The organism is Saccharopolyspora endophytica (assembly GCF_018070075.1).
In the GTDB taxonomy this organism is placed as follows: domain Bacteria; phylum Actinomycetota; class Actinomycetes; order Mycobacteriales; family Pseudonocardiaceae; genus Saccharopolyspora; species Saccharopolyspora endophytica.
In genome coordinates this window covers 225448-340031 of record NZ_JAGPXE010000002.1, presented here as the reverse complement: position 1 = coordinate 340031, position 114584 = coordinate 225448, and the positions used below count along the sequence as shown (strand labels likewise).

The following is a 114584-nucleotide window of genomic DNA, read 5'->3' as shown; positions in this document are numbered from 1 at the left end:
ATCGCGTCGAGCAGTTCGAGGTCGTCGCCGGGCAATCCGAACAGGGTGCCCGCGCCGTGCTGCCGCAGCACCTCCAGGACCGCCGGCCAGGCGCCTTTCACCTGGTCAGACATCGGCGGCCCCGATCAGCTCGCGGCGCCGCGACTCGGTGCCGAGGTGCTCTGCGACCGCCTTGGACAGCAGCAGCGGCTCGGCGACCCGCCGGTTTCCCAGCGCCGCGTAGTTGGCGACGATGCCCCGGCCGCCGAAGGGCTCGTTGCCGTCGTCGTGGTCGACCAGGGTGCTGTTGATCGTCACGTGGTGCCGCTTGCGCAGGAACTCCACCACCTCCGGCATGTCGCCGTAGACCGTGGCGCCCATCGCGCGGTCGATGTAGAACGGCGAGTTCAGCACCGACAGCAGCTCGTCGTCCGTCGAGTAGCGCACCACGTTGAAGATCGGCGCGAACATCTCGGTGGCCTGCGCCTTCGGGTCCAGCGGCAGCTCCAGCACGGTCGGCCGCAGGTGCATGTCGATGATGCTGACCTCGCCGCCGGAGACGATGTGCCGGGAGTTGCGGCGCAGGTAGTCGAAGGAGTCGGCGAAGGCCTCCAGGTAGTACATCGACCCGTAGTCGCTGGTGGTGTCCCGGTTGTCGCCGTGGCGGAGCTTGGCCGCGTAGTGGCACAGGGCGGGCACGAACACGTCGGCGACCGAGTCGTGCACGAAGATCCGGTCCGGGCCGAAGCAGTCCTGACCGGAGTTGATCATCCGCACGTCGATCAGCGCGGGGATCGCGCTGCGCAGGTCGGCGTCCGGACCGACGATGAACGGGTTCACGCCCTGCCCGAAGAAGACGAACAGCTGCTCGGAGCTCAGCTGCCGGCGCACCTTCTCGGCGTTGTGGTAGGTGCCGGTGAACACCACGAGCTCGGATTCGGCGACCGGGCCCGCGATGAACTCGCGCTGCGCCATCGAGCAGTCGTGGATCGGCAGCTTGTGCGCCGGCGAGAGCAGTTCGTGCAGCTTGCGGGTCAGATCGGCGATCTTGCTGGAGGCGCGGAAGCTGATCTGGTCGCAGTACAGGCTGGGGATCAGCAGGTACAGCACGTAGGAGTACAGCGGGATGTTCGAGGGCATGAACACCGCCGCGCCGCCGACCGCTCGGGGCCGATTCTTGAGGACCTCGTCCTGCGCGCCTTCCAGGGTCCGGATGCACAGGTCGATCTCGCCGTTGACCGTGGCGTGGTGCGAGACCTCGGTGAGCAGCTCGTGCACCTGGGAGCGCTGCGACTGCAGGAACTCCACGACGCTGCGCAGCGCCTGCAACCGCTCCGGGTGCGGGATCGACGGCGCGTCGCCGTGGACCCGGCCGCGGGCGATCTCGCGCAGCGCCTCGACGTCGACCTTGCCGTTGAGGTTGAGCGGGAACTCCGGCACGACCACCACCCGGTTGGGCCGCTCGTACTCGGCGAGCTCGTCGGCGAACCGCGCCCGCCAGTGGCCGGGGCTGCGGTCCTGCTCGTCGGCGACGACGAACACCAGCTCGCTGCCCAGCCGCTCGTTGTCGAACGGGATCACGCGCACCGGGCGTCCGCAGCGCTCCACCTTCTCCACCAGCGCGTCCGGGTAGATCGTGTGGCCGAGGCGGTGCACGGCCTGCTTGCGGCCCACCAGCGTCAGGTTGCCCTGGTCGTCGAGCCACCCGAGGTCGTGGGTGCGGTAGTCGCGGTCGAGGACCGGAACCGGTTCGCCGTCCTCGCCGAGCAGGGCGTTCATGTAGTCCGGGGTGCGCACCACGATCTCGCCGCGCTCCCCCGGCGGCAGCGAATCGCCCTGCGCGTCAACGATCCTGATGTCGACGCCGTCCAGCGCGCGGCCCACGCCCTGCGGGTCCGGTTCGACCGCGAGGGCGATGTTGCCCGCTTCGCTGCTGCCGTAGCCGTCGAGCAGCGGCTTGCCGAGCACCGTGCGGAACCGTCCGCTCAGCGCCGCCGGCAGCGGAGCGCCGCCCACGCACCACATCCGGACGCTGGCCAGCGAACCGTGGTAGCGGGTGCGCTTGCCGTAGATGGCCAGCATCGTGTCGTAGCTCGACGGGGTCGCGTCCACCACCGTCACGCCGTGCTCGCTGATGCGGTCCAACGCCCGGTCCAGCCGGTTGGACGGGTTGACCACCAGCGTGAACTCCGACCACCACCACAGCAGGGTGATCGACAACCCGTACTGGTGCGAGAACGGCAGCAGCGGCATCAGCACATCGCTGCCGACGTAGCCCATCCGGCGCTGGGTGCGTTCGATGTTGTCACGCACCGACCCGCCCGAGCGCACGATGCCCTTGGGCGTCCCCGTGGTGCCCGAGGACCACAGGACCAGGCCGTCGTCGCGGCGGTACCAGGGCTCGAACGACAGGGCGTCCTGGACGTCGGCGAAGGCGTCGACCGGCCGGGACAGCCGCACTTCGCTGAGCACGTTGCCCAGCGAGATGGTCTCGACGTCGAGCTCGTCGGCGGGCACGGTCTCGTCGCACAGCAGCCATCCGGCCTTCGCGTGCGCGATGCTCCTGCGGTGCTCCTTCGCCGTCTGCCTGTGGTCGACCAGCACGATGGAGACGTCCACGGCGATCAGCGCGAACAGCGCCACCACGAATTCGGCTGAGTTCGCCGCCGACAACACCACCCGGTCACCGGCGCGCACGCCCCTGCCGCGCAGCCGGTTGGCCAGCAGGGCGGCGTCCCAGGCCACCTGATCTCGGCCGACGACACCGTTGTCGGTGATGAGCCCGCCGTTCGCGTTGTCCCCCATGAGGCCTCGCCTTCCTGTAGTTCCGTGCGCGGAATTGGTGTGGGGCCGGTCAGCGCGCATCGGCGCGCTCTCCGTCGGCCTTCGCGGACGCCGTCGCGATGAGGTGGTCCTGGAAGCTCTCGTCGATGCCGATCAGCCGCATGTGGCGGCGCAGGATGTCGACGCTCATCTGCCGGAAGGTCTTGGTGGCCACGGCCGTGGACTCCTGGTCGATCCGCAGCACCAGCGGAACCGCGGACTCCAGCACCTCGCAGATGTCGTCGTGGTGGCCTTCGAGCACGCCGGTGCGCAGCGCGTGCATGCCGAACCCGACGTGGCGGGACTCGTCCCGGCACATCGCGGTGAACGCGGTCTTGACGCCGTCGAGCAGTTCCATGTCGCGCAGCGCCTGGACCAGCACCCGCTGCCCGACCAGCGCCAGCACGCCCTCGGTGATCATGTGGAACAGGGTCACCGCGCGCAGCCACTGCGCGTAGTCCAGCGGCCGTTGCTGCAGGTCGCGCACGATGCCGGCCTCCAGCATGCTCAGCTCGCGGTGCGCGGGGGCCGCCATGGTCCAGCTCTCGGCGAGCATCCGCTTCGGGTCCGGATCCATGCCGAGGATCTCCTCGCCGAGCCGGAACACCAGGTGCGTGTGCCGCGTCTCGTCGGCGATCTGCGTTCCCAGGAACACCGAGTACTGCTCGTCGGGCGAACCGCTGATGATCGGGCCCAGCATGTCCAGCCCGGTGTACTCACCGATGATGAACGTCGCGATGGACTCGCCGATGATCTTGCGGTAGCCGGGCGTGAGGACGTCGTGGAAGTTCTCCCGGTCCGGACCCAGCTCGATGTCCACTGCGGACCACTGCTGGCGGTCCCACCGCTCGTAGAGCTCCTTGGGTTTGAGGCGCTGGGCGGCCACCACGTGCGCGTGCCGCATCACCTCGTTCAGCGGCAGCTTGGGCATCTCGATCAGCGACGCCTCATCCATGAGCAACGGAGTCCAACGGCTCATCTCAATCCTTCGCACCACATCGGTCGATCCCGGCCGCAGGCGCGGCAGCGGAGATCGCAAGGAGTTCGACACGGGACCCGGCGGGGTGAAGGCGCACCACCGGCCGGAAAACGAGAGACTGAGCAAGCTCTGTTCGCGGAGTGGGCACAGTGAAACAACCGCCACCAGAACGGTCAAGCGATTCGGGGAAATGTGGGGTTGCGACCCCTACCCCTATTCAGGTGGAAGTCGTCGGCATTGCGCCGAATGGCCCCGCCGACCACCTCAGGACGACTGAACATCGCGGTTTCGCTTGACAGTTCATGGGGCGCTGCTTAGCGTTTCGCGCCGTCCGGCTGGGAAACCCGGATGAAAAACGGAAAAAATGAGGACACGTTCACGGGAACCGCGGATCTCCTGGATGCGTCGGACGGGAGACTGAAGCAAGCAAGGCATCGCGGGAACCGAACATCCTTCGGTTCACCTTTCACCAACCCACGCCGAACAACTGCTGACGACATTTCCGAAACCGGATCGCACGATTGTCGAATCGTCTGATCCGGTCGGACGAACACGTCTGCGGGGCGCGGTTGTTCCGCATCATGACTCTGACCGAAGAAGGTGCCAATGCAGGGAAGACTCGTCCGGATCGAATGGGCCGGTGAAGACGACTACGACCTCATCGCGGGCTGGTTGAAGCCCCTTTCGCCGAACGCGGCCATGACCGCCGACACCCGGGAATTCCTCACCCCGGCAAAGGTCAAGGCGGCCAACGAGGACGGCAACATCCGGTTCTTCATGGCCGTGACCAACGACGGCGAGCGCGTCGGCGCGGTCAACTACCGCCCGGTGAACAGCTCCGGTTCCTACAGCATCGGCGGCATCGTCGGCGACTGGCAGAAGTGGAGCCGCGGCTACGGGGCCGAGGCGTTCGGACTGGTCATCGAGCACCTCTTCAACGGGATCAACGCGCACCGCGTGGAGTTCACCACCGCCGCCTACAACAAGGAAACGCTGAAGATCCTGACCAAGGGCGGATTCGTCCTGGAAGGCGTGCTGCGCGATTACCACTACCTCGACGGCATGTACTACGACCGCACGATCTGGTCGATCCTGCGCGAGGAGTTCGAGGAGCACGCGGCCGCCGATGCCGGGCAGTTCCCGGTGATCGACGCGATTCCCGCCGAGGACAAGGACAAGGCCAGGGAACTGCTCAGCAAGTACCTGGCGAACGACCCGCCGACCTCGCTGCGCGATTTCGACCGCCGCAGCGGCCGGACGCGTTCCTACTGACCCGGCGGCACGAGGGGGACTTCAGCGATGCGCGAGGACTTGGAGCTGTACTCGCTCGCCGACCGGCACTTCTACGAAGCGCCGTCTCGGTGGGGGGCGGCGGAGAGCACGTTCGACCTGACATTCCCGGAGGGCTGGAATCGCGGCGGCAACCTCGATTGGTGCATGGCCCGCCCGGCGGGTGCCGAACTGCCCGGCCAAGGTTGGAAGATCCACGTCTCGGCGACCCCGGACAACGCCGGACGGGTGCTGGAGATCGTCGCCCGGTACTGCTTCGAGACCGGCATCGCGTTCAAGTTCCTGCGCACCGGCCACCTGGTGCGCGCCTACAGCCTCAAGTACGCGCCGCGCTCGGCGAGCGGGAAGCTGCTGACCCTCTACCCGGTCGACGACGTGCAGCTGGAAACCGCGGTCGACGCGCTCGCCGAGGCGCTGGCCGGCGAACGCGGCCCGTACGTGCTGACCGATCTGCGGATCGGCGAGGGGCCGGTCTTCGTGCGCTACGGCGGTTTCACCGCCCGGCACTGCTACACCGAGGGCGGTGAGCGGGTGCTGGCGATCGAAGAGCCGGACGGCACCTTGATCCCCGACGACCGGAGGCCGTTCTTCACCACCCCGCGCTGGGTGCGCCCACCGGAGTTCCTGAAGCCGCACCTGGACTCGCGATCCGCGCAGTCGGCCTCGCTGGGCTACCAGATCACCGAGGCACTGCACTTCTCCAACGGCGGCGGGGTCTACCTCGCCCGGCGTGAGAGCGACGGGACCCAGGTGGTGCTCAAGGAGGCTCGCCCGCTGGCCGGGCTGGACTCGTCCGGTCGGGACGCGATCGCGCGGCTGGACGACGAGGTGCGAGCGCTGCGCGCGCTCGACGGCATCGAGGGCGTGCCGCGCGTGCACGAGCTGGTCGACGTGTGGGAGCACCGCTTCGCCGTGCTGGACCGGATTCCCGGCCGCACGCTGCAGACCTGGAGCGCGCTGCACCACCCGCTGGTCGGCCCGCGAACGACACCGCAGGCCAAGCGCACCTACGCCGAGCGCGCCGTCGGCGTCCTGGAGCGGGTCGCCGAGCTGGTGGAGCGCATCCACGAGCACGGCCTGGTCTTCGGCGACCTGCACCCGGCGAACGTCCTCGTCGACGAGGACGACCGGGTCGGGCTGGTCGACTTCGAGTCGGCGTCCGAGATCGGCGACGGGCAGCGCCAGCAGATGGGCTACGCGGGCTTCACCGACCCCGACGCTCGCGGCGCCGAGATCGACCGGCAGGCGCTGGGAACGCTCGCGCTGTGGCTGTTCCTACCGCTGACCAGCCTCAACGCGCTGTCCCCCGGCAAAGCGGGCGCACTGCTCGCCGCAGTGGAGGAGCACTTCGAATTGCCCGAACACGTGCGAGCTCTCATCCTCGACCGGCTCCGCAGACCGGCGCCCGGCACCGAGGGCGCCGCGGCCCCGGAGGTCCGCTTCACCAACGCCGCGGGACGCCGCGCAGCGCGCGAGTCGCTGGCCGAGGCGATCCGCGCCACCGCCACCCCGGAGCGCGACGACCGCCTCTTCCCCGGCGACGTGCAGGGATTCCTCAACGGTGGCACCGACTTCGCCTTCGGCGCGGCCGGGATCTTGTGGTCGCTGCGCACCGCCGGCCAGGAGGTCGATCCGGCGCACGCGGCCTGGCTCTCCGAGCACGCGTCCCGGTCGGACCTCCCGCCCGGCTTCTTCGACGGCGCCCACGGCATCGCGCACGTCCTCGACCTGCTGGGCCACCACGACCAGGCGGCCGAGCTCATCGCAGGAGCCGCGCCGGACGTGGCGCTCACCCACGACGTCAGCCTGTTCAGCGGCCTGGCCGGCATCGGCCTGAACCACCTGCACCTGGCCGATCGCGGCGGCGAGCACCTGGCCGGCGCGCTGGGAGTCGCCGACCGGCTGGCGGAGGCCGTCGAGAGCGGCCGCTCGCACGGCATCGACGTCGCCGGCCGCATCGGGCTGCGCGACGCCGGATCGCGCGGCGGGCTGCTGCGCGGCTGGACCGGGCCCGCGCTGTTCTTCCTTCGCTGCTTCGAGACGACCGGACAGCGCGAGCACCTGGACCTGGCGGTGCGCGCTCTGCACCGCGACCTCGACCTGTGCGTGGCCCGGCCGGACGGGACGTTGCAGGTGGACGGCGGTTTCCGCACCCTGCCCTACCTCGACGTCGGTTCGGCGGGCATCGGGCTGATCGCCGACCAGGTGCTGCGGCACGTGCCCGACGAGCGGCTGTCCGAGTCCGCGGCGGGGCTCACCGAGAGCTGCCGCAGCACGCTGGTCGTGCAGTCAGGGCTGTTCAGCGGCCGCGCCGGGCTGCTGGCGACGCTGGGGCGGCTGGCGCGGGACGGGTCGGGCGGGCGGTTGCCGGACTCCGTCGTCGCGCACCTGTCGGTGCTGCACTGGCACGCGCTCGGCTACCACGGGCACTTGGCATTCCCCGGCGAGGGCAATTTCCGGCTCTCGATGGATTTCGCCACCGGTAACGCCGGAGTGCTCGCGGCACTCGCGTCGCTCGACGATGCCGAGGCTGAATTCATGCCTTTCCTTAAAACGGCAGGAATTGCTCGAGGAATTGCGAAAACCATTGGCGGGAACGAATTTTCTGATAGTGTTCACAACGCCCCCGAGGGACATCCGCACCCGGTGAGAACTGGCGAGGCGAACAATCCGATTCGCTGATCGATCCGCCGTTCACGGTTGATGCGACCACAGATGTCCTCGCCGTTCACCGTTCGGCGAGGAAAACCCGAAAGACACGTTAGGTGGTGATCACAGATGTCCATCCTCGACCTCCAAGCCCTGGAGACCACCGCGGCCGAGGCCGCCGTCCCCGGCAGCACCGCGAGCACCAACTGCTGACCCACTCCATCGCCGCACACGCGATGAGTGAACACCAAAAGACACGATAGGTGGTGATCACAGATGTCCATCCTCGACCTCCAAGCCCTGGAGACCACCGCGGCCGAGGCCGCCGTCCCCGGCAGCACCGCGAGCACCAACTGCTGACCCACTCCATCGCCGCACACGCGATGAGTGAACACCGAAAAACACGATAGGTGGTGATTTCAGATGTCCATCCTCGACCTCCAAGCCTTGGAGACCACCGCGGCCGAGGCCTCTGTCCCCGGCAGCACGCAGAGCACGAACTGCTGAAGCACTTCGCTGTGAACTGCTGAAGCACCTGGCGTTCCGCCGGTCCGGCCCTCGCGGACGGGCCGGCGGAATCGCCGTTGCCGACCACCGGGATCGCCCGGATCGGCAATACTGTCCCGCGAGTTGATCTCCACAAATACGCACCTCCGACGGGAAACGGGACCGCCATGACCAACAGCGCCGAACGCCGGCGATTCGGCCGCACAGAACGAGTGCTGCACTCGGCCGCCTTCGCCGGCGGTCCGATGGCGGTGCTCGACTTCCTGCTCCCGCTCTACGCCGGGGCCGTGCTGGCGGCCACGCCCGGCGAAGCCGGCGTCCTGGTCGCGGTGTGCGCGCTGGCGGCACTGCTGGCCCGGCCGCTGAGCGGTTCGCTCGCCGATCGCGGCAACAAGCTCGTGGTGGCCGCCGCGGGGGCCGTGGTGCAAGCCGGTGCGCTGGCCGGGTTCGCGCTCGGTGGCGGCCTGCTGCCCGCGTACGCGATGGCGGCGCTCAGCGGCATCGGCGGGGCGTTGTTCTGGGTCGGCGTCCGCAGCTGGGTCGGCGACCGGTCGGACGGCGACGACGGCCGGGGATTCGGGCGGCTGCTGTCGTTCGAGGGCACGGGTCAGCTCGTCGCCTACGTGCTGTGCTTCACCGTGCTCGAAGACCTCGGCTATCCCGCGGTTTTCGCCCTCGGCGCCGCCTCAGCGCTGATCGCCGCCGTGCTGCTGGGCTCCGCCACGGGCGGCACCGGGGTAGCAGCGCCCCAGACCCCGCAGGAACCCGCTCCGGCGAGGGCCGTGCTGCCGTTCCTGGTGATCTGCGGCGTGACGGCAGCGCTGGAGGCCGCCATGGCCCTGCTGCTCCTGCTGCACCTGCAGACCGCCCACCACTACGGCCCCTACGCCATCGCGTCCGCGCTGGCACCGGGTTTCATCGCGTTCATCCTGGTGCCGAGCATCGCCCACCGGGTGGTGGCGCGGATCGGCAAGCGCCAGGCGGTGATGCTCGCGCTGCTGGCCGGCGCGCTGGTCACCGGGGTGCTCGCCGCGGCCCCCGAACCGTGGGTGCTCAGCGTCGTGTGGATCGTCGCCGCTGCCGCGCTCGGCATCGCGATTCCCGCCGAGCAGTCGGCGGTTTCAGAAGGCGCGGGCACCCGGATGGGACGGCGGATCGGCCACTACGAGAGCGCGCAGCTGGCCGGGGTCACCGCGGGCTCCGCGGCCATCGGCGTCCTCTACCAGACCAGCGGGATCGCCCTGTCCGGCACCGCTCTGGCCGTGGCGCTCGCGGTCACCGCCGCCACCGTCCCGCTCGCCTGGCGTTCGCTGAGCAGCACCGCCGCCGCACCGGACACCGGCGGGTGAGGCCGTGCGACCGTCGCGAGCCTCTGCCGACGCGCCCACGGTGCGGTTGAGGAAACCTCCGCTCAGACGCGGTCCGTACCGGGGTTTGCTCACCGGTTCGTCGATCAACGTCATCGGCGACGTCATCGGCACCTCCGCGTTGCCGCTGTTCGTCCTGGAGACCACGCATGACCTGGCGCTGACCGGGTGGATCGCAGCGGTCAGCGTCGGCGGCTCGGTGGTCACCGGTCTGCTGCAGGGGCCGCTGATCGACCGGATCGGCTTCCGCGTCAGCATGCTCGGCTCCAGCGTCTTCGCAGCGGGCACCACCCTGTCCGTGTACCTGCTGCACATCGCCGGGCTGCTGTCGCCCTCGCTCCTGCTGCTGCTCGCGCTGGTCCGCAGCGTCGCCGACGAACCCGGCCGGGTGGCGATCTTCGGCATGGTCCCGCACCTGGCCGGGCAGGCCGGGGTCCCGCTGGAACGCGCCAACGCGACGCTGCGCACGGTCACCGCCGCGTCGAACCTGGTGGGGCCGCTGGCCGCGGGCGGGATCGCGGCGTTCGCGGGCAGCGAGTGGACGATCCTGCTCAACGCCGCCACCGGGATGCTCGGCACCGCGGTCCTGCTGCTGTTCGCGCGCGCCTCCCAGGGCGGTGCGGGCGAGCCGGAGCGGGACGGGTTCGAAGACGGCGTGGGGTACTTCCGGCGGTTCCGCGTCGGGCTGCGCTACCTGTTCCAGGACAAGCTGCTGCGCACGCTGGTGATCGCGACGATGCTGTTCGCCGCGTTCGACACCAGCTTCGCCTCGATCGGGCTGACCGCCTACGCCGCGGAAGTGCTCCACGAGCCCGCCCTCTACGGCGGCCTGATCAGCGCGTTCGGCATCGGATCGCTGGTCGGCACGATCGGCTACGGCGTCATCGGGCACACGCTGCCGAAGCGCCGGACCTACCTCGGCGTCTACCTCGCGTTCGCCGGACTCGTGCTGCTGATGGCGCTGGAGCTCAGCGCCGTACCCGCGTTCGCGCTGATGGCGGCGGCGGGCGTGGTGACCAGTCCGCTGGACATGCTCTACATGGCCGCGTTGCAGGAACGCGTTCCCAAGCGGATCTTCGGCCGGGTCATCAGCATCGCGAACACCGTGCTGAGCGCGCCGGCACCGCTGGCGGTCGCCGCCGCGACGGGATTGATCAGCTCGGTGGGCGTTCGGGTCACGATGCTGGTGCTGGGTTGCTGCTACCTCGCCCTGGCGGTCGCGCTGATCTTCGTCCGGCACCTGCACAAGCTCGACGCGATGCGCGTCGACCACAGCGAGGTGACCCGCGAGATCCCGCGCCTCGACGAGGCCACCCGGCCCGTTCGGCACCGGTTCGACCAGGCGGCAACCCGGCCCATTCCCAGAATTCCCCATGTGAACCCGGGACATCGCGTGTGGATGCTGTCCGCCGACGCCGGACTCACCCAGCCGATTCCGCGAATCAACTCCTCGCACCTGACGACGATGCGATGGCGGACGTGATCCCGCATCGTCCGGAAAACCTCGGAACAAAGAGCAAAACCGCATTTTCCAGACGCGGTCGCTGCTAAGATCGCGATCATCAATGTGATTCAGCACGGAGGATTCATGTCGAACGCGAAGTACATAGCCCTCGGCACGGTGATGCTGGTGGCGGGCATCATGCTGAGGGTTTACGGGGGCGAGACCGAGTTCGGTCCGTTCGAATTGCGGACTGTGGGCAACGTCCTCGCCATCATCGGTGGCATCGAGATCCTCTTCGCCATCGCCGCGATCTTCTTCCCGGAGAAGAAGAAGCTCGACTGAGCCTCGACTGGGGGGAACGAGTCGTGCGGAGTCGGTGGTCGCGGCGGCGGCCACCGACTCGCGAACACCTATTCGGCGACAACCCCTCACAACCCCGAAAGCACTTCGAAATCCTTGGCGGGCAATGCCGATCCGAGTAGGTTGATCACATGGGACTGGGGCTGGAACTGACGGGAACGAATGCCACCTGGGTATTCGAAGACGATCGAATCGAGATCAATTATTCGAGCGGACTCGGTCATCCCCGACTGCTGCGCAAGCTCAAGCACCGGACCATCCCGTACCGAGCCATTTCGCGCGCCAGCTCGGCGGGCGGTGACGGAAATCCGCAGCTGACCCTGCACTTGCGCCCCGGAGCCGACCCGCTCACCGAAGTCGCCGCAGGCCAGCTCTCCGACGATTCCGAACCGCACCAGATCGAACTGGAGCCGAATCAGCAGGAATTGGCGGCCTACTACGCCGACCACATCAACGACCACTGCGATCTGAACCCCGATTCCGATTCTCCCGCGCCGCACTTCCTCGTCGAGGTCGACCAGTCCCCTCGGCGGCTCAAGGGCTACGACGGGGAGGCGACCTTCGACGGCTCGGCCGTCGAGTTCCAGTGGCACCCGGACGCCTCCAAGGTCAAGCACCGCTCGCCGAGGCGGCGCCACGAGCTCACCGAGCTGGCCGGCGTCGAATGGGTCAGGCCGGGCCTGACCTCGGGTCACCTCCTGCTGCTGCCGCGCGGAGAGCGATCCGACACCCCGCCCGCCGACAACATCCGGTCCCTGCTGTTCGGCTTCGGCTTCGGCACCACGGCCAACTCCCTGCCGTTCGCCGCGGCCGTGCTGGCCGCGATCCAGCAGGCGCAGCCGGGCGCGACCGCCCTGGGCACCTCGGCGGATCGGCTGATGCTGCCCGCAGCGCCGCAGCAGCCCGGCATGTCGCGCGAGGAGATCCTCGCGACGATCCGCGAGCTGGGGCAGCTCCACGCCGACGGCATCCTCACCCAGGCGGAGTTCGAGCAGAAGAAGCGCGAACTGCTCGACCGGCTCTGATCGCGGCGACAAACCAAGCCAGAGAGGTGAATTCCGGTGCGCCGTGATGCGCTCTACTTCCCGGGCCTGGTGCCGACGAAGTTCTCCTCGGTCGAGGACTTCCTCCGCACCAGCGACTACGCCCGTCGCAGGATCGAGGTCGCCGACGAGGTCCTCGGCTACTCGTTGCTGGACTCCTACGCCAAGGCCGAGGTCTACGACTGGGAGGTCTACGAGTCCGGTTTCATGGCGTTGACGCTCGCGCTCGCGGACTGGGCGCTCGACCACGTCGAGATCAACCCGGTGCTGTGCGGCGGCCAGAGCTTCGGCGCCATCAACGCAGCGGTCTTCAGCGGCTCCCTGTCCTACGTGGACGGTCTGGAACTGGTTCGCAGCAGCGCGAAGGTGGAGATCGAGTACTTCGAGGCGCAGCCGGAACCGCTGGGCTGCCTGTTCTTCTACCGGCTCAACTCCCGGCAGGTCGACGAGCTGGTGGACGCCTTCCGCTCCGATGGGCACGACGCGGAGGTGTCGATCTACCTCGACGACACCGTGCACGCGGTGTCCGGCACCCTCGCCGACCTCGAGCTGCTGGAGAAGCGCGTTCGCGAGGCCGGTGGGTACCCCTTCTACACGATGAACCGCTCGGAGCACTGCGGCAGCGTCCGGCCGCTGCGCGACCGGCTGGAAACCGAGGTGTACGACCGGGTCACGTGGCGGTCCCCGAAGTGGCCGATGCTCTCGGACGTCACCGGCGAGCTGCTGTCGGATCCCGAGGAGATCAAGCAGGACCTGCTCGACGGGTGGGTGACCCCGGTGCACTGGAGCACGGTGGTCGAGGGCATGCGCACCGCCCGCGCCGAGCACGCGCACATCATCGGCCCGCGCAACATGTTCGCCCGGATCACCAACAACGCGCTGCCGACCGACGTGATCACCCCGAAGAAGGTCGCGGACCACGAGGCCGCGGCGACCGCGAATCGAGTTCCCCGATGAGCACGCGATTACCCCCCGGCCCCGCGGCCTCCTCCTGGGCCCAGACGTGGCGGTACTGGAAGTCCCCGGCGGAGTTCGTGCAGCGCTGCCGCGGCGAGTTCGGCGACAGGTTCACCGTGCGGGTGTGGCCGTTCGGCACGATCGTCTTCCTCGCCGGCCACGACGACGTCAAAGCTCTGGTGCGCAGCGACGCGTCGGTGTTCCAGGCCGGTCGTTCCAACAGCTTCGCCGAGATGGTGCTGGGCCGCCGGTCAGTGTTCGTGATCGACGACGACGAGCACGCCCGCACCCGCGCGCTGATGATGCCCGCGTTCCACGGCAAGGCGGTCCGCGACCAGGTCGAGCTGATGCGCGAGATCACCGCCGCCAACCTCACGACCTGGCCGGTGGGCGAGCCCGTGCGGGCGCTGCCGCACATGCAGGCCATCTCGCTGGAGGTCATCTCCCGCAACGTGATGGGCCTCGACGACCCCGAGCGCAAGGAGCGCGTGCAGACCGCGGTCCTGCGACTGCTGCGCACCGGGAGCGTGTTCGACCTGCTGCCCGGCTACGACCGGTTCCCGAGGCTGCACCCGGCTCGGCTCCGCCGCAAGCGGCCGCGCGACCGCGCCGACGCCCTGCTGCGCGAGCAGATCGCCGCCCACCGCAGCGATCCGCGGCTCGACGAGCGCACGGACGTGCTGGCGATGCTGCTGCGCGCCTCGGATGCCGAGGGCGGGTGGATGTCCGACGAGAACATCTGCGATCAGCTGATCACGCTGCTGCTGGCCGGGCACGAGACGACCGCGACCGGTCTGGCGTGGTGCCTGGAACGGCTGGTCCGCCACCCGGAGGTGCTGGCCGAGGCGCAGCAGGCCGCTGACGAGGACGACGACACCTACCTGGACGCGGTGATCAAGGAAGCGCTGCGCGCCCGGGTGGTCGTCCCGGAGGTCGGCCGGAAGCTCTCGCGCGAGGCCGAGTTCGCGGGTTATCGGATGCCGGCGGGCACCAATCTGTGGCCGAGCATCGAGCTGCTGCACTCCTCCACCGATGCCTTCCCGGATCCCGAGGCCTTCCGGCCCGAGCGGTTCCTGCAGCGGGGTGCGCTGGCGGACTGGGTCCCGTTCGGCATCGGCAACCGGCGCTGCCTGGGCGCCACCTTCGCCCAGGTGGAGTCCCGGGTGGTGTTGCGGGAGTTGTTGCGCCGCTTCGAGTTCGAGGCGACCGACGCCCCGGCGGAGAGCGCGGTGCCGCGGCACGTCACTCGGGTGCCGGGCGATTTCGCGACCGTGACCGTGCGGCGGCTGCGCAGCGCGGCATGACCGCGGTCTGCGTGATCGGTGCGGGTCCGCGCGGTACGTCGGTGCTGGAACGGCTGTGCGCGTGGGCCGGTGACCGGCCGTTGGAGATCCACGTGGTCGACCCGTTCCCGCCGGGCCCCGGGCGGATCTGGCGACGAGCGCAATCCGACCTGCTGTGGATGAACTCCACGGTCGCCGACGTGCGGATGTTCACCGGTCCGGACACCGCGCGGCCGGGAGGCGCCGGTGCGCTGCCGACCTTCGAGGAGTGGCTGACGGCGGTCGCCCCGCACGAGCTCTCGGGTGAGCTCGCCGCGATCGCGCAGCGGCTGACCGGGCGGTCCTTCGCGCCCCGCCCGCTGGTCGGTGCGTACTTCTCGTGGGTGTTCGACCGAGTGGTGGCGACGGCGCCCGACTCGGTGCGGGTGGTGGTGCACCGGACCCGCGCAACCGACCTCGGCGACGGGCCGGACGGCGAGCAGCTGGTGACGTTGGCCAACGGGTCTCGGCTGGTGGTGGACCGGGTCGTGCTCGCCCAGGGCAACTTCGAGGCCCGGGCCACCGACGAGGAGCGCGAGCTGTCCGCCTTCGCCGAGCGGCACGGGTTGCAGTACTTCCCCTCGGGTTATTTCGATCAAGCGCGGCTGCGTTCGGTTCCGGCGGGTGAACCGGTGCTGCTGCGGGGTTTCGGGCTGACCTTCATCGATTGCATGGCGCTGCTGTGCGAGGGCCGGGGCGGCCGGTTCGAACCCGACCCCGACCACGGCTTGCGGTACGTGCCGTGCGGGCGGGAACCGGTGCTGCACGTCGGTTCCCGGCGCGGTCTGCCCTACCGCGCGAAGTTCGGCTACGAGCTCGACCCTCCCCCGCTGCCCCGGTTCTTCACCGCCGAGGCCGCGCGCGCTCGCGGCGTTCCGGTGGAGTTCGAGCGGGACCTGCTGCCGCTGCTGATGAAGGAGGTGGCGGGTGCCTACTACCACGAGTTCTTCCGGACCCGCCCGGATCGCGTGCGCTGCGGCTGGTGGGAGTTCTCCGAGGCGCTGGCCGGCCTCGACTGGGGTGGCCGGGAGTGGGACGAGCTGGTCGCGAAGAGCGTGCCCGAGGAGCGCGACCGGTTCTCCTGGGGCCTGCTGGACCGCCACCTCGACACCGCGGGTGAGGACCTGCAGGAAGCGATCCGCGGTCACGTCGCCGACGACCTCCGGCGTCGCGGAGATCCGGCGTTCAGCCCGGAGCTGGCCGCCGTGCGAGGCCTGCTCTCGGCGGTCGGGGTGCTGTTCGAGCTGGTGGAGGCCGACGACCTCACCCCGCGCTCGCTGGTGGTGGAGCTGGAGAACGGTTTCCTGCCGGTGCTGAGCTACCTCACCAGCGGCCCGCCGCCGCGCAGGCTGGCCGAACTGCTCGCCCTCTCGCGCGCGGGCGTGGTCCGCTTCCTCGGCCCGGGCACGGAGGTGCGCGCCGAACGCGGTGCCTTCCGCGCCACCGGTTCGCTGACGCCGGACGTCGTGGAGGCCCGCTGCCTGGTCGAGTCGCGGCTGCGCACGCCATCGCTGCTGGACACCGACGACGACCTGCTGCGGCGGCTCTTCGAGCGAGGCGAGTGCGCTCCCCTGGCGCACCGCGACCAGGACGGTTCCGAGCACACCACGGGGAAGATCAGCGTTCTGGCCTGCGACCACCGGCTGCTGCGCGCCGACGGCTCGCCGCACCCGAGCAGGTTCGCCATCGGCCCCTACGTCGCCGGCGTGCACACCTCCGCCAGCGGGCCGGGCACCTCGGGCTTCTTCGCGGGCAGCGACCTCCTCGCCCGCACCGCGCTGCACCCCACCCTCACCACCGCGACCCGGTGACGCGACCGCGGGCGGTCCTGGTTCGAACCGTCCGCGATCGATTTCCCTTTTGTCCGGACAGTTCGAGCCACAACCGCCACCGTCCCGGAGAACTCCGCGAAACCCGGTGAAAACGGACGCCTTCACGACGACGCGGAATATTTCCGAGCGCCGGTACCTTCAGGAGTCGTGCCTGTCTCGTCTTCCGGTGTCGGGCTGCGCTCCGAGCGCGGCCCGATCCTGCTCGCGCTGATGTTGTCCACGGCCCTGGTGGCGCTGGACGCGACGATCATCGCCACCGCGTCGTCCACGATCGCCCGCGATCTCGGCAGCTTCGCCCAGGTCCCGTGGTTGTTCTCCGCCTACCTGCTCGCGCAGGCCGTGAGCACGCCGCTGTTCGGCAGGCTCGCCGACGTGCTCGGCCGCAAGCGCCTGATGCTCGCGGGGGTCGGGTTCTTCCTGATCGGATCGGTGCTGTGCGGTGTGGCCTGGTCGATGCCCGCGCTGATCGTCGGCCGGGTGCTGCAGGGGCTGGGCGCGGGCGCGGTGATGCCCGTCTCGCTGACCATCGCCGCCGACATCTACACGCTCGAGGAGCGGGCGAAGACGCAGGGCTACCTGGCCTCGGTGTGGGCGATCTCGTCGGTCGTCGGCCCGACGCTGGGCGGTGTGTTCAGCGAGTTCATCAGCTGGCGCTGGATCTTCTGGATCAACCTGCCGCTGTGCTTCGCGGCGGCGGCGATGCTGGTGCTCAAGTACCACGAGTCCGCGCGTGAGGGCGACCGCGAACCGATCGACTACCTCGGCGCCGCGCTGCTCACCGGCGGCAGCACGCTCGTGCTGCTCGGCCTGCTCGAAGGTGGCACCAGCTGGGCGTGGATGTCGGTGCCGTCGGTGCTGATCTTCGTGGCGGCCGTGCTGCTGCTCGCGGCGTTCGCCGCGCACGCGCTGCGCTCGGCGCACCCGATCCTGAACCTGCGACTGCTGCGCCGCCGCGTGATCGGCGTCCCGACGGCCGTCGCGCTGCTGGTGGGCGTGATCGTGCTGGGCCTGTCCACCTACGTGCCGATCTACGCCCAAGGCGTGCTCGGCGTCGGACCGCTGATCGCCGGCTTCGCCCTGGCCGCCATGACGGTCGGCTGGCCGCTCGCCGCCACCAACGCCGGACGCGTCTACCTCAACCTCGGGTTCCGCTACACGTCGATGATCGGTTCGGCCCTGGTGCTCGTGGGCACCGGCCTGACGCTGCTGCTGGGCGAGAGCTCGACCGTGTTCATGATCGGCGCTTTCACCTTCGTCGTCGGCCTCGGCATGGGCCTGACCGCGGTGCCCACGCTCATCGCCTCGCAGTCCGCGGCCGCGTTCACCGAGCGCGGCGCCGTCACCGGAATCAACATGTTCGCCCGCTCGCTGGGCTCAGCGGTGGGCGTGGCGGTCTGCGGCGCCATCGTCAACGCCCGCACCACCGTCGGCCCCGACGGCACCCCCGCCGGACCAGGTCTGATGGCAGCGGTGCACGTCGTCTTCGGCCTGCTGTTCCTCGTCGCCGCAGCCCTCGTGGTCCTGGCGTTCCTCATGCCGACAGACCACCCGAAGCGCCCCACCACCCAGGTCGAACAACCCGACGAAGCCACCACGACGGCCTGACCCGTCAGAGCAACCGCGCGACCGAGTCCAGGCGGCCCTCGGCCCTGGCCGAGGGCATGGTGGCCGCGTGTCGCTGCGCCCGCTCCACGACGTCGCGCGCGGCGTCCAGGTCACCGGTCCTCGCATGGGATTCGGCCAACCACGTCAGGTACAGCGCCACCTCCCTGGCGTGCTCGGCCGGGTAGCTCGCGACGGCGTTGGCCAGAAGGGGCTCGGCGTCGGCGGGGCGACCCAGTTCGATCAGGCACCGACCGGCCATGACGTCGATCTCCGCCTGGTTGAGCCAGTAGACCCACTCCGGCTCGGACCCGGCATCGCCTCGGCGGAGAACCCCGCTGCTGACCACGTCATCAAGATGCCGCAGCTCCACGACCCGCGCTTCGAGCTCCTCCGCCAGCGAAACCCCCACCCGCCGACCGGATCGGACATGCGCGGCCATCGGTGACTCCCCCACGAGCCACTCGTGCGCGACCCGCACCGGATCACCAGCGTCGGACTGCAACGGCACACCGAGCACTTGCTCGTAGGCGCTGATCACGTCCTGCGCCACTGCTCGTTTTCCCGTTTCGACCATGCTCAGGTACGACTTCGCGAAATGTGTCCGCTGAGCCATCCGCGACAGGCTCAGCCCCGCCGCTTCCCGCGCAGCCCGCAACTCCGCACCAGTCGCCATCAGCTCCACCTCGCAGTGAACCCCTGTGAACGGCCAAAGCCCACTGATCACCATCCGTGTTCACGAAACTACTCACAGGAAGATCCTCGGCAAGGGTCCCCGACCTCGACGCAATGCCACGACATCGATGGGAACTCTCATGGCGAACTCGCGAACCTGGCTGCGCTACTTCTGGCGTCCCGTCCCGGACGAAGCCAGCTCGTACGGCTTGGTCCGCCACGCATTCTTCGGTATCGCCGCCGACTCCGGCCCGTCCGCGCTCTCGGTCTGCGAACGAACTTTCGCCCTGGCGAAGCCCTCCGAATTCGACTGGATCCACGCTCCGACCTGCCCGGAATGCAACGAAACCCTCAAGCAGACGACGAGCCCGTGACCCTGTCGAAGCCGGTGATGGTGTCAGACGCTCTGCTGTTCATCGGTCAAAGGGGCATTCTGCCCCTGATCGACGATGTCCTGATCGGCTCGGAAGGCTTCCAGCACAGGAGCAGGCGTCGTTCGGGAGGCCGCGGCGAACTCGCTGGGCGAGACGAACAGGCGGGTGGGTCGCTGGAGTCTCGTCCGCAAGTAGCGCTGAGTGTGGTCAGCCGAAGCGGTCATGTTGTCGCAACATACGCCGCCCACCCGGGCTCGTCGCCGATGGTTGGCCGTGTGTTCACCGTTGCGTTCATCTTCCGGGGAAAGACTTCCGTCCATGAATCGTCTTGCTGCCGCTTCGGTTTCGGCTGCGCTGGTCGCGGCGCTGGTGACGAGCGGAGCAGCTCTCGCTCGTGACGAGGGCGATGCGGTCGAGCTGTACCGAACGGACCTGCCGCCGTTGGCGACGATCGACGGGGTGGAGATCTCCGGCGGGGCGTACGGGTCGTCGTTGTTCCCGGTGCCGGGTTCGCCGGACGAGTACTACGGCATCACCGATCGCGGCCCGAACGTGGACGGCCCGAACGACGTGAAGGTGGAACCGATCCCGGACTTCACGCCGGCGATCGGCCGCTTCAAGCTCGTCGACGGCAAGGCCGAGCTCGAAAGCACCATCCCGCTCCGGGCAGCCGACGGCACGCCCTATTCCGGGCGTCTCAACAGCGAGGCGAGCACCGGTGAGACGATCGTCGACCGCGACGGCAAGCCCCTCGATCCGGATCCGAACGGCTACGACCCGGAAGGGCTGGTCGCGCTGCCGGACGGCACGTTCTGGATCTCCGACGAGTACGGCCCGTTCATCACCCGCTTCGGCGCCGACGGCCGCGCCATCGAGCGCGTCTCGCCGTTCAACGGCGGCCTTCCCGCCGAGCTCGCCCACCGCGCCCCGAACCAGGGCATGGAAGGGCTCACGATCACGCCGGACGGCCGCACGCTGGTCGGGATGATGCAGTCCGCGCTCCAGCAGCCCGACCTGACCGTCGAGCAGGACGAGGTGACCGTCACCCGCATCGTCACCTACGACCTCGCGACCAGGGCCACCCACGAGCACGTCTACCTGCTCGACGACCCGAAGGACAACGAGGGCGCGGTCAGCGAGATCACTGCGCTGAGCAGCACGGAGTTCGTCGTCGACGAGCGCGACGGCGATCTCGGTCCCGGCGCGCACAAGAAGCTGTTCAAGATCGACCTCACCGGCGCCACGGACGTCCAGGGACGCGACGTCGACGGCAAGAGCATCGAAGCCCACGTGGGTGCGAAGAGCACCGCTGACGCGAAGAAGGCCCTCGACGAGGCGGGGATCAAGCCGGTGTCGAAGGACCTGTTCCTCGACCTCGACGCCCTCATCACCGAGACCGGTGTCTTCAACCACGACAAGATCGAGGGCGTCGCAGTCCGCGACGGCGGCCGGACGATCGTGATCAGCAACGACAGCGACTTCGGCATCGACGGCGTCACCAACGACACCCCGCCCTACCAGCTCAAGCCGAAGACCCTCCCCGACGGAACCCAGGACGACGGAGAGTTCCTCAAGATCGACATGACCAAGCTCAACGACTGATGCGCAGAGGTTGAAGAGTGTCGCGCAGTTCCTGCGGGCGGCGAAAACCCGGAGCGTACCTGCGCGTCATCGAGCCGGGCGACGTGCGACCCGGCGACTCGGTGGAGGTGGCCCACCGGCCCGACCACCGCGCCACGGTCGCCCTCGCTTTCCGCGCGCTGACGCTCGAACCCGCCCTGTTGCAGTCGATTCCACGTTCGGTACGCGAAGCGCTCGGCTGATCACCCGACGATGACAGGCCCCACTCGCACCGGCCGCCCCATCACGAGGGAGGGGTCACCGCGGGGTGTCCGCGAGGTCGGCGGCTTGGTCTCTGAGGGTGCGGGTGAGCGCTTCGACGGGGGTTGTGGTGGGGCCGGGAAGGCGGACCAGGTTGATCCGGCGTCGTTCCGGTGGGGCGTCGTCGAGGGGCAGCAGGCGGACACCCGGTGGAAGGACGTGCCGCAGCGTCGCCGGGACGCTGGTGATGCCGATTCCCGCTGCGACCAGGTGGAGTTTGGTCAGCCAGTCCCGGGCTGCGTGGTGGATCAGAGGGCGGCCGGGAAGGCCCGGCCAGACGCCTAGGAGCGGTTCAGCGGCCTGCGACGGGCTGGCGATCCAGGTCTCGCCGGAGATGCGCTCGGTGGTCGCGCTGGGGCCGGCGTAGCGGCCGTCGTCCGGGACGGCCACGACCAGCTCGTCGTCCAGCAGCGGCTCCACGTGCAGCGCCGGGGTGTCGGCGTCCGGGGAGCGGTGGGGCGGCCGGGAGGTCAGCAGCGCCAGGTCGAGCGTCCCAGCGCGCAGCGCGCGTACCAGTGCGGGAGTCGTTCCTTCCCGGGTGGTGACGCGCAGTCCCGGGCTTTGCCGCCGCAAGGCTGCCAGGGCCGGGGCCACGAGCGCGGCCCCGGCGGCCGGGATGAAGCCCAGCCGGATGTGCCCGGTGTCGTCGGCGCCGCGCAGCTCCCGGTCTGCGACATCGAGGACGTCCAGGGCGGTGATCGCGTGTCGCAGCAACGTGCTCCCTGCCGCCGTCAGCCGAACCCCGCCGGGATGACGGTCGAACAACCGGGAATCGGCAGCCTGCTCCAGGGCTGCGATCTGCCGCGAGACGGCCGATTGGGTGTAGCCCAGGGCGTCGGCCGCGGCCGTGAACGTCCCGCGCTCGGCGACCTCGCGCAGCACCCTCAGCCCCACCAGGGTGAGCTCCATGAGTGTTCAGCATAGCTGGCATGCGAAGCATTCGTTGGCGGAATGCCCGTGGCATTCCTAGCGTCGAAGGCGTCGAACCACCCAGGAGGAGATGCTCATGCCACTGGTCACCGTGCACTTGCGCCGGGGAACGTCCGCCGAGTACCGGCGTCTCGTCTCCGAAGGCATCCACCGCTCCCTGGTCGAGGTCCTGAAGATCCCGCAGGACGACCAGTTCCACGTCTTCCACGAGGTCGACCCGGACAACTTCGTGATCCAACCGGTCGTGTTCGGAATCCGACGCGGCGAGCGCACCATGTTCATCCAGCTGTCGTTCAACCAGCGCACGGCGGAGGACAAGAACGAGCTGTTCCGCGCGATCGTGGCCAACCTCGGCCTGTTCGCCGAGGTCCCGGCGGAGGGCATCCTGATGGTGATCTCCGAGACCGCAAGCGAGAACTGGTGGGCAGCGGGACGCGTCGTCGATCCGGCCACCGGCTACGACGAACGCATGTCGATCCGGTGATCTACGCCAGGCCCAGGTCCGTGACGGCTTGCCAGGCGAGGTGGGCTTGCCGTTGTTCGGTGTCGGCTCGGGCTCCTGCGTCGTAGCCGTCGTCGCCCATGTGGCCTGCCTGGTATCGGGCGCGGACTCCGGCCGTGATGCAGCAGGAGCGCCAGCGCTGGAAGGCGACGTAGAACGGCAGGTCGGAGAGGTCTCGGCGGGTCAGGTCGGCGTAGCGGGCGATGAGGTCGTCGCGGGTCGGGAAGCCGTCCTCGGCCGTGGGGCCGGGGGTGACGGCGGGGAGGTCGTCACCGGGTTCTTCCCAGGTCGCGATGAGCCAGCCGAGGTCGGCGAGCGGTTCTCCCAGGGTGGCCAGTTCCCAGTCGAGGACGGCGAGGACCTCGCCGTCGGGGCCGTAGGAGAGGTTCCCGGGGCGGAAGTCGCCGTGCACGATGCCGGTGGTCTGCTCGGGCGCGTTCGCGACGAGCGCGTCGTGCACCTGGTCGAGCAGGCCGAGGTCCGGGGCGCCTGAGGCGTGGACCTGCTTCTGCCAGCGCCGCAGCTGACGTTGCAGGTAGCCGTCGCGGCGGGCCGCGTCACCGAGCCCGACGGCGTCCGGGTCGAGGTTGTGCAGCGCGGCCATGCACTCCACGGTCGCCATCCCCGCCCGGTGCCGAGCCGGGAGCGCCATCGGGGCGGCCGAGGAGCGGTCGGCGAGGACGGTGCCGTCGACGAAGTCCATCACGTAGAAGGCGGCGCCGGTGACCTCGGTGTCCTCGCAGTACGCGAGTGGTTCCGGGACGGGGACGCCGGTGCCGTGCAGCGCGGAGATGAACCGCCACTCGCGGCTCATGTCGTGGGCGGTGCTGAGCACTCCCCCGGTCGGCGGCCTGCGCAGGGCGCGCACCACGCCGTCGGCGCCGGTGACCCGGTAGGTGAGGTTGGACCTCCCGCCCGAGACCAGCGAGAACTCCACCGGTGCGGGCACGCCGCGCTCGGCCAGCCAGCGGGTGACCGCGTCGCGTTCGATGCCTGGCAGCTCCACCGCGCTCACCCCTGCTGGACGATCTGCTCTCGGAGTCGACGCTTGAGAACCTTGCCCGTCGGCGTGCGCGGCAGCGGGTCCTCCTGCACCACCACGTGCGCGGGCACCTTGAACCCCGCCAGGCGTTCTCCGACGTGCGCTCGCAGTTCCTCCACGTCCACACCGGTTTTGAGGTTCACCACGGCGGCGACCTCCTCGCCCAGGGTGGCGTGCGGCAGCCCGATGACGGCGACGTCGGCGACCGCCGGGTGCTCGTGCAACGCGGCTTCGACCTCGGCGCAGTAGACGTTCTCGCCGCCCCGGATCACCACGTCCTTGAGCCGGTCCACCACGTACACCCAGCCGTCGTCGACGTAGCCGAGGTCGCCGGTGTGGAACCAGCCGTCGGTGAAGGAGTCCGCGGTGGCCTCGGGCAGGTTCCAGTAGCCGCGCACGACGCTGGGACCCCGGAACCACAGCTCGCCGATCTCGCCGTCCGCGAGGTCGTCGCCGGTCGCCGGGTCGACGACCCGGATCTCCACGCCCGGCATGGGTTTTCCGACGCTGTCGGGGTGGTCCTGGTAGTCCTCGCCGGAGTTGCCGACGACCGTGGAGGTCGTCTCGGTCAGCCCGTACCCGCTGGCGGCGCTGCTGCCGAGCCGGCCGATGCGCTGCACGAGGTCGGGCGGGATCGGAGCGCCGCCCATCGTGACGCCCTCCAGGCCGCGGACCGAATCGCTGTTCTCGACCAGGTCCCGCATCACCGTGGGAACACCGGCGGCGCTGGTCAGGTCGTTGTCGCGGATGAGCTTCTCGGCCTGCGCCCGGTCCCAGCGGTACATCGTCGCCAGCTTCGCTCCCGCGAGGGTCGCGAAGCACAGCACGGTGATGCCGGCGATGTGGAACATCGGGAACGTCAGCAGCGCCCCGGGCTGCGGGTCGTTCGCATCGGGTTCGGGGAAGGTGCCGCCGTTGGTGATGGCGGCACCGACCTTGCGGGTGACGACCGTGTTGAGCAGGTTCGTGACGTGGTTGCGGTGCGTGGCGACCGCGCCCTTGGGGCGTCCCGTCGTGCCCGAGGTGTAGAGGATCGTGGAGTCGTCGTCGGGTTCGATGACGACCGCGGGCGGCTGCACGTCGTCCGGGAACCCGGCGATCAGGTCCGCCCACGGGCGCACGCCCGGGCCCGGTTCGCCGCCGCGCACCTCGACGACCGGGACGTCGCGGTCGAGCAGCGCCGTGCGCTCGGGGTCGGCGAACACGAGCTTCGCACCGCTGTCGGTCATGCCGTAGCGCAGCTCGTCGCGCGACCACCAGGCGTTGAGCGGGACGGCGACGAGCCCCGCGACCTGCACGGCCCAGAAGATCGGCACCCACTCCGGGAAGTTGCGCATCGCGATCGCGACGCGGTCTCCGCTGGTCAGCCCGTACTCCTCGCGCAGCGCGCGGGCCAGTCCCGCGACGAGCCGCTGGTGCTCGGTGAAGGTCCAGCGCTGGTCCTCGTAGATGAGGAAGTCGTTGTCGCCGTGGAAGGCGCTGAGCAGGGCCGCGTCGCGCAGGGTGCGCAGCGGTTTGGCGTAGACGCGCATGGGCGTTCCGCGCACCACGGCGTCGGTCATCTCGAAGTCACCGCCGGGTCCGATGAGTTCGTCCAGCAGGCTTTCGCGCAGCTCGTCAGGCACCGTTGCCTCCCCTGGTCGTTCCCTTGGCGTGCTTCGGATTGGCGACCGCGAGCCGGTCCCGCACTTGCGACCACAGCAGCGCGGCGACGCCCTCGTCCCACGGGTTGGCTTCACCCGCCCGGATCGCGACGGCCAGCGCGGCGCGATCGGCGAATCCCAGTTCGGCCAGCCGCTCGCGGTGCCGTCGCCGCTGCTCGGCACCGAACCGCAGCTCGCGCTCCACAGTGGACAGGACGTTGACGGCCACCAGCGACTGGAATCGCATCCGGCCGTCGAACTCGGTGAGCACCTCGTCGCGCAGGAAGTCCCGCGTCGCGGCGACGAGCTCGGCGGCGGTCGGCCGCCCGTGCAGGTCAGCGGGCTCGGACTCCACCTGCGGTTCGGCGGCTGATTCCGGGATCCCCAGCTCGGTGAGCAGGTCGTGCTCCTGCTCGCAGACCCGGCGCCCGATCGCGGCGAGCTCCATCGACGGGTGCGCGCCGCTGAGGTGCTGTTCGGCCTGGGAGCGGCAGATCACGCCCCACCTGGCCGTGCCGTAGACCTCCCACCAGCGCACGACGTCCGGGTCCGGCCGGGTGCCCGCGATCTCGGCGTAGCCGTCGAACAGGTCGTCCGTGGAGCCGAAACCGCCCACGGGCAGGGGTGATCCGAAGCGCCAGGCATTCGTGCGCAGCCACCCCAGGTCCTCCATCGGGTCCCCGACGTGCACGAGCTCCCAGTCCAGCACCGCGCGCAGTCCGGTCTCGTCGACGATGAGGTTGCCGTTGCGGAAATCCCCGTGCACCAGGGACCTCCCCGACCCGGTCGGTCGGTTCTCCCGCAGCCAGCGGAAGGCGACCTCCACGGCGGGGATCGGGTCGCCGAGGCCGTCGTGGTCGGCGATGAGCTGTTCCAGCGGGTCCGGCTCCGGGAAGCCCTCCGGCACCGGGATCAGGTGGATGCGGGCGGCGGCCCTGCCGAGCTCGCGGGCCAGTCCGTCACGCGCGGCGGCGTAGGCGTCCTCCCGCAGCAGTCGCCGGGGGATCGTCTCGCCGTCGACGTGCTCGGTGAGCACGTACGGCGCACCCAGCACCGTCTCGTCGACGCCGTGGTCGACCACGTGCGGCACCGGCACCCCGGCCTGCTCAGCGGCTTCGAGGGCCACCGCCTCCCGGGCCATGCCGTCGGGACGGGCCAGGCCGGGCGGATCTCGTCGCAGCACGAGGCGACCGGTGTCGAGCTCGACGAACCACGTCTCTCGGCTCGCCCCACCGCTGGCCCGCTCCAACCGCGCCACCCGCACCGGGTGGCCTCGGACCTCGCTCAGCCGCTGGGCCAGTCGCTCGCCGAGTTCCGCAGCGCTCATGCGCGCTTTCCCGGGCCGGCGAAGCCGAACAGGTAGCCCGCGACCTTGCGCATCTGCACCTCTTCGGCGCCCTCGGTGATCCGGTAGCGGCGGTGGTGGCGGTAGATGTGCTCGAACGGTGCGTGCCGGGTGTAGCCGAGCCCGCCGTGCACCTGGATCGCGCGGTCCGCCGCGTCGCACACCAGCCGGTTCGCCCGGTAGTTGCACATCGAGACCTTGTCGCTGATCTCGAAGTTCGGCCGCCGGTCCATCTCCCAGGCGGCCTTGCGCACCAGCCCGCGCACCATCTCGGCCTCGGTCTGCAACTCCACCAGCGGCCACTGGATGGCCTGCCTGCGGGCCAGCGGCTGGCCGAAGGTGACGCGCTCGCGGGCGTAGGCGACGCTGCGGTCGATGCAGAACTGAGCGGCCCCCACTCCCGAAGCCGCTTGGCGGATGCGGTTCTCGTGCACGAAGCACTGCGCCAGCTCCAGACCCCTGCCCTCCTCGCCGAACATCGCCGAGGCGGGCACCCGCACGTCGCGCAGCGACACCTCCGCGTGGTCGGTGGGCATGTTGAAGGTCCACCAGTGGAAGTCCACCGAGAACCCCGGCGTGCTGGTGGGCACGACGAACGCGGTGATGCCGCGGGCATCGCCCGGTTCACCGGAGGTGCGCGCGAAGATCACGTCGTGGGTGGCGGAGTGCATGCCCGAGTTGAAGCGCTTGCCGCCGTTGATGATCCAGTCGTCGCCGTCGCGGACCGCGGTGGTCTCCAGCCAGGTGGCGTCGCTGCCGTGGTCGGGTTCGGTGAGACCGAAGCCCAGCCGGGCCTCGCCGGTGAGCATCGGCTGCAGGAACTCCTGCCGCTGCGCCTCGGTCCCGAACTCCAGCATCATGTGCACGACGGGGAAGTTGCCGACCACCGATGCCTCGTTCTGCAGATCGTTGTGCAGACCAAGGCCTTTCGCCGCCAGGTGCTCGCGGATCACGGCCATCTCGAAGTTGCCGCCCCCACCGCCACCGACCTCCTCCGGCAGCCCGTAGCGCAGCCAACCGGCCGCGTCGGCGCGCCGGGACATCTCGCGCAGCAGCGCTTCCCACTCGGGGCGGGGCGTGCCACCTGCCTCGAAATCGGTGCGGGCGTACTCCCGCCGGTGGTCGAAGAAGCGCTCGTTGTCGTCCTGCTGCTGGAGCGGGACGATCTCGGACTCGATGAACTGGTCGAGCTCACCGAGCAGGGCGACGAGCTCGACGGGCATCGAGAAGTCCATGCAAGCCTCCTTAGCGCCCGTTCAGTGACCTTAAGCACACGTCCCGGCTGGCACAAGAGGGCGTCAGTCGACCAACCACTCGCCGGTGAACTCCGGCTCGGTCTTGTTCGTGAACGCCCGGAACGCCGCGGGCGCGTCGGCGGTCGCGAAGTTGACCGACTGGGCTCGCGCCTCGGATTCCAGCGCCTCGCGGAACGTCTGCTGACCTGCGGCGTTGAGCATGTTCTTGCTCTGCGAGATCGCCACCGACGCCCCACCGGCGAGCCTGTCGGCGAGCTCGTCGACGAAGCCGTCCAGCTCGTCGTCGGCCTTCACCCAGGTCACCAGCCCGAGCTCGCGGGCCTCCTCGGCGCCGATGATCTCGCCGAGCAGCGCCAGCCGCTTGGCCTGCTGCAGACCGACCAGGCGAGGCAGCAGCCAGGAGCCGCCGAAGTCCAGCGACAGGCCGCGCTTGGCGAAGATCTGGGAGTACCGGGCGTCCGGGGCGGAGACCACCAGGTCGCAGCCCAGCGCCAGGTTCCAGCCCGCCCCCACCGCGACCCCGCGCACCTTGGCGATCACCGGCTTGGACAGCTCGTGCAGCGTCAGCGCCACGTCGTTGATCCGGTGCATGCGGCTGAGCGGATGCCCGCCCCGGTCGGCGGAGAGGTCGGCACCGGCGCAGAAGTCGCCACCGGCTCCGGTCAGCACCACGGCCCGCACGGCGTCGTCCAGCTCCGCGCCGCGCAACGCCTCGTGGAGCGCACCCCAGGTCGGCGGGTCGATGGCGTTCTTGCGCTGCGGCCGGTTCAGCGTCAGCGTCAGCACGGGCCCACGCTGCTCCACCAGAACGGTGTCACTGTCCACTGTGCTCACACGCCCTCCACCGAACTCCGATGCACTTATCGATCGCTAAGTTAACACCCGGAACACCACAACGTCACCAACCACAACGGCACGTTCCCCCACCGACGACCACGAGCGATCGCTGGTCAACGCGAGGCAGCCACCCGAAGCGCGCAAAGCAGCCGCCAGGTCAGGGCAGGTCAAGCATCGTCTCTACGGCGATCTCGCCGCTGCGATGCCCCGGGGCGAGGTTCGTCGGTTGGATGATGCGGGGCATTCGGACATGGTCTGGAGCAGGGCTGATGCTGTGGTTCGGGCGGTTCGCGATGTGGTGTGACTAGCGGGCGATGCCGGTGCCGACGAGGGTGGTGGCGTCGAGCTCGGTCAGGCCCACCTCGTCGAGGCGGGCGAGGTAGCGGTCCCGGACTCGGGCGACCTGATCCGGATCGAGGCCGCCGAGGACTCCCCGGTAGCCGGAGCCGAGGACGAGCAGCCAGGCGATCTCGGGTGTCATCGGCAGGGCGCGCTCGTGGACCGTGACGTCCACTTCGGACAGACCGAGGTCGTTCAGCCAGGCGGCGAACGTGTCCGGCTGGTTGATGCGGTCGCCCGGGCGCTTCGGCCGCTCGCCGGGCTGCTCGGCACCGGTCACCTCCGCGACGGCGAGGGCGAGCTGCCTTCCCGCCGGGTCCATCGCGCCGCGACGCCAGATCGTGAACGCGACCCGGCCTCCCGACCTGGCCGTGCCGATGAGGTGCCTGGTTCCGGCTTCCATGTCCGGGAAGAAGAAGATGCCCAGCGCCGACTGGACGAGGTCGTACCCCGCGCCGCCCCAGCTGGTGACGTCGGCTTCGTGAGCGTGCAGCTGCGGCAGCCCGGCGGCCCGTTCGCGCAGCTCGGCGATCATCGGGCCGGAGACGTCGACCGCGTCGACGAGCCCTCCGGGGCCGACCTGCCGGGCCGACGGGACCGCGGAGGCGCCCGTACCGCAGCAGGCGTCGAGGACCCGCTCACCCGGCTGCGGGCCGGCGACCGACACCGCGTCCGCACCCACCGGCTCCCAGAGGTGACGGCCGAGAGCGGCGAAGTCCGCCGCAGCGGCGTCGAACGCGTCCCGCGTGCCGACCTCGCCCTGTCGCGCCATGGCCGTCCCTCCTTCAGCCCTGGCGGGCCTTGTAGCGCGGGTTCTTCTTGTTGATCACGAAGGTCTTGCCGTGCCGGCGGATCACCTGAGCCCCGGGCTTCTGCTTCAACGACCTCAACGACTTGCGCACCTTCACCGTTCCACGACCTTTCCTCTCGGGCGATGCGCCTCAGCCTAACGAAAATGACAACCATTGTCATCACCTGGATGTCCATGGAGCTCGGGTACCGGATTTCCACTGAAATCGGGGATGGGGTCGCCGTCGGGGACCTCGGTGGGGGCGACTTGGGTCTGAACTGTCCGGGAACCGGCCTTGATCATGGGTCGGTCGGACCACAAACCGCCGCTGGCGGGGCCTCGCGTCGAACGGGGGCGGATGGCTGCGTCGGTCTCTCGATCACTGCCGTCGTCTGCGGCGGTAGCATCTGCGGTGTGCTGGAGCGGGTGCGCCTCGGCGTCCGAGCGCGTCCTCGAACCTCATGACGGCGCCGCACGCGGAGGAGACCACGTGACCGCACCCACGGATGTCCTGCGTCTCGTCACCGAAGCCCACCCGCTGCTCGCGGGCAACCGCGAGAACAACGACCGGGAGCGCAGGCTCAGCGACGAGACGGTCTCCTGCCTCGTCGGCACCGGAGTGATGCGGGCGCTGGTGCCCGCGCGCTTCGGCGGCGGGGAGTGCTCGCTGCGCACCGCCATCGAGGCGACGTGCGAGGTCGCGAAGGCCGATCCCTCCGCCGGATGGGTGGTGATGATCCTCGGCTCCGGCGCGTTCCTGAGCGGGATGTTCCCGCCGCTGGGGCAGGAGGAGGTCTACGCCGACGGCCCCGACACCCGCGTGTGCACCGTGCTCGCACCGAAGTCCACGGCGCGGGCGGTCGACGGCGGGTGGCTGCTGACCGGGCGCTGGGGCCCGGCCTCCGGGTGCCTGCACTCGCAGTGGGCGATGATCGGGTTCCCCGGCGTCGACGGCGAAGCGTCCCTCGCGCTGGTCCCGATGGCCGAACTGACCGTCGAGGACACCTGGTTCACCACCGGCATGCGGGCCACCGGCAGCAACCTGCTCGTCGGGAGCGACCTGTTCGTCCCCGAGCACCGGGTCCTGCGCTTCTCCTCGGCCATCCGCGGCCGGTACCCGGCGGGACGTCCGGCGGAGTCGCGCTACCGCTCGGCGCTGATGTCCACGCTGGCCACGTACATGATCGCGCCCTACCTCGGGATGGCCTGCGCCGCGCTGGACCACGTCGTCGCAGGTGCCGACAGCAAGGGCATCGCGTTCACCCACTACGAGCGCCAGCGCGACTCCACGGCGTTCCAGCTGGCCGTCGCCGACGCGTCGATGAAGATCGACCTGGCGCGGCTGATCGCGGAGAACTCCGCCTCCGTCGTCGACGGCCACGCCGACGCCGGAACCTTCCCCGACGACCTCACCCGGGCCAGGATCCGCCAGCACACCGGACATGCCGCCCAGCTGTGCCGGGAGGCGGTCGACGAGCTCGTCACCGCGCACGGCGCCGCGGCGTTCGCCGAGACGAGCCCGCTGCAGGCCCTCGTGCGCGACATCCACACCGCGTCCCGGCACGCCGTGGCCAATCCGGCGTCGTGCGCGGAGGTCTTCGGCCGCGCGCTGCTGGGCGTGGAGCCGAACATCACCGACATGATCTGACGCGGTCAGCCCTCGACGTACGGGATGGTTTGCGGCCCTTCGGGAAGGACGCAGACGCGGGCCTGCGGGCCCTTCGCGGCGAGCTCCTCCGCGACCGCGGTGGCGATGTCGTCGACCCGGTAGAGGTGGGCCATGCGGAGCTGCGCATCGGTGAGGTTGGTGGTGTGCACACCGACGCGGGCGGTGGCGAGCACGCGGGCGAGGATCTGCACCTGCCACTGGTCCGGAACGGTCTCCGTCCTCCCGGAGATGGTGCGCAGCAGCGCCTCCGGCGTGGGTTCGGAGGCCAGGACTTCGCGGAACGAGCCGTGATCGGGGAAGCCGTCGCTGCACTCGGCGGCGCAGATGATCAGCCCGCCCGGCTTGACGACGGTCGCGGCGGCGGTCATGCCCTTGACCGCCTGGTAGACGTTCTGGTCGAGCGGATACCCGGAGTTGGTGGTGACCACGACGTCGTAGCGCTGCGGAACCGGCCGCATCGACAGCTCGCGCACCACCTCTCGGGCGGCGGCGTGCATCGGGAGCAGGTCTCCGCCGAAGGCCTCGACGATCCGCTGCTCGCGGTTGAGCACCACGTCGAAGGCAAAGTCCACGCCGGTGCCCGCAGCGATGGCGCGGACGTCGTCGTGGACCGGGTTGCCCTCGCAGACCGCCCAGGTCGCCTGCGGGCTGGCGATGCGCGCCGCGTCGTGCAGCGTGAGCACGGTGTCCAGTCCGGCCAGACCCGGGGCGACGAGCTTGGGGCCGCCGCTGAAGCCGGCGAAGAAGTGCGGTTCGACGAAGCCGGTGGTGATCCGGACGTCGGCCTCCACCCAGTGCCGGTTGAGCGACACGGGCACTCCGTCGCCGAAAGTCCCCATCGCGCAGAGGACTTCGGGGTCCCGGCAGTCGTGGTTGATGATGCGCGTGGTGTCGACGAGCTCGTCGCCGAGCATCGCCCGCAGCTCGGAATCGGTGTTGCCGCGGTGCGTCCCGGTGGCCACGAGCAGCGTGAAGTCCTCCCGCGTCGCGATGCCCTCCAGCTCGGCGAGCAGGGCGCGCACCATCGCCTCGCGGGGCTGCGGCCGGGTCGCGTCGCAGAGCGACACCGCGATCCGCTGCCCGGCCCGCACCCGCTCGCGCAGCGGCGGGCCTGCGACCGGTTCGGCGAGCGCTCGGCGCAGCGCCGCCGCCGCGTCGGGCGCCGCAGGCGGATGGGCGGGCGCCACCACGGTCGTGCGCTCGGACGGCAGCTCGACGGTGAGCCCCGTCCTGCCGTAGGCCAGCTCCACGGACAACGTCTCCGGCATTCATCGCTCCAGGTCCACTCGGGTCTCCCCCGATCCTGACCCAGCGAACGTCGCAACGGGGAGCCCGGCCCCCTCGGGGCGCTCTTCGGCGGTCAACGCCGAATTCTCCACCCATTCGGAGCATTCGAATCCAGTTCGCCGAAGATCCGGATCAATTCGTTCCGCTTTTACGCCTAAAGCACCGGATAAGCGCTGCTCAGAATCCCCGAAAAGGGGGTTCGGAAATTTTCGCAACGGAGGATCCGCAACCGCTTGCGCCACCCCGATGTGCGCTGGCTCTCGCAGATCAATCCTGTTAAGTTAGCCTTGCCTTTGTTAGCGTTTCCGCTCGTAGCTGTGCCTTTCGGTCGTCGATCTGAGGAGAAACGTGGCCGTCGACACCCAGACCGAATCCGTAATCGGGTCGGTTCTCGAATGCGTGGGAAACACTCCTGCTGTCGCGATGAACCGGCTTTTCCCTCAATCCGATGTCGAGGTGATCGCGAAGCTCGAACTCATGAACCCCGGCGGGAGCATGAAAGACCGGTCCGCACGGCACATCGTCGAATCAGGTCTGCGCAACGGCTCGATCAAGCACGGAACCCACCTGGTGGAGAGCAGCTCCGGCAACTTCGGGATCGCGCTGGCCATCGCCGCACGCATCCACGGGCTGCGGTTCACCTGCGTGCTGGACCCCAAGGCCGTGCCCGCCAACGTCGCGATCCTCCGGCACCTGGGCGCGGAGGTGGAGATGGTCGACCAGCCGGACGAGACCGGCGGCTACCTGCACACCCGGATCCTGCGCGTGCAGGAGATCGTGGCGAACTCGCCCGGGGCGATCTGGATCAACCAGTACGCCAACGACCGCAACTGGCAGGCCCACTACTACGGCACCGGCGACGAGCTGAGCCGTCAGCTCGACGGACCGCCCACCTACCTGTTCGGGGCCGTCAGCACCACCGGCAGCCTGCTGGGCTGCTCGCGGCGACTGCGCGAGGACTTCCCCGAGATGCGGGTGGTCGCGGTGGACGCCGTCGGCTCGGTGATCTTCGGCGGCCCGCCCGGGCAGCGCGACGTGCCGGGCATCGGCGCGAGCCGGGTCCCGGAGCTGTTCAGCCCCGACGAGATCGACGAAGTGGTGCACGTCAACGACTTCGAGGCCGCCGTGGGCTGCCGCGAACTGCTCGCCACCGAAGGGATCTTCGCCGGCGGGTCGACCGGAGCGGTGGTCGCCGCCGTGCAGCGCACGCTGCCGCGACTCCCCCGCCCGTGCCGGGTGGTGGCGGTGTTCCCGGACCGCGGGGACCGCTACCTCGACCTGATCTACGACGACGACTGGTTCGACGCCGCCCGCCGGCGCTGCTCGAACTGACCAGAACACCGCAACACGAAGGAGAAGACCGGTGACCACCGAGGAATCCCCGCAGATGCTCTACCTGAGCCGCAGCGACATCGCAGCGGTCGGCGGCGCGGCGTCCGAGCTCTACGTGGAAGCGCTCAACGCCGGGTTGATCGCCCACTCCGAGGGCAAGACCGTGCAGCCGCTCAAGCCGTACCTGCGGGTGGCGGGCAAGCAGGGCCACATCGCCGACCGGATCATCGCGATGCCCGCGCACGTCGGAGATCCCGGGCTGTCCGGCATCAAGTGGATCGGCAGCAAGCACGACAACCCCGCCGAGCGCGGCAAGGAGCGCGCCAGCGCCGTCATCGTGCTCAACGACCCGGAGAGCAACTACCCGGTGGCGGTGCTCGAAGGAAGCCTGATCAGCGCCTGGCGCACCGCGGGCGTGACGTGCCTGGCCGCCCGGCACCTGGCCCGCGCCGGGTTCTCCCAGGTCGCGCTGGTGGGCTGCGGCCTCATCGGCAGCACCCAGATCACGGCGCTGCTGGAGCAGTTCGACTGCATCCAGGAGGTCCACCTGCACGACCAGCGACCGGAGGCCGCGCACGCGCTGGCCGAGCGGATCGGCCGCGAGCACCCGTCGGTCAAGGCCCACGTGACCGAGACCGCCGAAGAGGCCGTGCGAGCCGGTGACCTGGTCGTTCCGTGCACCGTCACCAGCGAGCCCTACATCGTCTCCGACTGGCTCAAGCCCGGCGCGCTGCTGTGCAACGTGTCCATCATGGACGTGCACAAGGAGGTCTTCCTCAAGGCCGACAAGGTCGTGGTGGACGACTGGGACCAGAGCAACCGCGAGAAGAAGATCATCAACCAGCTGGTGCTGGAGGGCTCGTTCTCCCGCGAGCAGTTGCACGCCGAGCTCGGCGAGATCTTGGCGGGCACCCGGCCGGGGCGCACCGATGACGACGAGATCATCGTGCTCAACCCGATGGGCATGGCCGTGGAGGACATCGCCTGCGCGGGCGCGGTCTACGAGCGCGCCAAGGAGCAGGGCGTCGGCACCTGGCTGGACCTGTACTGATGCAGGTCGGATCGGCCGAGCTGGTCATGCGGGACCTCATCGACGTGCTGCTGCAGGAGGAGCTCGTCGAGCTCACCGAGGAGCCACCGGGCTGGGGCCGGATCACGCTGGCGGCCGGCGCGGTGCGCTTCCGGATCGTCTCCGGCGGCGCGCTGCAACGCCATCGCCACGCCGGCGGCCCGGTCCTGTTCGAGGGGACGCGGTCGCTGACACCGGCCGAGCTCCTCTCGCTGGTGAGCGAGGACTCGTCCGAGGTGGCCGCGGACCTGCGGGCCGCGGTGGAGCACGCCGAGGTGCTGCGCGAGCAGCGCGCATCCCTCGACCTGACTCCGCGGGACGGCCGGCTGCTGGCCGGTGAGCGGTTGGCGGCGACGCGCAACCGCCCGTTCCACCCCACCTCCCGGGCGGCGGCGGGATGGCACGCGGAGGAGGTCGAGCGGTACGGCCCGATGCGCGGTGAGCCGTGGGGGCTGGACTGGGTGGCGGTGCGCCGCGACCGCCTCGTCCACGGCGCCGACCCGCTCTCGCACCACCTCGCCGAGCTGGTCCTCTCCCCCACCGAGCAGCGGGTGCTCGACGAGGCCGGGGAGGACTACCAGCCGATCCCGGTGCACCCGTGGCAGTTCCAGCACGTCCTGGCGGAGTCCTTCGGCGCGGAGATGGCGGAGGGGGCGGTGGTTCCGCTGGCTCGCGGGCTCGGCGGTTTCCACCCCACCTCCTCGCTGCGCACCCTGGTCTCCGAACCCGAGACCGACCGGCACGTCAAGCTCCCGCTCGGAGTGGCCACGCTGGGCGCGACGCGGCTGCTGCCGCCTCGCTACCTGGCCAACGCCGAGCGGGCCCAGCGCTGCATGGCCGATCTGCTCGACCGGGTTCCGGCGCTGGGCGAACGGGTGGCGCTGTGCGACGAGCGGGTCTGGGCCGGGTGGCACGACCCAGACGACGCGTTCGGCGATCGGCCGGGGCAGCTCGCCGCGCAGGTCCGGATCTACCCGGAGCTCGACGGCTTGGTGCTGCCGATGGCGGCGCTGGCCGCGCACGAGTGGGACGTGCTGGCACCGGCGATCTCCGAGCGGTTCGACCCGGTCCGGTTCTTCGCCGACCTGGCGCGCTCGTTCTGCGAGGTCGCGTTCGGCTTCCTGAGCCGCGGGGTGCTGCCGGAGCTGCACGGCCAGAACGTGGTGGTGCGGCTGGAAGAGGGACGCGTGGAGCAGTTCGTGCTGCGCGATCACGACACGCTGCGACTGTTCCCGGAGTGGATGCGCGCGGCCGGCACGCCGGATCCGCAGTACGTCATCAAACCCGGTGCGCCGCAGTCGCTCCGGCTCGACTCGGCGGAATCGCTGGTCGGCTACCTGCAGACCCTCGGGTTCCAGGTCAACCTCTACGGCATCGCCGACGCCCTGCGCCGTCACTTCGGCGTGGACGAGCGCGAGCTGTGGGCGCAGCTGCACCAGGCGGTGCGGGAGCTCCTGCCCTCGCAGCCCGCCGAGGTGCGCGAGGTGCTGCTGAAGTGCCTGCTGGGAGCCGACTCCTGGCCCAGCCGCCGGGTGCTGGAGCCGCTGCTGCGGCAGGGCAGCTCCAGCGGTGTGAGCATGCCCGCCGGTGTCGGGTCGGTGCCGAATCCGCTCGTCGGGGGGTTGAGGGCGTGATGTTCTCGCCGGGCAGGACCTATCCCGTGCTGTGCCTGGGGCAGTTCGCGGCGACCGCGGGACTGACGATCGTCGTCCCGCTGCTGCCGTTCTACCTGGCCGGGCTCGGCACGCCCCGAGCCGAGATCCCGTGGTGGACGGCGGTTTCGGTGGCGGCTCCAGCGGTGGTCCAGCTGGTCAGCGGGCCGTTGTGGGGTTGGGTCGGCGACCGGTTCGGCCGCAAGGCGATGGTGGTGCGCGCCCACGCGGGGCTGGGCCTGGCGATCGCGCTGATGGCGCTGGCGAGCACACCGGAGGAGTTCCTGGCCTGCCGGTTGCTGCAGGGAGCGTGCGGCGGCGTGGTCAGCGCGACCGCCTCCTACGCGACCGCGGCGGCCTCGACCGACCGCCGCGGGCGCGCGCTCGGGATGCTCTTCGGCGCCACCGCGGCGGGTTCGCTGCTGGGTCCGCTGGTGGGCGGCCTGCTGGCCACCGAGATCGGGTTCGGGCCGTTGTTCGCGGCGGTGGCGGGGATGCTCGTGCTCTCGAGCGTGCTGGCCGCGTGCTCGCTGACCGAACCACCGGCGCAGGCGCGGGAACGCCATTCGCCGCGCGCCATCGCCGGTCTCCTGCTCAGGCGCAGGGAGAGCCGCCTGATGCTGCTGGCCGGTTTCGCGGCGCAGGCCGCGATCTACGCGCTGGTGGTGGTCTTCGCACCGCAGGTCGAGCGGATGTCCGGGTCGATGGCCACCGCGACGGTGTGGGTCGGCGCTCTGCAAGCGCTGACCTGGGCGGCGTCGTGCGCGGGCAGTCCCTGGTGGGGCCGCCGCAACGACCGCAGGCCCGCGCAGCTGGGGTTCGCCGTGGCGGCGGCCTGCTGCGCGCTCGCGGTGGCGCTGCAGGGCCTGGTGAGCGTGGAGGCTTTGATCCCGCTGCGGATCGTGCAGGGCTTCTGCTTCGCGGCGCTCGTGCAGTCGGTGCTGCACGTCAACGCCCACCACGTGCCGGAGCGCGGTTCGGGCACGGCGTTCGGGTTCAGCACCGGGGTGCTCGACCTCGGTCAGGTCTTCGGCCCGCTGGCGGGCGCCGTCCTGGCGGTCCTGCTGCCACCGGCGGCGGTGTTCTCCCTCATCGGCGCGCTGCTGGGCGTCGCCGCACTGCTGGCGATGGCCGGCCGAACGAAGGAGGCGGAGGTCGTCACCGGCACCTCCGCCCCGGTTGAGACTCACGAGAAGGTGTTGCGGTGAACGACGTTGTGGCACGTGCGGCGGCCCGGCAACGGCTGCTGAACGCGCTGGTCAGGGAAGTCGGCGGCGAGTTCGGCGCCGGCTCGGTGCGGATCCCGCTGCGCACCGGGTCCGGGCGTCCGAGCAGCGTGTGCGCGGAGGTCCGGCACCGGTCCGAGATCGGGCACCACGTCTACGGGGCGGAGGTGTCGCGGGACGGGGTCGTGCTGGAGCACGAGGAGTTCGTGGCGCTGGTGGCCGACGAGCTGGCCGGGCGCTGCGCGACGGCACCGCAGGAAGCGGTGGAGCGCTTCCGGCGCCAGGTCGCCAACAGCGTCGCCCGGACGGCGCGCTACCTGGACCGGCCCGCGTTCGCGAGCGCGACCGGTCCGGCGGAGATCACCCGGCAGGCGGAGCAGTCGCTGCTGCTGGGGCACCCGTTCCACCCGACGCCCAAGAGCGCGGAGGGGATCAGCGACGAGGACCTGGAGCGCTACGCCCCGGAGCTCGGCGCGTCGTTCCCGCTGCACCACTGGGCCGCCGCGCCCGAGCTGCTGGTCGAGGAGCGGGTCGGCGACGGGCCGTGGCTCCCGCAGGAGGACCTCTCGGTCCTCCCCGTGCACCCGTGGCAGGACCGCTACCTGCGGGAACAGCCCCGGGTGCAGGAGCTGATCGAGGCGGGGCGGCTGACCCCGCTGGGCCCGGTGGGAGCGCGGGTGTACGCGACGTCCTCGGTGCGCACCGTCTGCGACCCCGGGTTCCCGACCGCGTGGAAGCTGCCGCTGCACGTGCGCATCACCAACTTCGTGCGCAACAACCCCGTCGAGCACCTGCACCGCGCCGCCGACGCCGGGCGCTTGGTGGCGGCGCTCGAGAAGCACTGGGATCACGAGGGGTTCGAGGTACTGCCGGAGACCGGGTACCGCACCCTCGACCCGGCGGCGGTCGGCGACCTGGCGGCGGACTTCGCCGTGCTGTTCCGCCGGAACCCGTTCGCGGGCACCGACATCGCGCCGCGCGTGCTCGCGGCGCTGCTGGAGGACCGGGTCGACGGGCGTCCGGCGCTCGTGGACCTCGTCGAGCAGGCGGGCCCGCTGACCGCCGAGCACGTCGCCGAGTGGCTGCGCCGCTACCTGCGGATCTCGCTGGGACCGCTGCTGGCGGTGTTCACCGACGACGGCATCGGCTTCGAAGCCCACGTGCAGAACAGCCTGCTGCACACCGAAGAGGGGTGGCCCAGCCGGTTCTACGTGCGCGACATGGAAGGCACCAGCGCCGACCGCGATCGCGTCCCGGACGGGATCCTGCCCCCGACCAGCCCGGTGCTCTACGACGACGCCGAAGCGTGGCACCGGTTGCGGTACCACCTGGTCACCAACCACCTCGGGCACGTGGTCGCGGTGCTCGGCCGGTGCACACCCGCCGGTGAGCGGGTGCTGTGGCAGGTCGTGCGCGAGTTCCTGCGCGGCGTCCCCGGGCGCTACGCGGCCGAACTGCGCGAGGCGCCGACACTGCCCGCCAAGGCGAACCTGCTCAGCCGGTTCGCCGAGCGCGGTGAGAACCCGCTCTACGTCGACATCCCCAACCCGATTCACGAGGTGAGCCGATGACCGCCGAGCTCGTGCAGGCAGCGCTGAGCGACCCCCGCGCCGCGGACGTGCGACGCCGCGTGTTCCGGCAGCTGGTCGAATCCCTGCTCTACGAAGGCGCTGTGCGCACCGACCGGGAGGGCGACGAGCACGTCGTCACCGGCGTCGACCACGACGGCCAACCCGTCCGCTACTCCTTCAGCGCGGTGCGCCGGTTCGGGTTCGGCCGGGTCGGGCTGACCTCGCCGGTGCTGCGCGACGGCGTCGAGGCCGAGTCGGTCACGCGGTTCCTCTCGGAGGTCCGCAAGTCCCTGGACGCCGACCCCGACCACCTCCCCGGCTTCGCCCGCGAGCTGGAGGAGACCCTGTTCAAGGACGCGCTGTCGGAGCACCTCCGCGAGGACCCACCGTCCACTGCGGACCACGACGTGCTGGAATCGGCCATCACCGACGGGCATCGCTACCACCCGACGTACAAGTCGCGCCTCGGGTTCGACGTCGCCGACGACATCGCCTTCGGCCCGGAGTTCGCCCACCCGCTGCGCCCGCTGTGGCTGGCGGCGCACCGCGACATCACCGAGGTCAGCGGTTCCGCGTCCCTCGGCTGCGACTACGTGACCGAGCAGCTGGGCACCGCGGTCGAGGACTTCCACCGCCGGATCGAGGACGCCGGCCGCGATCCGGACGACTACGTGCTGGTCCCGGTGCACCCGTGGCAGTGGCGGGAGCGCATCGCGCGGGCGTTCTCCGAGCAGCTCGGCCGCGGTGAGCTGATCCCGCTGGGCGACGACCCGCACGAGTTCCTCGCCCAGCAGTCGATCCGCACCCTGACCTGCCGCGACGCCCCCGAACGCCCGTACCTCAAGCTGTCGATGTCGATGGTGAACACCTCCACCAGCCGCGGACTGGCCGCGCACACCGTGCGCAACGCCCCGCGCATCACAGACTGGCTGCGCGAGGTCGTCGCCGGCGACGACTACCTGTCCGGCGAGCTGCGGCCGATCCTGCTCGGCGAGGAGCTGGGCGTGTCGGTGACGCCGGAAGCCGACCTGCTGCAGGCCGACACCTACGGCGCGCTCGCGTGCATCTGGCGCGAGAGCCTGCACCCGCACCTGGGAACCGGGGAGCGGGCGATCCCGTTCACCGGCCTGACCGCCTGCCTGCGGGACGGGACACCGCTGATCGACGCGTGGGTGCGCGATACCGGGGTCGAGGACTGGGTGCGCCAGGTGGTGCGGGTCAGCGCCCTGCCGCTGGTGCACCTGCTGTGCGCGCACGGCGTCGCGCTGGAGTCGCACGCGCAGAACATGGCCCTGGTGCACGTCGACGGGAAGCCGGAACGCGTGGTGCTCAAGGACTTCCACGACGGCGTGCGCTTCTCCCGGGAGCACCTCGCGAAACCCGCGCCGGAGCTGGCGGGAACGCCCGCGCACCACCAGAACCGCAACTCCTTCGTCGAGACCAACGAGCTGAGCCTGGTCACCGACTTCCTGCTGGACGCGTTCTTCTTCATCAACCTCGGTGAGCTCGCCCTCTTCCTCGCCGACCACTACGGCTTCGCCGAGCAGGACTTCTGGCGGGTCGTGGTCGAGGAGATCCGCGCCTACCAGCGCCGATTCCCCGAGCTGGCGGCGCGCTTCGAGCTGTTCGACCTGTTCACCCCGGCGATCGAGGTGGAGCAGCTGACCACCCGCAGGCTGCACCCGGACACCGAGCTGCGGCTGCACGCCGTGCCCAACCCGCTGGCGGAGGTGGAGCGGTGCTGAAGCCCAACACCGTCAAGCGCCGGCTCGCCGAGGGCGGCGAGAGCTACGGGCTGTTCTGCTCCATCCCGTCACCGCCGCTGGTGGAGATGATCGGGTGCGCGGGCTACGACTTCGTCATCCTCGACACCGAGCACTCCCTGGTCGACCCGCAGCAGCTGGAGAACCTCATCCGGGCGGCCGAAGCGGTCGACCTGGTCCCCTTCGTCCGCGTCCCCGAAGCCGACCCCGGCGCGATCCTGCAGGCCTTGGACGCGGGTGCGCTGGGCGTGGTGGTGCCGCACGTGCGGTGCCGCGCGGACGTGGACGCGGCGATCCGCGCCGCCCGCTACGCACCGGAGGGCATGCGCAGCCTCAACGGGGGCCGGGTGCCGGGCTTCGGGCGCATCGAGCTCACCGAGTACGTGCGCCGGGCCAACGAGGAGACCATGGTCATCGCGATGATCGAGGACGCCGAGGGCGTCGACGAGCTGCCGTCGATCCTCGCCGGTGGCGGCGTCGACCTGGTGCTGGAGGGCGCGGCGGACCTGTCGCAGTCCTACGGCGTCGCGTGGCAGACGCGGCATCCGCTGGTCCAGGAGGCGCTGGCCCGCGTGCACGCCGAATGCGACGCCCACCGAGTGCCCTACTGCGCGATCCCGCGCACCCCCGAGGACCACGAGCGGTGGCGCGCGGCCGGGGTGCGCACCTTCGTGCTCGGCGAAGAACGCGGCCTGGCCGCCCGCGCGCTGCGCGCCCACCTCGACCGACACCGGGAGAAGGAATGACTGAGCGACTCGAAGGACTCGTGCGGGAACGCGTCGGCGGCGACCCGGTGTGCCTGTTCGCCTACGACCTCGACCGGCTGACCGACCACGTCCGCGCGATCACGGCCACCCTGCCGCGCCGCTGCCGGATGTTCTACGCGATGAAGGCCAACAGCGCCGATCCGCTGCTGCGGGCGCTGGCTCCGCTGGTCGCCGGGTTCGAGATCGCCTCGGGCGGTGAGCTGGACAAGGCGCGCGCCGTCGGCGCCGACGTCCCGGTGATCTTCGGCGGTCCGGCCAAGACGCCCGCGGAGATCGAGCAGGCGCTCAAGCAGGGCGTGCAGCGGTTGCACGTGGAGAGCCCGCTGGAGCTGCACCGGGTTTCGGCCGCGGCGACCCGGCTGGGCACGACGGCGGAGGTGCTGCTGCGGGTCAACCTCTCGGGCCCCTTCCCGACCGCGACCCTGGCGATGGCGGGCAAGCCCACCCAGTTCGGCATCGACGAGCAGGACCTGCCCGGCTGCGTCTCCGCGGCCCGCGAGCTGCCCGGTGTGCGGCTTGCCGGATTCCACCTGCACTCGCTGTCCAACAACCTCTCCGCCGACGCCCACCTGGAGCTGCTGGCGCACTACGGGCGCACGGTGTCGCGGTGGGAGCGGGAGTTCGGGCTGCGCTGCGAGGTGATCAACGTCGGCGGCGGCATCGGCGTCGACTACGCCCGGCTGGACCGGCAGTTCGACTGGCCGACGTTCGCCCGGCGCCTGCCGTCGGTGCTCGCCGAGTTCCCCGCGCACGTCCGGGAGATCGACTTCGAGTGCGGGCGCTACCTGGTCGCCGAATGCGGCAGCTACGCCGTGGAGGTGCTGGACGTCAAGCGCAACCACGGCGTGCAGTACGCGCTGGTGCGGGGTGGGACCCACCAGTTCCGGCTGCCGTCGTCCTGGCAGCACAGCCACCCGTTCGCGGTGCTGCCGGTGGACCGCTGGGAGTCGACGGCGCCGCGTCCGGAGGCGAGCGGGCCGGTCACCGTGGTCGGCGAGCTGTGCACCCCGAAGGACGTCCTCGCCCGCGACGTGCCGGTGGAGCGCATCCGCCCAGGCGACGTGCTGGTCTTCAGCCACGCCGGGGCCTACGGCTGGGAGATCTCGCACCACGACTTCCTCAGCCACCCGCATCCCGAGCACGTCTTCTTCTGATCCCGCGCGCGGCGGGCCTGGCCCGCTCGACCGGCCGGGCCCACCGCTCGTGGGTACCGTTGGCCCTGAACCTCCCGTGCAGGGCTTCAACTCGGGTTGAAGCGGAAGGTGTGGGGTCTGGCAGCCATGACGTCGCGGAGCCTGGGTGAACCGAGCCGATCTCCGTTCGCGCTCCCGCGCGGTGCGCGCGGCCGGATGGCCGGGCGCTTCATGCTGTGGGCGAACCGCCAGGAGGAGGTGCTCGACCTCCTCGACGTCCCGGCCGGGGCGGAGGTCCTCGAAGTCGGCTACGGACCCGGCGGATTGATCCGCCTCCTGACGCGGACTCGCGCGAGGCGGATCTGCGGCGTCGACCCGTCGGCGGAGATGCGCGATCTCGCGAGCCGTCCGCACTCCGACGCGATCGACGCGGGCCGGATCGACCTGCGGCTGGGCACCGCCGCCGACACCGGTTTCCCCGACGCGGTTTTCGACCGCGTCGTCGCGGTGAACAACGTGGCCATCTGGCCGGACCTCGACGCGGGCATCGCCGAGCTGCACCGGGTGACCCGACCCGGCGGGCGGCTGCTGATCGCCTGCCACGGCGGGACGAAACCGTCGTTCCTCACGCGCAGCAACGCGCTCTCCGAGGACAAGATCGACCGGATCGAGCGAGCGCTGCGCGGCGTCTTCTCCGAGGTCTCCCGCCACGATCTGACCTCCCTCACCGGCTTCACCGCGGTCCGCTGAAGCGGTTTCTTGACTTGTTCTGCGTGGCGGTGCGGCTGCCCGCCCCAGAAGACGTGTCAGAACCCGCGGCGGTGCGAGCTGAGTCCCACACCTGACACCAACAGCGGCTCCGCCGCTTCTCGAGCAACGCTCAGCCGTTCGACTTCTGGTCATCCGCTTGGCGGGGCGCCGATCGCCGGGCATGCTGTGCGCGGCGCCGAAGTCCCCTGGAGGATGATCGATATGCCGCGTCCGCGGCTGGCCGTCTGCGTGGCCGCCATCGGCCTGGTCCTGGCCGCGTGCACCGCTCCCCCGCCACAACCCGCGGTTGACCCGGCGCGACCGAACATCGTGTTCGTGCTGGTCGACGACATGGACCAGGGGCTGGTCCGGTTCATGCCGGAGGTGCAGCGGATGCAGCGGGACGGCGTGACGTTCTCGAACTCCACCGTCACCGATTCGCTGTGCTGCCCGTCGCGCGCGTCGCTGCTGTCGGGGAAGTACCCGCACAACACCGGCGTGTTCACCAATGAGCCCCCGGACGGCGGGTTCGCGGTGTTCCACCGCCGCGACGAGCGCGACACCCTGGGCACCCAGCTGCAGCAGGCCGGGTACCGGACGGGGTTCATGGGCAAGTACCTCAACGGCTACCAACCGGGCCGGACGCTCGGCGGCGAGCGGCCTTTCGTGCCGCCGGGCTGGGACGAGTGGGCCGTGGCGGGCAACGGCTACGACGAGTACGACTACCAGCTCAACGTCAACGGCCGCGTGCGGTCGCACGGTCACCGGCCCGGCGACTACCTGACCGACGTGCTGGCCCAGCGCGGCAACGACTTCATCCGCTCCAGCGCCGCCCGGGGCATGCCCTTCTTCCTGGAGGTCGCGCCGTTCGCGCCGCACGGGCCGTTCACCCCGGCTCCTCGGCACGCCGAGGAGTTCCCGGGGCTGACCGCACCGCGCACCCCAGCTTTCGACGAACCGGACCGCTCGGACAAACCGGCGTGGCTGCGCGCGCTCCCGCCGCTGCCCGCGGCGAAGGCCCAAGCGGCGGACGTGAAGTTCCGCAAGCGAGCGCAGTCGTTGCTGGCCGTGGACGAGATGCTCGCCGGTTTCCGGCGCACGCTCGCCGAGACCGGGCAGGCGCAGCGCACGCACGTCATCTTCACCTCCGACAACGGGTTCCACCTCGGTGAGCACGCGCTGCCCGAGGGCAAGCAGACGGCGTTCGACACCGACGTGCGGGTCCCGCTGATCGCCACCGGACCGGGTGTCCCGGCCGGGCGGACGGTCCCGGATTCGGTGCAGAACATCGACTTCCGCCCGACCTTCGCCGAACTCGCCGGTGCACCACCACGTCCCGACATCGACGGCACCGGATTCGCTTCCCTGCTGCGCGGCGAGACCGGAACGGGCAGGAACGTCGCGCTCGTCGAGCACCACGAGCCGCGCGTCTCGCAGGAGGACCCCGATCGCCAGGAGAAGCCGGACGGGATCCCGCCGACCTACACCGCGATCAGGACTCCGGAGGGAACCTACGTCGAGTACGTCAACGGCGAGCGCGAGTTCTACGACGCCCGGACCGACCCGTTCCAGCTGACCAACACCTACCCGAGCCTGCCGCCCGAGCGCCGCGACGAGCTCCACCGCGTCCTCACCGGCCTCGCCGCCTGCAGGGGCGAAGCGCAGTGCACCGAGGCGGCAACGGCACCCTGATGTCCACTGTGGACTGAGGTTCGACTTCCCAGATCATTCGCCTATCGTCGGCTTGGTCGACACGAGGAACGGGGACAGCATGGGCAAGCTCGACGGCCAGGTCGCTTTCATCACCGGTGCCGGGCGCGGCCAGGGCCGCAGTCACGCCGTCCGGCTGGCCAGCGAGGGCGCCGACATCATCGCCACCGACGCCCCCGCCCCGGTCGGGTCGGTCCGGTACCCGCTGGCCACCGCCGACGACCTGGCCGAAACGGCCCGGCAGGTCGAGGCCGTCGGCCGCCGCGTCGTCGCGCGCAACGCCGACGTGCGGGACTCCACCGCGCTGGCCGAGGTCGCCCGGGCGGGCGTGGACGAGTTCGGGCGGCTGGACGTCGTGCTGGCCAACGCCGGGATCTTCAGCGCCGAGCCGACGCTGTCGATGAGCGACGAGACCTGGCAGGACATGATCGACATCAACCTCACCGGGGTGTTCAAGACGATCAAAGCCGCCGTCCCGCACGTCGTCGAGGGCGGGCGCGGCGGATCGGTGGTCATCACCAGCTCGCTGGCCGCGCTGCACGTCAACGACCACACCGCGCACTACTCGGCAGCCAAGTCCGGCCTGGTCATGATGATGAAGGTCCTGGCCAAGGAACTCGCGCCGCACAACATCCGGGTCAACACGGTGCACCCGACGACCGTGGGCACGGACATGATCCACAACGACGCCATCTACGGCCTCTTCCGGCCCGACCTGGAGAACCCGATGCGCGAGGACTTCGAGGAGGTCGTCCGCGGCATCAACCGCCTCCCGGTGGCCTCCCTGGAACCGGGCGACGTCACCAGCACGGTCCTGCACCTGGTCTCCGACGGCGGCCGCTACATCACCGGCACCACGATCCCCATCGACGCCGGAGCCGGGCTCTGACCCGCGACCCGTCGCCGGCCCCGACGAGGTGACGCGCCGTCCGGGTGACGCGCACCGAGGTCTCTTGCCTACGAGAAGATTCCATGTGAGATTATTTTGCGTGCCGGGCGAAGAGGGCCGCGGGCAACCGGAAGAGGACGAAGATCAGCCACTTCGCGCCGAATCCTGTTGCGTCCGAAGGCATACCGCGCGGTAACGTCGTGATCGTGGCCACCGAGCAAGCAGGAGCAGGCATGTCCGAGACGCCTTCACCGGCGCCGAGTTCCGCACCCGTCGGCGTGGACACGACCCAAGCCAGCATCGCCCGCGTCTACGACGCCGCGCTCAACGGCAAGGACAACTTCGAGGTCGACCGCCGAGTGCTGCACGAGGTCGGTCAGGCGGCCCCGGAGGTCAAGGACATGGCGTGGTCCAACCGCCGGTTCCTGAACAGGGCGTGCCGGCACCTCGCCGACCAGGCCGGCGTCCGGCAGTTCCTCGACTGCGGTTCGGGCCTGCCGACCGCGGAGAACACGCACCAGATCGTGCAGCGGGTGGCTCCCGACACCGACGTCGTCTACATCGACAACGACCCGGTGGTCATCGCGCACGGCAAGGCGCTGCTCGAGGAGAACGACCACACCCACTTCGCCTCCGCCGACATCTTCAACCCCGACGAGGTGCTGGCCCACGACACCGTCCGCAGGCACCTCGACTTCGACGAGCCGATCGCGCTGCTGCAGGTCGGCACCCTCCACCACCACCTCGGCGACGACGGCCCGGATCTGATGCGGACCTACATCGACGCGCTCGCCCCCGGCAGCTACGTCGTCATCGCGCACTTCTTCGACCCGCAGACCCCGGAGCACAGCGCGCTGGCCCGCAAGATGGAGGAGCTCTTCCTGCACAGCCCGATGGGTTCGGGCCGCTTCCGCACCCGCGACGAGATCCGCGCGCTGCTCCCGGGACTCGACATCCTGCCGCCCAGCCTGGGTGCCCCGGCCGACGTCGAGCTCTGCGACCTCTGGTGGCCGAACGGTCCCAGGTCCCGCCCGCTGAACCAGGCCGAGAGCTGCATCGCCGGCGTGGTGGGTCGCAAGAACTAGCGCGGGCGCGCGCCGATGAGTCCACATCGGACACGCGCTCCGGACGCCTCAGCGCATCGGCAGCAGTTCCGGCCGCTTCGCGGTCCGGCCGTCGCCGGACGATCGCCCGGTGATCCGCCGCCACAACCACGGCGCCAGGAACTCGGCAGCCCAGCGGATCTCGCCTGCGACCATCCGCGGCATTCCGGGTGCTCGGCGTTCCGGAAGCGGGTCGCTCCACGAATCGTCGCTTCCGGGCAGTCCCAGCGCGTGCGCGAAGCCGTCGGCCAGCAACGCGTGGCCCGCCGGGTTGAGGTGCAGGCGGTCGTGGCTCCAGATCCGGCGGTCCGCGCACACCGGGAACCGGTCCGCCTCGACGACCGCGGCACCGTGCTTCGCGGCGATCTCGCGCACGCGCGCGTTGAACTCGGTGAGCCGCGGCTGCCAGCGGCGGGCGATCGGCGCGATCTCGCCGATGTCGGGGTAGGTCACGGTGGCCACGCGCGCACCCGACCGGCTGAGCGCGCCGATCATCTGGTCCAGCTGCGCGGCGACCGCGTCACCGTCGTACTCGCTGCGCAGCACGTCGTTGAGACCCGCGACCACGGTGGCGAGATCGGGTTCGAGCTCCAGCGCGGGTCCGAGCTGCCGAGCGCGCACCTCGCCGATCAGGTTGCCGCGCACGGCCAGGTTGGCGTAGCGGAAATCCGGGTCCAGACCCGCGATCTTCTCCGCGAGCCGGTCCGCCCAGCCGCGCAGGCCGCGCTCGTCATCGCCGTCCCCCACGCCTTCCGTCTGGCTGTCCCCGATCGCCACGTACCGCGCGTACATGTCCACCTTCGCTCTGCGACATCACTTCCCCGTCCCGGCACAGCAAACCATCCCGAGGCGAAAGAACGCGGGCCCTACCGCTTTTCACCGGCCGGCACCAGAGTCTTCCCCGGTGAATTCCGATTTCGCAGAGTCACATGTCGCGACCGCACGTAGTCATCGGGAGTTTTTCCTCATGCGCCCGACCGGAGCAACCGCGCATGTGTCATCGTCGGGCACATGGGGACCGAGGTATGGGTGACGTGGATCCCGGCTGTCCTGGCTCTCGTGGCCGCCGGCGTCTCCGGCTGGCTGCTGTGGTCGGCTCGGAAGACCGCTGAGGAGACCACCCGCCGCTCCGAGACCGTGCGCCGGCTGACCGCGGCGGTCGAGGCCAACACGGAGAAGACCGGCCGCGCGGCCACGACCGCCACCGAGCAGGCCGAGCGCGCCTGGGAGCAGGTGAAGCTGTCCCGGAGCCAGCTGGACGAAGCGCGCGAGGAGCGCCACGCCAGCACGCAGGCCGAGCAGTGGGAGTGGGCCTACGCGTTGACCACGGCCGCCCGCGAACTGGTCAACAGCTGCCACGAGCTCATCCGCATGTCCCTGGACTCGCAGGTCGCCCCGCACTACCGGACGGCCGCCGACCGGCACTACCGCCAGGCCGGGCAGCGCTGGCAGGACACCATGATCAAGGCGATCTCGCGCACCCAACCGCCGCTGGAGATGCAGCAGCAGGTCGCCACGTTCGCCGAGGTGCACCAGCGCCTGCACGGCCAGCTGGGCGTGCTGCTGCGCGCCGTCGAGACCAACACGCTCGCCGAGGGCGACACGCTGACCAAGCAGATCCACGGCATGCGCCACGAGCTCAACAACGCGCACCGCAACCTGCAGCGCATCGTCAGCTCGAACCTGTCGAGCACCTCGACCCAGGACCAGGGCTCGCAGACCAGCTCCACCCAGCAGACGCAGCTCAACCAAGCCGTCACCCCCGGCCCGTCGCACGCCGCGCAGCAGACCCAGCTCACCCCGCCTGCGACCCCCAGCGCGTCGCAGGCGAGCGCCGCGCAGACGCAGCTCACCCCGGCGGTCCCGCCGAGCTCGTCCCAGACCGGCCGCAACCAGCAGGTCCAGGCCAACCCGCCCCAACCGGTCGATCCCTCGACCCAGCAGCTCGCCAACCGCCCCGCACGCGCCTGAGTCAGGCCGCTCCCACACCCAGCATCGGCAGGCAGGGAGCCAACCCCTCGATCTCGACCGGAACCGACCGGTGGGCCTCCCAGGACTCGCGGGTGAGCCTGAGCCGCTGCTCCACCCTCAGCTCGCCGCGGAGCGCGCTTCGCTGAACGCCGTCGGCCTCGTAACCGAGCCCGCGCGAGATCCGGAGCGACGCCTCGTTCCCCTCCGCAGCGGAGGAGCGGGCGTGCCGGGCTCCGATCCCGGCGAAGGCGAGGTGCAGCACCGCTTCCCGCATCTCGGCACCGATCCCCCGGCCCTGGTGGGCCTGCCCGATCCACGATCCCGTGCTCACCTCGCGCGTGACGGCGAAGTCCCGGCCGTGGACGCTCTGCTGCCCGACGATGACGCCGTCCAGGAACACGCCGAAGCCGATCGACCAGTCCTGCGGGCTCCACTCGGCCAGCTTCGCCCAGTTGTGCTGGACCACGTTCAGCGCGACCCGTTGGGGCGGGTGATCGGTCCACGGAACGCTGAACGGCATGAACGCCGGGTCGTGCACCCCTCGGGCGGCCAGCTCCGCCAGATCACCGAGCTCGTCCTGCGAGGGCAGCCGCAACACCAGCCTCGGCGTGGTCACCCTCAGCCCGAAGAGCGGGAAGACGTCGATCAACATCCACCCATGATGCCGCCGATCCCGCTCGGGCGCGGTCGTTTTCCGTCGTCGGCTCAGGGTTTGCGGGCTATCGCGGCGTACATGGCGATGTCGGCTTCGGGGACGTTGAGGGATTCGAGGTCGTCGGGGCGCCACTTGTGCATCTGCACCAGGCCGGGGTCGACGACGTCGAGGCCGTCGAAGAAGCGCTGCGCGGTGGTGCGCGAGCGGAACTTCAGGGTTTCGCCGTGCTCGCGGTACGCGCGGCGGACCTCGGCCAGCAGCTCCGGGGCGTACTCGTCGGTGGCGATCGTGGCCGCCACGTAGCTGCCCGAGGGCAGCACGTCGACGATGCGGCGGACCACGTCCAGCGCCTCGTCGTCGTCCTCGATGAAGTGCACGACCGCGATCAGCATCAGGCCGATCGGCCGGCTCGGGTCGAGGGTTTCCCGGAACTCCGGGGAGTTCAGGATCGTGTCGGGGTCGCGCAGATCGGCGTCGACGTAGGCGGTCCTCCCCCGCCCGTTCTGCGCCATCAGCGCGCGGGCGTGGGCGAGCACGATCGGATCGTTGTCGGTGTAGACCACGCGGGCTTCCGGCTTCACCTCCTGCACGACCTCGTGCAGGTTCGGCCTGGTCGGGATTCCGGTGCCGATGTCCAGGAACTGGTCGATCCCGCACTCGGTTGTCAGGAAACGTGCTGCGCGGTGCATGAACTCGCGGTTGGCGCGCATGTGCACCGGCAGCGCGGGCCAGACCTGCTGGGAGGCCTCCGCGGCGGCGCGGTCGACGGCGTAGTTGTCCTTGCCGCCCAGGATGTAGTCGTAGATCCGCGCGCCGTGCGCCACGTCCGTGCGCAGGTCCCCCACGCCGTCGCTCATGCCGCTCCTCCCCGAAGGCCAACGGACCCCGATGCTCCCAAAGATCAACACGGGCCGTCCACGCCCCAGTGGAACACGAACATCACACCTGCCACGGCGAGATCACCCGTTTCCGAACCGCTGGTCCAGGCGCACCAATCAGCACTGCGGCGTACGGGTGCTCCAAACGTGGTAATTCCCGTCATTCACCCCACAGGACGATCTTTTCTTGAGACCGTGAGCCCAGCGTGGGTTGATCACCAGCTCAGCCGAGCGTCCGGCCGGGGAACGCCGACGGCCACCTCCGCGAGCGCTGCGCAACCCGAGCACGACTGGATGGGGACCCCATGGACTACGGAATCGACATCAGCCACCACAACGCCGTCGACGACTGGGCGGCCGTTCGCGGCAACAACATCACCTTCGCGAGCATGAAGCTGACCGAGGGCCGGACGTGGGTCGACGAGGCGGCAGGCGCCCACGTGGCCGGTGCGCGCGGCGCGGGCATCATGACCGGCGGCTACCACTTCGCCCGCCCCGGGGCCATCGACCCGCAGGTCGGGCACTTCGCCTGGTGGATGGGCCAGCACGGGCTCAAGGAGCCGGGCAACATGTGGCCGATGCTCGACATGGAGGATCCCGAGATCCCCGACCCGAACGCCTTCATCGCCGAGTTCGTCCGGCTGCTGCGCGTCGCGACCGGTGTCCGCGGCGTGCTGGTGTACGCGAGCCTGAACTGGTTCCAGAACATCGTCGACCCCAACCTGTGGGCGGGCGACGACGTGCTGCTGTGGATCGCCCGCTACAACGGCGACCCCGGCAACCCGGGCTGGGGCCACCCGCGCCTGGCGTTGCACCAGCACAGCGACGCCGGACAGGTTCCCGGAATCCCCGGCGGGGTTGACCGCAACGCCACCGTCGGCGGCTACACCCAGGCGGCCTTCACGCTCTGAGCAACACCGGCGATCCCCTCGCCGTCCCACCGATGGCGAGGGGATCGCCGTGTCCCGCAGAGCTTCTCGAAGACCGGTCAGCCGTGGTGGATCGAGGCGAACGGTGCCGCCTCGTAGCTCGGGCCGGTGGAACCGATGCCGAGGAGGCGTCCGCCGACCTCGGTTCCGGCGTGGACCGGACCTTCGGCGGGACCGTCGACCGCCTGCCAGGTGGTGCCGTCGTAGCGGAGCGGGCCGGTCTCGGCGAGGTTCCACAGCGCGCCCTCCGCGTGGACGAACTCGCCGGGTGCGCCCGCGTCCGGGGCGGGAGCTTCGCTCCAGGCCGCGCCGTTCCAGTGCAGCAGCACGGGTTCGGTCTGCTCCGGCTGGTCGTAGATGCGCGCGGCGGCCGAGATCCACACGTCGTCCGGGGCGCGGGCTGCCACGTCGTTGACCTCGAAGAGGGCGTTCTCGGGCATCTCGACCGGCGGCACCGGCACCTCGGCCCAGGCGGTTCCGTCCCAGTGCAGGGCCATCGCGGCGTCGCCCCGCGTCCCGGCGATCCACAGGTCGTCCGGGGCGCCCCCGATCGCGTCCAGCGTCGCCTCGTTCGCCGGCGCCGGCAGCGGCAGGTCGTGCCAGGCCGCGCCGTCCCAGCGCTTGGCGAAGGAGAGCTGCCGGGGTTCCTGCCCGTCGTCGTAGCCCTTGCCGATCAGCCAGACCTCGTCACCGACCGCGACCACGTCGTCGGGGCGCACCCGGGTGGCGCCGGGGACGTCCACCGGGACCTCCGCCCACGCCGCACCGTCCCAGCGCAACAGCGCCCCGGCGGTGTTCTTGTAGCCCCAGCCGATGGTCCACGCGTCGTTCGGGCCGGCCACGGCCGAGGACACCAGGTGACCGACCGGCGGGACCGGGACCTCCGCCCAGCTCCCGTCGGCTCCGCGGCGGTACGCCTGCGAGGTCGACGAGGTGCCGCCGGCCTGCCCGTAGGAGCCGAAGGCCCAGGCCTCGCCGCCACCGCTGGACGCGGTGGAGATCGTCGACGAGAGGTCCGGCCGCTGCGGGAACGGCTCCGCCGTCCACGCCTCCTGGGCGCTGGCCACGCCTCCCACCAGCGCCGTCGTCGCGACGAGCGCGGTGATGATCCCGGTCCGCTTGAGCACGATCGTCCCCCTCCAGTCGGTCACGTCATCACTCAGACGCACCGAACCGGAAGGAGGTTGTCCGGACCGCTCGACGACAACTGCGGCGGCCCCCCCTTCCACAGGGGACCGCCGCAGTGTCATCTCACCCGGAGGTGATCAGGCGACGTAGCCGCGGGGCTGGACCAGGGAGGTCAGCTGGTCGAGGCTCAGCCAGTACTCCTTGTTGCCGCTGAAGTTCGCCGGGTCGGCGATCTTCACGTTCTTCTTCTCGGCGTCGTAGCCGACGACCGACACGTAGTGGTAGATCGTCTGGCTCGACGGGTACCCGGGCGGCTGGTTGCCGGGCTCGGCGACGATGTTGGCGACCATGGCCTTGCCGCTGTCGATGTTGCGAACCGTGTCGCTCCACAGCTCGTTGGTCATCTCCGGCGACACCTTGCGGCTGCTGAGGTCCTTGGCGACGTAGTGCGTGCCGGTGTTGGCCAGCAGCTTGTTCAGGCCGTCCGCGACCTGGCCGACGTGGTCGGTTCCGTTCTCGGTGGTGCGGAGCTCCTTGGCCAGCTCGGCCTGAGAGGGCAGGTCACCGGTCTTGGACGACATGGCGATGCGGGTCGCGGCGGGGCCGCACCAGTAGCCGGTCAGCTGGGCCGCGTAGTTGACGGGGAGTTCCTTGGTGACCGCCTGCGGCTTGACGTCCGCAGACTTCTTCTCGGCCTTCTCGGCCTTCTGCTCTGCCTTCTTGTCGGCCTTCGGGGCGGCCGGCGCTGCGGGGACAGCGGCGGGGGCCAGAGCAACGGGAGCGGGGGCTTCGGGGAGTGCGGGGGACAGGGCCGGGGCGGGGGCGGGGCTCTGCACACCGACCGGCTGCGTGGCAGCGTCCACGCTGTGCGGGGTCGATGTTTCGGCGCTTGCCAATGCACCGAGGCCCAGGGCTGCGGCCAATCCGAACGGGACAACCGCAACTGCGAGCCGGGGCATCTAGGTCTCCGTTTCAAGGCGGGATCATTACAACTTCATATCCTTACGCCAAGCGACGATCCTTTAATGGGCCGAATGGAGCAATCTATTGAGGCCCGCACCACCATCTCACTGCGCGTCACGTGATCGTCCCCCCTGGTCACAGGCACGAATCCCGATCACCAAGAAGCGATCGACTCCCCATTTCGAAAACTGTCGGTAAACGGTCGCGCACACGCCGCAATAATTGCGATGCGAAACGCGAGCGGGCAATTGACGGAGCGTGGCGGACAGCCGGAGCCATTCAGTAGTCAGCCGGGCACGAATTGTTGACCCTGTAAGCAGGGTCACAGTTCCAGCCCCGCTCGCGAGTCGCTTTCGAGGGCGTGCGAGCACGCATCGTCAACGGCACGAGGAGGCCGCAGCGGTAACGCCGACCGGCCCTGCTCGCTACCGGGCGTGGCCGCGGCGAGCGCGCTGACCACGCAGCGCGGCCACGTGCGAGATCAACCGGCCTCGAAGGGAAAGCGGACGGAATCCCTCGAATTGCCCGACGTAGCGCGGTTTCGTCCCGTTCTTCCTTTTCCGGATCAAGGAGAGCTCTCGGGAATTTCCCATTTGATGAGCACGCGATGACGACGAACGCCGACGTCGCGCGCGCCTGGACGGCGTAGCCGACCCCGCACCGGATCACCGGAACGACCGTCCACCAGGGACGACGAGACCTGGACCACAGCAGAGGGGTTCTGGGAAAGACCCCTGAGAACCACGCGGAACTGACTCGCGCGCAACGCGGACGCGAAATTCCGGTGACTAGTATCGCCCCGCCGGATGACCTAGCACCGGCACGAAAAACGCCTGGACGTCGCTTTTCTCCGGCGTGTCCTGGTCACGAAGGGACTTGGTTTTCGTGGATTCATCGTTGCGGTCGGGGCAGGATGCTGCGCCCACGACCGACGCCGACGGCTATTCGAAGTCGCTCGGCAATCGCCAGGTGCAGATGATCGCCATCGGCGGAGCGATCGGCGTCGGGCTCTTCCTCGGTGCAGGAGGCAAGCTCGCCACGGTCGGCCCCTCGCTGGTGGTCGCCTACGCGCTGTGCGGTCTGGCGGCGTTCTTCGTCATGCGCGCCCTCGGTGAACTGGTGCTGTACCGCCCGGTCGCGGGCAGCTTCGTGGAGTACGCCCGCGAGTTCATCGGCCCCTGGGCGGGTTTCGCCTCCGGCTGGATGTACTGGCTGAACTGGGCGATGACCGGCATCGCCGAGATCACCGCGGTCGCGATCTACGTGCACCGCTGGCTGCCGGACCTGCCGCAGTGGATCACGGCGCTGATCGCGCTGGGCGTGCTGCTGGCGGTCAACCTGGTGTCGGTGAAGCTGTTCGGCGAGCTGGAGTTCTGGTTCTCGCTGGTCAAGGTGCTGGCGATCCTGGTGTTCCTCGTCGTGGGCCTGGGTCTGGTGTTCACCGCCACCGACATCGGCGGTGCCCCGGCGGGACCGGCCAACCTCACCTCGCACGGCGGCTTCTTCCCCAGCGGCTTCGGCATCACGCTGATGGCGTTGCAGTCGGTGGTCTTCGCCTACTCGGCGATCGAGATGGTCGGCATCACCGCGGGTGAGGCCAAGGACCCGCACAAGGTGCTGCCGAAGGCCATCAACGGCGTGGTGTGGCGGATCGCCATCTTCTACGTCGGTTCGGTGCTGCTGCTGGCGATGCTGCTGCCGTGGACGGTCTTCAGCGCCGACGAGAGCCCGTTCGTCACCGTGTTCTCCCGCCTGGGGATCCCAGGAGTCGGCGACGTGATGAACGCCGTGGTGCTCACCGCCGCGCTGTCGTCGTGCAACTCCGGTCTGTACTCGACCGGACGCATCCTGCGGGCGCTGGCCAACGACGGCGAGGCGCCGAAGTTCGCCGCGAAGATGAACAAGCGCCGCGTTCCCTACGGCGGAATCCTGTTCACCGCAGCTGCTTTCGTGCTCGGCGTCATCCTCAACGGCATCGTGCCGGAGCAGGCGTTCGAGATCGCCACGGCGATCGCCTCGCTCGGCGTGGTCGCGACCTGGGCCACGCTGGTGATCTGCCAGATGCGGCTGCGGACCCGGGCCATGCGCGGTGAGATCGAGCGGCCGAGCTACCGGATGCCCGGTGCGCCCTACACGAGCTGGGCCACGCTGGCGTTCCTCGCCCTGGTGATCGCCCTGATGGGCTTCTCCGACGGCGCGGAGCGGATCGCGTTCTTCTCGATCCCCGCCATCGTCGCGGTGATCGCGCTCGGCTGGTGGCTGATCTCGCGCGGCCGCAACAAGCGCGCGAACGGCGAGCCGATGGCCACCATCGGTTCGTGACCTGCTGACGGGAGAACGGCTTCCGGGATTCCCGGGAGCCGTTCTCCCGTCTCACGGGGAGTCCCCTCAGGACGCGACGGGCTCCAGCAGGACCACGGGGATCGTCCGCTCGGTCTTCGTCTGGTACTCGGCGTAGTTCGGGAACGCCGCGACCGCGCGGTCCCACCACAGCTCGCGCTCCTCGCCGCTGAGCTCGCGCGCTTCGTAGTCGCCGCGCTGCGGCCCGTCCTGCAGCTCCACCCTCGGGTTGGCCCGCATGTTGTGGTACCAGACGGGGTTCTGCGGAGCCCCGCCCAGCGAGGCGACGACGGCGTAGCGCCCGTCGTGCTCGACGCGCATCACCGGCGTCTTGCGGATCTTGCCGGACTTGGCGCCCTTGGTGGTCAGCACGACGACCGGAAACCCGTGCATCGTGGTGCCTTCGGTACCGCCGGAGCTCTCGTACTTCTCGACCTGATCTCGCACGAACTCGGTCGGGCTCGGTTCGTACTCGCCAGTCAACGGCATCTTCGTACCTCCATCGCAGAACCGGGTCGTGACCACGACAACATCAGAATCCCGACCCGCATTCCACGCGACTCACCCACCCGTGGGTCAGCGGCGACGCGGTTTGCGCCCCTTGCCCGGAGCCGGACCGCGGCGCGACGCCGGCTTGCGCGCCTGGGTGGCGGCGGGCTTGGCGGGGGCCTTCTTGGTCTTGCGGGCGGGTTCGGCCTGCTGCTTGCCCCGGGTGCTGTTGACCGTGCGACCGCGGACGATCCCGATGAACTGCTCCATCAGGTCTGTGGTCTCGTCCTCGATCCAGCTCAGCGCGACGGTGGATTCGGGAGCGTCGGTGATCGGCCGGTAGGTGAGGTCCTTGCGGTGGTGCAGCCGCGCCAACGACTGCGGCACGACCAGCAACCCGACCCCGGCGGCGACCAGCACGATCGCGTCGGCCGTGGTGGCGGGGCGCTCGACCGCGGGAAGTCCGGGCGGGCGCTCCCAGTCGAGGGTGTCGTCGAGCGGGTGCAGCAGCACGTCCTCGGCGAGGTCCTCGGGGGTGACCTCGTCGGCGGCGGCGACCACGTGGTCCTTGGGCACCACGACCACGGTCTGCTCGGTGTAGAGCGGGATGGCGTGCAGCCCGGTGCGGTCGATGGGCAGCCTCAGCAGCGCCGCGTCGGCTTCACCGCCGCGGACCAGGCCGGGCGCCTCGGCGGCCGCGGTCTGGACGAGGTTGAGGGGAACGAGGGGTTCGCGCTCCTGCCACTTGCGCGCCCACTTGTCGGGCGTGATGCCGGGGACGTAGGCGAGGTCGAAGGACGGGGCCGACTCTGTCACCTGCCCAGACTACCGGCCGGAGTCGCCGGTTACGCTGGTCGGATGACGTCGCGCAAAACCGTCCAGACGATGAAGCCCGCCACGGCGGCCAAGAAGCTGGGTGTCCTGCTGGAGGCCACCCCCGCCGACTTCCAGGAGGGCGTCGTCTCGCGCGACGAGCTCAACGCGCTGCAGGCCGACCCGCCGGAGTGGCTGCGCGACCTGCGCCGCAACGGTCCGCACCCGCGCCCCGTCGTCGCGGCGAAGCTGGGCATCTCGATCAGCGGGCTGACCCGCAACGGCTACGCGGACCCGCTGACCACCGAGCAGATCAACGCGATCCGCGACGAGGACCCCGAGTGGCTCCAGCAGGAGCGCACCACCCGCGTCGAAGCGCGTCGCGAGGAGGAGCGGGCGCAGGCCCGCAAGGCGGCCAAGGCCGAGAACTCCGCCAAGACCCGCGAGAACTCCTGACCGAAATCCGCACGCGATCAGGTGGGGACAACGCGCCCAAATATGGGGTACATTCGTGTTCCTGTTACTCCGAGTACACCGTAGTGCGGAGGTGTGGGCATGACCGCCGTCGATGTTGCCGGCCAGGGCGTGGAGCAGGACTTCTCCAGCCGCCTGCTCGAATCGTCGCAGATGCTGTCCTACGACCCGATGACCGAGATCGACTGGGACAGTCCCCTGCCAGCCGATCAGCACGGGCTGAACCCCGAGTGGAGCACCCTCTACGGCACGCCGCTGTGGGACGAGCTCACCGAGGAGCAGCGGATCACCCTCACCAGGCACGAAGTGTGCTCGATCATGAGCACCGGCATCTGGTTCGAGATGATCCTCCAGCAGATGATCCTGCGCGACCAGTACGTCAAGAACCCGGCGAACTCCGAGTTCCAGTTCGCCCTCACCGAGATCGCCGACGAGTGCCGGCACTCCATCATGTTCGCCCGCATCTGCCAGAAGCTCGAAGTACCCGCCTACTTCCCGCCGAAGCTGATCGTCGAGCTGGCGCGCCTGTTCAAGAGCACCGCGGGCGGTGAGGTCGCCTACGGCGGGACGTTGGTGGCCGAAGAGGTCCTCGACGTCATGCAGCGCGACTGGATGCGCGGGGAGAACGTGCTCGACGTGGTGCGGACGAGCTCCAAGATCCACGTCCTGGAGGAGTCCAGGCACATGAAGTTCGCTCGCGAGGAGATCAAGGAGCACATCAAGGGCAAGAGCACGCTGCAGCGCCACACCAGCGCCGCGCTGATCGCCCTGATCTCCTACGGCATCGTCTCCAGCCTCGTGAACCCGAGGGTCTACAAAGCGGTGGGCATCCGGCCGCGGCGCGGACTGGCCGCGGCGCAGGCCAACGAGCACCGGAAGTCCATGCTGCGCAACGCGTGCGCTGGGCTCATGGGCTTCCTCGACGAGGCCGGCCTGCTCACCCCGCCCGCGGTCGCGCTGTACAAGCGCGTCCACATGATCTGAGTCAGTCGTCGACTGGATCCGCTTCTGCCAGCGGCAGATCCGGATCCAGCTCGAGGCCGTAGACCTGCAGCGACTGGTCGAGCAGCTGCCAGGTCCAGTCGCAGAGCCAGTCGGTGAGCTCGTCGAGGGTGAGACCGTTCGGCTCCTGCAGCCAGCTGCCCGCGCTGGACTCGACGAGCCCGACGATGCCGAAGGCCAGCGGCTGGACGACCGGGATCTGGATGCCGAACTGGTCCAGGAAGTACTGGAACAGCCCCGTCACCTGGCGGGCGATGACCGTCTTGACGTCGGCGACGACGTTCTGCCCGGACTCGCCGGTCGCCGAGTTCATGCTCAGGTAGCGGTAGAGGTTGCCGTGGTCGGCGAGCCAGTTGGTGTGCGCGCCGATCGCGGCGCGGATCATCTCCCTCGGCGTGCCGCGCGGGTTGAACATCGGTGCGAGCTCGGCGGTGACCATCTCGGCGACGCGCTCGGCGATGGCGGCGCCGAGGTCGGAGGTGTCGTTGAAGTACTTGTACAGCCTCGGCCTGGCCACGCCGGCCTCTTCGGCCATCAGTTCGACCGAGACCTCGGGCCCGTGCTTGGCGATCGCGCTCAGCGCCGCATCGACCAGCTCTTTCCGGCGCTTCTCGCGGTATCCCGCCCACCGGGCGCTGCGGCCGTCCACCTGCCGTGTCGTTGATGCGGTCACCCGCGAAGTCTACCGGCCGCGAAAAAGGTCTCCGCATCCGCGGATTTATGGGGTACAGTTTGTTCCTGTTACTTCGAGTACGACTAACTGCGGAGGTGCGCCCATGACCGCCGTCGGCGTTGCCGGCCAGAGCGCCGAGCAGGACTTCTCCAGCCGCCTGTTGGAGTCATCGCAGACGTTGTCCTACGACCCGATGACCGAGATCGACTGGGACGGCCCCCTGCCCGAGGACCAGTACGGGCTGAGCCCGGAGTGGAGCACCCTCTACGGCACGCCGCTGTGGGACGAGCTCACCGAGCAGCAGCGGATCACGCTCACCAGGCACGAGGTCTGCTCCATGATGAGCACCGGCATCTGGTTCGAGATGATCCTGCAGCAGATGATCCTGCGCGACCAGTACGTCAAGAACCCGGCGAACTCCGAGTTCCAGTTCGCGCTCACGGAGATCGCCGACGAGTGCCGGCACTCGATCATGTTCGCCCGCATCTGCCAGAAGCTCGAAGTGCCCGCCTACCTGCCCAGCAAGCTGGTCGTCGAGCTGGCGCGCGGCTTCAAGACCCTCGCCACCGGTGAGGTCGCCTACGGCGGCACGCTGGTCGCCGAAGAGGTCCTCGACGTCGTCCAGCGCGACTTCATGCGCGACGACCGCGTTCTCGACGTCGTGCAGACCAGCTCCAAGATCCACGTGGTCGAGGAATCCCGGCACATGAAGTTCGCCCGGGAGGAGATCAAGGAGCACATCAAGGGCAAGAGCAAGCTGCAGCGCCACTTCAGCGCGGCGCTGATCGCCGTGGTCGCCTACGTGATCGTCTCCAGCCTCGTCAGCCCGAAGGTCTACGACTCCATCGGCATGAACCGCAAGCGGGCGATGGACGCGGTCGCGAACAACGAGCACCGCAAGTCGCTGATGCGCAACGGCTGCGCCGGACTCATGGAGTTCCTCGACGAAGCCGGCCTGCTCACCCGTCCGGCGATCGCGCTCTACAAGCGCGTCCACATGATCTGAGTCCACGGCCATGACCTACGCGATCACGCAATCCTGTTGCGCCGACGCATCGTGCATCTCGGTGTGCCCGGTCAACTGCATCCACCCCACCCCGGACGAGCCCGACTTCGGCACCACCGACCGGCTCTACATCGACCCGCGCGCCTGCATCGGCTGCGGCGCCTGCGCCGATGCGTGCCCGGTGGACGCGGTGTTCCCGATCGACAAGCTCACCGGCGACCTGTCCGTGCACGTCGACATCAACCGGGAGCGGTTCTCCGAGATCCCGGCCGACTACCCCTGGGGAAGGCCGCAGTTCCCACGATCGCTGCCGACGCACGCCGCTGCGCCGAGCGTCGCGGTCGTGGGAACCGGGCCGGCTGCGGGCTACGCGGTGCAGTCGCTGCTGCGCTCCACCGACGCCGAGATCACGCTGATCGATCGGATGACCACCCCTGGCGGCCTGATCAAGTTCGGCGTCGCTCCGGATCACCCGAGCACCAAGCAGATCGAGCACACCTTCGCGACCAGCTACAAGCACCCCAGGGTCCGCATGCACCTGGGCGTGGAGGTCGGGCGGACCATCAGCCACGCTGAGCTGACCGAGCACCACAACGCGGTCGTCTACGCCGTCGGCGCACCCGGTCACCGCACGCTGGGACTTCCCGGCGAGGACCTGCCCGGCACGATGGCCGCCCGCGAGTTCGTCGGCTGGTGCAACGGGCATCCGGACATCCCGGCCGACGCGGTCGAGCTGTCCTCGGAGCGGGTCGTGATCGTGGGCAACGGCAACGTGGCGCTGGACGCCGCGCGCCTGCTGCTCAGCGACCCCGACGAGCTGGTCGGCACCCCGATCGCCGACCACGCGCTCGCCGCCCTGCGCAGGAGCAAGGTCCGGGAGGTCGTGCTGCTCGCGCGGCGGGGTCCCGAGCACGCGGCGTTCACGCGGTCGGAGTGGGTCGGCATCGAGCAGCGGCTGAAGGGCCGCATCGTGGTCGACGGCCACGGTGGCGCTGCGGAGTCGATCGCCTCGGCCGAGGACGGATCGACGGCCGCGCTGCTGCGCGAGCTGCCGGTCGAGGACGTCGACTGGGATCGCGCTCCGGGCGAGGACCGCCGCCTGGTGCTGCGCTTCTCCTCCGCCCCGCGGGAAGTGGTCGGCGATCCGCAGGTCAGGGCTCTCCGCGTCGGTGACGGCTCGGGCAACCGGGACCTCGCGGCCGGGATGGTGCTGTGGTCGGTGGGCAGCCGCGGGGTGCAGATCCCGCAACTGCCGTTCGACGAGGCGACCGGGGTCATCCCGAACACCGGTGGCCGGGTCGAGCCGGGGACCTACGTGGTCGGTTGGGCCAAGCGCGGGGCGGCGGGCGGCATCGGCGCCAACCGCGCGTGCGCGTCGGAGACCATCGACTCGCTGATCGACGACGCAGCAGCCGGCACGCTGCACAACGCGAACAAGGACGCCAAGTCCTTCGCCAAGCTGCTGCGCTCCCGCAGGTGAACACGCGCTGATTCGCCTTGAGACCGCCCCGGTCTCAAGGCGAATCGTGCTGTTCCCGCAGCACTTCACCGAGGCGGGACAGGAGCTCTCGCAATTCCTGGAGCCCGTCGGCCCCGAGGTGCTCGCCGAGGGCCCGCTCGATCTCGTGGATGCGCCCGGCCGCGGCCTGCAGCGCCTCCACCCCGGTCGGCGTGGCCACGACCTGACGGGCGCGCCCGTCGGCCGGGTCGGGCCTGCGCTCGACATATCCGCACCTCTGCAGGTGCGTGACCAGCTCGCCCATCGCCTGCTGGGTCATCCCGGCGGCCTCCGCCAGTTCGGACACCCGCGAGCCGGCCGGATCCAGGTAGCGGAACACCGCGTAGTGCGCGGGTCGCAGCTCCTCGTCGAGGTCGTCGCGCAGGCCGTCGTTGAGCCGCCGCTCGAAGGCGGTGGCACTCTGCACGAGGAGCTTGAGCAGGGTGGGGTCTTCCGCGGACATGAAATGAAGGCTACCTTATCAATTAGGAAGGCAGCCTTCACACGAGGAGTGGGTGCGATGCTCGACCCGCTGGTGTTCCGCGACGGTCGCCGGGTCACGTTCGTGGCCGAAGGCAGCGACGGGGAAGGCCCGTTCCTGCGCATCGAGCACCGGCTGCCGCGACCGGCCCGGCAGGCGGGCCCGCACTGGCACCCGCTGCTCACCGAACGCTGGACCGTCCGCCGAGGACGGGTGCGGTTCCGCATCGACGGCCGGGAACTCGTCCTCGGTGCCGGCGAGTCCGCCTCGGCCGGAGCGCGTCAGGTCCACGAGTTCAGCACGCTGTCCGCCGACGTCGTGCTCGACCACGAGATCCGCCCGCCGCTGCAGCACCGCCGCATGTTCGAGCTCTGGCACGCCCTCGACAACGCCGGGGCGACCACGCGCTCCGGGTTGCCGCGCAACCCGCTGGCGCTCGCCCTGCTCTGGCAGGCCCAGGACGGCTACCTCGCCGGCGTCCCCGCCTGGCTCCAGCGCGCGCTCTTCGGCGGCCTGGCCCGGCTCGCCCGCGCCCTGCGCTACGAGCAGCGCCTGGACGAGCGAAAGGGGCGCGCGGACTGACCGCGCGCCTCTCCCCCGGAACTCGCTCAGTGCGCTGCGACCGCCGCGGTGGCGCCCTCGGTCTTGCGGACGAACAGGGCCGTGCCGAAGGCGACCAGGCCGATCACACCGGCGACGACGAACGCGGTGCGCAGTCCCGAGGCGTCGGGGACGCCCGCCGGGTTGGCCGAGGCCAGCGACGACACCGTCACGAACACCGCCGTGCCGAACGCGCCCGAGACCTGCTGCAACGTGCCCAGGATCGCGCTGCCGTGCGAGTACAGGTGATCGGGCAGCGCGCCCAGCGACGAGGTCATCAGCGGCGTCATCATCAGGCTCAGCCCGAGCATCAGCAGCAGGTGGAAGCCGATCACCATGCCCAGCGGCGACTCCGGGGTCAGCGTGGCGAACAGCCACAGCGACACCGCCATCGCGGCGGCGCCCGGGATCACCAGCGGACGCGGTCCGATCCGGTCGAACAGCCGCCCGACCGGACGTCCCATCAGACCCATCAGCAGACCGCCCGGCAGCACCGCCAGACCGCTGACGAACGTGGTCGTCTTGAGCACGGTCTGCAGGTACAGCGGCAGCAGGATCGCCGCCGCGCCCAGCAGGCACATGAACAGCAGCGCCGCCAGCACCAGCGACACGACGAACGGGCGGTGGGTGAAGGGCCGCAGGTCCAGCAGCGCCCGGTCCTCGCGCTGCAACCGCAGCTGCCGGGCCACGAACACCACCAGCGACACGGCACCGACCACCAGCGGCACCCACGGCGGGACGGTGTGCGAGCCACCGGACTCGCCGATGGCCGACAGCCCGTAGAGCAGACCGCCGAAACCGATCGCCGACAGCAGCACCGACAGCACGTCCAGCGGCACCGAACGGGTCTCGCTGTCCAGGCGCATCCACACCGCACCGATGGCCAGCGCGATCAGCGACAGCGGCAGCACGATCCAGAACATCCAGCGCCAGCCCAGCGAGGACAGCACCGCCCCACCGATGGTCGGCCCCACGGCCGGTGCGACGGCGATGACGATGCTGATCGTGCCCATCGTGGCGCCGCGCTTCTCCACCGGGACCAGGCGCATCGCCGAGGTCATCAGCAGCGGCAGCATCACCGCCGTGCCGGTCGCCTGCACGACGCGACCCACCAGCAGCATCCCGAACCCGGGTGCCAACCCGCTCAGCAGCGTGCCGAGGCTGAACAGGACCATCGCGGCCATGAACACCTGACGCGGGGTGAAGCGCTCCAGCAGGAACCCGGTGATCGGGATGACCACCGCCATCGTCAGCAGGAACCCGCTGGTCAGCCACTGCACGGTGGTGGTGGACACGTGGAGGTCGACCGTGAGGTCGCGCAGCGCGACGCTCAGGATCGTCTCGTTGAGGATCATCACGAAGGCCGAGGCGACCAGCACGCTCAGCAGCACGTTTGCTCTCGGCGGTGTGGCCTGCCGGTCGGGCTCCGCGATCGCGGCCGTCTCGGTCATGGGTTGTCGTGCACCTCGCTCGTGTGGGGCCTTGGTCACGGCCGTTGTCCTTCCCGACCGGGGGTACCGGCCGGATTCGCCGACATCGCCGACGGCGTTCGGCATGCAGTTCTGGCGGTGGAAGCCCGGATCACGCGTCGGGTCGACCCACGCGACGGTGGGGTCCGCGACGACGTCGGGCGCGGCCGATGATCGGCCGGCGGTCAGATGATCCGGTGCCGGGGAGTCACGTGAACCGTCCCCTCACAAGCATGCTCGTCCCCCCAGAGCTCCGATCCAGCTTAACGCCCTGATCTGACAGGGCGTTCCGTCGCGGCGGGATGCGACGGTGCGAACACCCCGTACCAACGCACACGATGTTTCCCATCATCCGCGCTGGTCAAACGATTTTTCGCCGGCTAGATCGCGAGAGGCCGGTCCACCTGCGGGAACGCTAAGCGGATGACGAACGTCACGTTGGAGGTGCTGCTCAGCTCCGGGCGCTCCGCCAGCGCCCCAGCGCGGTGTCCAGGACCAGGAACGCCGCCAGCGAAACACCCAGCAGCGGCAGGAAGAACGCCACCACCAGCGTCACCGCGCCCAGCGGCAGCAGCACGCGCAACGGCACCTGGCGCCAGACCCCGCGCGCGACCGGAGCGCCGAAGGCACCGGCCGGACGGCGGCGCCACCACATCCGGTAGCCGAGGACGACCGTGGTCAGCAACGCCACCACCAGCGCGGCCAGCACCAGCTGGTTGACCAGGCCGAACAGCAGCCCCATGTGCGCGTCGACGCCCCAGCGCGCCAGCTTCGCCATCACCGGCCAGTCGGCGAAGCGCAGCGTCGCGGTGACCTGACCGCTGGCGGCGTCGACGGCGACCGAGTCCTGCTGCGTCGGCCAGTGCCGCTGCACCTGCTGCACCACGTAGGAACCGCCCGAGGTCGGCGGGGTCAGCTCCACGGGCCCGGTCACGCCCTGCGCCTCGGCGGCGCGCAGCACCCGTTCCGGACCGACGTCGCCACCGGTGTGCGCGGTGTGCCCGTGGTGCCCGTGATGGCCCTGGTGCTCGGGCGGGACCACGTCGGTGGACACCGTCGGCGTCTCCCAGGCCAGCACCTCGCGGAGCTGGGTGACGTTCGCGCCCGCGTAGTTCGACCAGGTCAGCCCGGTGGCCGACAGGAACAGCAGGCCCAGCGCGATGCAGGTGCCGATCGCGCCGTGCCAGGACAGCAGCCGCTTGCGCCCGGTGGCGCCGGGCTCGGGGACGACGAGCCGCTTGCGGGAGGTGCGGCGGCGCCGGAACCACAGCAGCAGCCCGCCCAGCACCACCACCCACAGCCAGCTGGCCGCGAGTTCGCTGTAGAGCCTGCCGAAGTCGCCCAGGTGCAGGCCGCGGTGCAGGTTGTCGATCCACGCGCGCAGCGGCAGCGCCTGGCTGCTGCCGTAGGTCTCCAGGATTCCGCGCACCTCGGTGGTGTGCGGGTCGACGAACACCGTGCGCTGGAAGCTCTCCGGCAGGTCCGGGGCGTGGAAGATGACCTGCGTGGTGTCGGTCGGGGTGGGCGCCGGGCGGATGGACATCAGCGAGGCACCCGGGTGCGCGGCCTGCGCGGCGGCGAGCTGGTCGTCCACCGACGCGGTGCGCGGGCTCGCCGGCACGTGCAGCTCGCGGTCGTAGACCAGCTGTTCCAGCTGCGGGGTGAACACGTAGAGCAGCCCGGTGCCGGCGGCCACCAGCAGGAACGGGGCGATGAGCAGTCCGGCGTAGAAGTGCAGCCGCAGGACCAGCGGTCGCAGCGCCGCCCACGTTCCGGCGCGGCCGCTGCGCTGTTCGGCGGCCGGGGGCGCCTCGGTGCTCATCTCATCTCCATCCGCGCGTGGTGCGTCGTGGGAGATGTCGGTTCCGGTTGATCTCCGGTTCCCGGGAGTTGCCGCCGTCACACCGGTGGCCGTCCTCGGCGGCCGGAGCGGGTGCCGCGCGGGTAACGTCGCGCAGCGCGAAGCGTTCGACTGCGGGAGGTGTGGTTGGTGGCGGGCTGTTGTCCTCCGTCTCGTTCCGGTCCGGCGACCGGTTCGGAGCAGCAGGTCACCCGGGGCAGCGGGGACCTCGACGGCATGGTGGTGCTCCCCGGCGGCGTGTTCCGGATGGGCACCGAGGACCCCGACGGGTTCCCCGACGACGCCGAGGGACCGATCCGCGAGGTCCGCGTGGCCTCGTTCGCCATCGACCCGCACGCCGTGTCCAACGCGCGCTTCGCGGAGTTCGTCGACGACACCGGTTTCGTCACCGAGGCCGAGCGGTTCGGCTGGACCTACGTGTTCGCCAAGTTCCTGCCCGGACACCTGCGCAAGGAGTCCCCTCGCCCGGAGCAGACCCCGTGGTGGTGCGGCGTCAGCGGCGCGAGCTGGCGGCACCCGGAGGGGCCCGGCAGCGACCTGGACGGCCGCTGGGACCACCCGGTCGTGCACGTCTCGTGGCACGACGCCGCGGCCTACTGCAAGTGGGCGGGCAAGCGGCTGCCGACCGAGGTCGAGTGGGAGTACGCGGCGCGCGGCGGCCTCGACCAGGCCCGCTACCCGTGGGGCGACGAGCTCACGCCCGGCGGTGAGCACCGCTGCAACATCTGGCAGGGCCGGTTCCCGGTGCGCAACACCGCCGAGGACGGTCACGTCGGCACCGCGCCGGTGGACTCCTTCGAGCCCAACGGTTTCGGACTGCACAACGTGTCGGGAAACGTGTGGGAGTGGTGCGCGGACCGCTTCTCCGACGGTTCCGACAACCGCGCCATGCGCGGCGGTTCGTACCTGTGCCACGACTCCTACTGCAACCGCTACCGGGTCGCCGCGAGAACGTCCAACACACCGGACAGTTCGAGCGGGAATCTCGGTTTCCGGTGCGCCGCCGACGCCTGAGGAATTCCTTCCGGAAATGCAGTCGGCGCCCAACCGGAACAATTGTTTCCGATCGGGCGCCGAGCGCTCGACTCACATTCCCGTGACGATGACTTCCGCCGGGACTTCGGTGTCGTTGGCGAGAGCGCCGAAGAGCGTCTCGGCCTTGTCCTGGTCCCACTTGACCACCGACGCGCCATCGCCGGTCTCGCCGAACCCGGACATCGGGACCGTGGTCGTGACGCCCTGACCGGAGGCGATCCCGTTCATCGCGAACGCCAGGCCCGCCAGGTGCCAGACGTGGTCGTCGGTGTCGACGAGGAACGCGCCGGAGGTGTCCAGGATCAGCGGAAACAGGCGCAGCGGGTTGAGGAAGACCTCCGGGGACGAGGCCTTCTCGGTCAGCGCGGCGAGGAACTCGCGTTGCCGCTCGACGCGGTCGAGGTCGCCGCGCGAGGAGGCGCGGGTGCGCACGTAGCCCAGCGCCTGCGGGCCGTCGAGCTCCTGGCAGCCGGCCTGCACGTCGAGGTTGGCCTTGGGGTCCTTCATCGGCTCCTTGACGCAGATGTCCACGCCACCGATCGCGTCGGTCATGTCGGCGAACCCGCCGAGGCCGACCTCCGCGTAGTGGTCGACGCGCACGCCGGTCGACGCCTCGACGGTCTGGGTCAGCAGCTGCGGCCCGCCGTAGGCGAAGGCCGAGTTGAGCTTGTCCTTGCCGTGCCCGGGAATCGAGACGTAGGAGTCGCGGGGCAGGCTGACCATCGTGGGCTTGCCACCGGCCTGCGGGATGTGCACCAGCATCACCGTGTCGGTGCGCCGACCCGCGGTGTCACCGGTTCCCAGCTCGGCCTGGCGGTCGGCGTCGAGCCCTTCGCGGCTGTCGGAACCGACCAGCAGCCAGTTGGTGCCGGGGCCGTCGGCGGGGCGCTCACCGGAGGTGGGAAGCGCGGGCTCGCGCTTGAGCGAGTAGTCCACGTAGATCAGGAAACCGACCAGCGCCAGCACCAGGACCAGCAGAACGGTCAGGATCTTGCGGCCCGGGCGGCGTCGTTTGGGTCGGTGATGAGGTGGCCGTGCGTGCACCATCTGTTGCTGAGCGTAGTTCATCTGCCAATCCGAAGAAGTTGGTTGTCCTGCACGGATTTCGCGCACTCCCCGACCTGCTGCGGCGAGCGAGCATGGCAGGTGATCATGCCGTCCGAATAGGAGCAATCCCACAACTTCTGGCAACGATGCGGGAACTGCGGAATCACGTGCGGACAACTTTCTCTTGCCCGCGCGTGATTGTTTACCCGGAGCCACTTCGCGAAATTCCAGGCCCGCGCAGGTTGTTGACGGTTCTTCACGTTGCGGGCCGGATTTCGTGGCGATCGTCTCCACTCCCCGCTATCGGCGCGGGGTTGTTTCCACCGCTCTCGCACGACCACAATCCGGCCCCATGAATTACCCGTCGCCCCACGGACACGGCCCGTACCCGCCCCAGGGGAACGGTCCCTACCCGCCTCAGGGGAACGGCCCGTACCCGCCGCAAGGCCACGGTCCGTACCCGCCGCACGGCCAGCCCCCGCACGACGACCGCTACGAGGAGCGCCGGCGCCGGGAGGAGAACTCCGACCGGATCGCGAACGTCGTCCGCGTCGTGGTCAGCGTGGTCCTCACGATCTTCCTCCTCCACGTGCTGTTCGTGGTCTTCGACGCCAACCAGGGCAACGAGTTCGTCTCCGTGGTCTACATCCTGGCCAAGACGCTGGTCCTGGGCCTCGGTGACGTGTTCACGCCGGACGACGCTGTGCTCGGAGTCGTCCTGAACTACGGCCTGGCAGCGCTCGTCTACGTCGTCATCGGCCAGCTCATCGTCAAGTCGCTGCGCCGCTGAGCCCTCGCGCCTGCGAGTTCGTCGACGGCGAGGGCCTCGCGATCGCCCGCGCCGTCGACGCCGAGCTCTCCCCCGCGCTGGAGGCGGTTTCGCGCTGTCGGCGACGACGGGGTCAGCGCAACGCGGACGCGATCGACGCGCGGATCTCGTCCGGGTCGTCGCCGAGTCCGCGCAGCAGGTTGGCGGTCAGCGGCACCAGGACCTCCGCCAGCGGATCGGCGTGGGCGAAGCGGCCCGCGAGTTCGAGCGTGACGAAGCCGTGCAGCGCGCTCCACAGCTGGGCCGCGACGTCGCCCGCCTCGGCGCGGTCGAGCCGTCCGGCGGTGATGGCGCGTTCGGTGGCGGCGACCAACCGGCCGAAGGCCACCGCGGGCCGGCCCGCCTCCCCTTCTGCGGGCTCGGGCTGACCGGCCGGAGCGGACAGGCCGAACATCAGGTCGTGGAGGTGCGGGTTCTCGCGGGCGAAGCCCCGGTAGACCAGCGCCTGGCGCAGCAGGTCGGCCACCGGGTCCTCCGTGGTCACCACGGTGTCGAGACGCCCGGTCAGGCGGCGGAAACCGTCATCGGCAACGCCGCGCAGCAGCTGCGGCACGCCGCCGAAGTAGTGGTACACCGCCATCGTCGACGTGCCGATCTCGCGAGCCAGCCGCCTGGCCTGCAACGACTGCGGACCCTCGTCGGCGAGCAGGCGCACCGCCGCCTCGATCAACCGCGCCCGCACCTGCTCGCCCTTGCCCACGACCAGGTTCTAACACGGCCGCCGGCGCGCGGCTCAGGACGTCGGGCTCGGAGCTCCCGCGAAGGGGATGCCGGCCGGCGCCGGTTCGGCCTGCGCCCGGTCCGGGTGCCGCCAGAGGCCCTTGCGCTCGAGGATCGGCAGCACGCCCTCGCCGAACCAGTACGCCTCCTCCAGGTGCGGGTGCCCGGAGAGCACGAACTCGTCGATGCCCAGCGCGTGGTACTCCTCGATGCGCTCGGCGACCTCGGCGTGACTGCCCACCAGGGCGGTTCCCGCTCCCCCGCGCACCAGGCCGACCCCGGCCCACAGGTTCGGGTAGATCTCCAGCTGCGAGGTCGAGCCCTCGTGCAGCTCCAGCATCCGCTTCTGGCCCTCGGACTCGCTGCGGCCCAACCCGGCCTGCACCTGCTCGATGACCGACGGGTCCAGGGCGTCGAGCAGCCGCTGCGCCTCGGCCCACGCCTGCTCGCTGGTGTCGCGGCTGATCACGTGCAGCCGGATGCCGAAGCGCGGCGTGCGGCCCTGCGCGGCGGCCAGCTCGCGGATCCACTGGATCTTCTCGGCGACCTTGGCAGGCGGTTCGCCCCAGGTCAGGTACACGTCGGCGTGCTTGGCGGCGACATCGCCCGCCGCCGGGGACGAACCACCGAAGTACACCTGCGGCACCGGGTCGGGCACGCGCGTGAGCTCGGCGCCTTCGACGCGGACGTGCTCGCCGGCGAAGTCGACCCGCTCCCCTCGCCACAGCCCGCGCACGACCTCCAGGAACTCGTCGCAGCGCGCGTAGCGGGCGTCCTTGTCCAGGAAGTCGCCGTAGGCGCGCTGCTCGTGGCTCTCCCCGCCGGTGACGACGTTGAGCAGCAGCCGCTGACCGGAGTGGCGCTGGAACGTGGCGGCCATCTGCGCGCCGAGGGTCGGTGAGAGCAGTCCGGGCCGGAAGGCGACCAGGAACTTCAGCCGCTCGGTTACCTCGGCGAGCATCGCGGTCGACAACCACGCGTCCTCGCACCACGCACCGGTCGGCGTCAGCGCGCCTTCGAAACCGAGCTGCTCGGCGCTGCGCGCGATCTGCCCCAGGTAGGCCAGCGTCGCCGGGCGGGCGCCGCCCGCGGTGTGCGTGGGCGTGCCGTGACCGCCGCCGACGAGGTAGCGGCTGTCGCCGTAAGTGGGCAGGAACCAGTGGAACGTCAAGGACATCTGCTTCTCCATCAGTCCGATGTGGACTCGTGAACCGGTTGTGCGGGTGGAGGAGTCAGCTGCGACACGCCTGCGTCACCACGCGCTGGAAGTCCACGTGGCGGCGTCGGGTCAGTGGTTCCACGAACGTCATCGTTCGGCAGCCGACACGACGATGTCAACGGGCGGACCGCGCTTCCCAGCAAGTGGACGGCCTCGATTTCACTTGACCGCGCGGGCGCGCAGCGGCGAGGCTCTGCCCCGTGCTGCCTGCCGCGCCGCTGACCACGCGCCACCACGTCGACCTGCTCCGGGTGGCGTCCGCGGCGTGTCCGAGCCGTTAACGCCCGCGCAGACGAGCCGCCCACAACCCCTCCGCACCGGCCACCCAACCCCTGGGCCGGTCCCCGGACTCCCCCCGCGCGCCCCCGGTCCCGCAGGTCCCCGATTTCAGTGGAAATCAGGACCCGGATCTCAGTGGGAATCGGGGATCCGAATTCCACTGAAATCGGGTCACGACCTGCCTGAACAGGCGTGCTCCCCTCCCCTGCACCTCGCCTGGAGGCAGTGATGACCGCGGGCCTGCAGCCTGCTCCCGACGTGCGCGCCGTGCCGCGCAAGGACGTTCGCACCGTGATCGTGTCGAGCCTGATGGGCACGACCGTCGAGTGGTACGACTTCTTCCTGTACAGCACCGCCGCCAGCCTGGTGTTCGACAAGCTGTTCTTCCCCACCGACGACCCGACGGTCTCGACGATGCTGGCGTTCGTGACGTTCTTCGTCGGGTTCGTCGCCCGCCCCCTCGGCGGTGTCCTCTTCGGACACATCGGCGACCGGATCGGCCGCAAGCGCACGCTCGTCAGCACGATGCTGCTGATGGGCCTGTCCACGGCGGCGATGGGCGCTCTGCCGACCTACGAGCAGGTGGGCCTGCTCGCCCCGCTGCTGCTGGTGCTGCTGCGCGTGGTCCAGGGCCTGGCGATCGGTGGCGAGTGGGCGGGCGCGGTGCTCATGGCCGTCGAGTACGCGCCGCCCGGCAAGCGCGCCTGGTACGGCGCGTGGCCCCAGGTCGGTCTCGCGCTCGGGCTCGGCCTGGGCACCGGGCTGTTCGCCCTGCTCGGCAACGTCCTCGACGACGAGCAGTTCCTCGGTTACGGCTGGCGGATCGCGTTCGGCGTGAGCATCCTGCTGGTGGTCATCGGTCTGGTGATCCGGCTGCGGGTGGCCGAAACCCCGGCGTTCGAGCGGATGCGGCAGACCCAGGGCACCGCGAAGGCCCCACTGGTGGAGCTGTTCCGCGACCCCGTCACCCGCCGCAACACGCTGCTGGGCCTGCTCTCCCGCTGGGCGGAGGGCGCCGCGTTCAACACCTGGGCGGTGTTCTTCCTGTCCTACGCGACCTCCACCCTGCACCTGCCGCGCAACAGCGTGCTGGTGTCGGTGATGCTGGCCGCGGGCGTGCTGGCCGTGCTGCTGCCGGTGTTCGGACGCCTGAGCGACCGCATCACGCCGCGCCGCGCCTACGCGCTCGGCGCCGGTCTGTTCGCCGCGTCGGTCTACCCCGCGTTCCTGGCCTTCCAGACCCGGGACGTGCTGCTGTCCGCGCTGATCATCGTCGGGGTGCTCGGCGTGGTGCACGCGCTGCTCTACGCGCCCCAGGGCACGCTCTACGCCCAGCTGGCACCTGTGCGCTCCCGCTACACGGGGATGTCGTTCGTCTACCAGTTCTCCGGCATCTACGCCTCGGGCCTGACGCCGCTGATCATCACCGCGCTCATCGCCGCGGGCGGCGGTTCCCCCTGGCTGGCCTGCGGCTACCTGGTGCTCACCGGTCTCATCGGCCTCACCGCCACCATCGCGCTGCGTCCCGCCGACCTGGGGTCGGCCACCTCGGACTGACCCTGCCTCCCGGCGCTTCTCGTGGTGAGCTGGACGGCGATGAGGACGCAGGAGCACCGCGCGGTGGCCGTCGGAGTGGACGACTCCGACGCCGGGCGGCTCGCCATGCGCTGGGCCGCCCGCGAGGCGCTGTCCCGATCCGAGGCGTTGCTGCTGGTGCGCGCCGTCCCGGTGCCGCTGGAGGAGCTCACCCGCGTCCACCTGCCCAGCGAGCAGCCGGTGATGCGGCACGGCAGCGCTCAGCAGGAGCTCGCCGCGCTGGCCACCGAGTGCCGGCGGATGTTCCCGGAGTTGCTGGTGCGCACCCGGGTGCAGATGGGGCACCCGGCGTCGGTGCTGCGCGAGGAGACCGACCAGATGGGGATGGTGGTGCTCGGCCCGCCGCCGCTGAGCCGCACCCGGCGGGTGCTGCTGGGGTCCACGGCGGGCGAGCTGGTGCGCAACGCGCACGTCCCGGTGGTGGTCGTGCGCGGCCCCGAGGCCGACCGGCCGATCCGGCGAGTGGTGGTCGGTGTGGACGGTTCGCCGACCAGCGGCCAGGCGATCACCTTCGCCCACGACCTCGCCTACCGGCACTCCGCGACGCTCACCGCGCTGATGGCCGACGCCACCCGCGCACCCGACGCGCTGCCTCCGAACCGGGGCTGGCGCTACGAGTCCGACTTCGTCGAGGCCAACCAGCGGCTGCTCGCCGAGTGCGTCGCGGGCGTGGAGCAGAGCAACCCGGACGTGGAGATGCACCAGGAGGTCAGCCTCGAACCCCCGACCGAAGCGCTGCTCCAGGCCGCGGAGAAGGCCGACCTCCTGGTGATCGGTTCACGCGGACGGCACATCGTGCGCGCCACGACGCTGGGCTCCACGAGCCACGCCCTGGTGCACTACGCCGATTGCGCCGTGGCCGTCGTCCGCTGACTCACAGACCGGTTCGGTACGTGAAGCGCGCCTTGCCGATCCAGATCTCGTCGCCCTCGCGCAGCTCGGCGGTGTCGACCGGGAGCCGGTTGAGGTAGGTGCCGTTGAGCGAACCGCCGTCGACGAGGACGTAGGCGTCGCCCCGCCGCCGGATCTCGGCGTGCTGCTTGGACACCGTGATGTCGTCGACGACTATGTCGCATATGGCGTCGCGACCTATGGTGGTGCGCTCGTTCTGGAGCACGAAACCGCTCCCGGCGGCGTTGCCGCGGTTGATCATCAAGCGGGGGCGGCCGCTGAGCTCATCGGCGGAACGAGGTGCCGGAACCTCATGAGGAGCAGACGCTCGGGCGGTATCGGCCTGCTTTTCGACCGCGTTCGATGCCGACTCGCCGATCCTGGTCTGTTCCATCGTCGTCTCCCTAGCCAACAAGCGTGATACCTCCGAAATGCACCTGCCCGTGACCGGGCGGATACACACAGCATGCCGAAGGTTCAACCGCCGTCGCTAGGACCAACGTCCTAAATTCATCGAACCGGGTCCGCACCTGTGATCCAGGTCTCCGATCCGAGTCCGCGGGGCCGTCATTCGCGATGACGGCCCCGCGGTGGGTGATTACTTCACCGCGCCCATCGACAGACCGCGCACCAGGTGGTTCTGCGCGACCCAGCCGATCACCATCACCGGCAGCGAGGCCAGCAGGGCCGCCGCCGACAGCTGCGCCCAGTACAGGCCCTCACTGGTGATGAAGCCGACCAGGAACACCGGCACCGTTCCCGCCTGCGCGGCGGTGAGGTTGACCGCGTAGAAGAACTCCGTCCAGGAGAAGATCACGCAGATCAGCGCCGTCGCGGCGATTCCCGGTGCCACGACCGGGAGGATCACCCGGAACAGCAGCACCGGCAGCGGTGCTCCGTCGACCCGGGCGGCCTCGACCATCTCCCTGGGGACTTCGAGGAAGAACGAGCGCATCATCCACACCGCCAGCGGCAGGTTCATCGCGGTGTAGAGGATGACCAGCGCCCAGACGTTGTCCAGCAGACCGATGTTCTGCGAGATGACGTACAGCGGGATGATCGCCGCCACGATCGGAAGCATCTTGGTCGACAAGAAGAATCCGAGCACGCCCTGGGTGCCGGGCACCGCCGCGATGGACAACGAGTAGGCCGCCGGGACCGCCAGCAGCAGCACCAGCAGCGTCGACACCACCGTCACGAACGCCGAGTTGCCCAGGTACGGCAGGAATCCGCGTTCCAGGATGCCGGCGAACTGGGTCAGCGTCGGGGTGAACAGCAACTTCGGCGGGTCGGTGTAGGCGTCGGCCTCCTCCTTGAAGGAGGTCACCACCATCCACAGCAGCGGGAAGACGAACAGGATCGCCACGACCCAGGTGAACGCGGTCAGCGCCCACCGGCCGATCGGGTTCGCGGTATGCATCAGCGCACCTCGCTCAGGCCGAAGGTCCGGAACATCAAGCGCAGCGCGAAGTTCGCCACGATCAGCGTCAGGATGACCACCACGACGCCCATCGCCGAGGACTGGCCGATGTCGAAGCCCTCGAACGCTCGCTGGTAGATGTAGTACGGCAGGTTGGTGCTGGCGGTGCCCGGACCGCCCTGCGTCATCAGGAAGATCGCGTCGAAGCTGTTGACGATGTAGATCGCCCCCAGCAGACCCGCCAGCTGCAGGTACCGGGCCAGCTGCGGCAGCGTGATCGACACGAACGTCCGCCACCGGCCGGCGCCGTCGACCGATGCGGCCTCCAGCACCTCCTTGGACTGAGCCTGCAGCCCCGCCAGGATCAGCAGCATCATGAACGGCGTCCACTGCCAGATGACCTGGGTCATCACCGAGGCCAGCGGGAACTCGGCCAGCCAGTCGGTGTCGCCGCCGAACACGAAGTTCAGCAACCCGTAGGTGGGGTCGAACATCGTGGTCTTCCACAGCAGCGCGCCCGCCGCGGGCAGGATCAGGAACGGCGTGATCAGCAGGGTGCGCACCACACCGCGCCCCAGGAACTTCCGGTCCAGCAGGATCGCCAGGCCCAGGCCCAGCAGCATCGAGATGAACACGCACACCACGGTCAGCACCACGGTGTTGATCAGCGCGCCGCGGAACTGGCTGTCGGCGAAGACGTCGACGTAGTTGCGCAGGCCCACGAAGTGCCGCGAACCGGGCCGCACCAGGTTCCAGGACTGGAACGAGTAGAACACCGTCATCAGGAACGGGATCTGGGTCACCAGCACCGTGAACAGCAGCGCGGGCAGCAGCGGCGCGCGGCGCAGCCAGGTGCTGGACGCCGTGGTCTCCTTCTTGTTCACCACGGGCGCCTGGACTTCTTCGACCACCGTTTGGCTCATCGCGTCTCCCGGTAGGACTCGCCGACGGACTCGGCGTATTCCTGGGACTGCTCCAGGGCCTCGTCGACGGTGATCCGTCCGGCGATGGCCGCCGACAACTGCTGGCTGATCCGGGTTCCGAGGTCCTGGAACTCCGGGATGCCGACGAACTGGATCCCCGGGTACGGGACCGGGTTCACCATCGTGTTGGACTGCTGCGCCTTGTCGATGCCGTTCAGCGTCGGCTTGGCGTAGGCGGCAGCGGCCTGCTGGTACTCCGGGATCTCGTAGGTCGACTTGCGCACGCCCGGCGGAACCCGGTTCCAGCCGAAGGTGGTGCCGACCTGCTTGACGAACTGCTTGGAGGTCATCCAGCTCATGAACCGCCAGGCCGCGTCCTTGTCCTTGGCGACCTTGGGCATCGCGAGCGACCAGGTGTAGAGCCAACCGGCCTCGGCGGTGCGCTCGACGGGAGCGGCCACGTAGCCGTTCTTGCCGACCACCTTGCTCTCGGCCGGGTCCTCGTTGGTGCCGGCCATGACCGTCGCGTCGTACCACATCGCGGCCTGGCCCTGCGCGTAGTGCGTGCCGCACTCGGAGAACCCGGCGCTGGAAGCACCGACCTCGCCGTGCTCGCGGACCAGGTCGACGTAGAAGTTCGCCGCCGCCTTGAACTCCGGCGAGGTGATCTGGGCGTTCCAGTTCTCGTCGAAGTAGCGGGCGCCGAAGGTGTTGGCGACCGTGGAGAACGGCGCCAGGCTCTCGCCCCAGCCGGGCTTGCCGCGCAGGCAGATCCCGGAGACGCCGGTGGCGGGGTTGTCCAGCTTCGCGGCGAAGTCGGCGATCTGCTGCCACGTCGGGTGTTCCGGCATGGTCAGCCCGGCCTGCTGGAAGAGGTCCTTGCGGTAGGTCAGGAACGACGACTCGCCGTAGAACGGAACCGCGTACATCGAGCCCTGGTGCGACAGCGAATCCCGGATGCTGGGGATGAAGTCGTTCGCGTCGTAGCCGGGGGTCTTGTCGATGTAGGGCTGCAGGTTCTCCAGCCAGCCGTTGGCCGCCCACTGCGGGGTCTCGTAATTGCTGATCATCGCCACGTCGAACTCGCCGCCCTGGGTGGCGGTGGAGGCGGTGATCTTCGCGCGCGCCTGGTTCTCCGGCAGCTGAACGAACTTCAGCTTGATGCCGGGGTTCTCCTTCTCGAACTCGCCCTTGAGCGCGACCGCGTCCTCCATCTGCGGGTTGGACACGATCGCGATCACCAGGGTTCGCCCGCCGGAACCGATCGCACCGGCTCCGGCGCAGCTGGTCAGCAGCAGGCTGACCATCGCCAGCAGCGCGAGCCTTATCCGGCTGCGCCTTAACCGCCTAGGCATCCGCACCTCCCGGCAGGACCTGGACCTTGAGACCGGCGCCGCTGCGCATGAGTTCGAGCGCCTTGCCGAACTCCTCCAGCGGCAGCGCGTCGGTCAGCAGCTCGTCGCTGTTGATCGCGCCCATCGCCATGAGGTCCAGCGCGGGGCCGAAGCTGTGCAGCACCGCCATCGAACCGACGATCTTGATCTCGTCGTTGTAGATGCGGAAGGGCGACAACGAGATTCGCGCCTCCGCCGGGGCGACGCCGAAGACCAGCAGCCGCCCGCCGCGGCGCAGCTTGTCGAACGCGGTCTCGATGGCTGGGGCCGCGCCGGTGCAGTCCACGGCGGCGTCGAAGTCGGAGTCCAGCTCGCTGGCGTCCTCCACGACGGCGACCGCGCCCAGCCGCTGCGCGCGCGGCAGCCGCGACGCGTTGCGGTCGGCGACGGTGACCTGCGCGCCCGCGCGCTGGAGCAGCTGCTGCATCAGCAGGCCCATCGTGCCCGCGCCGATGACGAGGAACTTCTCGCCGGCCTCGACGCCGATCTGGCGGACGCCGTGCACCGCGCAGGAGACCGGCTCAACCAGGGCTCCCTGCTGCCAGTTCAGCCCCTCGGGCATCCGGTAGCAGTTCGCCGAGGGCACCGCGACGTACTCGGCGAACGCGCCGTCGACGGTGTCACCGGTGGCACCCCAGTTCGCGCACAGGTTCCCGTGCCCGTTGCGGCACGGGGTGCAGTAGCCGCAGAACAACGACGGGTCGACCGCGACCCGGTCGCCCACCTTCCACTCGCCCGGCACGTCCGGACCCACTTCGACGACCTCACCGGCGAACTCGTGGCCCGGCACGATCGGGTAGGGCGTCGGCGGGAAGTGCCCGTCGGCGATGTGCACGTCGGTGCCGCAAATCCCGGTGGCCCCGACCTTCACCACCAACTGCCGCTCCCGCGGTACCGGATCCGGTACGTCACCGACCCGGATGGACCCGGGTTCGTCAATGATCGCGGCGCGCATCTAACCTCCGCCTCCAGAGCGCTCATCTGAGCGAACTGCGCTGTACTCTGCCCTGAACTTGCCCCGCATTGAAGAGGTTCACTGGTGATCGCGTCAACCTCTGGTCAAGTTTTCACGTTATAGTGCTCATATGAGCACACCTCGGCCGCGCAGCGGGCTGATCGACACCATGACCGCGGCGTCCATCGCGCACCGGTTCTACGTGGCCGGGCGCTCGAAGCTGGAGATCGCCGAGGAGTTCGGGATCAGCCGCTTCAAGGTCGCCCGGATTCTGGCATCCGCCCAGGAGAACGGCTTGATCAAGATCTCGTTCGAGTTACCTTTCCCGGTCGACGTGGAGCAGTCCGAACGACTCCGGACGGCCTACGGGCTGCGCCGCGTGCTGGTGCTCAACCGAGCGCAATCGAAGGCCGAACGGCCGGAGCTGCGCCGACGGGTGGGCGTGCTCGCCGCCCAGCTCCTCTCCGAGATCACGGTTCCGGGCGACGTCATCGGCCTGTCCTGGGCGCGATCGGTCAACGCCATGGCCGAGGCGATCCGCAGCCTGCCCAAGTGCCCCATCGTGCAGCTGTGCGGCGTCCAAGCGGGCATGGACATGCGGGACCGTTCGGTGGAAACGGTGGGCCGAGTGGCCGCGGCCAGCGGCGGCGACTCCTACCCCATCTACGGGCCGCTGGTGCTGCCCGACCGCCGCACCACCGAGATCCTGCGCAACCAACCCGGCATCGCCGAGACCTTCGAGCAGTTCCATCACCTGACCAAGGCCGTGGTCAGCATCGGCGCCTGGCAGCCGAACGAGTCCACCGTCTACGACGCGCTGAGCCCGGCCGAGCGCGAGTCGATCCGGCAGCGCGGCGCCACCGCCGAGATCGCCGCCCGGCTCTTCGACGCCGACGGCAACGCGCTGTCCACCGGGCTGGCCCACCACGTCCTGGCGATCCCGCACGAGCAGCTGCGGGCCGTGCCGGAGGTGATCGCCGTCGGCTACACCACCCCGAAGGCCCGCGCCATAGACGCGGTGCTGCGCTCCGGGATCGTCAACACCCTCATCACCGACGCCGACGCCGGCGACCGGCTCCTGCAGCACGTCACCGAACGCCCGCTGCAGTAGCGAAGAAGAGGGCGGAGCGACACCCCCAGCGCCGCTCCGCCCTTCGCGCCCGTTTCCCGGTCACAGCACCACGGGAAACGGGAAACCGGACCAATTGCCCGCCGCTCAGTTCGGTTCTCGGTGAAGATCCGTCGAAGAACGCATCCCTGCTGATGCGTTCTTGACGATGTCACTCCAGGATTCGACGGCGACGAGGATTGCGGCGGCCATGACGACGACGAGCGCCACCAATGCGGCTCCGGACAGGTTCAACGAGGCGAGCTCGAAGATCGCCCACAGCTGGACCGCGGTGAATCCCAGCGTCATCGCGACTCGGCCGAGCTGGACCTCCGGCGAGGCGCTGCGCTGTTCGGGTGTCAATTCGCGGGAGAGGTCGTCGGTGATCATCACTTCTCCTATGGTCAGGCGGAGTTCCAGTTTTTCGACTGGACCCGCACTCACCACCATGTGCCGTGGTGGGCCTGGCCGAACACCCGTTGCCCGGTGCCGAGAGAATCGGGAAACGGGCAACCCGGAGGACGAGTTGACCCAGCGGCCCACACTGTTCGGGGCGGAGCTTCGACGATTGCGGATCGAGGCCGGGCTGTCGCTCTCCCGACTCGCTGGAATTCTGCATTACAGCAAGGGCTACCTCAGCAAAATCGAAACCGGGAGCAAACAACCGACTCCCGATTTCGCGCGTCGCTGCGACGCCGAGCTGAACGCCGGGGGAAAGCTGTCCGAACTCGTTCCCGACCAGTCGCCGGAAACACCTCCGCCATCCGAAATCACGACCAACGGTGATGAGGTGTGGGTGTTGCGACTCGATTCGAGCGGAAGCAGTTCTTTCCAGCCGATGGACCGCAGGAGCGTGCTGACCGCGGGTGCCGCGTCGGTGGTGGCGTTCGGGCTGGGCGGCGCCCGCCCGGCGGTCGCCGACACCGGTTCCGTGGAGCCGTTCCACGTGATGTTCGAACAGCTGCGCAAGCTCGGGCAGACCACGAGCCCTTCCCTGGTGCTGCCGCCGCTGATCGCGCAGACGCATTCGCTGCGCGCGCTGGCGCAGAACGCGAAACCCGGCCAGGCGGCGGAGCTCCTGGCGCTGACGGCCCGGTACGCGGAGTACGCGGGCTGGATGACGCAGGAGGCCGGCGACGACCGAGCGGCGATGTGGTGGACCGACCAGTCCGTCGAGCTCGCCGAGGCCGGTGGTGACCGCAGGCTCGGCGCCTACGCGCTGGTGCGCCGCGCGGTGGTCGACCTCTACCGCCACGACGCGCGGCAGACCATCGAGGTCGCCCAGCTGGCCAGGCAGAACGCGATCACCGACCACATCCGGGGCTGGGCCGCGCTGCACGAGGCCCAGGGTCATGCGCTGGCAGGTGACCACGACGCGTCGATGCGCGCCCTGGACCTCGCCCGCGAACACCTCAACGCCGCGCAACCCGAGGCGGGACCATCGCTGGGCTCCACGAACCTCAGCGATCCGGTCTCGATGGTCGCCGGCTGGTGCCTGCACGACCTGGGCCGCGCCCGCGCGGCCGGAGAGGTCCTCGACCGCGAGGTCGAGGCGCTGCCGGAGCAGGCGCTGCGGTCCCGCGCCCGCTACGGCATCCGCCGCGCCCTGTCGCACGCCACCGCGGGCGAGATCGAGCACGCCTGCGCGCTGACCGCCGACGCGCTGCCGATCGTCGACGCCGTCAGCTCGGCGACGGTGCTCAACGACCTGCGCAAGCTCAGCCAGCTGCTGGCCCGGCACCACCGCGTCCCCGCGGTCCAGGCCCTCCAACCCGCGCTGATCGCCTCCCTGCACCAGAACGCCTGAACGCTCCCACCCCGCACCGGAAGAGGAGAATAAGACCGTGCCCGAGATCTTCGTCAACTACCGCAGCGGCGACGGCGAGTTCGCCGCCGCCCACATCGAGAGCTACCTGTCGGAGCGCTTCGGCGACAAGCTGGTGTTCCGCGACGCCAAGGGCGCTCCGGGGGAGGACTACCGCGCACGCCTGCTCCGCGAGGCGGCCACCACCTCCGTCCTGCTCGTCCTGATGGGAGCCAACTGGTCGAAAGCCCGTGATGAGCAGGGGAACCTGCGCCTGGCGCAGGAGGGGGACTTCACCAGGATGGAGATCCTCAACGCCATGAAGGCGGGCGCGCGGGTCATCCCTGTCCACTGTGGACGTGGTCTGCCGCACCTCACGCCCGCGGAGCTCCCCGAGGAGCTGGAGGCGCTGGCCTACCTCAACGCGCTGGACTTCGACGTCCGCAACGCGCAGGACGACCTGGACCGGCTCGCCAGCAGGCTGATCACCCTCGTCCCCGCGCTCCAGGACGACCAGGCCGAAGAACCGCCGCGATCCGGCGACGTCCACAACTACAACTCGGGCAACGTGGACGGCACCCACGTGCAGATGCGGGATCTGCACGGCGGCCTGACCATCGGCGGGCCGCAGGCGACCACCCACTTCAACGGGCCGACCTACGGCAACCACCACAGCGGGTCGGGCGACCAGTTCAACCAGGGCGGTCCGCGCGGTGGTGACCGGCGATGAGCGAGGACGAGGTTCCGGACGGATCGGCGGAAACCCGCTTCGAGGAGGAGGTCTCGGCCTCGTCGATCCACACCGGCACCGGGAACGTCTACAACATCTTCGGCTCGGGGCACGAGAGCGTGATGAGCCGGATCCGCGGCCCCCGCATCACCTTCAAGGGCGACCTCAGCTGGAGCGAGCAGCGCTTCGTGGCCCCGGACGACCTCGACGGCGCGCGCGAGAAGCTCCGCAGGCACAGGACCGCGCTGCTGACCGGCCAACCCGGCAGCGGGCGCAGCACCGCAGCCAAGGTGCTGGTCAACGAATCGGCCGGTGACGAGTCGCCCTACGCCCTGCTCACCGATGAGCCCTACGACCCCGCCCACCGCCTGGCCGACGTCCAGCTGCTGACCGATCACCGGCTCGTGCTCGACCTGCTGGACGCGAGCGAGGACGTGTTCCTGACCCGGCTGCGCGAGCTCCCCGAGTTCCGGGCGCGGCTTCTCAACGCCAAGGCCTACCTCGTCGTGGTGGTGCCGGACGAGTTCGCGCACCACCTCGGCGACGAGCTCCGCCAGTTCACCGCGCGCCTCTCCCGGCCCGCCGGCGACCGGGTCCTGCGCAGGCACCTGGAAGCCGAAGGCCTGCACCCCACGGCGGGCCAGCTGGCCTCCGAGGACGTCGTCACCGCCCTCGACCAGTCGATGGCGCAGATCAGCCACCTCGCAACGCGGATCATCGAGATCAGCCGCTGCGCGCCGCACAGCCCGCTGGACGACCTGTTCGCAGAGGCGATCTCCGAGCAGGCCGACCGGCGCGACGAAGCGGCGAAGCTGGTCGAGCAGCGTCCGACGGGGCGGGAACGCGCGATCCTGCTGGCCTCGGCGATGTGCCACGGCGCCTCGCCCGACGCGGTGTTCTTCGCCTCCCACCACCTCGTGGAGCTGCTGGGGCTCGACGGCTCCGAGCGACCCCGGCTGGAACAACCCGGCTACCGAGGGCAGCTCGAGGACCTCGGCATCGACATCGCACCGCCGAACCGCGTCGACCTCGGCCGGTGGGAGTTCGACCGGGCGCTGCTGGAGCACTTCTGGGACAACTACCCGGACCTGCGCAGCACCTACCGCCAGTGGGTGGACGAGGTCATCAGGATGGATCTGCTGACCGGGGCAGATCGGGTCAGCATGGTCGACCGGTTCACCGAGCAGGCGCTGCGCACCAACAGCCCCGACCACGTCATCCGGCTGGTGGAGCGCTGGCTCGAACCGCGCAACCACCGGAGCAGGCCGCTGCGCGACTTCGGGGTCCAGGCGCTCACCAACGGTCTGGAGGACACCCGCCACGGCAGGCACTTCCGGTACCTGGTCTACGAGTGGTCGAAGAACTCCGAGTTACCCGACGAGGTCGGGCAGATCCTGGTGACGGTCACCGCCAACCTGATCGCGCCGAACTACCCGGACCAGGCGGTCGTGCGGTTGCACCACCGGGCCCGCAGGGAGAGCGGTCTCGGCGCCCCCACTGCGCAGGACGCGCTGCTGGAGCTCACGGCCGGCAGCGATGCCCTGCTCCGGTTGTTGTTGCAGCGACTGCGGATCGGCCTGCGCCGGCCCAAACCGCGGGCCGCCGACTTCGCGCTGTTCGCGCGCGCGGCCGACCCGCGCCGGCTCGTCGACACCGCGCGGGTGTCGCGACCGCTGGCCGCGCGTGCGGAGGTCCGGGCGGACCTGGTGGCCTGCTGGCGCGAGCTGTTCGCGCACCGCTCGGGCCACACCCACCACCTGCTCGGCACGTGGTTCGCGACGGCGGGACTGATCTCCAACGCGGACCTGCTGCTGGCGATCCTCGTCGAGGCGGCGCAGGAATCGGGGGACCTGCTCGCGAAGTTGTACGTCGCCGGGCGGGATTGGAGCGAGACCTCGCACGGCCGGCCGCACGTCGTGGTCCGGCTGGCGCAGTTGATCGACGTCGCGCAGGGGTTGCAGAACCAGGACTTCGCGTACCCACGACCCGAGGAGTTCGTGCGATGACCAAGGAGAACCGGACCCTCTACATCGGACTCGCGATCGCGGCGGCGATCCCGCTGTTCTTCGGGTGGTTGCTGGAATGGCCTGCGTGGGTGGTGGTTCCGCTGTTGGCTGCGGTGGGTTTCGGCGTCTTCAAGAAGTTGACCGGTGGGATGCCGACCCCGTCGGACCACGTGGGTATGCTCCTCGACCAGCTCGGTCTGCACGGTGAGCGCAACGCCGTGCGGCGGCTGACCGCGCACCGCTTCGCCCGCTACATCGAGGCGGCCGGGCATCCGCAGGTGGCCGAGGACGTTCGACGGCGCTTCGACACCCCGGGCGAGCCGTGAAGCGGACGGTGAATTGAGCACTTCGGGTGCTTGACATGATCGTGATCTTGAGCCAGGGCCGAGTCGTTGACCCCTTCAACGATCGACGTTACAGTTCCGCTGTTCGAAACGATCTGGAATCACATCTTCCCAGGTCAGGCCCGTTTTTTGGCTGCCGGAAAGAGCAGATCCGTCCGGCGGAAGGGGACCGAAGTGACGACCGCAGACCGCTCCTCACCGCCCGATTCACGGCCTCCCGAGTCCCACGCCGTCGGACGGCGCGGTTTCCTCGGTTACGTCCTGGCCGCACCGACGCTGGTCGCCGCCGCCGACCTGAACCTGCGCGCGCCCGCCGCGGAAGCCCAAGGGCTGCCGCCGGTTCCCTCCCCCGCCATCGCCGAGATCACCGACCTCAGCGACATGCTGGAGTACTCGGCCGCACCGACCGCGAACCTCATCACGGTCACGGTGAACACCGACGGCACCGTGTCCTTCGAGCTGCCGCGAGCCGAGGTCGGCCAGGGCATCACCACCTCCACCGCGATGATGATCGCCGAGGAGATGGACGTGCCGGTCGAGGACGTCCACGTCACCCTCGCCGATGCCCGGCCGGAGCTGGTGTTCAACCAGATCACGGGCGGTTCCGGCACCACGCTGTCGACCTACGCGCCGATCCGCGTCGCCGCCGCCGTGGCGCGCGGGCGCCTGCTGCAGGCCGCCGCCGTCGAGCTGGAGCAGGCCGTGGCGACGCTGCGCCTCAAGCAGGGCATCATCACCGACCTGCTGGGCAACAGCATCGGCATCGGCGATCTCGCAACGAAAGCCGCGAGCGTGCGCACCGAGGAAGTTCCGGTGCAGCTCAAGGCGAACGAGAACTTCTCGGTCATCGGGACCCCGCACAACCGCGTGGACGCGCTCGCGGCGGTGACCGGCCGGAAGAAGTTCGCGATGGACCTCAAGATCCCGGGCGCTCTCCCGACGATGGTGTGCAGGCCGCCGACCCTCAACGGGAAGGTCGGTTCGGTGCGCAACACCGACGCCGTGGCCACCATGCCGGGCGTCACCGACGTGGTCGCGATCTCGACCGGCGTCGCGGTGCGGGCGGAGACCTTCGGGCAGTGCATCGACGCGGTGCGCGCGCTGGAGGTCGACTGGAAACCCGGTACGGCCGAGGGCAAATCGGACGCCTCGGTGCTCGACGAGCTGCGGGCGGCCGAGATCCCGCTGGTGGCACCGAAGGGCGAGTCCAGCGTCGAGGGTGACTTCACCTTCTTCTTCCGCAGCAACAGCGCGTTGGAGACCAACTGCGCGATCGCCGACGTGCGGCGGGACCGGGCCGAGATCTGGTCGGCCCAGAAGAACCCGATCGTCACCAAGGAGACCATCGCCGCGGAGTACGGGATCCCGCTCAACGCGGTGAAGGTGCACGTCACCGAAGGCGGCGGATCGTTCGGGCGCAAGCTGTTCAACGACGGCGCCATGGAGGCCGCCGAGATCTCCCGCAAGATCGGCAAGCCGGTCAAGCTGATGTGGCACCGCGCCGACGACTCCCGCCAGGGCCGCACCCACCCGATGGCGACCTCGCGGGTGCGGGTGGGCATCGCCGGGGACGGCGTGCTCAGCTACGAGCAGCGGCACACCAGCGTGTTCACCGACTTCAGCCACGGCTTCGGCGAGATCATCACCGCCAGCGCGGCGAAGCTGCCGGTCGCGGACGCGTCGTTCTCGCAGACGATCTTCACGTTCACCCAGACCATGCCCTACGGCTTCGGGGCCACCACGCAGCTGCTCAACGAGACCGATCGCGGGTTCAACACCGGCAGCATGCGCAACATCTACTCCCCCGACGTCACCACCGCGCGCGAGCTGATCGTCGACCAGCTGGCCGCGACGATGGGCGAGGACCCCTACCGGTTCCGGCAGCGGTTCCTGCAGGAGGAGCGGCTCAAGGCCGTCCTGGACAAGGTCGCCGACGTCGGGCGGTGGGGCCGGTCGATGCCGGAGAACACGGCGCAGGGCATCGCGGTGCACACCGAGTACCGGGCGACGATCGCGACGCTGGTGGAGATCGACTGCACGCCGGAGACGGTGAACCGGCCGATCCGCGACGCCGTCGCCGGCCCGCGCGTCACCAAGGTGGTCTGCGCCGTGGACGTCGGGCTCGCGGTCAACCCGCGCGGCCTGGAAGCCCAGATGATGGGCGGCATCAACGACGGCATCGCCAACGCGCTGACCTCCAGCCTGCACCTGACCGACGGTTACTTCCTGGAAGCCAGCTGGGACAACTACTTCTACACCCGGCAGTGGAACTCGCCGCCGGAGCTGGAGATCATCATCATGCCGCCGACGACCGGCAAGCCCGGCGGCGCCGGTGAGCTCGGCGTCGCCTCGGCCCAGGCCGCGGTGGCCTGCGCCTACGCCCGCGCGACCGGTTCGGTCCCGACGAGCTTCCCGATCAACCACGGCACGTTGTCGTTCGAGCCGAAGCCGAACGTGCCGCCGATCCCGGAGTCGCCCACCGACGGCCTGCGCCACGCGCAGTGAGGACCTGGAGGAATTCTCGTGCCTGAGCACACCTTTCGACTCAACGGTGAACAGGTCACCGTCGACGTCGCCGACGACGTGCGGGTGCTGTGGGTGCTGCGCGACCTGCTGGGCGTGACCGGCCCGAAGTACGGCTGCGGCATCAACGTCTGCAAGGCATGCACCAGCCACATCAACGGCAAGGCGTTCAACCCGTGCTCGGTCTCGGTCGGCGACATCTCCGCCGAGGACGAGATCACCACGATCGAGGGCCTGCCCGACACCGTCGACGCCGAGCTGCACCCGATGCAGCAGGCGTGGCTGGACCAGGACGTCGCGCAGTGCGGCTACTGCCAGCCGGGCCAGATCATGGCGGCGGTGGCGCTGGTGCGCCGCGCTGCCGCCGGGGGACGCCAGATCACCGAGGCGGACCTCGACTCGATCCGCAACATCTGCCGCTGCGGCACGTACTTCCGGATCCGCGAGGCCATCAAGGCGGGCGCGGAGAAGATGTGACGCGTGGGGCGGTCGGGACCTCAGGTGCGAAGTCCCGACCGCCCCGCCCTCGCGAATCTGGCCATCACCGCAGGTGAGAGCGTTATCCTGGAGGTGCTGGCGGGCGCTCCGCGCTGGCACGTGGAGCGTTCGAAACCCCGCGCGGCGGAGCCTCCGGTCCCAGCGGCCGGAGGCTTCCGCCGCTCGCGGTCAGCCTCCGAGCAGCTTGTCGACCTGCTGGTGCACGGTCAGGACCGCCATCACGCCGAAGAGGATGATCGACCAGACGAGCGCGCCGAGGCGGACGCCGGAGACGCGGATCTGGGCGGGCAGCATCTTGCGGTTGATGGCGATCAGCAGGCCGGAGTAGATGAACATCATGACGCCGTTGGTGCAGGCCGAGATGATGGCCAGCAGCAGAGGCTGCCCCATGCCGACGGCGATGACGACCATGCCGGTCACGCACAGCGCCCAAACCAGGATCGCGTAGACCTTGCTCTCGGAGGCATCCGGGAAGTAACTCGTCTTGAGCACGTCCGCGGCGAGCCGGCAGGTGTAGTCGACGATGCCCAACGCCGCCGCGAACAGCGAGAACGCGCCCACGATCCAGAAGAAGTAGCCGAACCAGCCGCCGGCCATGGCCGACATCTTCTCGCCCTGGATGCGCAGGAACGACACGTCGTTCTCCAGCCCGGGGTGGCCGAACACGGTGCCGTAGGCCAGCAGCGACATGAACATGATGGACAGGAACGTGATGAGCACGAAGGTCATCAGCTGTTCCTTGTTGGCGAAGCGCCACCAGGCCTTCCAACGGTCCATGTTCTCGTCGGTGGCCGGGAAGATGAACCCGGCCTGCCCGCGGGCCTCGGTCTCCCCGGTCAGCGGGGAGACGATCTTCGGCACGTAGTGGCCCATCCCGAAGCCCTTGTCCCGAATCCAGTTGCTCTGCACGAGGTTCTGGCCGCCACCGGCACCGGCGAACGCCAGAGCGCCCATCAGCACTGCGAAACCCAGCTCCGCGGCGGGAAAACCGGGCTGCGTGACCACGGTGGGCAGTGCCTGCCAGGTCTCGGCGCCGATCACGAACAGCGCGCCGATCGCGATGAGCAGCACGATCGCCGCGACCTTGAGCATCTCCGCGCGCTCCAGCGCGGTGTAGACCGCGGGGGCCAGAGTGAGGATCAGCCCCACCAGCAGCAGGATTCCCACCGCTACCAGGGATTTGTCGCCGCCGATCGCGTAGGTGATCAGCGTGGCCGAACTCGTCGCCCACGCGGGCCACAGGTTGGCGAAGAGGGCCATGATCGCGAACACCAGGCCCCAGTGCTTCCACAGCCGGCTGAAGCCGGTCACCGCGGTCTCGCCGGTGGCCAGGGTGTAGCGCTCGATCTCCATGTTCAGGAAGTACTGCGTGACCAGGCCCAGCAGCGCCGCCCACACGAAGGTCAGCCCGACTTGGGAGGTGATGTAGGGGAAGAGGATGAACTCACCGGTGGCCAGGCCGACACCGGCCGCGACGATGCCCGGGCCGATCAGCCGCCACTGGTTGCGCGGCGGCGCCGGCAGGTCGCGCACCTGCGGCTGCGGGATGTGCTTGTCGGGGAACGCCCTCTCCGGGCTCAGCGGGCTCGCCTCTTTGCGATCTGCCATCGTCGGCACCCTTGCTCGTGGTTGTCCTTGTCCTGAGGAAGGGCCAAGGTAAGCGCCCGAACAACAACCACGCGGAAAAGTAATACTTCTGTCGCCTGCACCCCTCGCGGGTGCGTTGTTGAGCGAGCAGGGACCGTGCTGCTTTCAGGCGGTGGCCAGGTTTTTCCCGCTCTGATCCGGCAGAAGGGACCCGAGCTCGGACGTTTCAGCCCGTCACCGATCGTCCAGGGCTTTCGAGGCGGAGTCCTTGGCCTTCACCGCTCGCTCGTGGTCCTGGCGCGCTGCTTTGAGGTCGCGGCGCCGGTCGCGCAGCTCCGCATCGGCGTCGGCGAGCTCCTCGCGGAGGCGTTCGCAGCGCTCCTGGGCCTCCTCGCACGCGGCTTCGGCGCGCTGGAGGGTTTCGTTCGCGGCGTCGAGGTGTTCTTCGGTGTCCCGCAGCCGGTGCCGCAGCTCCACCAACTTCGCCTCGCCGGTGTCCTCGCTCTTCGCGGGACGCTTCGCTCGGGGTTTCCGGGCAGTGGACTGCCTGCGGATGGCTGCTGCGGCGAGGTCGTCGAGGCCGAAGCCGCTGTACTCCAGGGGCTTGGTCAGCGTCGCCTCCTGGACTTCGGCCGCGGCCTCGGGGTCGGAGAGCGCGGCCGTGAGGGTGTGCGAGACCTGCTCGCGTCCGGCTGGGGCGAGCTCGTGCCCGCGTTCGGCGGCCAGCTCGACCGCGCGGCTGGTGAGGCGGTCGAGCAAGCGGGTGCGTTCGGCGGCCAGGTCGCGGAGCTCGTCGCCGCGCAGTTCGCGCTGGGCGTTGCGCAGCCTCTCGCCGAGGTCGTGCAGGGCGCGCAGCTCGCCCGGTTCGCGGTCGGCCAGCAGGTTCACCGCCCAGGCCGCCGTGGTGGGTTTGCGCAGCTTCTTGATCCGGTCGGCCAGCTGGGCGTCGCCGGACTCGCGGGCGCGCGCGGCCGCGGCGTCCCGGGCGGTGACGAATTCCACCGGGTCGCCGGTGCGCAGTTCGCGAGCCACTTGTCGCAGGTCCACAACCTCAACGTGCCACCAGTGGACTCCGCGCGCGAGATTCGCGTTGGCGAGATCGTCCGCGCACGGGCAGGCTGGAACCATGACGGCATTGGAGCGTCCTCGCAACGGAAAGATGATCGCCGGCGTGTGCGCGGGCCTCGCCCACCGGTTCGGCCTGCCCGTGTTCCTGGTGCGGCTGGCCTTCGTGATCTCCTGCGTTCTGCCAGGCCCGCAGTTCATCCTCTACATCCTGCTGTGGATCCTGCTGCCGAAGGCCCGCTGAGGGTCACACGCGCCTTCCGGAATCTCTGCGCCCGGAAGGCGTTGTACCCGGGGTGAGTCCTCGTCTGTCAGTGCTGGACCGCTCGCACGTCCCGGTCGGCGGTAGCGCCCAGGAGGCGCTGCTGGAGACCGTGCGCTTCGCGCAGGAGGTCGAGCGGCTCGGCTACCACCGGATCTGGGTCGCCGAGCACCACGGCGTGCCCGGCGTCGCCGGAGCCGCCCCGACCGTGCTGGCCTCGGCGGTCGCCGCCGCCACCAGCCGGATCAGGGTGGGAACCGGCGGCGTCATGCTGCCCAACCACCAGCCGCTGGTGGTCGCCGAGCAGTTCGGCGTGCTGGGGTCGCTGTTCGGCGACCGCATCGACGTCGGGCTGGGGCGGTCGCTGGGGTTCACCGGCGGTATCCGCAAAGCGCTCGGCGCCGAGGACGCGAACCGCTTCACCGAGCAGCTCACCGAGCTGCTGGCCTACCTCGACGGAGGAGTCGCCGGCGTGCACGCGGTGCCCGCCGAAGGACTCGACCTGCCGGTGTTCGTGCTGGCCACCCGCAACGCCTCCAGCGCCGCCGAGCTCGGCCTGCCGCTGGTCATCGCCTCCCCGCTCGGCGAGCAGAAGATGCTGCGCACGATCGACGAGTACCGGCAGAACTTCCGCCCCTCCCGCCGCACGGCTGAGCCCTACGTGGTCGTCGCCCGCTCCATCGCGGTCGCCGACACCACCGAAGCCGCCCGCCGCCTGCTCGTCCCCGAGGCATGGGCCGGCGTCTGGTCGCGCACCAGGGGCGAGTTCCCACCCCTGGACGACCCGGACCGGATCCTCGCCCGCGACATGACCGACCGGGAGCGCACCCACTTCACCCGCGCGATGCAGGGCCACACCTACGGCACGCCCGACGAGGTCGCGGTCGCCGTGAAGGACCTGGTCGCCCAGACGGCCGCCGACGAACTGCTGGTCACCACCACGGCCCACGACCCCGACGACCGCCTCCGCTCCTACCGCCTCCTCGCGCCCCTCATCGGGTGACCGACGCCGTCCCGAGGGATTCGAGGTTGTCGCGGAAGCGTCCGGGGCTCTGCAGGGCTCGTTCGATCTCCTCCAAGCCGCGGCCCTTGGTCTCCGGCACCAAGCGGTAGACGAACACCCAGCACACGACGTTCATGACGGCGTAGGTGGCGAACAGTCCGGTTCGACCGATCGCCTCGATCGTGCTCAACGCGGTCAGCGCGATGAGCAGGTCGAACGCCCACACCGCCACCGAGGCCAGGCTCATCGCCAGCCCGCGCACGCTCAGCGGGAACACCTCGGGTCCGATGAGCCAGACGACGACCTGGATGCTCCCGCCGTTGAAGGCGATGTAGGCGATGAGCCCCACCACGACCAACCACTGCGCCGAAGTGGACAGCTGCGCAGGCACGAACGCGAGGGCCAGCACCGCCATGCTCGCCGCCGAGCCGGGCAGCAGCCACAGCAGGATCTTCCGGCGGCCGACCCGGTCGACCAGCAGTGTCCCCAGACCGGCCGAGACGACCAGGGCGATGCCCACGCCGACGCCGGTCAGCATGGCCGACGAATCGCCGAAGCCGGCTTCGGACAGCATCGTCGGCGCGTAGTACACCATCGCGTTGATCCCGGTGAGCTGCGAGAACATCGCGATGCCCAGACCGACGAGCAACGCCGGGCGGACCCAAGGGCGCCGCAGCTCCCGCCAGCCGCCACCGCCCTCCCGGCTTTCGACCTCCTGGATCTCGGCGAGCTCGGCCTCGATGTCGGCCTGCCGACCGCGCACGCGCCGGAGCACCCCGCGCGCGTCATCGAGCCGCCCGTGCTTGATCAGCCAGCGCGGGCTTTCCGGCAGGAAGAGCATCCCGAGGTAGAGCACGACGGCGGGCAGGGCGGCCAAGGCGAACATCCAGCGCCAGCCACCGTGGTCGGCCAGCCCGTATCCGACCAGGTAGGAGATGAGCTGGCCGACGGCGACCATCAGCTGGAAGAAGACCATCAGCCCGCCGCGGATCCGGGCCGGTGCCAGCTCGGCGATGTAGACGGGCACCATTCCCGACGCGCCGCCGACCGACAGGCCGAGCACGAAGCGCGCGAGGATCAGCGACGGGACGTCCGGTGCGAAGGCGGCCGCGACCGCGCCGAGGGCGAACACGGCCGCCACGGCGAACAGCACCCGGCGACGGCCGATCCGGTCGGCCAGGCCACCGGCCAGCAGCGCGCCGACGATGGCGCCGACGAGGATCATGCTGGTGACGAGTTCCTTCATCTGGGCGCTGAGCGCGAACTCATCGCTGATCAGCAGCAGCGCGCTGGAGATGATGCCGGTGTCGTAGCCGAACAGCAGGCCGCCCAGTGCGGAGATGGCGGCGATGACGTAGATGATCGGGTTCCAGGTGGGGGCGGGTCTTGACTCGGTCGGTGGCATGACGAGGTGGGTCCTTTCTGGCTGCGGCGTTGGAGCCAGCGCGCCTGCGGCGCGGGCGGGGCTGGTGCCGTCGAGCGGCGGCGGATCTCAGTCGTGGCCGAGGTAGACGGTCTTGTGCCGGAGGTAGCGCCGGTAGCCGTGCTCGCCGTCGTCGCCTCCCATCCCGGAGAGGTTCCAGCCGCCGTGGAAGGCGTGGAGCTGCTCGGGACCGACCCTGTTGACGTAGACCTCGCCGAAGGAGAGGTCGTCGACGGCGCGCATCGCGGTGCTCAGGGCGCCTGTGTAGACGTAGGCGGTCAGCCCGTAGTCGGTGTCGTTGGCCAGGTCGACGGCCTGCTCGTAGTCGTCGACGGGGATCACCGGCAGCACCGGGCCGAAGACCTCGTCGCGCACGATCTCGGCGTCGTTGCCGAGCCCGGTCACCACGGTGGGTTCGAACCAGTGGCCTCGTTCGAACTCCGCGCCGTCGGGACGGCCTCCGCCGCAGGCGATCTCGCCTCCTGCGGCCACCGCTCGGTCCAGGTAGTCGCGCACCTTGCGCCACTCGGCTTCGCTGACCTTCGGTCCCAGGCGGCTGGTTTCGGACATCGGATCGGCCGGAACCACGCGGTTCATCTCCTCGACGAGCCGGGAGACGAACTCGTCGTAGATCTCGCGGTGCACGTAGGTGCGCTCGTTGCAGGTGCAGACCTGTCCGCAGTTCCACAGCCGGGCGGCCGCAGCATCGGTCACCGCCCGGTCGAGGTCGGCGTCGTCGAGGACGATGAACGGCGCTTTGCCGCCCAGTTCAAGGGAGACCGGAGTGACGGTCGCCGCTGCAGCGGCGAGGATCTCCTTGCCCGCCCGGGTCGAGCCGGTCACCGTGACGAGGTCGCTCCGCGGGCTGCGCACCAGCGCATCGCCGAGCGCGGGGCCGGAACCGGTGATCACGTTGACCACGCCGTCCGGAACACCCGCTCCGGCGCAGATCCCGGCCAACGCCAAGGCCGAGAGCGGGGTGTCCTCGTGCGGTTTGAGGACCACCGCGTTCCCGGCCATGATCGCTGGAGCGACCTTGCGCGCGAACAGCGCGGCGGGGAAGTTCCACGGGATGATCGCGGTGACCACACCGCAGGGCTCATCGCGGATCAGCAGCTGTTCGTTCGGCCGTTCGGAGGGCAGCACGGTGCCGGAGGGTCGGCGGTCGTAGGTGGCGTAGTAGTCGAACCAGGTTGCGGCGCCACCGATCTCGCCGCGCGCCTCACCGATGGTCTTGCCCTGCTCGGTGACCACGATGCGCGCGAGCTCCTCCTGGTTCTCGCGGATCGCGTCGGCCACCGCACGCAGCACCTCACCGCGCTCGACGCTGCTGCGGCGTGCCCAGCTCCGTTGGGCGCGGTGCGCGGCCAGCAGGGCGTCCTCACCCTCCTCCGGTCCGGCCTCGGCGACCTCGGTGACGACTTCGGCGGTCGCGGGGTTGAGCACGGGTCGGGTCCCGGAAGCGGAAATCCACTGCCCTGCGACGAAGATCGCGGGTTGTGCGGGCAGGAGTGGGAAGTTCATGATGCACCTCTCGCTGCTCGGGTTCAGGACGTGACGATGCCGCCGTCGACGTTGTAGGTCTGGCCGGTGATGTAGTCCGATCCCGGGCCTGCGAGGAAGACCGCGAGCGGGACGACGTCCTCGGGCCTCTCCGCACGTCCCAGCGGGATCGTCTCCGCGACGTCCTGGAAGTGGCGGCCGGGTTCCTTGCCCAGCAGCGCGCCGAACTGGCGATCCACCTCCTTCCAGTACGGCGTGTCCACCACGCCCGGCGCCATCGCGTTGACGTTGACGCCGTGGGGAGCCGCGGCCAGCGCCACCGACTGCGTGATCGAGATGACGGCCGCCTTGGAGGCGCAGTAGGCGGCGACGAGGGCTTCACCGCGGCGCCCGGCGATGCTGGCCAGGTTGACGATCTTGCCGCTGCGCTGCTCGCGCATCGGTTCGAGCGCGGCCTGGCTGGCGAAGAACACTCCGTTGACGTTGATCGAGAAGATCTGGTCCCACTCCTGCGGGGTGGTGTCCCACACCGGTTTGATCAGGCCGACACCGGCGTTGTTGACCAGGACGTCCAGGCGACCGTGCTGAGCGACCGCCTGGTCCACGACGGCCTTGCTCGACGCGGGGTCGGCGACGTCGAGGTGGGCGCTCTGCGCCGAGCCGCCGGCCGCCTCGATCTCGTCGACGACGGCCGTCGCTCCCTCCTCGTTGAGGTCGGCGACGATGACGTGGGCGCCTTCCGCGCCGTAGCCGAGCGCCATGGCCCGGCCCATCCCGGATGCGGCTCCCGTGATGATGGCGATCTTGTCCTGCAGCTGCATGGATCTCTCCTTCGATGACCGCGAGCGGAGTCGAACAGGCGTAGGAGACGTGCGGTGACCCGGCGGGCGTGCCGCCTGAAAGGCCTTGCCGTGCGGTCGCTCCGAGCGACCGGGTGGTGCGCAGGGCCCGTGACGGGTCCCGTTGGCATGGCAGTAAACGATGGAAAACGGGACTCGCGCAAGACTCGCGGGCGAAGAATTTTCCATCGATTACCGAAACGCGTCGTACGCTGGCACCGAAACCGACGCAGCAGACAGGAGCCCCACCAGTGCCCGACCCCGCCACGCCGCCACCCGACGCCGCCGGCCCCCGGCGCACGGCGGGCCTGAGCCTCAAGGACGTCGCGGGCCTGGCCGGCGTGTCGACCAAGACCGTCTCCAACGTGCTCAACGACCGTCCGCACATCTCCGCAGGCACCCGCCGCCGGGTCGAGGAGGCCATCGCCGAGCTCGGCTACCGGCCGAACCCGGCCGCACGCCTGCTCAAGCAGGGGCGGACCGGTGTCATCGCACTGGCGATACCCGACATCGAACTGCCCTACTTCGCCGAGCTCGCGGCCGCGGTGCACCGGGTCGCCGAGAGGTTCGACTACACCGTCCTGCTCGACCAGACCGGCGGCGACGAGGACAAGGAGAGGTTGGTGGCCACGGGATTCCGGGCGCACCTGATCGACGGCCTGATCCTGAGCCCGCTGTCGCTGCAACCGGAGGAGCTGCTCGACTGCGCCGCGCGACGCCCGACGGTGCTGCTCGGCGAGCGCTTCTACGACGTGCAGGTCGACCACATCGCGGTGGACAACGTCGCCGCCGGCCGGGATGCCGTCCGGCACCTGCTGTCCCGGGGGCGCGAGCGGATCGCCATGATCGGCGAGGACGAGTTCTACGCGGGCCCGGCCGGACTGCGGCAGCGCGGCTATGTCGAAGCCCTGTCCGAAGCGGGCTTGGACGTCGACGACGACCTCGTCCTGTCCGCCGGACTGTTCCAGCGCATCGACGGCATGCGAGCCACCCAACGGCTGCTGGACTCGGGCACGCCGTTCGACGCGATCTTCGCCTTCAACGACACGCTGGCTCTGGGCGCGATCCGCTGCCTGCACGACCACGGGCTAGCCGTGCCCGATGACGTGGCGGTCGTGGGTTTCGACGACGTCGAGGAGGGGCGGTTCAGCACCCCGCGGCTGACCACGATCGCCCCGGACAAGGAGCAGATCGCCGAACTCGCCGTCACCCGCCTGATGGGCAGGCTCCGCGGCGACCTGGACGACTCACCTCAGCTTTTCTCCACCGCCCACCGCCTGGTCGTGCGGGAGAGCGCCTAGCGCGGCGGGCCGGTCGAGCCCCGTTCCACGACCTCCGGCTCGCCCGGCACGACCACGTCGTGCGGCACCTCGCCCGCGAGCTGTGCCAGCAGCGCGTCCACCGCGCCGGCACCGAGTTCCTGCAGCGGCATGGCGATCGTGGTCAGCGGCGGGTCCTGGTACTCGGCGAAGGGCAGGTCGTCATAGGTGATCACGGATACGTCGTCGGGAACCCGATGCCCCCGCTCGCGAAGGGCGTGCAGCACGCCCACGGCCTGGGGCAACGTGCTGGCGTAGAGCGCGGTGAGCGGTCCCGGCTCCCGCAGCAGCAGACGCGTCGCCTCGGCACCCCCGGCCTCGCTGAACTCGGCACGCGCCACGACCGGCTCCGGCAGGCCCAGCTCGTGCGCGGCGGCGAGGAACGCCTCTTCGCGGTCACGACCCGACGAGGTCTCGACAGGCCCCGCCACGTGGCCGATCCGGCGATGCCCGAGCTCGGCCAGGTGGCGCGCGGCGGCCGCGCTCGCCGAGCCGACGTCGACGGTGACGTTGCGCCCGGAGCCGTCGACCGCGCGGTTGACGAACACGTGCGGCACGCGCTCCAGCTCAGCGGTTTCCAGCAGCCGATGTCCCGGACGCGCCGAGGCGATGAGCAGCCCGTCCACCCTGCCCGACCCGACGAGGTCGGTGAAGGCCGAGTCGGCCTCGGTCTCCGGCGTGTCCTCGGCCAGCAGCACCACGTATCCGAGCTGCCGGGCTCGCCGGTAGGCGCCGCGGATGACCCGGGAGTACACCGGGTTGGTCAGGTCGGGGATCAGCAGCGCGACCGCCTTCGCCCTCGCCTGCGAGAGGGCCACGGCGCCCGCGTGCGGGCGGTAGCCCAGCCGCTGCGCGGCGGCCACCACCCGGCCGCGGGTCTCGGCCCGCGCCGACAAGGTCGGATCGTCGTTGAGCACGCGCGAGGCCACCGACTTGGTCACCCCGGCCAGCTCCGCGACGTCGCTGAGGCGCACGCGCCCGCGCGCAGCCTCGGGAGTTCGCCGGTCCACCCGCACCTCCGCTCGTCTCGGGACGCCATTGTCGCACGGAGAAAACCGGTTTTCTGAAGCGATGCAGCCCTCCGCGGCGGTTGACTCCGCCCGGTTCCGGGCTGTTACCTGGCTCGAAATCGAGAAAACCGGTTTTCTCAAGGCATTTCCGCATTCCAGCGGGAAGGGGTCGCAATGGCCACGATCGATTCCGTGCAGGCGGACCTGTACCGGGTTCCGCTCGCCTCGGCGCTCACCGACAGCACCCACGGCGAGATGGTGGACTTCGAGCTCATCACGGTGCGGGTGCGCGACGCCGACGGCGCGGAAGGGCTCGGCTACACCTACACGGTGCACGCGGGCGGCGCAGCGGTGCACGCGATGGTGCAGCACTACTTCGCGGACCTGCTCCTCGGGCGCGACGCCGACGAGATCGAACGCCGCTGGCAGGACATGTGGTGGTTGCTGCACTACGGCGGCCGCGGCGGCCACGTCACCTCGGCGATCTCCGCGGTGGACATCGCGCTGTGGGACCTCAAGGGACGGCGATCCGGACTTCCGCTGTGGCGGTTGTTCGGCGGTTACGACCCGCGAGTCCCGGTCTACGCGGGCGGGATCGACCTGGAGCTGCCGCTGCCGGAACTGCTGGCGCAGGCGGACCGGTTCCAGGACAACGGCTTTCGCGCCATCAAGATGAAGGTCGGACGAGCGGACCTGGCCGAGGACGTGGAGCGGGTCGCCGCGATGCGCGACCACCTGGGATCGACGTTCCCGCTCATGGCCGACGCCAACATGAAGTGGACCGCCGACCAAGCGGTGCGCGCCGCCCGCGCGCTGTCCGATTCGGACCTGTTCTGGCTCGAGGAACCCACGGTTCCGGAGGACTTCACCGGACACGCGAGAGTGCTCCACGAGGGCGGGGTTCCGGTCGCCACCGGCGAGAACCTGCACACCCTCGACGAGTTCCACCGGGCGATGTCGGAGTCCGCGGTCTCGTTCCCGGAACCCGACGTCAGCAACTGCGGCGGCTACACGGTGTTCCGCAAGATCTGCGCGCTGGCCGAGGCCCACCACCTGCCGGTCACCTCGCACGGCGTGCACGACCTCACGGTGCACGCCCTCGCCGCCGCACCCAACCGCACTTACATGGAAGCCCACGGCTTCGGCCTGGACGCCTACCTGGCCCAACCGCTGCACATCGACGACGGCCACGCGGTGGCTCCCGAGCTGCCGGGGCACGGCGTCGCCCTCGATTTCGACCGCCTCGAAACCCTCCGCGCCTGACGCCCGGGAGACCGCCATGACCAGACCAAGACCGGCCGAGCCCGCGGAGACGACCGCGCGTCGCGGCCTTCCCGGGATGCGCTGGGCCGTGCTCGGCACGAACATCGGTGTGCTGGTGCTCAACTACGGCGACCGCGCCGCCCTCGGCGTGGCCGCGCCGCTGATCATGGCCGAGTTCGGGTTCAGCCAGACCACGATGGGCCTGATCATGAGCGCCTTCGCGCTCACCTACGCGCCGGCGTGCTTCCTCGGAGGCGCGCTGTCCGATCGGTACGGGCCGCGGCGGGTGATGGCGGGCGCGGTCATCTGGTGGTCGTTGTGGACGGCCGCGACCGCCGTCTGCTTCAACGTCCTCACGTTCGTCGTGCAGCGCCTCATGTTCGGCCTCGGCGAAGGCCCCCAGGGTGCGGTGACCGCGCGGACCATGGCCAACTGGTTCCCCAAGCGCGAGTACGCGACGGCGGTGGGCCTGTCCTTCGCCGCCAACCCGCTCGGCGCGGCCATCGGAACCCCGGTCGTGACGGCGCTGCTGGTGTGGTCGGGCCACACCTGGCAGATGCCCTTCCTGGTGCTCGGCGGTGTCGGCGTGCTCGTCGCGGCCGCCTGGTACGCGGTGCTGCGCGACCGGCCGGAACAGCACCCGCTGATCACCGACACCGAGATCCGGCACATCACCTCCGGTGCGCTCGCCCGACCCCCGGAGACGGACGAGGCGCCGCCGGTGCGCCACTACGTCCGCCAACCCGCCGTGCTCGCCAACGCCTTCGCCTTCTTCGGGTTCAGCTGGGTGCTGTTCATGTTCCTGTCGTGGTACCCGGTCTTCCTCACCGAGGAGCACGGCATCGACCTGGAGAACCTGGCCTGGGCCGGTGCGCTGCCCTGGATCGCGGGAGCGATCGGGACCGCGCTCGGCGGCATCATGTCCGACCGCATCGCGCGCCGCACGCAGGCGCCGTTCGCGGTGCGGCGGTGGTCGGCGGTGGTGTGCCTCGGCGCCGGTGCGCTGCTGTGCCTGCCGGTCGCCGCAGTCGGCGGCACCTTCTCGGCCGTTGCGCTGCTGGCCGCCGCCCTGCTGCTGCTCTACCTGAGCAACGCCCAGTTCTTCGCCCTGGTCGAGGACTGCGTGCACCCGGCTCGTCTCGGCGCGGTCACCGGTTTCGTGCACTTCTGCGCGAACCTCGCGGCGATCGTCGCCCCGGCCGCCACCGGATTCCTCGTCGACCGCCTCGACTCCTGGCCCGCGGCCTTCGGACTCGCCGGCGGCCTCGCCCTGGTGGGTGCGCTCGCGCTGGCGGTGGTCCGCCGTCCGCAACCCACCACCGCATGACCGTCACACGGGAGGGAAGACCATGTCGTCTGAGATCGCCGTCGTCACCGGAGCCGGTTCCGGCATCGGGTACGCAACGGCGCAGGCCCTGGCTGCGGACGGGTTCCGCGTGCTGGCCATCGACATCGACGCGGAAGGCGCGCAGCGAGCGGCGAGGTCGGTGCGCGACCGGGGTGGTGAGTCGATCGCCACGGCCTGCGACGTGCGTGACGCGGAGTCCTTCGCAGCGGCGCTGGAGGAATCCCGGCAGCGCTGGTCCGCTCCGCCGACGCTGCTCGCGAACGTGGCGGGCATCGGCGTGGCCGCCTCGGTCACCGAAACGGATCCGGACGACTGGGACCGCGTGCTCGGCGTCAACCTGACGGCTCTGTTCCACACCTGCCGGGCGGTGCTGCCGTCGATGGTCGAGGCCGGATCGGGCGTGATCGTCAACGTGGCCTCGGTTTCCGGGCTGGTGGGTGTCCGCAACCGCGCCGCCTACTGCGCTTCCAAAGCGGGCGTGATCGGGCTGACCCGGTCGATCGCGGCGGACTACGCACACCTGGGCATCCGCGCCAACGCCATCTGCCCCGGCACGGTGGCCAGCGAGTGGATCGACAAGATCCTCTCCAACGCCCCCGACCCGGAGGCCGCGCGTCGGCAGATGGAGGACCGCCAGCTCGACGGGCGGATGGGCACCCCGGAGGAGATCGCGAACGGGATCGCCTTCCTCGCCGGTGCTCGCTTCGCCAACGGCAGCGCGTTCGTCATGGACGGCGGCATGACCGCGGTCTGAAACCCGATCTTCGACCACGAGAGAAGGAAGTTCGCTGTGCACCTGGTCAGCTACCTGGACAACGGAACCGAAGCGCTGGGCCTGCTCGTCGACGGGCACGTGGTCGCGGCCCGCGACTGCGATGCGCAGGCGCCGACGACCATGCGCGAGCTGCTCGACACCCCGGAACGCGGTCTCGCCGTCCTGCGGGCGGCGAGACCGACCGGCGGCAAGCCGATCGACGAGGTCGACCTGCTCGCACCGCTCCCCCGCCCCACCAACGTGCTGTGCGTCGGTCGCAACTACCGGGAGCACGCCGAGGAGGAAGGTCAGAACGCACCGGAGGCTCCCGCGCTGTTCCTGAAGACCACCACCTCGGTCGTCGGCCACCGCGACGACGTCGTCTGGGACCCGACCTACACGACCCAGGTGGACTACGAGGCGGAGCTGGCCGTGGTCATCGGCAGCACGGCGCGTCACGTCGCCGCCGACCGGGCGCTGGACCACGTGCTGGGGTACACGTGCCTCAACGACATCAGCGCCCGCGACCTGCAGTTCGCCGACCTCCAATGGTCTCGCGGCAAGTCGCTGGACACCTTCTGCCCGATGGGGCCCGCGCTGGTCACCCCCGATGAAGTGGGCGATCCGCAGCGGCTGGAGATCCGCTGCCTGCTCAACGGGGAGGTCGTCCAGCAGGCCAGCACCGCCGTGATGCACCACTCCGTCGCCGAGGTCATCGCCTACTGCTCGCGAGCGATGACGCTGCATCCCGGCGACGTCATCGCCACCGGAACCCCCGGCGGCGTGGGCATCTTCCGGCAGCCACCGCTGCTGCTGCGCGACGGCGACGTGGTCGAGGTCGACGTCGAGCGCATCGGCAGGTTGGTCAACCGCTGCCGGACCACCAAGCCCCTCATCGGCTGAGGCCGCGTCGGACGTGGCCTGGGGGGTGGTGCTCTCGGTCGACGTCGCGGCGGTGGCTGGAGTCGAGCTGCCAGGGGACGCTGACGACGACCACGCCGGGTTCGAAGCGCAGCCGCCAGGTCAGCCGCAGGGCGCTCTGGTTGTGCAGCAGCCCCTCCCACCAGTGGCCGACGACGTAATTTGGGATGTAGACGCACACCAGGTCACGCGGTCCGGAACGGCGGAGCTCCTTGATGCGGTGCACGAGCGGTCGGGTGATCTCCCGGTACGGCGACTCCACGACCTCCAGCGGGAAGTCGATGCCGAGGCGTTCCCACTCGCTGCGCAGCAGGTGCGTGTCGGACTCGTCGACCTCGACGGTCAGCGCGGTGAGCGTGTCCGGCCGGGTGGCGCGGGCGAACGCCAGCGCGCGCAGCGTCGGTTTGTGGACCGCCGACACCAGGACGACGGCGTGCACCCGGCTCGGTGAGGGCAGCTCCCCGGACTCCGGTTCCAGCTCGCGGCGGACCTGCCGGTAGTGCCGGTGGATTCCGCGCATCAGCAGGAACAGCAGCGGGATCGCCAGCACCACGAGGTAGGCGCCGTGGGTGAACTTGGTGGCCAGCACGACGCACAGCACGGTGGCCGTGAGCACCGCGCCGACCGCGTTGATCAGCCGCGCCCGGTGGACCCGCCCCCGGTCGCCCTCCCCTCGACGCAGCTCGTGGTTCCAGTGCCGCACCATGCCCAGCTGGCACAGCGTGAACGACGCGAAGACGCCGACGATGTAGAGCTGGATCAGCGCCGTCACCGACCCGCCGAAGGAGGCGATCAGCACCGCCGAGACGACGCCCAGCACGATGACGCCGTTGGAGTGCGCCAGCCGGTCACCGCGGGTGTGCAGCTGACGCGGCAGGTAGCGGCGCTGCGCGAGCAGCGAACCGAGCATCGGGAAGCCGTTGAACGCGGTGTTGGCCGCCAGCACCAGGATCAGCGCGGCCGCGGCCTGCACCACGTAGAACATCACGCCGCCGTCGCCGAACACCGCCGCGGCCAGCTGCGCGATCACGGTGCGCTGACCGCTGCTGCGGCAGTCCCCGGGGAACCCGATCAGGTCGCACGGGTTCTCCGCCACCCGCACCCCGGCGACCACCGCGAGCGCGGTGACACCGCTGAACAGCCCGATCGCCAGCCCTCCCATGATCAGCATGGTCCGCCCCGCGTTGCGCTCCTTGGGACGGCGGAAGGCGGGAACCCCGTTGGAGATCGCCTCGACCCCGGCCAGCGCGGTGCACCCCGAAGCGAAGGCGCGCAGCAGCAGGAACAGCAGGGCGATCCCGGTCAGGTCGGTCTGCTCGGGCCGGATGCCCCAACCGGCGCTCTCGGCCACCGGCGGATGACCGACCGCCGCCTGCACGAGCCCGACCACCACCGTCAGCCCCATCGACGCCACGAACAGGTAGGTGGGGACGGAGAACGCGCGGCCCGACTCGCGGGCGCCGCGCAGGTTCACCGCGACCAGCAGCACGACGACGCCCACCGCCACCCACACCCGCGACGGGTAGAGCGCGGGGACCGCCGACACCAGGTTGTCCACGCCCGCGGCGACCGAGACGGCCACCGTCATCACGTAGTCCACCATGAGCGCCGCGGCCACCACGAGGCTCGAGTTCCGGCTGAGGTTGCGGGCCGCGACCTCGTAGGACCCGCCGCCGCTGGGATAGGCGTGCACCACCTGGCGGTAGGAGGCGACCACGACCGCCAGCAGCAGCACGACGCCCAGTCCCACCCACGGCGCCAGGTGCAGCACCGCCAGCCCGCCCAGCGACAGGATCAGCAGGATCTCCTGGGTGGCGTAGGTGACCGAGGACAGCGGGTCGCTGGCGAAGACCGGCAGCGCGAGCCGCTTGGGCAGCAGGGTCTCGCCCATCCGGTCGCTGCGCACCGGAGGTCCGAGCACGAGACGCTTCGCCACCTGCCGAAACGAGGCCATCGCCCCAGGCTAGGTTCGCCTCCGCGCCCCCACCGACGAACTACTGCGTCCGAGTGGTCTCCCGGATTTCAGTGGAACTCGACGTCCCGATTTCCACTGAAACCCCGAACCCGACTTCCACTGAAATCGGGGACCCGGCTTCCGCTAAAATCCGGTTTCCTCGGAGTGGGGTGTCGAGGGGTTATTTGCGTTCGAGGACTGCTTTGAGGAAGCGTTGGGTTCGTTCGTGCTGGGGGTTCTGGAGGATCTGGGACGGGGGTCCGGATTCGATGACCGCGCCGGAGTCGAACATCAGGACGCGGTCGGAGATCTCCTCCGCGAAGCGCATCTCGTGGGTCACCAGCAGCATCGTCATGGCCGTGGTGTGCGCGAGGTCGCGGATGACCGCGAGGACCTCGCCGATGAGCTCCGGGTCCAGCGCGGAGGTGACCTCGTCGAACAGCATCACCTTGGGACGCATCGCCAGGGCCCGGGCGATGGCGACCCGCTGCTGCTGACCGCCGGAGAGCTGCCCCGGCTTGTGCGACATGTGCTTCTCCAGCCCCACCAGCTGCAGCAGCTCGACCGCTCGCTGCCCGGCTTCGTCGCGGCCCATGCCCAGCACCTGAACCGGCGAGAGCGTCACGTTGTCCAGCACGGTCATGTGCGGGAACAGGTTGAAGTGCTGGAACACCATGCCGATCGTGCGCCGTACCTCGGCCTGCTTCTTCGCATCGAGCCGGGCGCCTTCGCGGCAGTCCCACAGCGGTTCCCCGTCGACCTCGATCAACCCGGTGTCGGGGTTCTCCAGGGTCATGAGCAGCCGCAGGATGGTGGTCTTGCCGGAACCGCTCGGTCCGATGATGGACACCTTCTCCCCCGGCGCCACCGTCAGGTCGAGTTCGCGCAGCACGTGGTTGTCCCCGAAGGACTTCCCCACGCCGGAGAAGGAGATCATCGCGTCATCTGGGGTGGGCAAGACGCAGCTCCAATCGTTTGATCAGCCTCGCGGCGGGCAGGCTGACCGCCAGGAACAGCAGGGCGGCGATGGTCATGGGTTCCAGGTAGCGGTAGCTGCTGGAGCCGATGGCCGTCGCGTGGCCGAGCAGTTCGAACACCGTGATGGCGTGCAGGATCGCGGAATCCTTGAACATCTGCACCAGGTAGTTGCCCAGCGCCGGGATGACGTCGCGGATCGCCTGCGGAAGCACCACGAACCGCCAGCGCTGCCAGTTCGACAGGCTCAGCGCGGTGCACGCCTCCCACTGCCCGACGGCGACGCTCTGGATTCCCGCCCGGTACACCTCGGCGGTGTAGGCGCTGTAGTTGAGGCCGATGACGACGATGCCGGTGATCATCGGCGAGAACTGCACCCCGATGCCGGGCAGCACGAAGAACGCGAAGTACGCCTGCACCAGCAGCGGCGTGCCCCGGACGAACAGCACGTAGAAGGTGAACAGCTTGCTGATCACCGGCACCTGGGAGTAGCGCACCACGGCCACGAACAGCCCGACCACCAGCGCGATCGCCATGCCGACGAGCGTGATCTGCACGGTGATCCACAGCCCTTGCAGCAGGAAGGGCACGATCTGCGCGGCGAACGACCAGTCCCAGATCACGACGTCACCCGCCGATCCGGCAGGACGCGCTGCCAGAAGCTCTGCGCCTGCGCCGGCCGGGTCGGGTCGACGCGCCGCTCCAGCCACGAGGAGCCGAGCGAGAGGACGTAGGCGACGACGAAGTAGAGCACCAGGATCGTGCCGAAGACCGCTGCCGTGGCGCCGGTGGTGTTGCGGACCATCTGGGCGGTGAAGGTCAGGTCGGCGACGGTCACCAGCGACACCAGGGAGGTGTTCTTGAGCAGGTCGACCATCACGTTGCCGAAGGGCGGGATCATCGCCGGAACCGCCTGCGGCAGGATGACGAACCGCATCCGCTGGTAGGGGCTCAGGCTCAGCGCGACGGCACCTTCCCGCTGGCCGCGCGGCAGGGCGGTGATCGCGCCGCGCACGATCTCCGCGCCGTAGGCGCCTTCGTTGAGGCCGAGCGCGAGGATCGCCGCGGCGAACGGGACCAGCTGGATCCCGAAGAACGGCAGTGCGAAGAACAACCAGAACAACTGCACCAGCATCGACGTCCCGCGGAAGACCTCGATGAACACCGACGCCGGCCAGCTCAGCCAGCGGCGGTGCGACATCCGCGCGATGCCGGCGGCGAAGGCGACCACCACCGCGAGCACCATGCCTGCGATGGTGAGCGCGATGGTGATGAGCAGACCTTCGCCGAGCAGCGGGAAGTAGGGCAGGATCTGCGACATTCGCGGCTCAGCCCGGTACGGCGCAGAGCTGTTCGCGGGTCACGGATCTCGCGGCGTCCCCGGAGAAGCCCCACTTGCCGAGGATCTGGTCGAACTCGGGCGTGGCCTTGAGCGCCTTGAGCTGCTCGTCGTAGGCGGCGACCAGGTCGGCGTCGGCCTGGCGGAAACCGGCGCCCGAGCCGGTCTGCTGCACGTCGGTGATGGCACCGGTGATCTCGATGCCCTCGGTCTTGAGCGCGTTGAGCGACAGGGTCGGCAGGAAGAACGCGTCGGCGCGGCCCGCCTGCACGGCTTCGATCCCGCTGCGGCCGTCGGGGATGTTGACGACCTGCGAGGCCGGGACTCCGGCGGTTTTCAGCGCGCCGTCCTCGAAACCGCCCGGCAGGACGGCGATCTTCAGCGCGGGATCGGCTTTCACGGCCGCGATTCCGGTGAGCTTCTTCGGATTTCCCGCGGGCACCGCGAACGATTCGGTGGACACGATTTCCGGTTCCGAATAGCGGATCTGGCTGCACCGCGACTGCTTCATGAACAATCCGGCGGCGATGATGTCCCACCGGCTCGCGTTGAGCCCCGGAATCATCGATTCGTAGGGGGTGACGATGCCTTCGATGCGGGGCACGCCCATGCGCTTGAGCACCGCGGCGACCACGTCGGGCTCGGCTCCGGTGACGCTGCCGTCGGGGTTGATCTGGGTGTAGGGCGGCTCGTTGGCGATCGCGATTCGCGCGTATCCCTGCTGCTTGAGCCGGTCCAAGGTGGATCCGGTCGGTTGCCCGGAACCGGGCTGGGTGAAGGTGCACCCGCCGAGGAAACCGGTGACGGGCACCGCGAGTGCCGCCGCTCCACCGGCGCGGAGCATCTGCCGTCGAGAAATTTCGGTCCTGCGCATCGGCCCAGACCTCCCTGATACATCGCCCATTCGAGTGATGCGGTTGGGCAGACGGTAAGTCGCCCCTTTGGCCCTGTCAACGCGAAAACGGACCGTGACGTGTCACCGATCTGTTTCCGCGAATCACGCGAGATTGCCGAATCGAGACGCATTTCCAGCGCAAACAGCGGCACCCCGGACAGCCGCTCGAGATCCGGAGGAGTTTCATTCGGATGAATTTAGACACGGACGGGTGAAGATCGAAATTTAGCCGTGCACCGCCACGGCGACGCGTGATTGCCGCGCGATCTCCAGGTCCTCCCGCGCCCGCACCACGACGCTGCGTGCGGTGGCGCCGGCCGCGCTGATCTCGCCCTCGGTCGCGTGGATGTTGTGCGCCGGATCGATGGCCGCCCCCGCGAAGACCAGCGCCGAGCCCACGGCCGCGCGCACCGGCGGCTGGTGCTCGCCGATCCCGCCGGTGAACACCAGCAGGTCCAAGCCGCCGAGCACCGCCAGCATCGCCCCGGCGTGGCGCACGAGGCTGTGCCGGTAGACGTCGAAAGCCGTTGCGGCGTCGTGGTCGCCGTTCTCCCGAGCGTCCAGCACGTCGCGGAGATCGCCGTTCCCGCCCGCCAGCCCCGCGATTCCGGACCTCCGCGCCAGGGTCTCGAAGACCTCCTTCGGCGCGAGACCGCGGGAATCGATGAGCCAGCCGATGAGCCCGGGATCGACGCTGCCGCTCCGGGTGTTCATCACCAGCCCCTCCTCCGGGGTGAAGCCCATCGTGGTGTCCACGCAACGGCCGTTGAGCACCGCCGCCATCGACGCCCCGGCCCCGAGGTGGCAGCTCAGCACCTTCCCGCGCCCGGGGTCCAGGCCGGTCAGCTCCGCCCCGCGCCGCACCGCGTAGGAGTGCGACAGACCGTGAAAACCGTAGCGGCGCAGGGAATACCGCTCGTTCCACTCGCGCGGCAGCGCGTAGATCGCGGCGGCGGCCGGGAGTCGCGCGTGGAAGGCGGTGTCCACGCACACCACCGACGGCACGCGAGGCGCGATCCGCCGCGCCACCCGGATCCCGTCGATCGCGCGCGGCTGGTGCAGCGGCGCGAGGTCGGTGAGCGATTCCAGGTAGTCCTGCACCTCGTCGTCGACGATCGTGGCTTCGGTGATGCGATCGCCGCCGTGCACCACCCGGTGCCCGATGACCTCGGCGCCGTGCTCGTCGAGGAACTCCTCGATCGGCTCCGGCTCGCCACCCCAGTGCTCCACGTGCCGGTCGTCGACCAGCTCGTCGCCGTCGAGCAGGGCGAGCTTGAGGCTGCTGGAGCCTGCGTTGACCGTCAGCACCCTCACCGGCCCGGCCAAGACCACTCCCGGATCTCAGGCATGTCCTCCCCGTGCGTGGACACGTAGTGCCGGTGCTCGATCAGCTTGGTCTTCAACGCCTCCCGCGCGTAGGCGGCGCGCGGGCCGAGCCGGGGAACCCGGTCGATGACGTCGATGGCCAGGTTGAACCGGTCGATCTGGTTGAGCACGCACATGTCGAACGGCGTGGTCGTGGTGCCCTCCTCCTTGTACCCGCGCACGTGGAGGTTCTCGTGGTTGCTCCGGCGGTAGGTCAGCCGGTGGATCAGCCACGGGTAGCCGTGGAAGTTGAAGATCACCGGGCGGTCCCGGGTGAACAGGCTGTCGAACTCGGCGTCGGACAGCCCGTGCGGATGTTCCCGCTCGCCCTGCAACCGCATCAGGTCCACCACGTTGACCACCCGGATCCGCAGGTCCGGGAACTCGCGCAGCAGCAGGTCCACCGCGGCCAGGGTCTCCATCGTGGGCACGTCGCCCGCGCAGCCCATCACCACATCGGGATCGCCGTCGTCGTCGCTGGAGGCCCAGTCCCAGATGCCGATCCCCTTGGTGCAGTGCACCACCGCCGACTCCATGTCCAGGTACTGCGGCGCGGGCTGCTTCCCCGCCACGACGACGTTGATGTAGTCGCGGCTGCGCAGGCAGTGATCGACCACCGAGAGCAGGGTGTTGGCGTCCGGCGGCAGGTAGACCCGCACCACCTCGGCCTTCTTGTTCACCACGTGGTCGATGAACCCCGGGTCCTGGTGGGAGAAGCCGTTGTGGTCCTGCCGCCACACGTGGGAGGTCAGCAGGTAGTTCAGCGAGGCGATCGGTTGCCGCCAGGCCAGCCGCCCGGTGACCTTGAGCCACTTGGCGTGCTGGTTGACCATCGAGTCCACGATGTGCGCGAAGGCCTCGTAGCAGGAGAAGAACCCGTGCCTGCCGGTGAGCAGGTAGCCCTCCAGCCAGCCCTGGCAGGTGTGCTCGGAGAGCACCTCCATCAACCTGCCGTCGCGCGCCAGCGAGTCGTCGCCGGGCAGCGTCTCGGCGCTCCAGGTGCGCGCGGTGGCCGCCAGGATCGCGGCCAGCCGGTTGGAGTTGTTCTCGTCCGGCGAGAAGATCCGGAAGTTCCGCTCGTTCTCGTTCAGCCGCATCACGTCCCGCAGGAACCGGCCCAGGACGCGGGTCGCCTCACCGGAGCTCGCACCCGGCTGCTCCACCTCGATCCCGTAGTCCCGGAACTCCGGCAGCCGCAGGGCCCGCAGCAGGTGTCCGCCGTTGGCGTGCGGGCTGGCGCTCATCCGGCGATCGCCGGTCGGGTTGTGCTCGCGGATCTTGCGCACCGGAGCGCCCGAGGACTCGAACAGCTCCCCCGGCTCGTAGCTGCGCAACCACGACTCCAGCTGCCACAGGTGCTCCGGGTTGCCCCGCGGATCGGAGATCGGCACCTGGTGCGCGCGCCAGGTGCCGGCCACGTACTTGCCGTCCACGGTGTCGGGCCCGGTCCAGCCCTTCGGGGTGCGCAGCACGATCATCGGCCACCGGGGCCGCTGCTGGACGCCCTCCCGCCGCGACCGGCGCTGGATCGCGGCGATCTCGTCGAGGCAGCGGTCCAGCGTCGCGGCGAACAGGTGGTGCATCGGTGCCGGTTCGTCCCCGGCGACGAGGTAGGGCTCGTAGCCGAAACCGCGCAGCATGCCGAGCAGTTCGTCGTCCGGGATGCGCGCGAGGACAGCCGGGCTGGCGATCTTGTAGCCGTTGAGGTGCAGGATCGGCAGCACCGCGCCGTCGGTGACCGGGTTGAGGAACTTGTTGGAGTGCCAGCTGGTCGCCAGCGGACCCGTCTCGGCCTCGCCGTCGCCGATGACGCAGGGGACGATCAGGTCGGGGTTGTCGAACACGGCCCCGAACGCGTGCGAGAGCGCGTAGCCGAGCTCGCCGCCCTCGTGGATCGACCCGGGCGTCTCGGGCGCCACGTGGCTGGGGATGCCGCCGGGGAACGAGAACTGGGTGACCAGCCGCTTCAGGCCGTCGTTGTCCTGGGCGACGTCCGGGTAGATCTCGCTGTAGGTGCCTTCCAGCCAGGCCGCCGACACCAGACCAGGACCACCGTGACCTGGGCCGATCACGTACATCATGGCGAGATCGCGCATCCGGATGACCCGGTTGAGGTGCGCGTAGATGAAGTTCAGGCCGGGCGTGGTCCCCCAGTGCCCGAGCAGCCGCGGCTTGATGTGCTCGGGGCGCAGCGGTTCGCGCAGCAGCGGGTTGTCCATCAGGTAGATCTGGCCCGCCGACAGGAAGTTGGCCGCGCGCCACCACAGCTGCACCCCGTCGAGCTCCTGCGGCTCCAGGTGCTCGCTCACCGCCGGGGTCATCGTCCACCCCGCCTCGGACACCTGCGCGTCACTGCTCATCCCCGACCCCCGAACGTCGAACCACCCACACAGCCTGCTGGCCCACAGCGCAGGCGCAACTCGGAGAAACGGGCCCGAGGCCGTCAGGCCCGCGGAGCGGACGCGCAGGAGCGCGGGTGGACGTCGGGCGCGCGGGGGCACGGGGCGGTTCTGGCCCGAACCGACCGGGCAGAGCGGGCTTGATCACCGGTCGGTTCGGACCAAAACCACCCGGCGGCACGGCTGTCGGGGGTGCGCCTCAGAGGAGGCGTTCGACCGTCTGGTTCTCCGAGGAGCGCTGGGCCGCGGCGATGATGTCCAGGGCCGTGACCGCGTCCGCCGGATCCACCGGCGCCGGGCCGTGGACCGTCAGGGCTTCGACGACCTCGTCGTAGAACGCCTGGTAGGCGCCGGGCTCGCTCGGAACCTTCCGCGCGGTCTCGCCGTCGCCGAGCTCGCCCCAGATGTCCTCGGGCTCGCGGCCCCAGGTGTCGTCCACGGGCCGCTTGCCGGCGCGGAGGTCGGCTTCCTGCGGGTCGGTGCCGTGCTTGGTGAACGTGCCCTGGTCGCCGAGCACGCGCAGGCGCGGGCCGGACACCGCCGCGAGCTTGCTCATCCACAGGTGCGAGCGGACGCCGTTGGCGTGGGTCAGCGAGACGAACGAGTCGTCGTCGGCGCGCACGCCCGGCCTGCGGCGGTCGATCTCGGCGTAGACCGAGGCGACCGGCCCGAACAGCTGCAACGACTGGTCGATGAGGTGACTGCCCAGGTCGTAGAGCAAGCCCGCGACGTCCTCGGCGCCACCGGAATCGCGCCAGGTGGGCTTGGGCTGCGGCGCCCAGCGGTCGAAGCGGGACTCGAAGCGGTGCACCCGCCCCAGCTCACCGCCGGCCAGCACCTTGCGCACGGTGCGGATGTCGCTGTCCCAGCGGCGGTTCTGGAACACCGTCAGCAGCAGCCCCCGGTCGCGGGCGTGCTCGATGAGCTCGCGCCCCTCCTGCGCGGTCGGTGTGAAGGGCTTGTCCACCACCACCGGAAAACCCGCGTCCAGCGCGGCCTTGGCGAGCTCGACGTGCGTGCGGTTGGGCGTGGTGATGACCACCAGGTCGGGCTCGCGGGCGAACAGCGCGTCCATCCCGGCCACCGGCTCGGCACCCGGGTGGTCGGCGCGCACCTGCGCCTGCCGCTCCGCGTTCGAGGTGACGACCGCGTCGAGCCGCAGCCGCGGGTTGGCGGCGATCAACGGCGCGTGGAAGATCGCTCCACCCGAGCCGTAGCCGACGAGTCCGACCTTGAGTTCGTGCTGTTCCGAGCCGTGCATGGCCCCATTAGACACGTCGCGCCGCACGGGTTCGGCAGGGCGTCAGGCCGAGACCTGGCGCGGTGGGCGGGCGTTGTCCTGCCCCGGGCAGACCAGGCCGGTCTCGTAGGCGAGGATCACCAGCTGCGTCCGGGAGGAGATCTGCAGCTTCTGCATCACGTGGTAGAGGTGCGATTTCACGGTCAGCTCGGCCAGACCCAGGTTGCGGGCGATCTCGGCGTTGGAGCCGCCGCGCGCGACCTCCAGCAGCACGTCCACCTCGCGCTCGGTGAGCACGGACAGCTCGCTGCGGGCGTCGCGCACGCCCAGCGCCGCGAAGCGCTGGAGCAGCCGCTTGGTCACCCGGGGCGCCAGCAGCGCCTCGCCGGCCGCGACCGTGTGCACGGCCTTGACCAGCTCCTCGGGACTGGCGTCCTTGAGCAGGAAGCCGCTGGCTCCGGCGCGCAGCGCGCCGTAGACGTACTCGTCGAGGTCGTGCACCGTCAGCATGATCACCGATGTGGTGCCATCGGTCTCCGCGAGGATCTCCTGGGCCGCGGCGATGCCGTCCTTGCCGGGCATCCGCACGTCCAGCAGCACCACGTCCGGGCGTCGCCGCCGCACCGCGGCCACCGCCGAGTCACCGTCGGAAGCCTCCGCCAGGACGCGCAGTCCCGGCTCGTTGGACAGCAGCGCGACCAGTCCCGCGCGGATCATCGCTTGGTCATCGGCAACCAGGACGGTCGTCTCCGCAGTTCCCACCGAGCCTCCTAGGTCCTGGCGGCCTGACATTTCGGCTCAGGCCAGGTCCGAATTTTCCGGGCACGGTAACACGGCCTCAAGGCGAAAACCGTTCATGACTGGATGTGCTGTCAAAGTTCCACCCAGCAGCGCAACGCGTTCCCGCAGGCCGATCAATCCGTGACCCGACTGTTGGTGCGCAGGCCGCTGCTTCTGGTCGTCCAGCGCGCTGAGCTCGTTGGTGACCTCGATGCGCACCGTGGTGGGCGCGTACTCCAGCAGCACCCGCGCGCGACCGGCTCCGGCGTGCTTGAGCACGTTGGTCATCGCCTCCTGGGCGATGCGGTAGGCGGTCATCTCCACGGCCTGCCCGAGCTCGCGCACCGGGCCGCGCCGGTCCAGCTTCCAGGTCACCTGCCCGCCGCGGACCGAGTCCACCAGCGCGTCCAGGCCGTCCAGGGTGGGCGTGGGCTGCCAGTCGACGGTCTCCTTGCCGGTCACGTCGCGCTCGCGCAGCGCGGTGAGCATGTCCCGCATCTCCCCCAGCGCTCCCCGCGAGCTGCTCTCCAGCTCCTGGAGCGTCTGCCGGGCGTGGTCGGGATCGCGATCGATCACCGCCCGCGCCACGCCCGCGCGCAGCGCCACCACCGAGAGGTTGTGCGAGACGATGTCGTGGAACTCCCGCGCTATCCGGGCGCGTTCGATCGAGGCGGCGTCGGCGGCCAGCTGATCGCGCGCCTCGTCCAGCAGCGCCAACGTGCGTTCGAGCTGATCAGCGCGCCTGCGGCCGATCTGCACCGCGTAGGCCAGGCCCACGACGATCACCAGGTTCACCACGGCCCCGATGACCCGCAGCGCGCCCATCAGCGGACCCATCTCGTAGGCGATCGCGTCGGCGACCGGGTAGAACATCGCCAGCCCCGCGGCGGCCACCATCATCGACGGCGTGCTGCGCACGCAGACCGAGTACAGCGCGACCTGGATGACCAGGTTCAGCGCACCGATGCTCAGCTGGAAGGCGCTCAGCCCGGACGCAGTCGCGACCAGCACGAACAGCACCGTCCACGGAGCCCGTCGGCGCAGCGGCAGCAGCAGACCGGCCGGGCCGCCGATGGCCATCGGCACCCACCACGGCATCC

At 70.0% G+C, this 114584-nt stretch carries 107 protein-coding genes (2 of these 107 only partly in view); 57 read left to right on the top strand and 50 right to left on the bottom strand.

The window, feature by feature from the left end; all coding sequences use genetic code 11:
* The 3 genes in view from KBO27_RS05705 to KBO27_RS05695 are tightly spaced (at most 49 nt apart) and all read right to left on the bottom strand, a layout consistent with a single transcriptional unit that may run on beyond the window.
* A protein-coding gene (locus KBO27_RS05705) for a thiamine pyrophosphate-binding protein (protein WP_210968885.1) crosses the window boundary here: on the bottom strand, positions 1–113 show its 5' end (the start). Its footprint begins 1519 nt before the window's first position; only the first 113 of its 1632 coding nucleotides appear in the window; the start codon lies at positions 111–113; the stop codon falls past the left edge of the window.
* A complete protein-coding gene (locus KBO27_RS05700; RefSeq protein WP_210968884.1) occupies positions 106–2784 on the bottom strand; it encodes an aldehyde dehydrogenase family protein in 2679 nt (892 codons plus the stop codon). Before KBO27_RS05700 ends, KBO27_RS05705 begins: the two co-directional genes overlap by 8 nt.
* A 49-nt stretch (positions 2785–2833) precedes the next feature.
* Positions 2834–3781 carry a ribonucleotide-diphosphate reductase subunit beta gene (locus KBO27_RS05695; protein WP_210968883.1) on the bottom strand — a complete coding sequence of 316 codons (948 nt, stop codon included), beginning with the start codon at positions 3779–3781 and terminating at the stop codon, positions 2834–2836.
* A gap of 606 nt (positions 3782–4387) precedes the next feature.
* Between KBO27_RS05695 and KBO27_RS05690 the strand changes: the two genes are divergently transcribed.
* The 13 genes from KBO27_RS05690 (at position 4388) to KBO27_RS05630 (ending at position 18157) form a co-directional block, all read left to right on the top strand.
* Positions 4388–5053, top strand: a complete 666-nt coding sequence (locus tag KBO27_RS05690) for a GNAT family N-acetyltransferase (RefSeq protein WP_210968882.1) — start codon at positions 4388–4390, stop codon at positions 5051–5053.
* Between the two features lie 27 nt (positions 5054–5080).
* The gene (gene lanKC / locus KBO27_RS05685) at positions 5081–7753 is read left to right on the top strand and encodes a class III lanthionine synthetase LanKC (protein WP_210968881.1); all 2673 of its coding nucleotides are present in this window, start codon (positions 5081–5083) and stop codon (positions 7751–7753) included.
* Positions 7754–7849: 96 nt separating this feature from the next.
* A complete protein-coding gene (locus tag KBO27_RS34770; RefSeq protein ID WP_132675456.1) occupies positions 7850–7933 on the top strand; it encodes a SapB/AmfS family lanthipeptide in 84 nt (27 codons plus the stop codon).
* 63 nt (positions 7934–7996) lie between these two features.
* Entirely contained in the window at positions 7997–8080 is an 84-nt protein-coding gene (locus KBO27_RS34765) for a SapB/AmfS family lanthipeptide (protein WP_132675456.1), read from the top strand.
* A 63-nt stretch (positions 8081–8143) separates the two neighbouring features.
* Complete coding sequence (locus KBO27_RS34760; RefSeq protein ID WP_210969238.1) at positions 8144–8227, top strand: SapB/AmfS family lanthipeptide; 84 nt, start codon at positions 8144–8146, stop codon at positions 8225–8227.
* 167 nt (positions 8228–8394) lie between these two features.
* Positions 8395–9576: an MFS transporter gene (locus KBO27_RS05665; RefSeq protein ID WP_210968880.1), complete on the top strand. Its 1182-nt coding sequence runs from the start codon at positions 8395–8397 to the stop codon at positions 9574–9576.
* A 4-nt stretch (positions 9577–9580) separates the two neighbouring features.
* Entirely contained in the window at positions 9581–11077 is a 1497-nt protein-coding gene (locus KBO27_RS05660; RefSeq protein WP_307870255.1) for an MFS transporter, read from the top strand.
* A gap of 105 nt (positions 11078–11182) precedes the next feature.
* A complete protein-coding gene (locus KBO27_RS05655; protein ID WP_132675400.1) occupies positions 11183–11380 on the top strand; it encodes a hypothetical protein in 198 nt (65 codons plus the stop codon).
* A gap of 149 nt (positions 11381–11529) precedes the next feature.
* Positions 11530–12423 carry a DUF4429 domain-containing protein gene (locus KBO27_RS05650; protein ID WP_210968878.1) on the top strand — a complete coding sequence of 298 codons (894 nt, stop codon included), beginning with the start codon at positions 11530–11532 and terminating at the stop codon, positions 12421–12423.
* Between the two features lie 36 nt (positions 12424–12459).
* Positions 12460–13398 carry an ACP S-malonyltransferase gene (locus tag KBO27_RS05645; RefSeq protein ID WP_210968877.1) on the top strand — a complete coding sequence of 313 codons (939 nt, stop codon included), beginning with the start codon at positions 12460–12462 and terminating at the stop codon, positions 13396–13398.
* Entirely contained in the window at positions 13395–14702 is a 1308-nt protein-coding gene (locus KBO27_RS05640) for a cytochrome P450 (protein WP_210968876.1), read from the top strand. The genes KBO27_RS05645 and KBO27_RS05640 overlap by 4 nt, the downstream gene beginning before the upstream one ends.
* On the top strand, positions 14699–16531 hold the full coding sequence (locus KBO27_RS05635) for an FAD/NAD(P)-binding protein (protein ID WP_210968875.1): 1833 nt from the start codon (positions 14699–14701) through the stop codon (positions 16529–16531). The genes KBO27_RS05640 and KBO27_RS05635 overlap by 4 nt, the downstream gene beginning before the upstream one ends.
* Positions 16532–16699: 168 nt before the next feature.
* Positions 16700–18157 (top strand): MDR family MFS transporter, encoded by a 1458-nt coding sequence (locus tag KBO27_RS05630; RefSeq protein ID WP_307870254.1) that lies wholly within the window; start codon positions 16700–16702, stop codon positions 18155–18157.
* A gap of 4 nt (positions 18158–18161) precedes the next feature.
* Here the strand turns inward: KBO27_RS05630 and KBO27_RS05625 are convergent, their stop codons facing one another.
* Positions 18162–18830: an NsdA family TPR-like regulatory protein gene (locus tag KBO27_RS05625; protein ID WP_246536322.1), complete on the bottom strand. Its 669-nt coding sequence runs from the start codon at positions 18828–18830 to the stop codon at positions 18162–18164.
* 139 nt (positions 18831–18969) lie between these two features.
* Here KBO27_RS05625 and KBO27_RS05620 point away from each other — a divergent pair, with 139 nt between their 5' ends.
* Positions 18970–19203, top strand: a complete 234-nt coding sequence (locus KBO27_RS05620; protein ID WP_210968873.1) for a hypothetical protein — start codon at positions 18970–18972, stop codon at positions 19201–19203.
* Positions 19204–19226: 23 nt separating this feature from the next.
* On the opposite strand, the gene KBO27_RS05615 is transcribed toward KBO27_RS05620, so the two are convergent.
* Positions 19227–19427, bottom strand: a complete 201-nt coding sequence (locus KBO27_RS05615; RefSeq protein ID WP_210968872.1) for a hypothetical protein — start codon at positions 19425–19427, stop codon at positions 19227–19229.
* 94 nt (positions 19428–19521) lie between these two features.
* Between KBO27_RS05615 and KBO27_RS05610 the strand changes: the two genes are divergently transcribed.
* Together KBO27_RS05610 and KBO27_RS05605 are read left to right on the top strand one after the other, a co-directional pair.
* Positions 19522–20805 carry an esterase-like activity of phytase family protein gene (locus KBO27_RS05610; protein ID WP_246536321.1) on the top strand — a complete coding sequence of 428 codons (1284 nt, stop codon included), beginning with the start codon at positions 19522–19524 and terminating at the stop codon, positions 20803–20805.
* Between the two features lie 17 nt (positions 20806–20822).
* Positions 20823–21026 (top strand): MOSC domain-containing protein, encoded by a 204-nt coding sequence (locus tag KBO27_RS05605; RefSeq protein ID WP_210968870.1) that lies wholly within the window; start codon positions 20823–20825, stop codon positions 21024–21026.
* Positions 21027–21081: 55 nt separating this feature from the next.
* Here the strand turns inward: KBO27_RS05605 and KBO27_RS05600 are convergent, their stop codons facing one another.
* Entirely contained in the window at positions 21082–21993 is a 912-nt protein-coding gene (locus KBO27_RS05600) for a LysR family transcriptional regulator (protein WP_210968869.1), read from the bottom strand.
* Positions 21994–22090: 97 nt separating this feature from the next.
* On the opposite strand from KBO27_RS05600, the gene KBO27_RS05595 reads away from it, so the two are divergent.
* Positions 22091–22498 (top strand): tautomerase family protein, encoded by a 408-nt coding sequence (locus KBO27_RS05595; protein ID WP_210968868.1) that lies wholly within the window; start codon positions 22091–22093, stop codon positions 22496–22498.
* Position 22499: 1 nt separating this feature from the next.
* Here the strand turns inward: KBO27_RS05595 and KBO27_RS05590 are convergent, their stop codons facing one another.
* The 7 genes from KBO27_RS05590 to ykgO form a co-directional block, all read right to left on the bottom strand.
* Complete coding sequence (locus KBO27_RS05590; RefSeq protein WP_307870253.1) at positions 22500–23522, bottom strand: phosphotransferase family protein; 1023 nt, start codon at positions 23520–23522, stop codon at positions 22500–22502.
* A gap of 5 nt (positions 23523–23527) precedes the next feature.
* A complete protein-coding gene (locus KBO27_RS05585; RefSeq protein WP_210968866.1) occupies positions 23528–25183 on the bottom strand; it encodes a class I adenylate-forming enzyme family protein in 1656 nt (551 codons plus the stop codon).
* Positions 25176–26528, bottom strand: a complete 1353-nt coding sequence (locus KBO27_RS05580) for a phosphotransferase family protein (RefSeq protein WP_210968865.1) — start codon at positions 26526–26528, stop codon at positions 25176–25178. The genes KBO27_RS05585 and KBO27_RS05580 overlap by 8 nt, the downstream gene beginning before the upstream one ends.
* On the bottom strand, positions 26525–27781 hold the full coding sequence (locus KBO27_RS05575; RefSeq protein ID WP_210968864.1) for an acyl-CoA dehydrogenase family protein: 1257 nt from the start codon (positions 27779–27781) through the stop codon (positions 26525–26527). Before KBO27_RS05575 ends, KBO27_RS05580 begins: the two co-directional genes overlap by 4 nt.
* Positions 27782–27844: 63 nt before the next feature.
* A complete protein-coding gene (locus tag KBO27_RS05570; protein WP_307870252.1) occupies positions 27845–28636 on the bottom strand; it encodes an enoyl-CoA hydratase/isomerase family protein in 792 nt (263 codons plus the stop codon).
* Positions 28637–28943: 307 nt separating this feature from the next.
* A complete protein-coding gene (locus KBO27_RS05565) occupies positions 28944–29750 on the bottom strand; it encodes a class I SAM-dependent methyltransferase (RefSeq protein WP_210968863.1) in 807 nt (268 codons plus the stop codon).
* A 13-nt stretch (positions 29751–29763) separates the two neighbouring features.
* Positions 29764–29886 (bottom strand): type B 50S ribosomal protein L36, encoded by a 123-nt coding sequence (ykgO, locus tag KBO27_RS05560; protein ID WP_093416249.1) that lies wholly within the window; start codon positions 29884–29886, stop codon positions 29764–29766.
* Positions 29887–30258: 372 nt separating this feature from the next.
* Between ykgO and KBO27_RS05555 the strand changes: the two genes are divergently transcribed.
* The gene (locus KBO27_RS05555) at positions 30259–31416 is read left to right on the top strand and encodes an acyl-CoA dehydrogenase family protein (protein WP_307870251.1); all 1158 of its coding nucleotides are present in this window, start codon (positions 30259–30261) and stop codon (positions 31414–31416) included.
* A 5-nt stretch (positions 31417–31421) separates the two neighbouring features.
* Here the strand turns inward: KBO27_RS05555 and larA are convergent, their stop codons facing one another.
* Complete coding sequence (larA, locus tag KBO27_RS05550; RefSeq protein ID WP_210968861.1) at positions 31422–32705, bottom strand: nickel-dependent lactate racemase; 1284 nt, start codon at positions 32703–32705, stop codon at positions 31422–31424.
* Between the two features lie 367 nt (positions 32706–33072).
* On the opposite strand from larA, the gene sbnA reads away from it, so the two are divergent.
* The 12 genes from sbnA to KBO27_RS05490 all read left to right on the top strand — a co-directional run bounded on the left by sbnA (position 33073) and on the right by KBO27_RS05490 (position 47671).
* Positions 33073–34056 (top strand): 2,3-diaminopropionate biosynthesis protein SbnA, encoded by a 984-nt coding sequence (gene sbnA, locus KBO27_RS05545; protein WP_210968860.1) that lies wholly within the window; start codon positions 33073–33075, stop codon positions 34054–34056.
* Positions 34057–34087: 31 nt separating this feature from the next.
* The gene (sbnB, locus tag KBO27_RS05540; protein ID WP_307870250.1) at positions 34088–35107 is read left to right on the top strand and encodes a 2,3-diaminopropionate biosynthesis protein SbnB; all 1020 of its coding nucleotides are present in this window, start codon (positions 34088–34090) and stop codon (positions 35105–35107) included.
* Positions 35107–36759 (top strand): IucA/IucC family protein, encoded by a 1653-nt coding sequence (locus KBO27_RS05535; RefSeq protein WP_210968859.1) that lies wholly within the window; start codon positions 35107–35109, stop codon positions 36757–36759. The genes sbnB and KBO27_RS05535 overlap by 1 nt, the downstream gene beginning before the upstream one ends.
* Complete coding sequence (locus tag KBO27_RS05530; protein WP_210969234.1) at positions 36759–37985, top strand: MFS transporter; 1227 nt, start codon at positions 36759–36761, stop codon at positions 37983–37985. Before KBO27_RS05535 ends, KBO27_RS05530 begins: the two co-directional genes overlap by 1 nt.
* Entirely contained in the window at positions 37982–39574 is a 1593-nt protein-coding gene (locus KBO27_RS05525) for an IucA/IucC family protein (RefSeq protein WP_210968858.1), read from the top strand. Before KBO27_RS05530 ends, KBO27_RS05525 begins: the two co-directional genes overlap by 4 nt.
* Positions 39571–41319 (top strand): IucA/IucC family protein, encoded by a 1749-nt coding sequence (locus KBO27_RS05520; RefSeq protein ID WP_210968857.1) that lies wholly within the window; start codon positions 39571–39573, stop codon positions 41317–41319. The genes KBO27_RS05525 and KBO27_RS05520 overlap by 4 nt, the downstream gene beginning before the upstream one ends.
* A complete protein-coding gene (locus KBO27_RS05515) occupies positions 41313–42083 on the top strand; it encodes an HpcH/HpaI aldolase family protein (RefSeq protein ID WP_210968856.1) in 771 nt (256 codons plus the stop codon). Before KBO27_RS05520 ends, KBO27_RS05515 begins: the two co-directional genes overlap by 7 nt.
* Entirely contained in the window at positions 42080–43258 is a 1179-nt protein-coding gene (locus tag KBO27_RS05510) for a type III PLP-dependent enzyme (protein WP_210968855.1), read from the top strand. The genes KBO27_RS05515 and KBO27_RS05510 overlap by 4 nt, the downstream gene beginning before the upstream one ends.
* Positions 43259–43384: 126 nt before the next feature.
* On the top strand, positions 43385–43987 hold the full coding sequence (locus KBO27_RS05505) for a class I SAM-dependent methyltransferase (protein ID WP_210968854.1): 603 nt from the start codon (positions 43385–43387) through the stop codon (positions 43985–43987).
* A 222-nt stretch (positions 43988–44209) separates the two neighbouring features.
* Positions 44210–45679, top strand: coding sequence for a sulfatase family protein (locus KBO27_RS05500; protein WP_246536319.1), 1470 nt, complete (start codon positions 44210–44212; stop codon positions 45677–45679).
* A 52-nt stretch (positions 45680–45731) separates the two neighbouring features.
* The gene (locus KBO27_RS05495; RefSeq protein WP_307870249.1) at positions 45732–46586 is read left to right on the top strand and encodes a mycofactocin-coupled SDR family oxidoreductase; all 855 of its coding nucleotides are present in this window, start codon (positions 45732–45734) and stop codon (positions 46584–46586) included.
* 233 nt (positions 46587–46819) lie between these two features.
* Positions 46820–47671 (top strand): SAM-dependent methyltransferase, encoded by an 852-nt coding sequence (locus KBO27_RS05490; RefSeq protein ID WP_210968852.1) that lies wholly within the window; start codon positions 46820–46822, stop codon positions 47669–47671.
* Positions 47672–47719: 48 nt separating this feature from the next.
* Here KBO27_RS05490 and KBO27_RS05485 read toward each other — a convergent pair whose 3' ends face one another.
* Positions 47720–48481, bottom strand: a complete 762-nt coding sequence (locus tag KBO27_RS05485) for an SGNH/GDSL hydrolase family protein (protein WP_210968851.1) — start codon at positions 48479–48481, stop codon at positions 47720–47722.
* Between the two features lie 219 nt (positions 48482–48700).
* Between KBO27_RS05485 and KBO27_RS05480 the strand changes: the two genes are divergently transcribed.
* On the top strand, positions 48701–49660 hold the full coding sequence (locus KBO27_RS05480; protein WP_246536318.1) for a hypothetical protein: 960 nt from the start codon (positions 48701–48703) through the stop codon (positions 49658–49660).
* Between the two features lies 1 nt (position 49661).
* On the opposite strand, the gene KBO27_RS05475 is transcribed toward KBO27_RS05480, so the two are convergent.
* Both KBO27_RS05475 and KBO27_RS05470 read right to left on the bottom strand, forming a co-directional pair.
* Positions 49662–50312, bottom strand: coding sequence for a GNAT family N-acetyltransferase (locus KBO27_RS05475; RefSeq protein WP_210968850.1), 651 nt, complete (start codon positions 50310–50312; stop codon positions 49662–49664).
* Positions 50313–50365: 53 nt separating this feature from the next.
* A complete protein-coding gene (locus KBO27_RS05470; RefSeq protein ID WP_210968849.1) occupies positions 50366–51172 on the bottom strand; it encodes an SAM-dependent methyltransferase in 807 nt (268 codons plus the stop codon).
* 326 nt (positions 51173–51498) lie between these two features.
* On the opposite strand from KBO27_RS05470, the gene KBO27_RS05465 reads away from it, so the two are divergent.
* Complete coding sequence (locus tag KBO27_RS05465) at positions 51499–52104, top strand: glycoside hydrolase family 25 protein (protein ID WP_210968848.1); 606 nt, start codon at positions 51499–51501, stop codon at positions 52102–52104.
* 77 nt (positions 52105–52181) lie between these two features.
* Here KBO27_RS05465 and KBO27_RS05460 read toward each other — a convergent pair whose 3' ends face one another.
* Positions 52182–53273 (bottom strand): hypothetical protein, encoded by a 1092-nt coding sequence (locus tag KBO27_RS05460; RefSeq protein ID WP_307870248.1) that lies wholly within the window; start codon positions 53271–53273, stop codon positions 52182–52184.
* 114 nt (positions 53274–53387) lie between these two features.
* Entirely contained in the window at positions 53388–54113 is a 726-nt protein-coding gene (locus tag KBO27_RS05455; protein WP_307870247.1) for a C39 family peptidase, read from the bottom strand.
* A 985-nt stretch (positions 54114–55098) separates the two neighbouring features.
* Between KBO27_RS05455 and KBO27_RS05450 the strand changes: the two genes are divergently transcribed.
* Entirely contained in the window at positions 55099–56535 is a 1437-nt protein-coding gene (locus KBO27_RS05450; protein ID WP_372448826.1) for an amino acid permease, read from the top strand.
* Positions 56536–56601: 66 nt separating this feature from the next.
* On the opposite strand, the gene KBO27_RS05445 is transcribed toward KBO27_RS05450, so the two are convergent.
* On the bottom strand, positions 56602–57042 hold the full coding sequence (locus KBO27_RS05445) for a nitroreductase family deazaflavin-dependent oxidoreductase (protein ID WP_210968846.1): 441 nt from the start codon (positions 57040–57042) through the stop codon (positions 56602–56604).
* A gap of 87 nt (positions 57043–57129) precedes the next feature.
* Complete coding sequence (locus KBO27_RS05440; protein ID WP_210968845.1) at positions 57130–57858, bottom strand: LysR substrate-binding domain-containing protein; 729 nt, start codon at positions 57856–57858, stop codon at positions 57130–57132.
* Positions 57859–57900: 42 nt separating this feature from the next.
* On the opposite strand from KBO27_RS05440, the gene KBO27_RS05435 reads away from it, so the two are divergent.
* Positions 57901–58311 (top strand): DUF5997 family protein, encoded by a 411-nt coding sequence (locus tag KBO27_RS05435; protein WP_210968844.1) that lies wholly within the window; start codon positions 57901–57903, stop codon positions 58309–58311.
* Between the two features lie 99 nt (positions 58312–58410).
* Positions 58411–59313, top strand: coding sequence for an AurF N-oxygenase family protein (locus KBO27_RS05430; RefSeq protein ID WP_210968843.1), 903 nt, complete (start codon positions 58411–58413; stop codon positions 59311–59313).
* Between the two features lies 1 nt (position 59314).
* Here KBO27_RS05430 and KBO27_RS05425 read toward each other — a convergent pair whose 3' ends face one another.
* Positions 59315–60004: a TetR/AcrR family transcriptional regulator gene (locus tag KBO27_RS05425; protein WP_210968842.1), complete on the bottom strand. Its 690-nt coding sequence runs from the start codon at positions 60002–60004 to the stop codon at positions 59315–59317.
* Positions 60005–60107: 103 nt separating this feature from the next.
* On the opposite strand from KBO27_RS05425, the gene KBO27_RS05420 reads away from it, so the two are divergent.
* Positions 60108–61010 (top strand): AurF N-oxygenase family protein, encoded by a 903-nt coding sequence (locus KBO27_RS05420; protein ID WP_210968841.1) that lies wholly within the window; start codon positions 60108–60110, stop codon positions 61008–61010.
* A 10-nt stretch (positions 61011–61020) separates the two neighbouring features.
* On the top strand, positions 61021–62490 hold the full coding sequence (locus tag KBO27_RS05415) for an FAD-dependent oxidoreductase (protein ID WP_210968840.1): 1470 nt from the start codon (positions 61021–61023) through the stop codon (positions 62488–62490).
* Positions 62491–62524: 34 nt separating this feature from the next.
* Here KBO27_RS05415 and KBO27_RS05410 read toward each other — a convergent pair whose 3' ends face one another.
* On the bottom strand, positions 62525–62971 hold the full coding sequence (locus KBO27_RS05410; RefSeq protein ID WP_210968839.1) for a MarR family winged helix-turn-helix transcriptional regulator: 447 nt from the start codon (positions 62969–62971) through the stop codon (positions 62525–62527).
* Positions 62972–63028: 57 nt separating this feature from the next.
* Here KBO27_RS05410 and KBO27_RS05405 point away from each other — a divergent pair, with 57 nt between their 5' ends.
* Positions 63029–63571 (top strand): cupin domain-containing protein, encoded by a 543-nt coding sequence (locus KBO27_RS05405; RefSeq protein WP_210968838.1) that lies wholly within the window; start codon positions 63029–63031, stop codon positions 63569–63571.
* A 26-nt stretch (positions 63572–63597) separates the two neighbouring features.
* Here the strand turns inward: KBO27_RS05405 and KBO27_RS05400 are convergent, their stop codons facing one another.
* The gene (locus KBO27_RS05400; protein ID WP_210968837.1) at positions 63598–65040 is read right to left on the bottom strand and encodes a DHA2 family efflux MFS transporter permease subunit; all 1443 of its coding nucleotides are present in this window, start codon (positions 65038–65040) and stop codon (positions 63598–63600) included.
* Between the two features lie 469 nt (positions 65041–65509).
* Complete coding sequence (locus KBO27_RS05395; RefSeq protein WP_210968836.1) at positions 65510–66880, bottom strand: PepSY-associated TM helix domain-containing protein; 1371 nt, start codon at positions 66878–66880, stop codon at positions 65510–65512.
* A 168-nt stretch (positions 66881–67048) separates the two neighbouring features.
* Here KBO27_RS05395 and KBO27_RS05390 point away from each other — a divergent pair, with 168 nt between their 5' ends.
* Positions 67049–67933 carry a formylglycine-generating enzyme family protein gene (locus KBO27_RS05390; protein ID WP_372448825.1) on the top strand — a complete coding sequence of 295 codons (885 nt, stop codon included), beginning with the start codon at positions 67049–67051 and terminating at the stop codon, positions 67931–67933.
* Positions 67934–68005: 72 nt separating this feature from the next.
* On the opposite strand, the gene KBO27_RS05385 is transcribed toward KBO27_RS05390, so the two are convergent.
* The gene (locus KBO27_RS05385) at positions 68006–69022 is read right to left on the bottom strand and encodes an LCP family protein (RefSeq protein ID WP_246536317.1); all 1017 of its coding nucleotides are present in this window, start codon (positions 69020–69022) and stop codon (positions 68006–68008) included.
* A gap of 331 nt (positions 69023–69353) precedes the next feature.
* Between KBO27_RS05385 and KBO27_RS33415 the strand changes: the two genes are divergently transcribed.
* Complete coding sequence (locus KBO27_RS33415) at positions 69354–69791, top strand: hypothetical protein (RefSeq protein ID WP_246536316.1); 438 nt, start codon at positions 69354–69356, stop codon at positions 69789–69791.
* Between the two features lie 112 nt (positions 69792–69903).
* Here KBO27_RS33415 and KBO27_RS05375 read toward each other — a convergent pair whose 3' ends face one another.
* Both KBO27_RS05375 and KBO27_RS05370 read right to left on the bottom strand, forming a co-directional pair.
* Positions 69904–70530: a TetR/AcrR family transcriptional regulator gene (locus tag KBO27_RS05375; RefSeq protein ID WP_307870246.1), complete on the bottom strand. Its 627-nt coding sequence runs from the start codon at positions 70528–70530 to the stop codon at positions 69904–69906.
* 33 nt (positions 70531–70563) lie between these two features.
* A complete protein-coding gene (locus KBO27_RS05370; RefSeq protein ID WP_210968835.1) occupies positions 70564–71727 on the bottom strand; it encodes an LLM class flavin-dependent oxidoreductase in 1164 nt (387 codons plus the stop codon).
* A gap of 242 nt (positions 71728–71969) precedes the next feature.
* Here KBO27_RS05370 and KBO27_RS34755 point away from each other — a divergent pair, with 242 nt between their 5' ends.
* The 3 genes from KBO27_RS34755 to KBO27_RS05360 all read left to right on the top strand — a co-directional run bounded on the left by KBO27_RS34755 (position 71970) and on the right by KBO27_RS05360 (position 74517).
* Positions 71970–72050 carry a putative leader peptide gene (locus KBO27_RS34755; protein ID WP_372448831.1) on the top strand — a complete coding sequence of 27 codons (81 nt, stop codon included), beginning with the start codon at positions 71970–71972 and terminating at the stop codon, positions 72048–72050.
* A 226-nt stretch (positions 72051–72276) separates the two neighbouring features.
* Positions 72277–73605 (top strand): MFS transporter, encoded by a 1329-nt coding sequence (locus KBO27_RS05365; RefSeq protein WP_210968834.1) that lies wholly within the window; start codon positions 72277–72279, stop codon positions 73603–73605.
* A gap of 39 nt (positions 73606–73644) precedes the next feature.
* On the top strand, positions 73645–74517 hold the full coding sequence (locus tag KBO27_RS05360; protein ID WP_210968833.1) for a universal stress protein: 873 nt from the start codon (positions 73645–73647) through the stop codon (positions 74515–74517).
* 1 nt (position 74518) lies between these two features.
* Here the strand turns inward: KBO27_RS05360 and KBO27_RS05355 are convergent, their stop codons facing one another.
* The 5 genes from KBO27_RS05355 to KBO27_RS05335 all read right to left on the bottom strand — a co-directional run bounded on the left by KBO27_RS05355 (position 74519) and on the right by KBO27_RS05335 (position 79227).
* On the bottom strand, positions 74519–74929 hold the full coding sequence (locus KBO27_RS05355; protein WP_210968832.1) for an FHA domain-containing protein: 411 nt from the start codon (positions 74927–74929) through the stop codon (positions 74519–74521).
* Between the two features lie 204 nt (positions 74930–75133).
* Positions 75134–75955, bottom strand: coding sequence for a carbohydrate ABC transporter permease (locus tag KBO27_RS05350; protein ID WP_132685497.1), 822 nt, complete (start codon positions 75953–75955; stop codon positions 75134–75136).
* A complete protein-coding gene (locus tag KBO27_RS05345) occupies positions 75955–76878 on the bottom strand; it encodes a carbohydrate ABC transporter permease (RefSeq protein WP_246536315.1) in 924 nt (307 codons plus the stop codon). Before KBO27_RS05345 ends, KBO27_RS05350 begins: the two co-directional genes overlap by 1 nt.
* Positions 76875–78233, bottom strand: a complete 1359-nt coding sequence (locus tag KBO27_RS05340) for an ABC transporter substrate-binding protein (protein ID WP_210968831.1) — start codon at positions 78231–78233, stop codon at positions 76875–76877. Before KBO27_RS05340 ends, KBO27_RS05345 begins: the two co-directional genes overlap by 4 nt.
* Entirely contained in the window at positions 78226–79227 is a 1002-nt protein-coding gene (locus KBO27_RS05335; RefSeq protein ID WP_210968830.1) for a zinc-dependent alcohol dehydrogenase family protein, read from the bottom strand. Before KBO27_RS05335 ends, KBO27_RS05340 begins: the two co-directional genes overlap by 8 nt.
* Positions 79228–79357: 130 nt before the next feature.
* Here KBO27_RS05335 and KBO27_RS05330 point away from each other — a divergent pair, with 130 nt between their 5' ends.
* Positions 79358–80338 carry a sugar-binding transcriptional regulator gene (locus KBO27_RS05330; RefSeq protein WP_246536313.1) on the top strand — a complete coding sequence of 327 codons (981 nt, stop codon included), beginning with the start codon at positions 79358–79360 and terminating at the stop codon, positions 80336–80338.
* Between the two features lie 105 nt (positions 80339–80443).
* Here KBO27_RS05330 and KBO27_RS05325 read toward each other — a convergent pair whose 3' ends face one another.
* Complete coding sequence (locus KBO27_RS05325; protein WP_210968829.1) at positions 80444–80785, bottom strand: hypothetical protein; 342 nt, start codon at positions 80783–80785, stop codon at positions 80444–80446.
* On the opposite strand from KBO27_RS05325, the gene KBO27_RS05320 reads away from it, so the two are divergent.
* The 6 genes from KBO27_RS05320 to KBO27_RS05295 all read left to right on the top strand — a co-directional run bounded on the left by KBO27_RS05320 (position 80736) and on the right by KBO27_RS05295 (position 88219).
* On the top strand, positions 80736–82142 hold the full coding sequence (locus tag KBO27_RS05320; protein ID WP_503454122.1) for a helix-turn-helix domain-containing protein: 1407 nt from the start codon (positions 80736–80738) through the stop codon (positions 82140–82142). The two genes, KBO27_RS05325 and KBO27_RS05320, sit on opposite strands and share 50 nt — an antisense overlap.
* Before the next feature lie 37 nt (positions 82143–82179).
* Positions 82180–82869: a toll/interleukin-1 receptor domain-containing protein gene (locus tag KBO27_RS05315; RefSeq protein WP_210968827.1), complete on the top strand. Its 690-nt coding sequence runs from the start codon at positions 82180–82182 to the stop codon at positions 82867–82869.
* Positions 82866–84875 carry a hypothetical protein gene (locus KBO27_RS05310; protein ID WP_210968826.1) on the top strand — a complete coding sequence of 670 codons (2010 nt, stop codon included), beginning with the start codon at positions 82866–82868 and terminating at the stop codon, positions 84873–84875. The genes KBO27_RS05315 and KBO27_RS05310 overlap by 4 nt, the downstream gene beginning before the upstream one ends.
* Entirely contained in the window at positions 84872–85201 is a 330-nt protein-coding gene (locus KBO27_RS05305) for a hypothetical protein (RefSeq protein ID WP_210968825.1), read from the top strand. Before KBO27_RS05310 ends, KBO27_RS05305 begins: the two co-directional genes overlap by 4 nt.
* A 192-nt stretch (positions 85202–85393) precedes the next feature.
* Positions 85394–87724, top strand: coding sequence for a molybdopterin cofactor-binding domain-containing protein (locus KBO27_RS05300; RefSeq protein ID WP_210968824.1), 2331 nt, complete (start codon positions 85394–85396; stop codon positions 87722–87724).
* An 18-nt stretch (positions 87725–87742) separates the two neighbouring features.
* Positions 87743–88219, top strand: coding sequence for a (2Fe-2S)-binding protein (locus KBO27_RS05295; protein ID WP_210968823.1), 477 nt, complete (start codon positions 87743–87745; stop codon positions 88217–88219).
* 189 nt (positions 88220–88408) lie between these two features.
* Here the strand turns inward: KBO27_RS05295 and KBO27_RS05290 are convergent, their stop codons facing one another.
* Both KBO27_RS05290 and KBO27_RS05285 read right to left on the bottom strand, forming a co-directional pair.
* Positions 88409–89848 carry an Nramp family divalent metal transporter gene (locus tag KBO27_RS05290; RefSeq protein ID WP_210968822.1) on the bottom strand — a complete coding sequence of 480 codons (1440 nt, stop codon included), beginning with the start codon at positions 89846–89848 and terminating at the stop codon, positions 88409–88411.
* A gap of 213 nt (positions 89849–90061) precedes the next feature.
* Positions 90062–90874: a hypothetical protein gene (locus tag KBO27_RS05285; RefSeq protein ID WP_210968821.1), complete on the bottom strand. Its 813-nt coding sequence runs from the start codon at positions 90872–90874 to the stop codon at positions 90062–90064.
* A 79-nt stretch (positions 90875–90953) separates the two neighbouring features.
* Here KBO27_RS05285 and KBO27_RS05280 point away from each other — a divergent pair, with 79 nt between their 5' ends.
* Together KBO27_RS05280 and KBO27_RS05275 are read left to right on the top strand one after the other, a co-directional pair.
* Positions 90954–91136 carry a PspC domain-containing protein gene (locus KBO27_RS05280; protein WP_132678695.1) on the top strand — a complete coding sequence of 61 codons (183 nt, stop codon included), beginning with the start codon at positions 90954–90956 and terminating at the stop codon, positions 91134–91136.
* Between the two features lie 52 nt (positions 91137–91188).
* Positions 91189–92157 (top strand): LLM class flavin-dependent oxidoreductase, encoded by a 969-nt coding sequence (locus KBO27_RS05275; RefSeq protein WP_210968820.1) that lies wholly within the window; start codon positions 91189–91191, stop codon positions 92155–92157.
* On the opposite strand, the gene KBO27_RS05270 is transcribed toward KBO27_RS05275, so the two are convergent.
* The 3 genes from KBO27_RS05270 to KBO27_RS05260 form a co-directional block, all read right to left on the bottom strand.
* Positions 92147–93562 (bottom strand): sugar porter family MFS transporter, encoded by a 1416-nt coding sequence (locus KBO27_RS05270; RefSeq protein WP_210968819.1) that lies wholly within the window; start codon positions 93560–93562, stop codon positions 92147–92149. The two genes, KBO27_RS05275 and KBO27_RS05270, sit on opposite strands and share 11 nt — an antisense overlap.
* Before the next feature lie 87 nt (positions 93563–93649).
* Entirely contained in the window at positions 93650–95104 is a 1455-nt protein-coding gene (gene aldA, locus KBO27_RS05265; RefSeq protein WP_210968818.1) for an aldehyde dehydrogenase, read from the bottom strand.
* A 23-nt stretch (positions 95105–95127) separates the two neighbouring features.
* Positions 95128–95904: a glucose 1-dehydrogenase gene (locus KBO27_RS05260; protein WP_210968817.1), complete on the bottom strand. Its 777-nt coding sequence runs from the start codon at positions 95902–95904 to the stop codon at positions 95128–95130.
* Between the two features lie 269 nt (positions 95905–96173).
* On the opposite strand from KBO27_RS05260, the gene KBO27_RS05255 reads away from it, so the two are divergent.
* The gene (locus KBO27_RS05255) at positions 96174–97223 is read left to right on the top strand and encodes a LacI family DNA-binding transcriptional regulator (RefSeq protein WP_210968816.1); all 1050 of its coding nucleotides are present in this window, start codon (positions 96174–96176) and stop codon (positions 97221–97223) included.
* Here the strand turns inward: KBO27_RS05255 and KBO27_RS05250 are convergent.
* On the bottom strand, positions 97220–98251 hold the full coding sequence (locus KBO27_RS05250) for a LacI family DNA-binding transcriptional regulator (protein ID WP_210968815.1): 1032 nt from the start codon (positions 98249–98251) through the stop codon (positions 97220–97222). The two genes, KBO27_RS05255 and KBO27_RS05250, sit on opposite strands and share 4 nt — an antisense overlap.
* Positions 98252–98425: 174 nt before the next feature.
* On the opposite strand from KBO27_RS05250, the gene KBO27_RS05245 reads away from it, so the two are divergent.
* From KBO27_RS05245 to KBO27_RS05230, 4 genes are read left to right on the top strand one after another with little or no spacing between them, the layout of a single operon-like run.
* Positions 98426–99514, top strand: a complete 1089-nt coding sequence (locus KBO27_RS05245) for a mandelate racemase/muconate lactonizing enzyme family protein (protein ID WP_210968814.1) — start codon at positions 98426–98428, stop codon at positions 99512–99514.
* Positions 99515–99530: 16 nt separating this feature from the next.
* Positions 99531–100841 carry an MFS transporter gene (locus KBO27_RS05240; protein WP_210968813.1) on the top strand — a complete coding sequence of 437 codons (1311 nt, stop codon included), beginning with the start codon at positions 99531–99533 and terminating at the stop codon, positions 100839–100841.
* 22 nt (positions 100842–100863) lie between these two features.
* Positions 100864–101616 (top strand): SDR family NAD(P)-dependent oxidoreductase, encoded by a 753-nt coding sequence (locus tag KBO27_RS05235; protein WP_210968812.1) that lies wholly within the window; start codon positions 100864–100866, stop codon positions 101614–101616.
* 36 nt (positions 101617–101652) lie between these two features.
* A complete protein-coding gene (locus KBO27_RS05230) occupies positions 101653–102519 on the top strand; it encodes a fumarylacetoacetate hydrolase family protein (RefSeq protein WP_210968811.1) in 867 nt (288 codons plus the stop codon).
* Here the strand turns inward: KBO27_RS05230 and KBO27_RS05225 are convergent.
* The 10 genes from KBO27_RS05225 to KBO27_RS05180 all read right to left on the bottom strand — a co-directional run.
* Positions 102509–104491, bottom strand: a complete 1983-nt coding sequence (locus KBO27_RS05225; RefSeq protein ID WP_210968810.1) for an APC family permease — start codon at positions 104489–104491, stop codon at positions 102509–102511. The genes KBO27_RS05230 and KBO27_RS05225 overlap by 11 nt on opposite strands.
* A 181-nt stretch (positions 104492–104672) precedes the next feature.
* A complete protein-coding gene (ehuA, locus tag KBO27_RS05220) occupies positions 104673–105428 on the bottom strand; it encodes an ectoine/hydroxyectoine ABC transporter ATP-binding protein EhuA (RefSeq protein WP_210969224.1) in 756 nt (251 codons plus the stop codon).
* 4 nt (positions 105429–105432) lie between these two features.
* On the bottom strand, positions 105433–106089 hold the full coding sequence (gene ehuD / locus KBO27_RS05215; protein ID WP_210968809.1) for an ectoine/hydroxyectoine ABC transporter permease subunit EhuD: 657 nt from the start codon (positions 106087–106089) through the stop codon (positions 105433–105435).
* The gene (gene ehuC / locus KBO27_RS05210; protein ID WP_210968808.1) at positions 106086–106787 is read right to left on the bottom strand and encodes an ectoine/hydroxyectoine ABC transporter permease subunit EhuC; all 702 of its coding nucleotides are present in this window, start codon (positions 106785–106787) and stop codon (positions 106086–106088) included. The genes ehuD and ehuC overlap by 4 nt, the downstream gene beginning before the upstream one ends.
* 7 nt (positions 106788–106794) lie before the next feature.
* Entirely contained in the window at positions 106795–107679 is an 885-nt protein-coding gene (ehuB, locus tag KBO27_RS05205) for an ectoine/hydroxyectoine ABC transporter substrate-binding protein EhuB (RefSeq protein ID WP_210968807.1), read from the bottom strand.
* A gap of 246 nt (positions 107680–107925) precedes the next feature.
* Positions 107926–109026, bottom strand: coding sequence for an acetate/propionate family kinase (locus KBO27_RS05200; protein ID WP_210968806.1), 1101 nt, complete (start codon positions 109024–109026; stop codon positions 107926–107928).
* On the bottom strand, positions 109011–111386 hold the full coding sequence (locus KBO27_RS05195) for a phosphoketolase family protein (protein ID WP_210969223.1): 2376 nt from the start codon (positions 111384–111386) through the stop codon (positions 109011–109013). Before KBO27_RS05195 ends, KBO27_RS05200 begins: the two co-directional genes overlap by 16 nt.
* Positions 111387–111663: 277 nt before the next feature.
* Complete coding sequence (locus KBO27_RS05190; RefSeq protein WP_210968805.1) at positions 111664–112725, bottom strand: Gfo/Idh/MocA family protein; 1062 nt, start codon at positions 112723–112725, stop codon at positions 111664–111666.
* A gap of 42 nt (positions 112726–112767) precedes the next feature.
* Positions 112768–113466, bottom strand: a complete 699-nt coding sequence (locus KBO27_RS05185; protein ID WP_132685481.1) for a response regulator — start codon at positions 113464–113466, stop codon at positions 112768–112770.
* A 36-nt stretch (positions 113467–113502) separates the two neighbouring features.
* Positions 113503–114584, bottom strand: partial view of a sensor histidine kinase gene (locus tag KBO27_RS05180; protein ID WP_210968804.1) — the 3' portion only. 157 nt of this gene lie beyond the right edge of the window; the window shows 1082 of its 1239 coding nt (coding positions 158–1239); its start codon lies off the right edge, out of view — the gene reads right to left on this strand; the stop codon is at positions 113503–113505.

Coding starts and splice junctions, on each gene's coding strand:
- KBO27_RS05700 (WP_210968884.1), bottom strand. CDS start 2,784: ATGGGGGACAACGCGAACGGCGGGCTCATCACCGACAACGGTGTCGTC.
- KBO27_RS05695 (WP_210968883.1), bottom strand. CDS start 3,781: ATGAGCCGTTGGACTCCGTTGCTCATGGATGAGGCGTCGCTGATCGAG.
- KBO27_RS05690 (WP_210968882.1), top strand. CDS start 4,388: ATGCAGGGAAGACTCGTCCGGATCGAATGGGCCGGTGAAGACGACTAC.
- lanKC (WP_210968881.1), top strand. CDS start 5,081: ATGCGCGAGGACTTGGAGCTGTACTCGCTCGCCGACCGGCACTTCTAC.
- KBO27_RS34770 (WP_132675456.1), top strand. CDS start 7,850: ATGTCCATCCTCGACCTCCAAGCCCTGGAGACCACCGCGGCCGAGGCC.
- KBO27_RS34765 (WP_132675456.1), top strand. CDS start 7,997: ATGTCCATCCTCGACCTCCAAGCCCTGGAGACCACCGCGGCCGAGGCC.
- KBO27_RS34760 (WP_210969238.1), top strand. CDS start 8,144: ATGTCCATCCTCGACCTCCAAGCCTTGGAGACCACCGCGGCCGAGGCC.
- KBO27_RS05665 (WP_210968880.1), top strand. CDS start 8,395: ATGACCAACAGCGCCGAACGCCGGCGATTCGGCCGCACAGAACGAGTG.
- KBO27_RS05655 (WP_132675400.1), top strand. CDS start 11,183: ATGTCGAACGCGAAGTACATAGCCCTCGGCACGGTGATGCTGGTGGCG.
- KBO27_RS05650 (WP_210968878.1), top strand. CDS start 11,530: ATGGGACTGGGGCTGGAACTGACGGGAACGAATGCCACCTGGGTATTC.
- KBO27_RS05640 (WP_210968876.1), top strand. CDS start 13,395: ATGAGCACGCGATTACCCCCCGGCCCCGCGGCCTCCTCCTGGGCCCAG.
- KBO27_RS05635 (WP_210968875.1), top strand. CDS start 14,699: ATGACCGCGGTCTGCGTGATCGGTGCGGGTCCGCGCGGTACGTCGGTG.
- KBO27_RS05625 (WP_246536322.1), bottom strand. CDS start 18,830: ATGGCGACTGGTGCGGAGTTGCGGGCTGCGCGGGAAGCGGCGGGGCTG.
- KBO27_RS05620 (WP_210968873.1), top strand. CDS start 18,970: ATGGCGAACTCGCGAACCTGGCTGCGCTACTTCTGGCGTCCCGTCCCG.
- KBO27_RS05615 (WP_210968872.1), bottom strand. CDS start 19,427: ATGACCGCTTCGGCTGACCACACTCAGCGCTACTTGCGGACGAGACTC.
- KBO27_RS05610 (WP_246536321.1), top strand. CDS start 19,522: ATGAATCGTCTTGCTGCCGCTTCGGTTTCGGCTGCGCTGGTCGCGGCG.
- KBO27_RS05600 (WP_210968869.1), bottom strand. CDS start 21,993: ATGGAGCTCACCCTGGTGGGGCTGAGGGTGCTGCGCGAGGTCGCCGAG.
- KBO27_RS05595 (WP_210968868.1), top strand. CDS start 22,091: ATGCCACTGGTCACCGTGCACTTGCGCCGGGGAACGTCCGCCGAGTAC.
- KBO27_RS05580 (WP_210968865.1), bottom strand. CDS start 26,528: ATGAGCGCTGCGGAACTCGGCGAGCGACTGGCCCAGCGGCTGAGCGAG.
- KBO27_RS05575 (WP_210968864.1), bottom strand. CDS start 27,781: ATGGACTTCTCGATGCCCGTCGAGCTCGTCGCCCTGCTCGGTGAGCTC.
- KBO27_RS05565 (WP_210968863.1), bottom strand. CDS start 29,750: ATGGCGCGACAGGGCGAGGTCGGCACGCGGGACGCGTTCGACGCCGCT.
- larA (WP_210968861.1), bottom strand. CDS start 32,705: ATGCCGGAGACGTTGTCCGTGGAGCTGGCCTACGGCAGGACGGGGCTC.
- KBO27_RS05535 (WP_210968859.1), top strand. CDS start 35,107: ATGCAGGTCGGATCGGCCGAGCTGGTCATGCGGGACCTCATCGACGTG.
- KBO27_RS05530 (WP_210969234.1), top strand. CDS start 36,759: ATGTTCTCGCCGGGCAGGACCTATCCCGTGCTGTGCCTGGGGCAGTTC.
- KBO27_RS05520 (WP_210968857.1), top strand. CDS start 39,571: ATGACCGCCGAGCTCGTGCAGGCAGCGCTGAGCGACCCCCGCGCCGCG.
- KBO27_RS05510 (WP_210968855.1), top strand. CDS start 42,080: ATGACTGAGCGACTCGAAGGACTCGTGCGGGAACGCGTCGGCGGCGAC.
- KBO27_RS05505 (WP_210968854.1), top strand. CDS start 43,385: ATGACGTCGCGGAGCCTGGGTGAACCGAGCCGATCTCCGTTCGCGCTC.
- KBO27_RS05500 (WP_246536319.1), top strand. CDS start 44,210: ATGCCGCGTCCGCGGCTGGCCGTCTGCGTGGCCGCCATCGGCCTGGTC.
- KBO27_RS05490 (WP_210968852.1), top strand. CDS start 46,820: ATGTCCGAGACGCCTTCACCGGCGCCGAGTTCCGCACCCGTCGGCGTG.
- KBO27_RS05485 (WP_210968851.1), bottom strand. CDS start 48,481: ATGTACGCGCGGTACGTGGCGATCGGGGACAGCCAGACGGAAGGCGTG.
- KBO27_RS05480 (WP_246536318.1), top strand. CDS start 48,701: ATGGGGACCGAGGTATGGGTGACGTGGATCCCGGCTGTCCTGGCTCTC.
- KBO27_RS05475 (WP_210968850.1), bottom strand. CDS start 50,312: ATGTTGATCGACGTCTTCCCGCTCTTCGGGCTGAGGGTGACCACGCCG.
- KBO27_RS05470 (WP_210968849.1), bottom strand. CDS start 51,172: ATGAGCGACGGCGTGGGGGACCTGCGCACGGACGTGGCGCACGGCGCG.
- KBO27_RS05465 (WP_210968848.1), top strand. CDS start 51,499: ATGGACTACGGAATCGACATCAGCCACCACAACGCCGTCGACGACTGG.
- KBO27_RS05445 (WP_210968846.1), bottom strand. CDS start 57,042: ATGCCGTTGACTGGCGAGTACGAACCGAGCCCGACCGAGTTCGTGCGA.
- KBO27_RS05435 (WP_210968844.1), top strand. CDS start 57,901: ATGACGTCGCGCAAAACCGTCCAGACGATGAAGCCCGCCACGGCGGCC.
- KBO27_RS05430 (WP_210968843.1), top strand. CDS start 58,411: ATGACCGCCGTCGATGTTGCCGGCCAGGGCGTGGAGCAGGACTTCTCC.
- KBO27_RS05420 (WP_210968841.1), top strand. CDS start 60,108: ATGACCGCCGTCGGCGTTGCCGGCCAGAGCGCCGAGCAGGACTTCTCC.
- KBO27_RS05415 (WP_210968840.1), top strand. CDS start 61,021: ATGACCTACGCGATCACGCAATCCTGTTGCGCCGACGCATCGTGCATC.
- KBO27_RS05410 (WP_210968839.1), bottom strand. CDS start 62,971: ATGTCCGCGGAAGACCCCACCCTGCTCAAGCTCCTCGTGCAGAGTGCC.
- KBO27_RS05405 (WP_210968838.1), top strand. CDS start 63,029: ATGCTCGACCCGCTGGTGTTCCGCGACGGTCGCCGGGTCACGTTCGTG.
- KBO27_RS05400 (WP_210968837.1), bottom strand. CDS start 65,040: ATGACCGAGACGGCCGCGATCGCGGAGCCCGACCGGCAGGCCACACCG.
- KBO27_RS05395 (WP_210968836.1), bottom strand. CDS start 66,880: ATGAGCACCGAGGCGCCCCCGGCCGCCGAACAGCGCAGCGGCCGCGCC.
- KBO27_RS05385 (WP_246536317.1), bottom strand. CDS start 69,022: ATGAACTACGCTCAGCAACAGATGGTGCACGCACGGCCACCTCATCAC.
- KBO27_RS33415 (WP_246536316.1), top strand. CDS start 69,354: ATGAATTACCCGTCGCCCCACGGACACGGCCCGTACCCGCCCCAGGGG.
- KBO27_RS05370 (WP_210968835.1), bottom strand. CDS start 71,727: ATGTCCTTGACGTTCCACTGGTTCCTGCCCACTTACGGCGACAGCCGC.
- KBO27_RS05365 (WP_210968834.1), top strand. CDS start 72,277: ATGACCGCGGGCCTGCAGCCTGCTCCCGACGTGCGCGCCGTGCCGCGC.
- KBO27_RS05360 (WP_210968833.1), top strand. CDS start 73,645: ATGAGGACGCAGGAGCACCGCGCGGTGGCCGTCGGAGTGGACGACTCC.
- KBO27_RS05355 (WP_210968832.1), bottom strand. CDS start 74,929: ATGGAACAGACCAGGATCGGCGAGTCGGCATCGAACGCGGTCGAAAAG.
- KBO27_RS05350 (WP_132685497.1), bottom strand. CDS start 75,955: ATGCATACCGCGAACCCGATCGGCCGGTGGGCGCTGACCGCGTTCACC.
- KBO27_RS05345 (WP_246536315.1), bottom strand. CDS start 76,878: ATGAGCCAAACGGTGGTCGAAGAAGTCCAGGCGCCCGTGGTGAACAAG.
- KBO27_RS05340 (WP_210968831.1), bottom strand. CDS start 78,233: ATGCCTAGGCGGTTAAGGCGCAGCCGGATAAGGCTCGCGCTGCTGGCG.
- KBO27_RS05335 (WP_210968830.1), bottom strand. CDS start 79,227: ATGCGCGCCGCGATCATTGACGAACCCGGGTCCATCCGGGTCGGTGAC.
- KBO27_RS05330 (WP_246536313.1), top strand. CDS start 79,358: ATGAGCACACCTCGGCCGCGCAGCGGGCTGATCGACACCATGACCGCG.
- KBO27_RS05320 (WP_503454122.1), top strand. CDS start 80,736: ATGGTCAGGCGGAGTTCCAGTTTTTCGACTGGACCCGCACTCACCACC.
- KBO27_RS05325 (WP_210968829.1), bottom strand. CDS start 80,785: ATGGTGGTGAGTGCGGGTCCAGTCGAAAAACTGGAACTCCGCCTGACC.
- KBO27_RS05310 (WP_210968826.1), top strand. CDS start 82,866: ATGAGCGAGGACGAGGTTCCGGACGGATCGGCGGAAACCCGCTTCGAG.
- KBO27_RS05305 (WP_210968825.1), top strand. CDS start 84,872: ATGACCAAGGAGAACCGGACCCTCTACATCGGACTCGCGATCGCGGCG.
- KBO27_RS05290 (WP_210968822.1), bottom strand. CDS start 89,848: ATGGCAGATCGCAAAGAGGCGAGCCCGCTGAGCCCGGAGAGGGCGTTC.
- KBO27_RS05280 (WP_132678695.1), top strand. CDS start 90,954: ATGACGGCATTGGAGCGTCCTCGCAACGGAAAGATGATCGCCGGCGTG.
- KBO27_RS05270 (WP_210968819.1), bottom strand. CDS start 93,562: ATGCCACCGACCGAGTCAAGACCCGCCCCCACCTGGAACCCGATCATC.
- aldA (WP_210968818.1), bottom strand. CDS start 95,104: ATGAACTTCCCACTCCTGCCCGCACAACCCGCGATCTTCGTCGCAGGG.
- KBO27_RS05260 (WP_210968817.1), bottom strand. CDS start 95,904: ATGCAGCTGCAGGACAAGATCGCCATCATCACGGGAGCCGCATCCGGG.
- KBO27_RS05245 (WP_210968814.1), top strand. CDS start 98,426: ATGGCCACGATCGATTCCGTGCAGGCGGACCTGTACCGGGTTCCGCTC.
- KBO27_RS05240 (WP_210968813.1), top strand. CDS start 99,531: ATGACCAGACCAAGACCGGCCGAGCCCGCGGAGACGACCGCGCGTCGC.
- KBO27_RS05235 (WP_210968812.1), top strand. CDS start 100,864: ATGTCGTCTGAGATCGCCGTCGTCACCGGAGCCGGTTCCGGCATCGGG.
- KBO27_RS05225 (WP_210968810.1), bottom strand. CDS start 104,491: ATGGCCTCGTTTCGGCAGGTGGCGAAGCGTCTCGTGCTCGGACCTCCG.
- ehuA (WP_210969224.1), bottom strand. CDS start 105,428: ATGATCTCCTTCTCCGGCGTGGGGAAGTCCTTCGGGGACAACCACGTG.
- ehuC (WP_210968808.1), bottom strand. CDS start 106,787: ATGTCGCAGATCCTGCCCTACTTCCCGCTGCTCGGCGAAGGTCTGCTC.
- ehuB (WP_210968807.1), bottom strand. CDS start 107,679: ATGCGCAGGACCGAAATTTCTCGACGGCAGATGCTCCGCGCCGGTGGA.
- KBO27_RS05195 (WP_210969223.1), bottom strand. CDS start 111,386: ATGACCCCGGCGGTGAGCGAGCACCTGGAGCCGCAGGAGCTCGACGGG.
- KBO27_RS05190 (WP_210968805.1), bottom strand. CDS start 112,725: ATGCACGGCTCGGAACAGCACGAACTCAAGGTCGGACTCGTCGGCTAC.